This window comes from Flavobacterium ustbae, from assembly GCF_003946915.1.
Classification (GTDB): Bacteria; Bacteroidota; Bacteroidia; order Flavobacteriales; family Flavobacteriaceae; genus Flavobacterium; species Flavobacterium ustbae.
Genome location: NZ_RPOC01000003.1, coordinates 1 through 115343, shown reverse-complemented (window position 1 = coordinate 115343; position 115343 = coordinate 1). Strand labels below are relative to the sequence as shown.

At 33.5% G+C, this 115343-nt stretch carries 106 protein-coding genes; 59 read left to right on the top strand and 47 right to left on the bottom strand.

What is annotated here, in order from left to right:
- Positions 1 to 947 precede the first annotated feature (947 nt).
- The 10 genes from metQ to EG814_RS06215 all read right to left on the bottom strand — a co-directional run bounded on the left by metQ (position 948) and on the right by EG814_RS06215 (position 12523).
- Positions 948 to 1754, bottom strand: a complete 807-nt coding sequence (metQ, locus tag EG814_RS06260; RefSeq protein ID WP_125720021.1) for a methionine ABC transporter substrate-binding lipoprotein MetQ — start codon at positions 1752 to 1754, stop codon at positions 948 to 950.
- Positions 1755 to 1873: 119 nt separating this feature from the next.
- Complete coding sequence (locus EG814_RS06255; protein WP_125720019.1) at positions 1874 to 2527, bottom strand: methionine ABC transporter permease MetI; 654 nt, start codon at positions 2525 to 2527, stop codon at positions 1874 to 1876.
- Positions 2520 to 3551: a methionine ABC transporter ATP-binding protein MetN gene (gene metN, locus EG814_RS06250; RefSeq protein WP_125720017.1), complete on the bottom strand. Its 1032-nt coding sequence runs from the start codon at positions 3549 to 3551 to the stop codon at positions 2520 to 2522. The genes EG814_RS06255 and metN overlap by 8 nt, the downstream gene beginning before the upstream one ends.
- Before the next feature lie 414 nt (positions 3552 to 3965).
- Entirely contained in the window at positions 3966 to 4994 is a 1029-nt protein-coding gene (locus EG814_RS06245; RefSeq protein WP_125720015.1) for an NHL repeat-containing protein, read from the bottom strand.
- Positions 4985 to 6199, bottom strand: a complete 1215-nt coding sequence (locus EG814_RS06240; RefSeq protein WP_125720013.1) for a hypothetical protein — start codon at positions 6197 to 6199, stop codon at positions 4985 to 4987. Before EG814_RS06240 ends, EG814_RS06245 begins: the two co-directional genes overlap by 10 nt.
- Before the next feature lie 154 nt (positions 6200 to 6353).
- On the bottom strand, positions 6354 to 7475 hold the full coding sequence (gene nagA / locus EG814_RS06235; RefSeq protein ID WP_125720011.1) for an N-acetylglucosamine-6-phosphate deacetylase: 1122 nt from the start codon (positions 7473 to 7475) through the stop codon (positions 6354 to 6356).
- A gap of 224 nt (positions 7476 to 7699) precedes the next feature.
- Positions 7700 to 9097 (bottom strand): TolC family protein, encoded by a 1398-nt coding sequence (locus EG814_RS06230; RefSeq protein WP_125720009.1) that lies wholly within the window; start codon positions 9095 to 9097, stop codon positions 7700 to 7702.
- A 1-nt stretch (position 9098) separates the two neighbouring features.
- Positions 9099 to 10451 carry an HlyD family secretion protein gene (locus EG814_RS06225; RefSeq protein WP_125720007.1) on the bottom strand — a complete coding sequence of 451 codons (1353 nt, stop codon included), beginning with the start codon at positions 10449 to 10451 and terminating at the stop codon, positions 9099 to 9101.
- Positions 10452 to 10453: 2 nt separating this feature from the next.
- Complete coding sequence (locus EG814_RS06220; protein ID WP_125720005.1) at positions 10454 to 12109, bottom strand: peptidase domain-containing ABC transporter; 1656 nt, start codon at positions 12107 to 12109, stop codon at positions 10454 to 10456.
- Between the two features lie 105 nt (positions 12110 to 12214).
- A complete protein-coding gene (locus EG814_RS06215) occupies positions 12215 to 12523 on the bottom strand; it encodes a hypothetical protein (RefSeq protein ID WP_235830920.1) in 309 nt (102 codons plus the stop codon).
- Between the two features lie 563 nt (positions 12524 to 13086).
- On the opposite strand from EG814_RS06215, the gene EG814_RS06210 reads away from it, so the two are divergent.
- Together EG814_RS06210 and pdxR are read left to right on the top strand one after the other, a co-directional pair.
- On the top strand, positions 13087 to 13545 hold the full coding sequence (locus EG814_RS06210) for a DUF1810 domain-containing protein (protein ID WP_125720001.1): 459 nt from the start codon (positions 13087 to 13089) through the stop codon (positions 13543 to 13545).
- Positions 13546 to 13693: 148 nt separating this feature from the next.
- Positions 13694 to 15103 (top strand): MocR-like pyridoxine biosynthesis transcription factor PdxR, encoded by a 1410-nt coding sequence (gene pdxR / locus EG814_RS06205; RefSeq protein WP_125719999.1) that lies wholly within the window; start codon positions 13694 to 13696, stop codon positions 15101 to 15103.
- A gap of 309 nt (positions 15104 to 15412) precedes the next feature.
- Here pdxR and EG814_RS06200 read toward each other — a convergent pair whose 3' ends face one another.
- Complete coding sequence (locus tag EG814_RS06200) at positions 15413 to 15673, bottom strand: DUF2024 family protein (protein WP_125719997.1); 261 nt, start codon at positions 15671 to 15673, stop codon at positions 15413 to 15415.
- 438 nt (positions 15674 to 16111) lie between these two features.
- On the opposite strand from EG814_RS06200, the gene EG814_RS06195 reads away from it, so the two are divergent.
- Together EG814_RS06195 and EG814_RS06190 are read left to right on the top strand one after the other, a co-directional pair.
- On the top strand, positions 16112 to 16837 hold the full coding sequence (locus EG814_RS06195; protein WP_125719995.1) for a YggS family pyridoxal phosphate-dependent enzyme: 726 nt from the start codon (positions 16112 to 16114) through the stop codon (positions 16835 to 16837).
- 703 nt (positions 16838 to 17540) lie between these two features.
- Positions 17541 to 18245 carry an AAA family ATPase gene (locus EG814_RS06190; protein WP_125719993.1) on the top strand — a complete coding sequence of 235 codons (705 nt, stop codon included), beginning with the start codon at positions 17541 to 17543 and terminating at the stop codon, positions 18243 to 18245.
- Between the two features lie 75 nt (positions 18246 to 18320).
- On the opposite strand, the gene EG814_RS06185 is transcribed toward EG814_RS06190, so the two are convergent.
- Entirely contained in the window at positions 18321 to 19766 is a 1446-nt protein-coding gene (locus EG814_RS06185) for a glycosyltransferase (RefSeq protein WP_125719991.1), read from the bottom strand.
- Positions 19767 to 20262: 496 nt separating this feature from the next.
- Between EG814_RS06185 and EG814_RS06180 the strand changes: the two genes are divergently transcribed.
- Positions 20263 to 20709, top strand: a complete 447-nt coding sequence (locus EG814_RS06180; protein ID WP_125719990.1) for a response regulator — start codon at positions 20263 to 20265, stop codon at positions 20707 to 20709.
- 12 nt (positions 20710 to 20721) lie between these two features.
- Positions 20722 to 24750 carry a PAS domain S-box protein gene (locus EG814_RS06175; protein ID WP_125719988.1) on the top strand — a complete coding sequence of 1343 codons (4029 nt, stop codon included), beginning with the start codon at positions 20722 to 20724 and terminating at the stop codon, positions 24748 to 24750.
- A 73-nt stretch (positions 24751 to 24823) separates the two neighbouring features.
- Here the strand turns inward: EG814_RS06175 and EG814_RS06170 are convergent, their stop codons facing one another.
- Complete coding sequence (locus EG814_RS06170) at positions 24824 to 25240, bottom strand: lipocalin family protein (protein WP_125719986.1); 417 nt, start codon at positions 25238 to 25240, stop codon at positions 24824 to 24826.
- Positions 25241 to 25367: 127 nt separating this feature from the next.
- Positions 25368 to 26336 carry a hypothetical protein gene (locus EG814_RS06165; RefSeq protein ID WP_125719984.1) on the bottom strand — a complete coding sequence of 323 codons (969 nt, stop codon included), beginning with the start codon at positions 26334 to 26336 and terminating at the stop codon, positions 25368 to 25370.
- Positions 26337 to 26689: 353 nt separating this feature from the next.
- Here EG814_RS06165 and EG814_RS06160 point away from each other — a divergent pair, with 353 nt between their 5' ends.
- The 9 genes from EG814_RS06160 (at position 26690) to EG814_RS06120 (ending at position 33202) form a co-directional block, all read left to right on the top strand.
- Positions 26690 to 26875: a hypothetical protein gene (locus EG814_RS06160; RefSeq protein WP_125719982.1), complete on the top strand. Its 186-nt coding sequence runs from the start codon at positions 26690 to 26692 to the stop codon at positions 26873 to 26875.
- A 294-nt stretch (positions 26876 to 27169) separates the two neighbouring features.
- Positions 27170 to 28624: a tetratricopeptide repeat-containing sensor histidine kinase gene (locus EG814_RS06155; protein WP_317133039.1), complete on the top strand. Its 1455-nt coding sequence runs from the start codon at positions 27170 to 27172 to the stop codon at positions 28622 to 28624.
- A gap of 6 nt (positions 28625 to 28630) precedes the next feature.
- The gene (locus tag EG814_RS06150; protein ID WP_125719978.1) at positions 28631 to 29299 is read left to right on the top strand and encodes a DNA-binding transcriptional response regulator; all 669 of its coding nucleotides are present in this window, start codon (positions 28631 to 28633) and stop codon (positions 29297 to 29299) included.
- A 70-nt stretch (positions 29300 to 29369) separates the two neighbouring features.
- On the top strand, positions 29370 to 29993 hold the full coding sequence (locus EG814_RS06145; protein WP_125719976.1) for a hypothetical protein: 624 nt from the start codon (positions 29370 to 29372) through the stop codon (positions 29991 to 29993).
- 34 nt (positions 29994 to 30027) lie between these two features.
- On the top strand, positions 30028 to 30366 hold the full coding sequence (locus EG814_RS06140) for an ABC transporter (protein WP_125719974.1): 339 nt from the start codon (positions 30028 to 30030) through the stop codon (positions 30364 to 30366).
- Positions 30367 to 30547: 181 nt separating this feature from the next.
- Positions 30548 to 30754, top strand: a complete 207-nt coding sequence (locus EG814_RS06135; RefSeq protein WP_125719972.1) for a hypothetical protein — start codon at positions 30548 to 30550, stop codon at positions 30752 to 30754.
- Positions 30755 to 30915: 161 nt separating this feature from the next.
- Positions 30916 to 31329 (top strand): hypothetical protein, encoded by a 414-nt coding sequence (locus tag EG814_RS06130; RefSeq protein WP_125719970.1) that lies wholly within the window; start codon positions 30916 to 30918, stop codon positions 31327 to 31329.
- A 101-nt stretch (positions 31330 to 31430) separates the two neighbouring features.
- On the top strand, positions 31431 to 31640 hold the full coding sequence (locus EG814_RS06125; protein ID WP_125719968.1) for a hypothetical protein: 210 nt from the start codon (positions 31431 to 31433) through the stop codon (positions 31638 to 31640).
- Positions 31641 to 31849: 209 nt separating this feature from the next.
- Positions 31850 to 33202, top strand: coding sequence for a GH1 family beta-glucosidase (locus EG814_RS06120; RefSeq protein WP_125719966.1), 1353 nt, complete (start codon positions 31850 to 31852; stop codon positions 33200 to 33202).
- A 297-nt stretch (positions 33203 to 33499) separates the two neighbouring features.
- On the opposite strand, the gene EG814_RS06115 is transcribed toward EG814_RS06120, so the two are convergent.
- Positions 33500 to 33865: a hypothetical protein gene (locus EG814_RS06115; RefSeq protein WP_125719964.1), complete on the bottom strand. Its 366-nt coding sequence runs from the start codon at positions 33863 to 33865 to the stop codon at positions 33500 to 33502.
- A gap of 1061 nt (positions 33866 to 34926) precedes the next feature.
- Between EG814_RS06115 and EG814_RS06110 the strand changes: the two genes are divergently transcribed.
- Both EG814_RS06110 and EG814_RS06105 read left to right on the top strand, forming a co-directional pair.
- Positions 34927 to 35115: a hypothetical protein gene (locus EG814_RS06110; protein ID WP_125719962.1), complete on the top strand. Its 189-nt coding sequence runs from the start codon at positions 34927 to 34929 to the stop codon at positions 35113 to 35115.
- A gap of 90 nt (positions 35116 to 35205) precedes the next feature.
- Positions 35206 to 36885 (top strand): tetratricopeptide repeat-containing sensor histidine kinase, encoded by a 1680-nt coding sequence (locus EG814_RS06105; protein WP_317133038.1) that lies wholly within the window; start codon positions 35206 to 35208, stop codon positions 36883 to 36885.
- Between the two features lie 61 nt (positions 36886 to 36946).
- On the opposite strand, the gene EG814_RS06100 is transcribed toward EG814_RS06105, so the two are convergent.
- From EG814_RS06100 to EG814_RS06080, 5 genes are all read right to left on the bottom strand, one after another.
- Positions 36947 to 38386 carry a TolC family protein gene (locus EG814_RS06100; protein WP_125719958.1) on the bottom strand — a complete coding sequence of 480 codons (1440 nt, stop codon included), beginning with the start codon at positions 38384 to 38386 and terminating at the stop codon, positions 36947 to 36949.
- The gene (locus EG814_RS06095) at positions 38379 to 41546 is read right to left on the bottom strand and encodes an efflux RND transporter permease subunit (RefSeq protein ID WP_125719956.1); all 3168 of its coding nucleotides are present in this window, start codon (positions 41544 to 41546) and stop codon (positions 38379 to 38381) included. Before EG814_RS06095 ends, EG814_RS06100 begins: the two co-directional genes overlap by 8 nt.
- A 111-nt stretch (positions 41547 to 41657) precedes the next feature.
- The gene (locus EG814_RS06090) at positions 41658 to 42740 is read right to left on the bottom strand and encodes an efflux RND transporter periplasmic adaptor subunit (RefSeq protein ID WP_125719954.1); all 1083 of its coding nucleotides are present in this window, start codon (positions 42738 to 42740) and stop codon (positions 41658 to 41660) included.
- Between the two features lie 177 nt (positions 42741 to 42917).
- Positions 42918 to 43298, bottom strand: coding sequence for a hypothetical protein (locus tag EG814_RS06085; RefSeq protein ID WP_125719952.1), 381 nt, complete (start codon positions 43296 to 43298; stop codon positions 42918 to 42920).
- 178 nt (positions 43299 to 43476) lie between these two features.
- Positions 43477 to 43881, bottom strand: a complete 405-nt coding sequence (locus EG814_RS06080) for a GNAT family N-acetyltransferase (RefSeq protein ID WP_125719950.1) — start codon at positions 43879 to 43881, stop codon at positions 43477 to 43479.
- Between the two features lie 177 nt (positions 43882 to 44058).
- Here EG814_RS06080 and EG814_RS06075 point away from each other — a divergent pair, with 177 nt between their 5' ends.
- Entirely contained in the window at positions 44059 to 44622 is a 564-nt protein-coding gene (locus EG814_RS06075) for an outer membrane beta-barrel protein (RefSeq protein ID WP_125719948.1), read from the top strand.
- A 51-nt stretch (positions 44623 to 44673) separates the two neighbouring features.
- Here EG814_RS06075 and EG814_RS06070 read toward each other — a convergent pair whose 3' ends face one another.
- From EG814_RS06070 to EG814_RS06055, 4 genes are all read right to left on the bottom strand, one after another.
- On the bottom strand, positions 44674 to 45288 hold the full coding sequence (locus EG814_RS06070; RefSeq protein ID WP_125719947.1) for a tetratricopeptide repeat protein: 615 nt from the start codon (positions 45286 to 45288) through the stop codon (positions 44674 to 44676).
- Between the two features lie 164 nt (positions 45289 to 45452).
- Positions 45453 to 47330 (bottom strand): M1 family metallopeptidase, encoded by a 1878-nt coding sequence (locus EG814_RS06065; RefSeq protein ID WP_125719945.1) that lies wholly within the window; start codon positions 47328 to 47330, stop codon positions 45453 to 45455.
- A 209-nt stretch (positions 47331 to 47539) separates the two neighbouring features.
- Complete coding sequence (locus EG814_RS06060) at positions 47540 to 49120, bottom strand: NADP-dependent glyceraldehyde-3-phosphate dehydrogenase (protein WP_125719943.1); 1581 nt, start codon at positions 49118 to 49120, stop codon at positions 47540 to 47542.
- 74 nt (positions 49121 to 49194) lie between these two features.
- On the bottom strand, positions 49195 to 49506 hold the full coding sequence (locus EG814_RS06055; RefSeq protein ID WP_125719941.1) for a rhodanese-like domain-containing protein: 312 nt from the start codon (positions 49504 to 49506) through the stop codon (positions 49195 to 49197).
- 500 nt (positions 49507 to 50006) lie between these two features.
- On the opposite strand from EG814_RS06055, the gene EG814_RS06050 reads away from it, so the two are divergent.
- On the top strand, positions 50007 to 50633 hold the full coding sequence (locus EG814_RS06050; RefSeq protein WP_125719939.1) for a Crp/Fnr family transcriptional regulator: 627 nt from the start codon (positions 50007 to 50009) through the stop codon (positions 50631 to 50633).
- Positions 50634 to 51069: 436 nt separating this feature from the next.
- Entirely contained in the window at positions 51070 to 51855 is a 786-nt protein-coding gene (locus EG814_RS06045; RefSeq protein WP_125719937.1) for a sulfite exporter TauE/SafE family protein, read from the top strand.
- A gap of 114 nt (positions 51856 to 51969) precedes the next feature.
- Here the strand turns inward: EG814_RS06045 and EG814_RS06040 are convergent, their stop codons facing one another.
- The 6 genes from EG814_RS06040 to EG814_RS06015 all read right to left on the bottom strand — a co-directional run bounded on the left by EG814_RS06040 (position 51970) and on the right by EG814_RS06015 (position 57540).
- On the bottom strand, positions 51970 to 52356 hold the full coding sequence (locus tag EG814_RS06040; protein WP_125719935.1) for a helix-turn-helix transcriptional regulator: 387 nt from the start codon (positions 52354 to 52356) through the stop codon (positions 51970 to 51972).
- 235 nt (positions 52357 to 52591) lie between these two features.
- Positions 52592 to 52996 carry a hypothetical protein gene (locus tag EG814_RS06035; RefSeq protein ID WP_125719933.1) on the bottom strand — a complete coding sequence of 135 codons (405 nt, stop codon included), beginning with the start codon at positions 52994 to 52996 and terminating at the stop codon, positions 52592 to 52594.
- Between the two features lie 384 nt (positions 52997 to 53380).
- Positions 53381 to 54064 carry a hypothetical protein gene (locus tag EG814_RS06030; RefSeq protein WP_125719931.1) on the bottom strand — a complete coding sequence of 228 codons (684 nt, stop codon included), beginning with the start codon at positions 54062 to 54064 and terminating at the stop codon, positions 53381 to 53383.
- Positions 54065 to 54359: 295 nt separating this feature from the next.
- Entirely contained in the window at positions 54360 to 55436 is a 1077-nt protein-coding gene (gene cydB / locus EG814_RS06025) for a cytochrome d ubiquinol oxidase subunit II (protein WP_125719929.1), read from the bottom strand.
- 2 nt (positions 55437 to 55438) lie between these two features.
- Positions 55439 to 56785, bottom strand: a complete 1347-nt coding sequence (locus tag EG814_RS06020) for a cytochrome ubiquinol oxidase subunit I (RefSeq protein ID WP_125719927.1) — start codon at positions 56783 to 56785, stop codon at positions 55439 to 55441.
- A 164-nt stretch (positions 56786 to 56949) separates the two neighbouring features.
- Positions 56950 to 57540 carry an HD domain-containing protein gene (locus tag EG814_RS06015; RefSeq protein ID WP_125719925.1) on the bottom strand — a complete coding sequence of 197 codons (591 nt, stop codon included), beginning with the start codon at positions 57538 to 57540 and terminating at the stop codon, positions 56950 to 56952.
- Between the two features lie 224 nt (positions 57541 to 57764).
- On the opposite strand from EG814_RS06015, the gene EG814_RS06010 reads away from it, so the two are divergent.
- The 3 genes from EG814_RS06010 (at position 57765) to EG814_RS06000 (ending at position 60387) form a co-directional block, all read left to right on the top strand.
- Positions 57765 to 59183, top strand: a complete 1419-nt coding sequence (locus EG814_RS06010) for an MBL fold metallo-hydrolase (RefSeq protein WP_125719924.1) — start codon at positions 57765 to 57767, stop codon at positions 59181 to 59183.
- Between the two features lie 153 nt (positions 59184 to 59336).
- Positions 59337 to 59900, top strand: a complete 564-nt coding sequence (locus tag EG814_RS06005) for a YeeE/YedE family protein (protein ID WP_125720424.1) — start codon at positions 59337 to 59339, stop codon at positions 59898 to 59900.
- A 10-nt stretch (positions 59901 to 59910) separates the two neighbouring features.
- On the top strand, positions 59911 to 60387 hold the full coding sequence (locus EG814_RS06000; RefSeq protein WP_125719922.1) for a DUF6691 family protein: 477 nt from the start codon (positions 59911 to 59913) through the stop codon (positions 60385 to 60387).
- Between the two features lie 282 nt (positions 60388 to 60669).
- Here the strand turns inward: EG814_RS06000 and EG814_RS05995 are convergent, their stop codons facing one another.
- A complete protein-coding gene (locus EG814_RS05995) occupies positions 60670 to 61137 on the bottom strand; it encodes a hypothetical protein (RefSeq protein WP_125719920.1) in 468 nt (155 codons plus the stop codon).
- A 185-nt stretch (positions 61138 to 61322) separates the two neighbouring features.
- On the opposite strand from EG814_RS05995, the gene EG814_RS05990 reads away from it, so the two are divergent.
- The 20 genes from EG814_RS05990 (at position 61323) to EG814_RS05895 (ending at position 80759) form a co-directional block, all read left to right on the top strand.
- Positions 61323 to 62900, top strand: coding sequence for a glycerol-3-phosphate dehydrogenase/oxidase (locus tag EG814_RS05990; protein WP_125719918.1), 1578 nt, complete (start codon positions 61323 to 61325; stop codon positions 62898 to 62900).
- A 287-nt stretch (positions 62901 to 63187) separates the two neighbouring features.
- Complete coding sequence (locus tag EG814_RS05985) at positions 63188 to 63646, top strand: MarR family winged helix-turn-helix transcriptional regulator (protein WP_125719916.1); 459 nt, start codon at positions 63188 to 63190, stop codon at positions 63644 to 63646.
- An 11-nt stretch (positions 63647 to 63657) separates the two neighbouring features.
- The gene (locus EG814_RS05980; RefSeq protein ID WP_125719914.1) at positions 63658 to 64290 is read left to right on the top strand and encodes an NAD(P)H-dependent oxidoreductase; all 633 of its coding nucleotides are present in this window, start codon (positions 63658 to 63660) and stop codon (positions 64288 to 64290) included.
- Positions 64291 to 64327: 37 nt separating this feature from the next.
- Entirely contained in the window at positions 64328 to 64894 is a 567-nt protein-coding gene (locus EG814_RS05975; RefSeq protein ID WP_125719912.1) for a YceI family protein, read from the top strand.
- Positions 64895 to 65100: 206 nt separating this feature from the next.
- Positions 65101 to 66381, top strand: a complete 1281-nt coding sequence (locus tag EG814_RS05970) for a hypothetical protein (RefSeq protein ID WP_125719910.1) — start codon at positions 65101 to 65103, stop codon at positions 66379 to 66381.
- 300 nt (positions 66382 to 66681) lie between these two features.
- Positions 66682 to 68082, top strand: a complete 1401-nt coding sequence (locus tag EG814_RS05965) for an anthranilate synthase component I family protein (protein ID WP_125719908.1) — start codon at positions 66682 to 66684, stop codon at positions 68080 to 68082.
- A gap of 111 nt (positions 68083 to 68193) precedes the next feature.
- Positions 68194 to 68637 (top strand): hypothetical protein, encoded by a 444-nt coding sequence (locus EG814_RS05960; protein WP_125719906.1) that lies wholly within the window; start codon positions 68194 to 68196, stop codon positions 68635 to 68637.
- A 99-nt stretch (positions 68638 to 68736) separates the two neighbouring features.
- Positions 68737 to 69303: an anthranilate synthase component II gene (locus EG814_RS05955; RefSeq protein WP_125719904.1), complete on the top strand. Its 567-nt coding sequence runs from the start codon at positions 68737 to 68739 to the stop codon at positions 69301 to 69303.
- Positions 69304 to 69457: 154 nt separating this feature from the next.
- Entirely contained in the window at positions 69458 to 69865 is a 408-nt protein-coding gene (locus tag EG814_RS05950; RefSeq protein WP_125719902.1) for a GNAT family N-acetyltransferase, read from the top strand.
- A 121-nt stretch (positions 69866 to 69986) separates the two neighbouring features.
- Positions 69987 to 70979, top strand: a complete 993-nt coding sequence (trpD, locus tag EG814_RS05945; RefSeq protein WP_125719900.1) for an anthranilate phosphoribosyltransferase — start codon at positions 69987 to 69989, stop codon at positions 70977 to 70979.
- Positions 70980 to 71059: 80 nt separating this feature from the next.
- Entirely contained in the window at positions 71060 to 71839 is a 780-nt protein-coding gene (gene trpC / locus EG814_RS05940) for an indole-3-glycerol phosphate synthase TrpC (protein ID WP_125719898.1), read from the top strand.
- 259 nt (positions 71840 to 72098) lie between these two features.
- A complete protein-coding gene (locus EG814_RS05935) occupies positions 72099 to 72731 on the top strand; it encodes a phosphoribosylanthranilate isomerase (protein WP_125719896.1) in 633 nt (210 codons plus the stop codon).
- 11 nt (positions 72732 to 72742) lie between these two features.
- Positions 72743 to 73924: a tryptophan synthase subunit beta gene (gene trpB, locus EG814_RS05930; protein ID WP_125719894.1), complete on the top strand. Its 1182-nt coding sequence runs from the start codon at positions 72743 to 72745 to the stop codon at positions 73922 to 73924.
- A gap of 84 nt (positions 73925 to 74008) precedes the next feature.
- On the top strand, positions 74009 to 74329 hold the full coding sequence (locus EG814_RS05925) for a gamma-glutamylcyclotransferase family protein (protein WP_125719892.1): 321 nt from the start codon (positions 74009 to 74011) through the stop codon (positions 74327 to 74329).
- Between the two features lie 147 nt (positions 74330 to 74476).
- Positions 74477 to 75238 (top strand): tryptophan synthase subunit alpha, encoded by a 762-nt coding sequence (trpA, locus tag EG814_RS05920; RefSeq protein WP_125719890.1) that lies wholly within the window; start codon positions 74477 to 74479, stop codon positions 75236 to 75238.
- Between the two features lie 10 nt (positions 75239 to 75248).
- Positions 75249 to 75962, top strand: a complete 714-nt coding sequence (locus EG814_RS05915) for a hypothetical protein (protein WP_125719888.1) — start codon at positions 75249 to 75251, stop codon at positions 75960 to 75962.
- A 174-nt stretch (positions 75963 to 76136) separates the two neighbouring features.
- The gene (locus EG814_RS05910; protein WP_125719886.1) at positions 76137 to 76766 is read left to right on the top strand and encodes a TetR family transcriptional regulator; all 630 of its coding nucleotides are present in this window, start codon (positions 76137 to 76139) and stop codon (positions 76764 to 76766) included.
- Positions 76756 to 78075 (top strand): TolC family protein, encoded by a 1320-nt coding sequence (locus EG814_RS05905; protein WP_125719884.1) that lies wholly within the window; start codon positions 76756 to 76758, stop codon positions 78073 to 78075. Before EG814_RS05910 ends, EG814_RS05905 begins: the two co-directional genes overlap by 11 nt.
- 12 nt (positions 78076 to 78087) lie before the next feature.
- Positions 78088 to 79167, top strand: a complete 1080-nt coding sequence (locus EG814_RS05900) for an HlyD family secretion protein (RefSeq protein WP_125719882.1) — start codon at positions 78088 to 78090, stop codon at positions 79165 to 79167.
- Between the two features lie 5 nt (positions 79168 to 79172).
- Positions 79173 to 80759 carry an MDR family MFS transporter gene (locus EG814_RS05895; RefSeq protein WP_125719880.1) on the top strand — a complete coding sequence of 529 codons (1587 nt, stop codon included), beginning with the start codon at positions 79173 to 79175 and terminating at the stop codon, positions 80757 to 80759.
- Positions 80760 to 80947: 188 nt separating this feature from the next.
- Here EG814_RS05895 and yaaA read toward each other — a convergent pair whose 3' ends face one another.
- Entirely contained in the window at positions 80948 to 81706 is a 759-nt protein-coding gene (yaaA, locus tag EG814_RS05890; RefSeq protein ID WP_125719878.1) for a peroxide stress protein YaaA, read from the bottom strand.
- Between the two features lie 393 nt (positions 81707 to 82099).
- Between yaaA and EG814_RS05885 the strand changes: the two genes are divergently transcribed.
- Both EG814_RS05885 and EG814_RS05880 read left to right on the top strand, forming a co-directional pair.
- Positions 82100 to 83530: a CCA tRNA nucleotidyltransferase gene (locus EG814_RS05885; protein ID WP_125719876.1), complete on the top strand. Its 1431-nt coding sequence runs from the start codon at positions 82100 to 82102 to the stop codon at positions 83528 to 83530.
- Positions 83531 to 83897: 367 nt separating this feature from the next.
- Entirely contained in the window at positions 83898 to 84923 is a 1026-nt protein-coding gene (locus tag EG814_RS05880; RefSeq protein ID WP_125719874.1) for a COX15/CtaA family protein, read from the top strand.
- 327 nt (positions 84924 to 85250) lie between these two features.
- Here the strand turns inward: EG814_RS05880 and EG814_RS05875 are convergent, their stop codons facing one another.
- The 9 genes from EG814_RS05875 to EG814_RS05835 all read right to left on the bottom strand — a co-directional run bounded on the left by EG814_RS05875 (position 85251) and on the right by EG814_RS05835 (position 92347).
- Positions 85251 to 86018 carry a LytR/AlgR family response regulator transcription factor gene (locus tag EG814_RS05875; RefSeq protein WP_125719872.1) on the bottom strand — a complete coding sequence of 256 codons (768 nt, stop codon included), beginning with the start codon at positions 86016 to 86018 and terminating at the stop codon, positions 85251 to 85253.
- Positions 86019 to 86058: 40 nt separating this feature from the next.
- Entirely contained in the window at positions 86059 to 86442 is a 384-nt protein-coding gene (locus EG814_RS05870; RefSeq protein WP_125719870.1) for a 2TM domain-containing protein, read from the bottom strand.
- Positions 86443 to 86456: 14 nt separating this feature from the next.
- A complete protein-coding gene (locus EG814_RS05865) occupies positions 86457 to 86762 on the bottom strand; it encodes a 2TM domain-containing protein (protein WP_235830919.1) in 306 nt (101 codons plus the stop codon).
- Between the two features lie 2 nt (positions 86763 to 86764).
- Positions 86765 to 87094, bottom strand: coding sequence for a 2TM domain-containing protein (locus EG814_RS05860; protein WP_125719866.1), 330 nt, complete (start codon positions 87092 to 87094; stop codon positions 86765 to 86767).
- Positions 87075 to 87398 carry a 2TM domain-containing protein gene (locus EG814_RS05855; RefSeq protein WP_125719865.1) on the bottom strand — a complete coding sequence of 108 codons (324 nt, stop codon included), beginning with the start codon at positions 87396 to 87398 and terminating at the stop codon, positions 87075 to 87077. The genes EG814_RS05860 and EG814_RS05855 overlap by 20 nt, the downstream gene beginning before the upstream one ends.
- Complete coding sequence (locus EG814_RS05850) at positions 87398 to 88735, bottom strand: histidine kinase (protein WP_125719863.1); 1338 nt, start codon at positions 88733 to 88735, stop codon at positions 87398 to 87400. Before EG814_RS05850 ends, EG814_RS05855 begins: the two co-directional genes overlap by 1 nt.
- Before the next feature lie 20 nt (positions 88736 to 88755).
- Positions 88756 to 89376, bottom strand: coding sequence for a hypothetical protein (locus EG814_RS05845; protein ID WP_125719861.1), 621 nt, complete (start codon positions 89374 to 89376; stop codon positions 88756 to 88758).
- 49 nt (positions 89377 to 89425) lie between these two features.
- A complete protein-coding gene (locus tag EG814_RS05840) occupies positions 89426 to 89833 on the bottom strand; it encodes a DUF2141 domain-containing protein (RefSeq protein WP_206430288.1) in 408 nt (135 codons plus the stop codon).
- Between the two features lie 348 nt (positions 89834 to 90181).
- Entirely contained in the window at positions 90182 to 92347 is a 2166-nt protein-coding gene (locus EG814_RS05835) for a TonB-dependent receptor (protein WP_125719859.1), read from the bottom strand.
- A gap of 140 nt (positions 92348 to 92487) precedes the next feature.
- Here EG814_RS05835 and EG814_RS05830 point away from each other — a divergent pair, with 140 nt between their 5' ends.
- From EG814_RS05830 to EG814_RS05790, 9 genes are all read left to right on the top strand, one after another.
- Positions 92488 to 92946, top strand: coding sequence for a DinB family protein (locus tag EG814_RS05830; protein ID WP_125719857.1), 459 nt, complete (start codon positions 92488 to 92490; stop codon positions 92944 to 92946).
- Between the two features lie 156 nt (positions 92947 to 93102).
- On the top strand, positions 93103 to 93561 hold the full coding sequence (locus EG814_RS05825; RefSeq protein WP_125719855.1) for a YciI family protein: 459 nt from the start codon (positions 93103 to 93105) through the stop codon (positions 93559 to 93561).
- A gap of 3 nt (positions 93562 to 93564) precedes the next feature.
- Positions 93565 to 94140 carry a sugar O-acetyltransferase gene (locus tag EG814_RS05820; protein WP_125719853.1) on the top strand — a complete coding sequence of 192 codons (576 nt, stop codon included), beginning with the start codon at positions 93565 to 93567 and terminating at the stop codon, positions 94138 to 94140.
- Positions 94141 to 94530, top strand: coding sequence for an SMU1112c/YaeR family gloxylase I-like metalloprotein (gene gloA2 / locus EG814_RS05815; RefSeq protein ID WP_125719851.1), 390 nt, complete (start codon positions 94141 to 94143; stop codon positions 94528 to 94530).
- 240 nt (positions 94531 to 94770) lie between these two features.
- Positions 94771 to 96051 carry a chloride channel protein gene (locus EG814_RS05810; RefSeq protein ID WP_125720421.1) on the top strand — a complete coding sequence of 427 codons (1281 nt, stop codon included), beginning with the start codon at positions 94771 to 94773 and terminating at the stop codon, positions 96049 to 96051.
- Between the two features lie 102 nt (positions 96052 to 96153).
- Entirely contained in the window at positions 96154 to 96753 is a 600-nt protein-coding gene (locus EG814_RS05805; protein WP_125719849.1) for an HPP family protein, read from the top strand.
- Positions 96754 to 97028: 275 nt separating this feature from the next.
- Positions 97029 to 97571: an IS1096 element passenger TnpR family protein gene (locus EG814_RS05800; RefSeq protein WP_125719847.1), complete on the top strand. Its 543-nt coding sequence runs from the start codon at positions 97029 to 97031 to the stop codon at positions 97569 to 97571.
- A 93-nt stretch (positions 97572 to 97664) separates the two neighbouring features.
- The gene (locus tag EG814_RS05795; protein ID WP_125719845.1) at positions 97665 to 98024 is read left to right on the top strand and encodes a four helix bundle protein; all 360 of its coding nucleotides are present in this window, start codon (positions 97665 to 97667) and stop codon (positions 98022 to 98024) included.
- A gap of 43 nt (positions 98025 to 98067) precedes the next feature.
- The gene (locus tag EG814_RS05790) at positions 98068 to 99126 is read left to right on the top strand and encodes a nucleoid-associated protein (RefSeq protein WP_125719843.1); all 1059 of its coding nucleotides are present in this window, start codon (positions 98068 to 98070) and stop codon (positions 99124 to 99126) included.
- Between the two features lie 301 nt (positions 99127 to 99427).
- Here EG814_RS05790 and EG814_RS05785 read toward each other — a convergent pair whose 3' ends face one another.
- Together EG814_RS05785 and EG814_RS05780 are read right to left on the bottom strand one after the other, a co-directional pair.
- Entirely contained in the window at positions 99428 to 100009 is a 582-nt protein-coding gene (locus EG814_RS05785; protein WP_125719841.1) for a TetR/AcrR family transcriptional regulator, read from the bottom strand.
- A gap of 73 nt (positions 100010 to 100082) precedes the next feature.
- Entirely contained in the window at positions 100083 to 100835 is a 753-nt protein-coding gene (locus tag EG814_RS05780) for a glucose 1-dehydrogenase (protein ID WP_125719839.1), read from the bottom strand.
- 226 nt (positions 100836 to 101061) lie between these two features.
- Between EG814_RS05780 and EG814_RS05775 the strand changes: the two genes are divergently transcribed.
- Positions 101062 to 103431: a GAF domain-containing protein gene (locus tag EG814_RS05775; protein ID WP_125719836.1), complete on the top strand. Its 2370-nt coding sequence runs from the start codon at positions 101062 to 101064 to the stop codon at positions 103429 to 103431.
- A gap of 192 nt (positions 103432 to 103623) precedes the next feature.
- Here EG814_RS05775 and EG814_RS05770 read toward each other — a convergent pair whose 3' ends face one another.
- Positions 103624 to 104817 (bottom strand): Pycsar system effector family protein, encoded by a 1194-nt coding sequence (locus EG814_RS05770; protein WP_125719834.1) that lies wholly within the window; start codon positions 104815 to 104817, stop codon positions 103624 to 103626.
- 26 nt (positions 104818 to 104843) lie between these two features.
- On the opposite strand from EG814_RS05770, the gene EG814_RS05765 reads away from it, so the two are divergent.
- Positions 104844 to 108575 carry a metallophosphoesterase gene (locus EG814_RS05765; protein WP_125719832.1) on the top strand — a complete coding sequence of 1244 codons (3732 nt, stop codon included), beginning with the start codon at positions 104844 to 104846 and terminating at the stop codon, positions 108573 to 108575.
- A gap of 255 nt (positions 108576 to 108830) precedes the next feature.
- On the opposite strand, the gene EG814_RS05760 is transcribed toward EG814_RS05765, so the two are convergent.
- Complete coding sequence (locus EG814_RS05760; protein ID WP_125719830.1) at positions 108831 to 109694, bottom strand: SdiA-regulated domain-containing protein; 864 nt, start codon at positions 109692 to 109694, stop codon at positions 108831 to 108833.
- Between the two features lie 92 nt (positions 109695 to 109786).
- Entirely contained in the window at positions 109787 to 110839 is a 1053-nt protein-coding gene (locus EG814_RS05755) for a hypothetical protein (protein WP_125719828.1), read from the bottom strand.
- A gap of 106 nt (positions 110840 to 110945) precedes the next feature.
- On the opposite strand from EG814_RS05755, the gene EG814_RS05750 reads away from it, so the two are divergent.
- The 3 genes from EG814_RS05750 to EG814_RS05740 are packed head-to-tail and all read left to right on the top strand — an operon-like array spanning position 110946 to position 115065.
- Complete coding sequence (locus tag EG814_RS05750; RefSeq protein WP_125719826.1) at positions 110946 to 111857, top strand: ABC transporter ATP-binding protein; 912 nt, start codon at positions 110946 to 110948, stop codon at positions 111855 to 111857.
- 3 nt (positions 111858 to 111860) lie between these two features.
- Positions 111861 to 112697 carry an ABC transporter permease gene (locus EG814_RS05745; protein ID WP_125719824.1) on the top strand — a complete coding sequence of 279 codons (837 nt, stop codon included), beginning with the start codon at positions 111861 to 111863 and terminating at the stop codon, positions 112695 to 112697.
- Positions 112698 to 112710: 13 nt separating this feature from the next.
- Positions 112711 to 115065, top strand: a complete 2355-nt coding sequence (locus tag EG814_RS05740; RefSeq protein WP_164515280.1) for a T9SS type B sorting domain-containing protein — start codon at positions 112711 to 112713, stop codon at positions 115063 to 115065.
- A gap of 201 nt (positions 115066 to 115266) precedes the next feature.
- On the opposite strand, the gene EG814_RS21330 is transcribed toward EG814_RS05740, so the two are convergent.
- Positions 115267 to 115343 (bottom strand): IS3 family transposase (locus tag EG814_RS21330; RefSeq protein WP_164515286.1); only part of this gene is annotated, 77 nt, incomplete at its 5' end.

Sequence of the window (115343 nt, the reverse complement as noted above, 5' to 3'; positions counted from 1 at the left end):
GATTACATTTTAATATAAAAATGGCAAATCATTTTTTCTACAGAATATTTATTTCTGCCGAATATTTTTGTTTGCTATCGAATTTTATAATGAAATAAATTTTCAAAAGAAACCGTAAAAAAATATAGTCCCTGACGGGACAAAAATATTCAACAAAACAATTGGCTACCTATATTCAGTTCCTAGCGGAACTATTTGCTTAAATTTTCATGACGAAATCATTTTGTATCTATCTGCGTAAACTTTATCCTTGTAAAAAATTTGGCTACCGATATTCAGTTCCTAGCGGAACTATTTTGCTTATCTATAATATTCCGTTAGGAATAAAATATCGGTAGAAAAAAATGATCACGTCACGTTACAATATCCCGTAGGGATTACATTTTAATATAAAAAGGGCAAATCGATTTTTTTGCGACAGAATATTTATTTCTGCCGATATATTTGTTGCTATCGAATTTTCTAATGAAATAAATTTTCGAAAGAAACCGTATTAAATATAGTCCCTAACGGGACAAAAATATTCAACGAAACATTTGGCTACCGATATTCAGTTCCTAGCGGAACTATTTTGCTTATCTATAATATTCCGTTAGGAATAAAATATCGGTAAAAAAAATGATCACCTATACGTTACAATATCCCGTAAGGATTGCATTTTAATATAAAAATGGTAAATCATTTTTTTTGCGACAGAATATTTATTTCTGCCGATATATTTGTTGCTATCGAATTTTCTAATGAAATAAATTTTCGAAAGAAACCGTATTAAATATAGTCCCTAACGGGACAAAAATATTCAACGAAACATTTGGCTAGCGATATTCAGTTCCTAGCGGAACTATTTTGCTTATCTATAATATTCCGTTAGGAATAAAATATCGGTAGAAAAAAAATGATCACGTCTACCGATATTCAGTTCCTAGCGGAACTACTCCTAATTCAAATTACCATCCTTTAACAGCTCCACCTTTAAATTGCTCTTCTGCAACTTTTTCTACTTCAGGAGATTGAAAAGCCTGTAAAAACTGTTTTACTTTTTCTTCATTTTTATTGTCTTCACGGCTCACAACCAAATTCACATATGGCGACTCTTTGTCTTCAATAAACAAAGCGTCACGAGATGGAACCAATCCTGCAGCAGAAGCAAAAGTATTGTTGATGATGGCGATAGAAACGTTTTCATCATCTAAAGCACGAGGCAATTGAGGCGCTTCTAATTCTAATATTTTTAAGTTTTTAGGATTGCCAACAATGTCAGTCACTTTTGGTAACAAACCAACGCCCTCTTTCAGTTTTAATAATCCGTTTTTCTGTAAAAGCAATAACGAACGCCCGCCGTTTGTTGGATCGTTCGGAATAATAATCGTGCTTTCGTTTTTCAATTCAGAAAGGCTTTTTATTTTTTTTGAATATCCTGCAATTGGGTAAACAAATGTTTTTCCGATAATTGCCAATTTGTAGCCTCTCTGTTTAGACTGCTCGTCTAAATATGGTTTGTGCTGAAAAGCATTGGCATCGATATCGCCTTGGCTTAAAGCTTCGTTCGGAATTACATAATCGTTAAAGGAAACCAATTCTACTTCCAATCCGAATTTTTCTTTCGCTACTTTTTTAGCCGCTTCAGCCACTTTTAATTCTGGCCCAGAAGCAACGCCCACTTTAATAAAATGAGGATCATTATTTTTTTTATTTCCGCAATTTGATAAAACAAGTGCTAAAGCTATTATTCCTGTTGTTTTAAGTATATTCATTTTTTATATGTTTTTATTTTTTTTAAGTCCTTAGTAATTAGTGATTAGTCCTTAGTTTTTTATGTTCAAACTTATTTCTAAGTACTAAAAAAAGCTAAGTGCTAAGTACTAATTGACTACTATCTATGATCAAATCGTTTTGATAATTTATCTCCTGCAAACTGAATTATGAATACTAAGATTACCAATAAAGCCAGAACAGAGTTCATGGTTACAGCATCATAACCTATATATCCATATTGATAGCCGACTTGTCCTAATCCGCCGGCGCCGACTGCTCCACCCATTGCCGAATATCCGACAAGTGTGATTAAAGTAATCGAAGCTGCGTTGATTAAAGAAGGTAATGCTTCTGGCAATAATACTTTGTACACAATTTGAAAAGGTGTTGCGCCTAATGCTCTTGCCGCTTCGATTAATCCTGACGGAAGGCTTAGCAAACTATTTTCTACCAAACGCGCAATAAATGGCGCTGCACCAATACTTAACGGAACCAGAGCGGCGCTTACTCCAATTGAAGTTCCCACAATGGCACGCGTAAACGGAATCATCCAAACGATTAGAATAATGAATGGAATTGAACGAAAAACATTTACTATAACTGACAATGTTCTATTTAAAACGGGTTGATCCAGAATCTGATTTTTACGAGTCAAGAAAAGTAAAATTCCTGTTGGAAGTCCTAATAAAAAACCGAAAAAGCCCGATACAAAAGTCATAACAATGGTTTCCCATGTTCCTTTTAGCAATAAATCTATAATAGAATCAGACATAACCTAAAATTTCTGTTTTAATGTGTTTTGAATTAAAATATTGAATCGCCGCATCGTAATTTTCGCGTTTTCCTGACAATTCAATCAGCATTACACCAAAATTAACTTCGCCTGCCTGATCCATTTGTGCACTTACGATTTTGAAATCGGTGTCAAAAATTCTTGACACTTCTGAAATCACTGGTTCGTTAACCGATTTTCCTGTCATTTCCAATTTCAATAACGGATTTAAACTTCCGTTATCCTGCTTTTGCAATTTATCCTGATAAACTTCTGGAATATCGATATGTAAAGACGAAGCGATAAATTCTTTTGTCAGTTCGTGTTTTGGATCTGCAAAAATTTCGCCTACACTTCCCTGCTCTATCAGTTTTCCGTGGCTGATAACGGCCACTTCATCACAAATAGATTTTACCACTTCCATTTGGTGCGTAATCAATAGAACTGTAATATTCAGACGTTTATTAATGTCTTTCAATAAATTTAAAATCGATCTTGTTGTCGCAGGATCTAATGCGCTAGTCGCTTCATCAGACAAGAGTACTTTCGGATTATTGGCCAAAGTTCTCGCAATGGCAACTCTTTGTTTCTGACCGCCCGAAAGACTTGCTGGATAATCGTTTGCTTTTTCATCCAAACCTACCAACTGCAATAATTCTAAAACACGCGTTTTAATTTCGCTTTTTGGAGTTCCTGCCAGTTCAAGCGGAAAAGCCACATTATCAAAAACAGTTCTAGAAGAAAGCAGATTAAAGTGCTGAAAAATCATTCCGATTTGTCTTCTTTCAATTGCCAATTCTGCATTTGACAATTGCATTAGCGCTTTACCATCAACTATAATTTCACCAGAAGTTGGTCTTTCTAACAAATTGACACAGCGAATCAGCGTACTTTTTCCTGCTCCTGAAGTTCCAATTACACCAAAAATTTTCCCTTCAGGAACTCTAAGCGAGACATCAGACAAAGCCGAAACAATTTTGTCTTTCTGATGAAAAGTTTTGGTCACATTTTTTAATTCAATCATTTTTTGAGTTTTAAAAAACAAAAAAGCCTTTCATAAATAAGTTGAAAGGCTTTCGAAATAAATTTTATTCTTTTATATATAAGCCAGATCAATAAATACCATAACTGCCGCACAGCACATCATACTGTCACGATAATAATTATTCATTTTCTGGTTCTGTTTCTTCATAGCGACTGCAAATTTAAATAGTTATTTTCAATTTTAGTGTATAAATTGTTAAAACTTTTATTTCCCTATCAATCTAGTAGGTTATTTTGAAATAAATTCCAAATCGAAATGAAAATTCCAATTTTGAAATTCCAAATTCCAAATGGGAATAAAACTCCAATAAAAAAATTCCAAATTCCAATTGTCCTGAAGCTTCAGGTTTGGAATTTGGAATTTATCCCGAAGCTTAGGGATTGGAATTTAATTTTAATTATTTTGTTCTGCAATTACAGATTTATTCAGTTTGATCACTCTGATTTTTTTATTGGTATTATCAGACAAGAAAATACGGTCTTCAAGCTGAGCTGTTCCTACAAGGGTTCCGAATGCATTTTTTCCTAAAATATCTGAAACGCTTAAAGTTGCCTTGTAATTCATTTTAACGAAATCTGCTTTTGGATACAATTTTAAATAAGATGCACTGCCCACATTTTCTGAAGTTATAGCCCAGTCTTTGCTAAAAGAAACGGCAATGGGCTTAACATCTACAAATTGCACTTTTTGTGGTTCAATTGCAGTTGTCATCGAAGCTGTACCATTGGCTTTAATGTTGGCTATATTATAATATAAATAGCTTTTTGCATCTCTTCCTGCTACAACCAAATTTCCGTCAGAAACATCCATAGAATATATTTCTGTGTATCCGTTTAGCGTATTCAGTTTTGCAATAGGCTGCAAATTCCAATCGCTTGTTTCGGTAATCTGAGAAGCTTCAAAAACTTTAATGCTCTTTTCTTTTTCTTTTACGAAAACCAATCCGTCTTTTGCCACCACGCCAAAAACATGCACAAAAGTTTGCCACCACTGCCCGTTTCCAACCGTGCTGATTCCTGCATTTGTATTTTCATCAAAAACAAATAATCTTGATTCTGTACTTCCTACATAAATACGGCCGTTGTCTACACTAACCGAAGTCAAACTTGTAAGCGGAATGGTTGTAGTTCCTTTTTTATATCCTTTTATGGTTTTAAGGTGCTCGAGTGTTAGAGCATTAAAAACCTCTAAAACATTTCCGTTAATTACATATAATTTTTCATTGGCAACAGCAATTCCCTTTGGATCAAATGCTTCTGTACTTCCAGGAATATTTTCGTTTGTAATTGACGCTTCATCCGTCGGATAATAATAGGTGTAATCTTTAGACGCAACATCTTCTTTACTGCAATTGGTAAAGAGACAAAGCGCTAGGATTAGGGGCAGAATATGTTTCATGTGTAAGATATATTTTAGTTCCATTTTCCTTCGCCTTTATATTTCAGCAAAAATGGGTTTTTAGGATCAATTTTAAATACTGGTTTTTTATAACTTCCTTTTACATAAGCCGTTTTGGCATACGTTTTTAAAACCTCTGGATCTGTAAACGGAAGATCTTTCAGATGAATTAGGTATTTATAAAAATGAGTCAGCATTTCCTGCTGTCCTCCGCCCTCTCCACTGTTTGCGAGATTGCTGCTGTGGTTAAAGCCAATATGATGCGAATATTCGTGAGACCAAACCGACATTTCTCCTAACCAATGTCCGGTTACATAACCCGATTCCCATTGCGATGCAAGATTTCCTCCACCCCAAGCAGAATCTCCTCCTACCATAGCCATCCAAACGGGTCTTTTATCCAAGTAATTCCAATATATTTTTTCGATTTCTTCTTTAGAATAATAATCGTAAACGCCATCAACATCGTCAGCATTTCCGTGCCAATTTAATGCACCATTTATTGCTGTTCCAGCTGTCGCCGCTTGCTCTTGTTTGTATTTATCAAAATTGGTAAAAGTGCTGTAATACAGGGGATGGCTCAGTGCATACGAATAATTAATAATCATGGCAATAGCTTCTTTTGCCAAAGCCGGATTCATCGGTAGAAATTTGCCCAATTCGTTAATATGGTAGCCATCATGAAACTGAACTAAATGGTTCGATTTTATTTTTTTGAATTTCTGAAATAAAGGATCTTCCGATTCTACAGAAAATTCAATTGCTCCAGACGAAAATCCTTCAATCTTATCTATAGTTACAGTATTTCCTGTTTCTAATAAATAGTCATTTTTCTGTTCTGTCAATGGAATTTTGTGAAATGAACGATGAAAAGCAGGTACTTTAGAAAAGCTAAAAAGCAAAAACTTCTTATCGTAATTAGGCAATTTTGCGTAGACTTTTACATTGGTCAATCCGACTGGAGAATAAAGTGAAACTTGTACAGAATCTTTTCCTTTTTGAATCACTTGAAACGGTTCGTTTACTCGAAACCAGCGGTCTGTTTTGTCGTACATTTTTGAAGGACTTTCGTCATCTTCAAACATTGTCATTGGCTTGTTTTCTGCTGGCAAAACCGAAGCGTCAATGCTTGGCAGGTAATTTGGCTTGTAGGTTTCGCCATCATCACTACAGCCAAAAATAATACTTGCCAATAGGACAAGTACAAAAAAGTGAGTGTTTTTTCTCATCAGTAAGTAAGTAGGTTTGGGGTTAAATTATCGTACAAAACTATAAATATGCTTGGTATAAACAAGCTTATTGCAAGAAAAATACGAATATAAAATATACTAACCGTAAGTTTATACCAACACCCACTATACTTAAAAGTCAGATTTTAGAAATTTATTGTCTCAAATCCAAAGTTTTGATTGCGGATAAATCAGAATTGAACTGAACAAAACTTGCAGGAAAACCAGATTTAATTTTTCCTATTTTATCTTTCATGCCAATTGCCGCCGCGACTCTTGCAGTTGCCATTTTTATGGCTTCATCTGCCGAAACGTTCAGATTATTAAAGGCATTTTGTACGGCTTCTTCCATCGAGATTGAAGCGCCTGCTAGATTTCCGTCTTCATTTCTATAAAAACCATCTACTAGATGAGCATCAAAATTATCCCATTTAAAATCGGTCACTTTTTGGCCTAAGAACGTTGCGTCGCTAATTAAGAAAAATTTATCCTGTTTTAATTTATACGCTATTTTGGCCGCTGCATAATCGCAATGAACGCCGTCTAAAATAACTGGAGCATACACTTCATCATTTTCAAAAACGGCGCCAACCAAACCAGGCTCGCGATGTCCGAACTGCGTCATGGCGTTGAATAAATGTGTAACAAGATTTATTCCTTTCGAAAAATAAGATTGTGCTTCTTTGTGGGTTATGGTCGAATGTCCGATAGAGATTGTAATACCGCTTTCGATCAGCATATTCAATTGTTCTTCTGTAAAACATTCTGGAGCAATGGTAATGACTTTTATTACGTCTTTTCCTTTGCTGATAATTTCTTGAAGTTCTTCGTTGGTGGGTTTTCGAACTTGATCGATACTGTGCGCGCCACGTCTTTGCGGATTCAAAAATGGACCTTCCAAATGCATTCCGATTACGCCATTTTTATGTTTTTTCCTGTAATCGCGAACAGCTTCAATTCCTTGCAAAATGGTTTCTCGCGAAGAAGAAATTAAACAAGGTAAAACATGTGTGGTGCCGTATTTCATACTGGCATCATAAATATCCTGAATGGTTTCTTCGTTTGGAGTCTGGCTGAAATAATACTTTTCTCCTCCATTTATCTGAATATCTATGAATCCTGCAGCAAGGTGATTTCCTTTTAAATCGATTGTTTCAATATCGTTTGGAATTTCTTTTTGTACCGAAATAATAGTTCCGTTTTCTACAATTACAACTCCGTTTTCTATTATTTCGTCACCCGTATGCACAACAGCATTGAAAATTGCTTGTTTCATGTTTTTGATAAATTTCTTTTTTTTCAAATTTAGAAAGAAGTTTGGATTATTTTCTAAATAAAAAAGCTTCAGAAAGAGTTCTGAAGCTTTTTTGAATTTAAATTCTGAAAATTAATATAATGAGCTATTATATGCAGAGGAGCGATTTGTTTTATGTTCAAATCTGGAACACAATACAGAGATTCTATACGTTTCCCTATGTTGAATGAGATTGTCTAGATTTTTTAATCTGGATTTGCCAATATTTTATACAATTCGGCATTCGAAATATAAAATTGGTTTTCTAAACTAATCTGCGAAAGCTTTGCGCTTACCAGATTATTTTCTCTCGAATTGATTAAGAAAATCGAACTTTCACCAAAAGAGAATAATTTTTCTTCAGAATTCAGCATCGTCATATAATCGTTTACCAGATTATCGATTACGATTTTTTGTTTTCTTAAAGAAGCAATTTCGGTCTGTTGAGCTTTGATTTTATTTTTAAGCTCCAATCGCTGCTGTCCAATATCGTATTGCATATCCTGAATTTTCAGTTTTGCCATTTTTAAGCTTCCACGTTCTTTTCTCAAGAAAATTGGGAAACTGAAATCGATGTTAAACTTATAATCATCTGCGTTGAAATTATTCCAATAATTGGGTTCTGAAATATAATTGTAACCTACATTTACCTTCGGAAGCAATGAATTGGCTTTTAACTGACGATTGACTTCTAAAATATCCATTTTAGTTTCTAGAGACTGTATTTTTGGGTGTGAATCTAATGATTCTACATCGACCATCATGGCATCAGTTCTTAAGGTTTCTTCAATGGTTTGTATTAGATTTTGCTCTGGTTTTACTAAATCTCCCAATTCAACCGGAACATTTTCGATCCATAAAAAATTAGCCAGTTTTAGTTTTGCCTTTGCTAGTTTTAAATTTCCATTTTCAACATTCAGTTCTCTGTTTCGCACGGTAATTTTAGCTTCAACACTATCAATTGCTGGTGAATCTCCTGCTGAAATTAATTTTTTAACTCCTTCAAAACGAGCGCTGGCAAAACCTAAATAGTTTTTGTACAATTCGGCTTCGTTATAGCTTCTTCTCCATTCAAAATAAGCTTCACTAGCCTGATACAAAACTTCGATAGCTCTTAGTTTTCGCTGTGCATCGCTTAGCTTAACCTGAAGTTTTCCTTCTCTCACATCGGCCATTCTTTGGTTTATAAACATTCCCTGACCAAGAGCAACGTTGATTCCAAGCGAAGTTAAACCCGCTTCTGGAGTTCTATTTTGCGGGTTGTAATACTCTCCGCTTGTATCGTCAAAACCTGCCTTAATCTCCACTCCGTACCAAGTCGGAATTTTGAAACTGCTGTTTAATAACGAATAATATTCTGTTCCTTTAAATTCTTTCTTATTGTAATCTACTTCCAATTTTGGATCAAATCCGCCTCGTGCAGTCATCAGTTTTGCCTGAGCATTAGATACTTCAAGATTGGCTTGTTTTACCAATGGATGGTATTTTTTTACATATCCCAAGAACTCAATATAGGTAAGTTCCTCTTGATTGAAATTCTGACTCTGCAGTGTAGAAAAACATAATAGTAGTAAGAAAGAAAACAGTTTTACAAGATTTCTCATTTTACTTTTTCTCCTTTCCTTTTGCTTCTTTTTCTCCCGAATTATAATAGTTTGGCGGGAAACCATTCAAGTTTCGCCAAATCTCGTACCAAACCGAAACCGTTTCTAACAAAGCAATACTTTGCGCTCCGGCTCCAATACTTAACTCTTTTGGCCAGTGGCGGTCAACTCCATCTGGAGCTACTAATATTCTGTATTTTCCGTTCGGACTTATAAAGTTTTCTATCGCAACGATTTTTCCTCCGTAAGTTCCGTAAGACAATCCAGGCCATCCAGAAAATACGATTCTAGGCCATCCGTCAAACCAAACACGAACTTTTGCACCGCGGTGAACCAACGGCAAATCGATTGGATCTACGTAAGTTTCTACTGCAATATCATATTTAGAAGGCATAATACTTACTACAGAAGTTCCTTCTTTTATGGTTTCTCCAATACCTGCCAGCAAAGCGCGGTTTACATAACCGCTCTGTGGTGCTGTAATGTAGTACAAACCGTTTCTAAGTCTGTAATTGGTATATTGGTTTTGCAGTTTGTTTACCTGAGCTTCTGTATCGTACTGCGTGCTTAAAGCAGTAAATTTATCACTTCTAGATTTTGATATTTTTTCAGCATATTCTGCCGTAATTCTATTGATTTCTACTTTTGCATTGATCAATTCGTTTTTACTGCTCAGCAATTTATTTTCTTGCGTAATTACATAAGCTTCTGCTTCTTGCAGTTTCAATCTTTTCTGCTCGACATCTGTCAAAGGTTTTAAACCTTCTTTGTTTAAAGCAGTCGAACGGTCAAATTGTGTTTTTGCAATTCGAAGCTGTGTTTTTACTGCTACAAGATCCATACTGTCGCTTTTAATTTTAAGCTGTGACTGACGGATTTTGTTCTGCGCCTGCTGCAATTTCAATTCTCTTTCTGTGTTTAGCGACTGCGCCTGCACATCAAGAGAGTTTACTTTGTCGCCATACGATTCTACTGCCATTTTTTTGGCATCTACCTGCTGTTTGGTATTGCCAACCAAATTCGGATCAAGATAATCTTCTTTGATCTCTGAAATGAAAAGAATCGTATCTCCTTTTTTTACATAATCTCCTTCTTTTACAAACCATTTTTCAATACGTCCCGCAATGGTGTTATGAACCGTTTGCGGTCTTTGATCTGGTTTTAAAGTGGTAACAGAACCGCTTCCCGAAATATTCTGAGTCCATGGCAGAAAAAGGCAGCAAACCAGAAAAATTAGAAAGCCGATTATAACTTTGTTTAAAATTCTATAATGCGGTCTGCGGGCAACGCTTGTAATCGATTTGTATTTGCCCGGCGTTATAAGTACGTTATTATCTTTAGATATGTTGAGCATGATTAAAGCTTTATGTCGTTAATAATTTTTCCGTCATCAATCGTAATCATACGACTGCATTTGCTTTTCCAAATATCACTTTTAGAAGTTACAATCACAGTCCAGTCGTTCTCTTCAGAAAGTAAAAAATCAACAATTTTACTCGAAGTGATTTCGTCCATCTTGTCTACTGGATCTTCTAAGAATAAGATATTCGGTTTACCCACAATACTTCTTGCCAAAAGAATTTTTTGAACATCAGAAGCAGAAAGTTCACGACCTCCAGGATGAATCTGATTCTCCAACCCATTTTCGAAAGTTTTAATATACGGCGAAAGACCAACATTATCTAAAGCCCATTTTAAATCATCGCTATTTAGTTCTTCGTTTCCAAAGACAATATTTTCTCTAATCGTTCCTGCAAAAAGCGTATCGCCCTGCAAGTAAGTTCCTGCCTGCGCTCTGTAGGTGTCTTCGCTAAGACGATTCATATAATTGTCTGTCACATACATAGCTCCGCTTTCTGGCTCCAAAACACCCGAAAGCAATCGCAGTAAAGTACTTTTTCCAGCTCCATTGGTTCCGGTAAGAATAATTTTTTCTCCTTGAGAAATTTTCAAATTGATATTCTTAAGCGATTTTTTATTGTGTTCTGGATAATTGTAATTGATACTTTCCGTCTCGATATTGATTCCTTTTTCTGTTTTGTCTGAAGTTTGCGGAATGCATGAAATTTCCATATCGGTCACCTGACCAATTTTTTCAACAGAAGTCAATACATCGTAGAAAGACTCCAATCCGAAGATGATTTTTTCTACCGAATTGATTAATAATACAATTACGATTTCAGCTGCTACGAACTGCCCTATGTTCATTTGGTGGTGAATTACCAGAAAACCACCGATCGATAATAAGGCAGCAGTAACAATTACCTTAAAAATAGTAAGCTGGATGTATTGTTTTTTCATTACCTGAAAGTGTTTTTCACGGTAATTGACGTAGTTGCTCACGTAGCCGTCATTTCTTTGCAGAGCATATTCAAAAGCTGCTTTTCTACGGAAACTATCCCTATTTCTGGCAATTTCCTGAAGCCAAGCCGCTACTTTATATTTAAATTTTGATTCGTTCAAACTGGTTTCTAATCCGTCTCTGTATGAAAATTTAAAAATGACATATAAAATGACGATAAAAAGAAGTCCAATTACCATAAAAAATGAGTGGTAAAGAACCAATAATATAATACCAAGCCCTACTTGAAGAAAGGCCGTACAGAAATCCAGCAAAAGTTTGGCAGTACCTTTTTGCACCATCAAAGTATCGAAAAAACGATTGGCTTTTTCTGGAGCATATTCAGAATACATTTCTTTAAATTTAATTAAAGGCATTCTGTAAGCAAATTCGAAAGAAGAACGAACAAAAATTCGCTGTTGCAGATTCTCAACAATACGCAACTGCAAAATGTTAAGCACTCCTCCAAAACCAACTCCAATCGTTACCAGAATCACTAAAACGATCCACGAAACGCTCAGCTGTCCGCTTTGAATAAAATTAATAATAGCTTGGATTCCCAAAGGCAGAGATAAATTTACTAACCCTGCAAATGCAGCATAGAAGATAATTTGATATACATCGCGCTTATCGAGCTGCAATAAGTTATAGAAACGTTTAAATGGTGTCATGAAATGTAAGTATAAATACAAGATTATTACATAGAATAAATATACGGCAAAAACCGCATTTATAGATTAAGATTTTTATCCTAATCCTTAAAAAAAAACAAGTATTTATGAATTCACCCGAGGAGGCGGTATATCTATTTTTCCATGAAAACCAAACGAGAAGATTGTATTATCTATATATTTTTTGCCTTTTGGTTCCAATAAAACATATAAATTAAGCAAAGAAGACTCTGAGGAAATCAAATATTCCATTAACGGAATTCCTTTTGCTAATTTGGCTGTTTTGGTATCTTTTGTTTTGTAGTCATCCAGTTCTTCTGGAATACCATCGCATTTGAAGATTTTTTTCAGGAAATTACACGTAATTCCTTTTACGGTGTAGGTTTCAGTATTATTGCTTAAGATGCGGCTCACACTGTTAGAAATGTTTAAACTGCTAATTAGAAAATAGCCGACAAGTAACGCCTGCAGGCATTTACATAAAAAGCTATTTCTAATTTTATTCAACATTTCTAAAAAATATATTTATTCTACTGCTAAATTTTACTTTTTAGTTGGCAAAAAACTCTCTTTTTTTATCTAAAAACCCAATGATTTAGCGGTGTTATTCTCATTTTTGTGAGCGCGCAAGTTAGACCCATATTTTTTGCCGTACATTAAAATAACATTAGAATTTCCCTTATTTAGAAACTTTAAAAATTAATTAACAAGTCATTCTTACAGTATTATCGGAATTATGTAAAGTCTGATTACAATTCTATAACTCTTATCCAGAAAGGGATTCTACTTTTGGTATCGAAAATTTGAAGAAGTTTTAAATAAGATAATCTGCTGTGCGAAATTGATTAGGATTTATTTTAACACTTATTAAGTTAGAAAAATCTTGTCTTTTAAAAATTTTAGCCAGCAAAAAATATAATAATACCGTGTTAATTGAAGAAACCCTATTTACAAACCCTTTAATACCTAATCTAGAGATGATTTACGCAAAAGATGATTTGACCCGATTTTTAGATGCTCAAAACAAACTTTATCTTACTGCTCTTTCTGAAATTAAAAAAGGAAAAAAAGAAACCAACTGGATGTGGTTCATTTTTCCGCAGATTAAGGGTTTAGGAAAAAGTGCTATTTCAGATTATTATGCTGTTGCCGATTTAAAGGAAGCAACAGAATTTTTAAATCACCCGATTTTATCGAAGCACCTAATTGAAATCTCCAAATTGCTGCTGACTTTTAAGAAAAAATCTGCCGAAGGCATTTTAGGCGAACTCGATGCCCGAAAACTACATTCTTCTATGAGTTTATTTGTTCAGGTAGAAAATGCACATCCTGTTTTTCAAGAAATTTTGGATACTTTTTTCTACGGACATCTAGATCAGTTAACTTTAAATTTTACTCAAAAAACTAGTGTCCTGCCAGACACAGTACTTGCTTAATATCTTAGAACAAAAAAGGGAATAGTTTTAAAACTATTCCCTTTTTGATTAATACTATATTAAATATACTTTCGAAGCATTTTCTTTTATAATTATCGTATTTTTGGACTAGCAGATTAAATTTATTCCCAAAATAAAAACAGTCCAGATGCTTCGACCTTGGCCCTTAGAAATTCAGCTAGATAAAAAATCAGACAAAGCTATTTATTTGCAAATTGCCGATGCAGTAATTGATGCCATAAAAAATGGAAAACTGATCAGCGGAAATGCTTTACCAGGTAGCAGACAGCTCGCCGACCTACTCAAGGTAAATCGAAATACGGTTGTAGAAGCTTTGGATGTGTTAAATGCCGAAGGTTGGCTGGTAACAATTGATCGAAAAGGCACTTTTGTAACACAGTCGCTTCCACAGATTAATCATTTTTCTCAGAACAAAAAAGATCAAAAAATTGTAACCGAAGAATCTAAAAGTTTTTTAGTTTTTGATGACGGACTTCCAGATAGTCGTCTCGCTCCAATGAATGATCTCGCAAGGGCTTACCGCGAATTGTTCAGCAGGAAATCGCGCTGGCAGATTATGGGTTATAGCAGCGAATTGGGAAATCTGGAATTTAGAAAATCGATTACTCAAATGCTGAATTTTAAGCGCGGCATGAGCATTTCTCACGATCAAATCTGTATTACACGAGGAAGTCAGATGGCTATGTATCTCGCTTCGCATTGCATTCTGAAATCGGGCGATTTTGTTTTGATCGAAAATCCAGGCTACAAACCTGCTTGGGAAGCTTTTGAAAATGCAGGAGCCACATTACTTCCTGTAAATGTAGAATCTGATGGGCTAGATATTGATCAAGTCGAAAAATACCTGCAGCACAAAAACATAAAAGCCATTTATGTTACACCGCATCATCAATTTCCGACCACGGTAACCTTATCTTTAAAAAAGCGATTAAAGCTTATCGAACTTTCTAATCAATATAATTTTACGATTATTGAAGACGATTACGATAATGAATTTCATTTTGGACAGCGACCAATACTACCAATTTCAAGTTATGCGGCTTTAAAGAATTACATTTATATTGGCACTTTCAGTAAAATTGTCGCTCCTGCTCTGCGTATTGGATATTTAGCCAGTTCGCATGAGATTATTCAGAAAATAGGAAATCATAGAAAAATTATCGACGTTCAAGGCGATAATATTATGGAAGAAGCCGTTTTAAGCCTTATCAATGAAGGCAAAATAAAGCGCCATCTTAAAAAGGCCAGTTTGGTTTACAAAAACAAAAGAGATTATTTCGAAAATACTTTAAATGAGCAACTTCAAGATAAAATCTCGTTTACAAAACCCGAAGGCGGATTGGCTTTTTGGATTGTTCCAAAAGAAGAAATTAACGTTCTTGAGGTTTTCGAACAACTGAAATTGCAAGGTATTCAAATTATGAATCCAAATAGATTTAGTTTTGACGAACCCATAAAAGGTTTTCGTTTAGGTTATGCTTCTCTTTCAGAAAAACAGATAGAAGAAGGCATAAAAGCGCTGTCTAAATTGCTTTAAAATTAAACGCGGATTTAACAGATTTGCTATCGCAATCCCGATAAGCTATCGGAGCGAAAAAAACCGATTTAAAAGCTCTGTTAGTCAGCGTTAATTAAACTTGTAACCTAACAATTGTCTGGCTTAGTAGAGTCGAAGCCCTTTTAAAAGTCTTTTTTAAACACATAGAAACATAGTTTTATATTCTGCTTCAATAAAGGGTCAAATAAATGACTCGTCATTACACATAGCTATGTGTATTTATAAAAGTGAAACGCCTTTTTTAATTTTCTAGAACTACGTTTCTATGTGTTAAAAATCATCAATAAGTTAATTACAGTTTTCCATTTCAATAATAGAAAATCCATTTGCCCGAATCTGATTTTCAACTTCAACTGGTGCTTTATCGATATGGCAGAAACGACATTCTTTTGAAGACAAATCCTGTCCTTCTTGTTCTACACTTTTCAAATATTTTTTACCGTAATCATATACTTTTTCTGCATCAACATTTTCATCAACCAAAATATCAAAATGCATAATTTTTCCATCTTTGCGGGTTACATAAGTATCCCAAACTGCTACTTTCATTTTTTTCTTTTTTTAAGGTTCTATCCCAAAGCTTCGGGACTAAGGCGCTAAGTCACTAAAGAAATCTCTCGCAGATTTTGCAGATTCGGCAGATTTTTTTCGTTTTTTATATTTGAAAAAAATTCTTCACGCAGATTTAAGATAAGCTGATCGCGCTGATTTTACTTCTAGATCTGAACAAATCTTTAGAAGTTCAGCAATCTGCTTTATCTGCTAAATCTGCGAGAAAACATTTTTACTCATTTTTAACAGCAAAATGTTTACGAAGATTTATGCAAAACATACAATGATCAATATCTCAGAAACTTAGTATCTTAGAAGTTTCATTTTAATCTGCAAATTTATATTCGATTTGAAGGTGTCGAATCATCCAGTTTTTTGAATTTTTGAGTTGTACTGGTCCAGTAAAAATTTGTGGTTGAGCGTTAATTTTGCGGTATGGAAAACGATATTATTTTTAATTTGAATGAGGTTCGTCATCGCATTGAAGAGGCTTGTAAAGTTTCAGGAAGAAATCCTGCAGATGTCCAGCTTTTATTGGCGACCAAAACAGTTCCTGCAGAAAAAATACGCATTGCGATTGAAGCGGGAGAAACTTTGATGGGAGAAAACAAAATGCAGGAATTAAGAGATAAAGATGATATTTTGAAAAATCTTCCTGTTGAACGGCATTTTATTGGACACCTTCAAACCAATAAAGTGAAAGATGTTTTGAAATACGTGACATGCATTCAGTCTCTCGACAGAATAAGTTTGGCAGACGAATTGCACAAACAGCTTCAAAAGCTAAACAGAAAATTAGATGTTTTTGTGCAAGTCAATACATCGTATGAGGAAAGTAAATTCGGTCTAGCGCCAGAAGAAGTTCTTTCTTTCATTAAAAAAATAAAAACGTACGAGACTTTAAATATTAAAGGTTTAATGACAATCGGACTTTTGGATGTTGAAAAAGAAAAAATGATTCCGTCTTTACGGCTTTTAAAAACAATTCGAGATGAAATTTATGCAGAAGGAATTGCATCCGATTTAAAACTTTCTATGGGAATGTCTCAGGATTTAGAACTTGCCATTGCTGAAGGTTCTAATATGGTTAGAGTTGGAACATCAATATTCGGAAATCGATTTTTAGGGAAAGAAATATGGAATGAGAATTTGTTGGAATGAAATTGAGTTATCGTTTGAGACGTTTTTTTTTTCATGAATATTTTTCTACCAATATGTAATCCCTCTGGGATATTCTTTAGATGATTTATTTTTCAATATTTAAAAAAATCCCATTGTGATTAAATATTTATAGAAAATTCAAAATTGTATATAAACATTAAACTCCGCTGGAGTTATTATTCTGGGTGTGGGTGCGGGATTTTTTTCTACCAATATGTAATCCCTCTGGGATATTATTTAGACGATTTATTTTTCAATATTTAAAAAAATGCCAGTAGGAATTAAATATTCATAGAAAATCAGATCAACGTTATTTTCAATCCCAACGGAATTGCATATTAAGTAATGTAGCAAAACATATTAAACAAAAAAATCCCAGAGGGATTACATATCGGCAGAAAATTAGATCAACGTTATTTTCAATCCCAACGGAATTGCATATTAAATAATGGAGCAAAACATATTAAACAAAAAAATCCCAGAGGGATTACATATCGGTAGAAAATTAGATCAACGTTATTTTCAATCCCAACGGAATTGCATATTAAATAATGGAGCAAAACATATTAAACAAAAAATCCCAGAGGGATTACATATCGGTAGAAAAATTCAAAATCACCGTCTCTCACAACCCCAGCGGGGTTGCACATATTGACAACAATTAAAAAAATAAAAAATTACTTTTGCAAAAAATAAACTGTAGATGAACCTGAATGACCTTACTGTAATTGATACTGAAAAAATTGCTCTAGACGATTTGTTTTTTAGCGATGAAAACAAAGCCGCTTTGCTTCAAATCATAAAAGAACATCAATATATGGAAGAGTTAAAGCAATATAATCTTAAAGTTGATAATAAGATTTTACTGCACGGAAGTTCTGGTTGCGGCAAAACGACAACGGCAAAAGCGATTGCTCATACTTTAAACAAAAAAATTATCATTGTAAACCTCAGCACTGTTGTCGATTCTAGAATTGGCGAAACTTCTAAAAATTTAAAAGCGATTTTTGATAAAGCTATTCGAGAAAGAGCGGTTTTATTTTTAGATGAATTTGACCAGATCGGAAAAAGCCGTGATAGCGACGATAAAGATGTTGGCGAAATGAGACGTTTGGTTAACACCATTATTCAGCTTTTTGATTATTTCCCATCTGATAGTTTATTGATCTGTGCAACCAATCATTACGAAATAATTGATAGTGCTTTATTGCGAAGATTTCAGCTTCGTTTAAAATATGAAATGCCTTCAGAGAAACAGCTTAATATTTATTACGATAAAATTTTAAGCACGTTTCCAAAACATTTTCAAAACATAGAAAGACGTTATTCGATTTCTTATGCAGAAGCTTTAGACTATACCAATACTGCAATGAAAAGGCAGATTATCGCTGCTTTAGATTCCAAATAAAATAGAAAACCCGCTGCATAATACAGCGGGTTTACATTTGGTGGAGTTTTTATATAGAATGAATAGTGTACTAAATTATAATCCTCTTGTTAGCCATCCTCTTTTGTTGGCTGTTACTAGAGCATAAGGTGCAATCCAGAATAAACTGAAAGTATAGAAAAAACTATATGTATATGCCCAGAAAGATTCTGTTGATTTATATTTTTTTGCATAAAACACCATTGAGAATGTCGACATAATTAGAATTCCAAAAAATGTAGAAGTCAAAAACAATATTGGGTGAACTGCAATAAAATATAGCATAAATATTAAAAACGGATACGTCATTGCGATTCTAAAAAACTGATTTAAAAACAGCATTCTTGCTCCAAATTTTGATCCTTTTCTAAAGTTGGTGAATACAAATTTTCCCATTGCCAGATTTTCACGAACATTACTTCTCGCCCATCTGATAAACATTTTGTACAGACCTTTGTATTCTTCAGGAACGTTGGTTAAAACCACTGCATTTCTCTGAAACTTCACTTCCAAACCTTGTTTTAAGATCATGTTAGTCATCGCACGGTCTTCTCCAATATCTGATGGCTGTCCCATAAAAGTCTGGTTGATCCATTCTGGAAGACAGTTAAATACTGCGTCTCTTCTGTACGCTGCAAGTGCGCCTGGAGTACATAAAACAGATCCTAACTCACTTTCTGCAGAACGTTGAAATTCAAAACTCATTACAAAACTTACATTCAACATTTTTGGTAAAATAGCTGTTTTGTTATTTAGAACCTGAACATTTCCTGCAACGGCACCACATTTTTTGTTTACCACAAACGGACTTACCAAGTTTCTTAAAGTATCTTTTTTGACAATAGAATCACTATCTACCGTTACAAAAATTTCTCCTGTACCCAATTTAAATCCTCTGTATAAAGCGTGGCGTTTTCCAGCATTTTTTGGCTGTTGAAAGATCGTTACTCTATCTCCTAATTTTGCTTTCGCTTCCTGCATCCAATACCAAGTATCGTCTTTACTTCCATCGTCAATTGCCAAAAGCTGTAATTTTTCTGCCGGATAATCGCTGTCTGCAAGACTCAATAAAGTGTCCCAAACTAATTTTCCTTCGTTGTAAGCCGGTACAATAATCGTACAAGTTGGCAATAAATCATCTGACACAGATGGAATTGCTTTATATCTCAAATACAGGTAAGAACTGTAAAGGAAAACTCCTGCTTGATAAAAGAATAAAATTGTAGCAATAACCAAAAAAGGAAATCCTAAGGTAGATTCGATTCTTTCCATTTGAAATTGTTCGAAATCATCTTGCAACTGAATTACAAAATAAGTTCCGACCAACATTAATATAAATGTTCCAATTAAAACCGCAGAACCAAAAAGGCTGTTTGGTCTTTTTACGTGTATTTTTTGTGCTTTTTCATTGGTTCTAAAAAAAGAACCGTTTAATGTTTTTTTGCTGATAGCTGAACTGCTGTTCGCATAAAATTGTTCTGAGATAATTGTTTCGCTTTCCATGCTTATACTCCTTTTTTAATTTTCTTAATTTGGCTTTTAGTAAAATCTTCTTCCTTTCAAAAACGGGACACATAAAAGATTTGACATAAACACAATTTGCAAGTCGCATGCCAATACGATTCTAAACTGGTATAGAGCCGTTTAAGAAAATAAAGGCAAAAAAGAGTGTGTAATTATTTCACACATTTTGGATACCGTATACACCAAAATTGTTGAATTTGCGATAAAAAACCGAGATTTAAAAAGGGCTAAGCACATCTCATTCTTCTATAGAGAAAGAAAAATGAATCTCAAAAAAGCTTTTTTTTTAAAATAAGAGTAAGAAATATTAAAACGTTTTTATTAAAACAAAATTGTACTAGAAAGAAAAAACGCTCTTGTTTTTCGTTATTTATTTGTCATAAAAAAACATTCTTCACAAAAAAGCTAGAAATTTCACGTAAAATAAGCTAAATTTATCGAAATAAACTTAACCTAACTTTAAGGAGACTATAAAATGAATAAAGAGCATTATTATCTTTTATTGGCTGATGATGACGAAGATGACTGCCTTTTCTTTAAAGAAGCTCTCGACGAAATAAGCGTCAGCACTACTTTAACAATGGTACACGATGGAGTACAATTAATGAATTATTTAAAAAATAATATTTCAAATCTTCCAGATGTTGTTTTTTTGGATTTAAATATGCCGCTAAAAAACGGCTTAGAATGCCTGGCAGAAATAAAAGATAGCGAAAGCTTAAAAAACCTGCCTGTTATTATTTTCTCTACTTCGCTAGATGGAGAAATAGTAGAGAATTTGTTCAAAAAAGGTGCTTCTTTTTACATTAGAAAACCAGGAGAATTTTCTAAACTCAAAAATGTGATAGATAAAGCACTCACTATCGCATCTGAAAATAATTTCAAACAGCCCGAAAGAGCCAATTTCATTCTGCAACCTTAATCTTCTTTGGAAATGAACCGCAAAAAAAAGGAACATTCTTTTCTTTCTGAAGAAGGAGAAATGGGCAATTTAATTCGTTCTGCAGATTGGAATAAAACTTCTTTGGGCGATCCTGAAAATTGGCCACAAAGCTTAAAAACAATCACAGCAATGATGCTCAGCAATCCGTTTGGAATGTACATTGCTTGGGGAGAAAACTATACGCAATTGTATAATGATGCTTTTCGCCCTATTCTTGGCACTTCTAAACATCCTGATGCTTTAGGCAAAAGCTCGCGGGAAACATTTGGCGAAATCTGGGATACTATTGGTCCTATGTTTACCGATGTCATGAAAGGAAATGCTGCAAGTTTTCCTGATTTTAAAGTTCCACTCCATCGCAATGGTTACACAGAAGATTGCTTTTTTGATTTTGCGTATAGTCCTATAAAAATTGAAGACGGTTCTATTGGCGGAATTTTAGTGACCGTTATTGAAACAACCGAAAAGAAAATTGTTGCAGATGCATTGCAGGAAAGTAATGCGCGATTTGTCAATAACATTCTGCAGGCGCCTGTGGCAATGTGCATCTTTAGAGGCAAAAACCATGTTGTTGAAATCGCCAACGAACAGATGCTGCAACTGTGGGAAACAAAAGCCGAAAATGTAATTAACCAACCTGTTTTTGAAGCTCTTCCAAAATTAAAAAAACAAGGTTTTGATGAAATTCTCCGCAAAGTTTTTGTAGAAGGAAATAAAGTCACTACAGATGAGTCATTTGTCCAGCTTAATAGAAATGGACAAACAGAAAATACGTATATCAATTTTGTTTACGAAGCACTGAGAGAAAAAGACGGCACTATTTCTGGTGTTGCTGCAATTGCTACAGAAGTTACGGCTCAGGTTTTGGCCCGTTCAAAAGTAGAAGAAAGTGAACAAAAAATAAGACAGCTAGTCGAAAATGCTCCTTTTCCTATTGCAGTTTACGTTGGAAAAGAAATGCGTATTGAACTGGCAAACGACTCCATAATTAAAGTCTGGGGAAAAGGTCCAGATGTGATTGGCAAAACCTACACGGAACTTCTTCCTGAGTTAAAGGATGCACCCATTTTTAAACAAGTTGAAACGGTATATGAAACAGGACAATCCTTTCATTCTAAAAATGCAAAAATTGAACTTATAGTAGACAATGTTTTAAAAACATCCTATTTCAATTATAGCTTTACACCTTTATATGACCTAAATGGAAAAGTTTACGGCGTAATGAATACAGGTGTTGATATAACCGATTTATCTCTGGCCAAACAAAAAATTGAAGAAAGCGACAAGCGATTCCGTAATACGGTAAGACAAGCTCCCGTTGGCATTACTATTCTTCGCGGACCTAAATATGTGGTAGAAATGGCCAACGAAGCTTATTTAAAACTTGTTGACAGAAAAGAAGAGGCATTTGTAGGAAGGCCTTTATATGATTCTCTTCCTGAAGTAGAAGAAACTGTAAGCGCATTATTAGATGGTGTGATGAAAACTGGTATCCCTTTTCACGGAAGCGAAGTTCCTGTTCCTTTGAACCGATACGGTAAAACAGAAACCTCTTATTTTGATTTTCTTTATCATCCTTTAAAAGAAGAAGATGGAAGTATTTCGGGAATTATTGTAACGGTTACCGAAGTGAGTGAAAAAGTTGAAGCACGCAAGAAAATTGAATTGAATGAGGATCGTCTTAAAATAGTCGTTGAAGCCAGTGAATTAGGAACTTGGGAACTGAATGTAAAAACACGAGAACCAATTTATTCTCAAAGATATCTTGAAATTGTAGGTGGCTACAAAGAAGATCTTCAGCTAACTCATGAACAACTTTTGACACATTTGCATCCAGATGATATGCCAATTAGAAATAGAGCTTTTAAAGAAGCTTTAGAAAAAGGCGTTCTAAATTATGAAGCGAGGGTAATCTGGACTGACCAATCTGTGCATTGGATTGAAGGAAAAGGAAAACTTTTTTATGATGAAAATAATGAGCCTCAAAAGCTTATCGGAACTATTAGAGACATAACTGAGGAGAAAAAATACCAACAGAAAATAGAAGAAAGCGAAAAGAAACTGCGAAATCTCATTATGCAGTCGCCTGTTCCTAAAGCCATTTTACGCGGAACTGATTTTGTGATCGAAATGGCCAATTTTGTGCTTTTAAATAATATTTGGAAAAAAGAAGAATCGGTAGTTCAAGGAAAAAAACTATTAGAAATATTTCCAGAACTCAGCGAGCAAAAATATGCAGATTTGTTAAAGAAAGTGTATGAATCTGGAAATGTACATGCTGAGTCGGAATCTTTACTATATATTGATAATGAAAAAACGGGCAATCAATTTTATGTAGATTTTGAATTTGCACCGCTTCGCGAAAGCGATAATTCTATTTCTGGAGTTAGAATGACACTAATAGATGTTACAGAAAAAGTAGAAGCCAGAAAAAAAATCGAAGAAAGCGAAAAAAGATTCCGCTTACTTACAGAAAGTATTCCGCAGTTAATTTGGGAAACCGATGCTGATGGCAATTCGCTGTTTACATCTGGAAGATGGTTCGAATATACAGGAATTGAACCAGGAGCAGAAGGTTCTTGGCAAAAAATGATTCATCCCGATGATTTTGAAGAAAATGTCAGAATCTGGCAACACGCGCTTGCAACCGGAGAAATGTACCGTTGCGACGTAAGAATGCGTAGAAAAGATGGTTCTTACAGATGGCACACTGTTATTGGAGAACCTGTTTTTGGGCTGGACAATACTATTATAAAATGGGTTGGCGCCTTTACCGATATTCATACCGAAAAAGCTTTTACTCACGAACTTGAACAGCAGGTTACTGCCAGGACAAGAGAATTAATCCAGATAAATGAATCGCTTCGAAAAAGTGAAGAACGTTACCATTTAATGGTCGAAGAAGTTCAGGAATACTCCATTCTCTACCTCAACCCAAAAGGTATTGTAGAAAATTGGAATGTTGGAGCCGAAAAAATTAAAGGTTATAAGGCAGAAGAAATTATAGGAAAATATTTTGCTGTTTTTTATACCGATGAAGATCAAAAAGCCCAATTACCCGAGAAACTTTTACAATTGGCCAGAGAAAAAGGAAAAGTAATTCACGAAGGCTGGAGAGCGCGTAAAGACGGAATTTTATTCTGGGCAAGTGTGGTAATTACCGCTGTTCACAATAAAAAAGGTGACGTTATTGGATTTTCTAAAGTTACGCATGATTTAACAGAAAGAAAAAAAGCCGACGATACTTTAAAAATGAATGCACTCGAACTCGAGCAAAAAAACAATGAGCTGGAAGAAATGAATAAAGAACTTCAGTCATTTGCGTACATTTCTAGTCATGATTTGCAAGAACCGCTTAGAAAAATACAGACTTTTGCCTCGCAGATTATAGAAAAAGAATCTGAAAATTTATCTGAAAATGGGATGGATAAATTTAAAAGAATGCAGAATGCCGCACAGCGAATGCAAACTTTAATAAACGATTTATTGGCTTATTCTAGAACAAATATTCAGGAACGAATTTTTATAAAAACAGATCTAGCACAAATCATCGGCGAAGTAAAAGAAGATTTAACCGAAGAATTAGAACAGAAAAGTGCCGTAATTAAGATTGAACAGAATTCTAAAGTTGATATTATTCCGTTCCAGTTCAAGCAATTGCTATATAATTTGATTAGTAATTCCTTAAAGTTTTCAAATCCAGAAATTCCAGTAGTCATCAACATCAGTAGCGAAATTAAATTGGGCGAAGATTTAGAAGAAGAAAAACTGATTCCTATTAAAAAGTACTGCCACATTAAAGTTTCAGACAACGGAATTGGTTTTGAATCTCAATACAACAAAAAAATATTCGAAGTATTTCAACGCCTACATGGCAGAGATCGTTATAATGGCACCGGAATCGGACTCGCAATTGTCAAAAAAATTGTAGAAAACCATAACGGAATCATTACTGCTTCTGGCGTGCAGAATGAAGGTGCTTCTTTTGATATTTACATTCCTGTAAAAGAAATTGAATAAAAGAAATGTAATGAATAAAAAAAACGGAAACTACTTAATTGAAGTTTCCGTTTTTTAATTTCAAAACAATTTATTATCTACTGTAAACTGTAATAATTCCTGTTGTTTTATCTTTAATTTTTAGCTCTTTATTTGTAAGGTTCATGATATCACTTGTAGAAGATACATTTCCAATAGTAAGAGTTAAATCATTATGAGATCTTACATAAGTTCCTGTAGTTTCTGTCAAAGCGCACTCAGAACCTTCATAATCACCCATTACTGCAGTATTACTCAATCTAAGATCTAAATAATCTCCAGGGCAGCCAGCTTGATTTTGTGGTGCATCAACTAAAACTTCTTGTCCATTAACAATTGTTCCTGTTTGTCTCAAATTGTATTTCCCCTGAATTGGCACAATTGTTTCTCCTTCATTATCGTCACTACTGCAAGATGTAGCAAACACTCCTAAGCTTAAGGCTAATACGAATAAAAATTTTCTATTTTTCATGGTTCATTTGTTTTTTTTATTAATTTAATTCAATACTGCTAAATTAAATGTATATACTTACAAATTATTTCATGATTTTAGGAATATCTTACATAAATCGCATTTTAGTATTTATTAGTAATGATAATTATTCACACGGTTTACCTTTTAAGTATCTGCTAAACATATAATTCGTCATTGGACGAAGTGCCTTTTTATTTTCTGGATGTCTGCCATTTCCATTATCATTAAAAAAATCAATTCCATTTGCTGTTTTACAATACCAAATAATAGCTTCTCCATTATTTAAAAAACATTTTGTCGTATCACAAGCATTTATTTTCTTAAAATCTAAAAGATCATTATCTAATGGAATTACAACATTCAAGTTCTTCTCATTATTAGAAGTACAATCTACAACTTCATAATGATCGCCTGTCCATTGCATACAATGCTTTTTAAAAAAGGCGAAGTAAACTACAGCGGTAATTAAACCAAAAATTAGAGCTACTGCAATTACAGTCATCTTCAGTTTCTCTTTAAATCTATGTAAAATTTTCTCTTTTACATTTAAAAATAGATTTATTGATTTTGATTTTAAAGGAACTGGTAAAATTTCTGCTTTAGAGCTTTCTGGCTCTTTTTCAAAATCTAAAGTTACAGTGCTGAAATTTGTTTCATTTATACTATCTATAACATTACCAGTAAAAACATTTTCTTTTTTAGGCTGGTCAGATTCAAATTCTTTTTTAACAAATTTTCTAAATGGTCTAGGTTCAAAATCTACCAAAATAGCTGCTAATTCTACAGTGCTAATTTTTGCCGTTCCTCTCTCCGCTTTTAAAAATGCTCCAACCTTTTTAAATTTATCTGTGTATTTCTGTGAAGCATCTTCTTCTTTTGGAATAAATTCAGCTTTAAAAAAAGTGCGATAAACTGCTAAATCATCAACTTTAGGTTGTGAGTTGAATATTTCCCAACATAAATCTCTCAAAAGTGCTTGTGAAGGATTAGTCAAATAATGTGAATGCTTTCCATTATTTTTTTCAACTCTATATTTCTCTCGAATCGCCTCTTTATATTCATTTTCAATATCATCATGAGTAATTTTTCTCATAGGCCCACAGGATTTTTCAGGATTTATTACTGTTTTTTCAAGTTTTTATTGGACATCTCCGGAGAATCAGGAAATCCCGGAATTCCGTATCAAAACAGGCTCAAAACGGTTGTTACTTTGCCTCAACAAAATTAGTTATCGCTTTGATCTGCAGATTAAAAACAAATGTACAAAACTAGTTAAGTCAACAAGTGCGGAAAACCGTAAATCGGAGTTTATCCGGGAAGTATAAATAAAGTTTTATAGTTCTACGCACTTCACTTCCCAAACAAAATTTGGTATTGCCATTAAAAACCAACCTGGAAAAGATTCAGGCAGCAATACCCATTGTTCAACATTTAAATTTTAAAAAAATGAAAACACTATATCTATTGGGAGCGTGCGCGCTGTTGTCACTTACTTTATTTTCTTGTTCTGCTGATGAATTTGAAAAAACAGAATCAAAAGCAGAAATCGTAAAAGATACAATTTCAAATCCGCAGGCAAACGCACCTGGTCCTGGTGATGATCCGATTAATATTGATCCACCAAAAAAATAGAAAATAAAATTTATTGTTTTCAATAAATTGTTAAATTCGGGGAAAGTAAGATTTATGTTACGATCCCCGTTTTTTTGTTTTTTTATTTTCCTTCTTTCCATTTCTTGTAAGGAAAAAACAACGCAATTAATCAAATCAGAGAACTCAAAAAATGAAGCAAAACTAACACAAGAAAAAGCCACTGAGCAATTTTTAAAGAGCAATTATAATAATGCTTTTTACCTTTTTAATAAATCAAAAATTGCCTTTGAGCGTTCTAAAGACAGTTCTAATATTGTTTATAATTTAATTCGGATGGCCAATATTCAGCAAATAAATGGTGATTATTATGGAAGTAAAGAAACATTAACTGAAGCATTGCCTTTTGCAAAAATTGACCAAAACTATAAAGCTGCAATAAACAATTTATTCGGAATTGCCGATAAAGAGCTCTCAATTTATGATGATGCTATTTTTTATTATAATGAAGCAATTAAAGAAGCAAATAATCAAGTTGCAAAACAATCACCTTTAAATAATATAGCCGTTATCTACATTAAAAAAAAGAATTACGACGAGGCAATTAAAATTTTAGAGTCGATTTTAAAAACAAAAGCATTAGATAATTTTGTAAAAAGTAAAGCTAGAGTTATCGACAACTTAGGTTTTGCTTATTTCAAAAAGGGATCAAACGAAAAAGGACTTCAACTGATGAATGAAAGTCTGGAAATAAGAACAAAATCTGATGATTTTTACGGAAGCATTGAAAGCTATCTGCATTTAGCAGAATTTTATTCGAAAACAAATATTAAAAAATCCAATGAATTTGCTCAAAAAGCATATCAAACATCAACAAAATTAAATAGCGTAGATGAGCGCCTGAAAGCATTATCATTTTTGATTTCGAATGATGCTGGAATTCAGTTTGGTCAAAAATACATCGCAATTAATGATAGTATTATTAGCATCAGAAACAACTACAAAAATAAATTTGCCAAAATAAAATACGATTCGAAAAAAGAAAAAGACGAAAACCAAAAACTTCGTTTACAAAGAGCAGAAAATTTAGTAGCATTAAAAGATGCTGAAAAAGAAAGAGCAATATTTATTGCTGCCTTTGTAATCTTTCTGCTTTTACTGGTTTATTTTAAAAAACAATATGACAATAGAAATCGTATAAAGAACATAAAAACAGCATATGATACCGAAACCCGAATTGCCAAAGATATTCACGACGGATTAGCAAATGATGTTTTTCATGCCATCACTTACACGCAAACTCAGCCTTTAGCCAATGAGAATAGCAAAGAAAATCTGCTACAAAAACTAGATGATATTTATTCGCGAGTTCGTGGAATTTCTAGAGAAAATAGTGATATCGATACTGGTCCAAATTATTCGAATAATTTAAAAGAAATGCTTTCAACTTACAATAGTCCTCAAACAAACGTTATTATTAATGGTGTTGAAAAAGTCAACTGGGATTCGGTAGAGCATTTAAAAAAAGTCGCCATTCAGAGAGTTTTGAATGAATTAATGGTCAATATGAAAAAACACAGTGAAGCTAATGTAGCCTCAATAAAATTTAATTCAGATTCCAATTCTTTATTTATTGACTACAGTGATACGGGCAAAGGCTGCGAAAAATCAAAAATTATAAAAAATGGTTTGCAAAATATGGAAATCCGTATTTTGGCCGTTAAAGGAACCATTACTTTTGACACTGAACCTAATAAAGGTTTTAAAGTAAAAATAACAATGCCTAAATAAGAGCCCATGTTTAAAAAAGTAATTATTGCCGAGGATTTTGAAGAATTCAATTTAGCCGTAAAACAAACTTTGAGCGACCTCAACATTGTCAATTTTCAGCACGCCAAATATTGTGACGATGCTTTTCTAAAAATAAGAAAGGCCATTCTAGATAATGAACCATATGATTTATTGATTAGTGATCTTTCTTTTAAAAAAGACCATCGTGAAGTGAAAATTGGAAGTGGTGATGAGCTAATCGAAAAAGTTCGTGAACTGCAACCTGATATTAAAATTATTGCCTACTCTATTGAAGATAAAAATGCTCGAATAAAATCACTTTTTGAAGATTCTGAAATTAATGCCTTTGTACTAAAAGGCCGAAACAGTATTGATGAACTCAAAAAAGCCATTGCGATAATTTCTACTTCAGATCAAAAATTTATTTCGCCCGAAGTTGCTTCTGCACTTCAGGAAAAAGGCAATTACGAAATAGACGATGTCGATATTAAAATTCTAAAATATTTGTCTGACGGAACCTCTCAAGACGAAATTATAGAAATTTTTAAAAGCAACGAAATTAAACCAAATAGTAAAAGTGCCATGGAAAAAAGGTTAGCCAAACTAAAAGATTTTTTCAAGGCAAATAATACCGTGCATTTGGTTTCGATTACAAAAGATATGGGAATTATTTAAATTCTCTTACTCCATTCTAAAGCTCCTTCTTGGAGCTTTTTTTATTTCTAAGATCTAAATTTTATAGATTATGGATTTCCGTAAAATACTGGTTTTTATTGGGTTTACTTTTGACTTGTTAAACAATTTAAAAATTAAAATCATGAAAAACCTTATTATTCAAATCATTGGATTCTTTAGTATTATATTATTATGTTCCTGCCAAAGAACTATTGCATCAGAAACAGAACTTACAGCAGTAGTAGACACAGCTGCAATAGTTGTTGATTCCTCAACAACTATTAATAAATGGGAATATCATCAATCAACTGATAAAATGACATCACAATCAGTCAAATTTGCTCAGATATTATCTAACGAAAGTTTGGATTTAGATTTCCCATATGAGGGACTTAACTATGGCCAATTAACATTAATGAAAAGAGATCGCTTAAATATATATTTAGAAATAGATAAAGGACAAATAAGTGGAGGTTATGATAATAATTTTATCACTGTTCGCTTCGACGAAGAAAAACCAATAAAATTTAGTTATAGCGAACCGAGAGACGGAAGCAGTAATTTTATTTTTATCGATAATGAAGCAAAATTTTTATCAAAACTGAAACAATCAAAAAAAACACTTATTTCATTACCTCTATATCAAGCGGGAAATCAAATCCTTGAATTTAATACCGTAGATTTAAAATGGTAGTTTTTTAAAATATAAATTATAATCCAATTAAGTTATGAAAAAAATTATACTATTCTTAATTACAACTACAATATTTGGCTGTTCAACCAAAAATGAATTATATAAAGAAACGGATTCTTTTGTACAATCTTTAGAAACAGAATATGAAAGTTATGGATTTTCTCCTGACAAATATTCTAAAACAACTAGTGATGGATTATATACTATCTCTCCTATTGGTCGCTTGATAAATGTAAAAATACAAAAGATTGTAAACACAGAAGAATACGAAGATTTAAAGAATGATCTGGAAGATCACTATAAAGGCGACACGAGAGTTAATAGTGTATACATTTGTCAAGCGGGAACGATTATGATTGATTGTAGAAACTAAATTCAAAATGTTCACTAAAAAATTATCTGTCTAAAAGAGGAGATTTATTGTCCTCTTTTTTTGTTTAAGCCTTCTTAAAAACTTGATTAAACTCTGCAACACTTACGGATTTCCATAAAATACTGGTCTTGATTGGTTTTACTTTTACTAGAAATATTTTCAAACCTTAAAACATTAAATTATGAAAACTTATTATGTAAATCAAAACGCTCAGCCAAATGGTGATCATGAAGTTCATACAGAAAGCTGTATTTATTTACCATCTTTCTTAAATCGAAAATATTTAGGAATATTTTCAAATTGTAAAGATGCTGTGGCAGAGGCTAAAAAAACTTATTCAAAATCGAATGGGTGTAAAACTTGTTGCAATGAATGCCATACAAGTTAAAGGTTAGCAATCTTCACTCTCAATTTTGAATATTGGGAGGGAAGAAATTAAGCATGTCAAAAATCCCGTATAAGTACTCATTTCAAAAAATTTAATTCTAATTAGATTTATCCCAACTAAATCATATTAAATTATAGCTTTTAACCAAAACTAAATCGCCTATGCTAAAAAACTACTCCCTCCTATTTGTATTACTATTTTTCTTTTCCTGCAAAAAAGCCAGCGCACCGCCTCCGCAACCGCAAGTAAGTACGTTTTATAAAAATGTCATTACTGCAGATGACCGTAAAACCATTACGCCAGAGGAAGCCAAAACATACCATGTAAATTCAACTTATAAATACGAATACAGAACGGGGCATCCGGGGCATTATAAGTACAATTATCATGTAAAAGGAATAAACATAAAAGGCGATTCGGTTTTTGGAAACATTAATACCGAAGGAAAATACGGCGCAGGGATTTTAATAACAGATAGTATTCCTGAACTAGAAATTAATACCGAATGGGTTTCTCACGGGAAACTTAAAGCGGTTGATAAAAAAGGAAACGAATATCAGTTGGTTGTTAAATAATTAGATAATTCGTCAATTAGATAATTAGATAATGCTTACTATTGTTTTTGTTTTCTTTTTTCTATCCTCTTTGCTCTTTACTCTCTTTTAAATACCACATTATGAAATACACTTTACTCTTTTTATTTTTGATTCTCAGTTCGTTTCACCCCGTCGAAACTTCTGTTTACATCTGCGGACCTACGGGAGCCAAAAAATACCATTACAAAGAAACATGCCGCGGATTATCTTCTTGTAGTCACGAAACAGTAAAAACATCACTTAAACAAGCGCAAAATTTGGGTTTGACACTTTGCGGATGGGAAGACTAAAATCTTCCCATTTTTATTTTTAATCATTTGATAATTATTACTTTACAATAAATTCACATTAGTTTTCTTAATTTGATATAAAACTAATCGTTATGAAACTATTTAATCTAAAATTTCTAGTATCTTTCAAAGAATGGCTTTTTTTAAGAGCTATGCAGTCTTCTTTCCTACATTAATAACCACTTAATTATAAAGGAAAAAACGATTGAATGAATAAAATTGAAAGCTCATTTCTGAATAAAAACCAATTTGGAGACGATTTCTTGTGGGGTGTCTCAACCGCCGCTTTCCAAATTGAAGGCGCGCATGATTCTGACGGAAAAGGTTCTTCTATCTGGGATGTTTTTACTTCTCAAAAAGGAAAAATTAAAAACGGTCATCATGCCTTAACTGCCTGCGATTTCTACAATTGTTATCAGGACGATATTAAGTTAATTAAGGAATTAAATATCCCGAATTTTAGATTCTCTATCAGCTGGCCGAGAATTATGCCAACTGGCGTTCATCCTGTTAATAAAGCAGGAGTCGAGTACTACAACAAAATTATAGATTCGTTGCTGGCTTCTGGTATAGAACCTTGGATAACGCTTTACCATTGGGATCTGCCACACGCTCTAGAAGTAAAAGGAGGCTGGACAAACCGAGAATCTGTTTCGTGGTTTAAAGAATATGTCGAAGTCTGTGTGCAACATTTTGGCGATCGTGTCAAAAACTGGATGGTAATAAACGAACCTTCGGTGTTTACAGGAGCTGGATATTTTTTAGGCATTCATGCACCTGGAAAAAAAGGGATTTCTAATTACTTAAAAGCCATGCATCATGTTGCTCTGGCAACTGCGGGAGGAGCAAAAATAATTCGCGAACGAATTCCGCATGCCAATATAGGCACTACATTTTCTTGCACGCATATCGAGCCTGCGACCGAAAGTTCAAAAGATGTTGAAGCTGCAAAACGTGTGGACACTTTACTCAACAGAACTTTTATAGAACCTATTTTAGGATTAGGATATCCGCAGAAAGATCTTCCAGTACTTAAAAAACTCAATAGCTACATTTTAGAAGACGATTTAAACAATCTCGATTTCGATTTTGACTTTATAGGCCTGCAATGTTACACACGAGAGGTAGTAAAATCTTCTATGCTTACACCTTACATTGGCGCCGAATTAGTAAGTGCCGAAAAAAGAAAGGTAATTGCAACAGATATGGGCTGGGAGGTTTATCCTCCTGCGTTATACCATGTGCTGAAAAAATTTAATGATTATGACGGAATCCGAAAAATCATTATTACCGAAAACGGAGCCGCTTTTCCAGATACTGTACTAAACGGAAAAGTTCATGATATTAAACGTACTCACTATATTCAAGATCACTTAGAACAGATTTTAAAAGCCAAAGAAGACGGTTTAAATGTTGACGGTTACTTTGTCTGGACTTTAACCGATAATTTTGAATGGGCTGAAGGTTATAATGCCCGTTTCGGTTTAATTCATGTCGATTTTGAAACACAAAAACGCACCATAAAAAATTCTGGATTGTGGTTTAAGGACTTTTTATCGTAGTCTTATTTTTTAAACGCAAAGTTCGCAAAGCTTTGTACCAAAAAAAATTATAGCCACAGATTACTAGATTAAAAGGATTTAAAAAGTCTGTGCTAATCTGGTTAATCTGTGGCTAAAATATCTTCTGTTACGTATACAAAAGCAAAGTTCGCAAAGCTTGTACCAAAAAAATTATAGCCACAGATTATTAGATTTAAAAGGATTAAAAAAAATCTGTGCTAATCTGGTTAATCTGTGGCTAAAATATATTTGCGCACTTTGCGAAAAGTCCTTGCGTGCTCTGCGGTTAAAAAGCTTTTAACGCACTCTATACTTGTAACTCTGTTTTAAGATTCCGACGTGAATTTTGCCATTATTTTTTAAATGAGTTGTAATCATAATATATCTTTCCTCGGGATATTTTACCTCAAAATTAAAGGTTGTATCTTTAGTTTTAATCTGAAGCAAGTGTTTTCCTTCGCCAGAAACTGACAATCCTATCGTTTCGTAAGATGGTAATGCTTCTGTTGCTTTCAAATTAATATCCTGCATTTTTTCTTTATCAAGAAAAACTTCCAATTTTAAATTATCCAGTTTCATATTTGTTGGCTGCTCAAACGATACTACATATTTTTCACAACCAAAAGTGCATAAAACAATTAATAGTATTAAGATCTTTTTCATAAATGATATTTTTAAACTAAATGGTTAACTAAATAAGTATTTTTATTCATAAATATAGGCAATTTTATTGCATTTGGACTAAGATGAAAAGCAAGTTTTTCGCAGTACTAAATCAGTCGCTAATACGTTGAAAACCAGTTCAAAAAAAGTGTCATTTTTCTATTAAAAAAGTTGTTATTTTATTGATTTTCATTAGGTTTAACAGATTTTTTTTCTTATCTTTATAGTGTAAATAACAGTAAATATATGCCGAAAAAACAATCATTTAAACGCCAAAATTCTTTCTTAAAAAATCATTCTTTTTTCCCTTTTTCGCATCTTTTTTTCAAGAATGCGAGCTCGTTTCATTTCGAAACAATTCTATCAAAACTTATTTCTGTTCAAATTTTATCTTCAGAAATTAGACTCGAGCAATCGCTTCATCTTCCATCTTAATTGTTTTAGATTTATATTCTAAATCTAATTAGAAAATAAATCTCCAAACTTCAGCAAAAAGATTTCCTTTTTAGGAATTTCTTTCGACTCGTCGTGCTTATTATTCACCAAAACTTTCTTTATATGCCATTATTTTCTATTGAAACAATTCGATTCGTTTCCCAACTTTCAATTTTTATTTTAATTCTATACTATTTCTATATTTTTTAATAGTTCAAAACCAACTTTTGTCAAAGTAATTGCATCTATAATAATAGAGATAGTTTAGCCTTTTCAATAATTCAAACTGGGTTTTGCAAATTTGTTTTACTGGGAATTCCCGGGAATTCTTAGGAATCTCAGGAATACGCGGGAATTCTGGGAATCCCTTGTCAACAGTGGCCTAGAAACGTCTTTCCTTTGCATCAGAAATTAGTTCAAGTTTTGTCTGCAGACTAAAACAAAAATATAAACTAGTTCTAATTGATATTGTGAAAAACCGTAAGACCGAGTTTATTCGGGAAGTATAAATTACGTCTTACAGTTCTACACAATCTACTTCCCAAAATCAAATTGGTATTGCTTTGAAAAGCTCTGGATACAATCTGGACGGCCATACCTATGTCTAATTTCTAAATTAAATCAAAATGAAAAAACTATTACTATTCGTAGCTTTCGCGCTATTGTTCACTATATTTTCTTGTACTCCTGATGAGTACGAGACTCAATCTAAAAAGAAAGTTGAGAACGTTGTTGCTGATATGAAGCCGGATCCAGATCCGGATGGTCCTGGAGATAATCCTTCTTCTCCACCAACTCCACCAATAAAACCTTAAATACAAAAAAAATATATTTTAGTATTTAATTAATTATTATTTTCGGGGAAAGTAAATTTTATGTTGCGGTCCCCGATTTTTTATTTTTTAATGTTTTTTTTTCTTTTTTCCTGCAAGGAAAAAAAGGCTGAAAACTTCGATACAAAATCGATAGAAAAAGAAGCTGTTTCTCTACGTGATAAAGCAATAGACAACCAAAAAAAACAAAACTTCAATACTGCTTTTCATAATTATAATAAATCAAAAAAACTTTTCGAAGTTTTAAAAGACAGTGCCAATATTGGATACATTCTTATCCAAACTGCATGCATCCAGCAGGTTAATGGTGATTATTACGGAAGTAAAGAAACATTAACAGAAGCTCTTGCATTTTTTAGAAAAAAAACTGTTTACACTGGTGCAATCAATAATTTTATGGGAATTGCCGACAAAGAACTTTCTCTTTATAATGATGCTATTTATTATTATAATGAGTCCATAAAAGATTCTCCCGATCAAATTACTAAGTATGGTCCGCTTAGTAATATTGCTGCAGTTTATATCTTTCAAAAAAAATACGATAAGACCATTGCTATTTTAGAATCAATTTTGAGCGATAAATTACTTGAAGATAATGCTCAAATTCTTACCAAATCAAGAATTACAGACAATCTAGGCTATGCTTATTTTAAAAAGGGATCAGAAGAAAAAGGTTTTAAGTTAATGATCAAGGCTTTACAAGTGAGAAAAGAAATCAGCGATTTCTACGGAAGCATTGAAAGTTATCTTCATCTTGCTGATTATTATTCTAAAAAAGACCTCAAAAAATCGGATGAACACGCACTTGAAGCTTACAATATTGCAACAAGACTTAATAGTGTTGACGAAAGATTAGAAGCGTTGCAAATTCTGATTTCAAATGATAATTCTCCTAAAACGAATCAATACGTACAGCATTACTTTTCTTTAAACGACAGTATTATAAAAGTTCGAAATAACTTTAAAAACAAGTTTGCAAAAATTAAATACGATTCGCAGAAAGAAAAAGACGAAAATGAAAAACTTCGTTTAGAAAAAGCAGAAAATCAGTTATCGCTTCAGAGAGCTAAATATTTGAGAATCGTATTTGCTATTGTTTTTGTCTTTTTGGTTATTCTAATAGCGATTTTAATACGTTACTTTAGAAATAAAAACAAAGCGGTAGAATTTAAAGCTTCCTACAATACCGAAACCCGAATCTCTAAAAAAATTCATGATGAATTGGCAAATGATGTATTTCAAGTAATTGCTTTTGCCGAATCTCAATCGCTGTCTAAAGAAAATACGAAAGAAAATCTTCTTCAGAAATTAGATGATATTTATAACCGTGTTAGAGGTATTTCAAAAGAGAACAATAAGATTGATACGGGCAAAGATTTTACCAAGAGCATAAAAGAAATGCTTTCTGCTTATAATACTACTGATAGAAATATTATTGCCACAAATTTGGAAAGTGTCAATTGGGAAGATATTGATGATATTAAAAAAATCACCATTGGTCGAGTTTTACAGGAATTAATGGTGAACATGAAAAAACATAGTAAAGCAGATCTTGTTGTAATACGATTTGAAAGTGACCCAAAATCAATTCTGATAAACTATACGGATAACGGCGTAGGATGCGATAAAACGAAGATCTCAAAAAATGGTCTTCAAAACATGGAACACCGCATTCAAACCGTGAAAGGAACTATAGAATTTGATACAGAACTTGATAATGGTTTTAAAGCCAAAATAGGTATCCCTAAATAATAAAAAAGCCTTCCAAGATTTTACTCTCAAAAGGCTTTTGTCTACAAATCAATTGGCAAAATTATCTCCATCCGCCGCCCAAGTCTCTGTAAACATGAACTGCAGCATTTAATTGTTCTTTTTTAGTATCTACTAATTCTAGTTTTGCCTCTAATGCATCTCGTTGTGTCATCAAAACTTCAAAATAATCTACTCTTGCCGATTTAAACAAATCGTTTGAAACATCAATAGATTTGTTTAAAGCCTCAACCTGCTGCGATTTTAAATCGTAACCCTTTTGCAGATTTTCAATTTTAGAAAGCTGTGTTGAAACTTCTAAATAAGCATTTAAAATTGTTTTGTCATAATTGTATAAGGCCTGAAGCTGTCTTGCATTGGCGCTTGAAAATTCGGCCTTTATCGCATTTCTATTGATAAGTGGCGCTGCAAGATCTCCTGCTAAAGAATACAATAAAGATTCTGGAAAAGTAAATAAATAAGATGGTTTGAAAGCTTGAACTCCAAAAGCTGCAGAAATATCCAAAGAAGGATAAAATTCTGCACGAGCTACTTTTACATCTAATTTTGCTGCTACCAATTCTAATTCGGCTTGTTTTACATCTGGACGATTTAGTAATAACTGAGAAGGAATTCCTGAATTTACAACAGCCGGAAGCAAATCTGTAAAATTGGTTTTGTCTCTTTTAATATCCTGAGGATAACGTCCTAACAAAAAATTGATTTTGTTTTCGTTTTCTTTAATTCTCTGAAGAATATCAAACTCTAAACTTTTTGATGTTAAAACCTCAGCCTGAAATTTCTGAACGCCTAATTCTGTTGCTCTAGCTGCTTGTTTTTGAATTTTTACAATTTCTAAAGCATTACTTTGTAAAGCAATCGTCTGTTTTACAATATCCAACTGACTGTCTAAAGCCAATAACTCATAATAAGAATCGGCTATTTCAGCAATAAGATTTGTTACAACAAAGTTTTTTCCTTCTATCGTTGCCAAGTATCTATTTACGGCTGCTTTTTTAGAATTACGCAGTTTTTTCCAGATATCGACTTCCCAATTCGCGTAAGCCGCAATTGTAAAGTCACCTAAAGGATCAGGAGTTTCAATACCCGGTTTGATTTCGGTTGTGGCATCACCCGCACCTTGGCTTGTGTAGCGTCCTACTTTCTCTACACCTGCTCCTGCACGAACTCCAACCGATGGCAGTAGAGCGCCTTTTCTAACTCGAATATCATTCTTTGCAATTTCAATTTCCTGCAAAGTCATATTCAGTTCCTGATTGTTTTTTAAAGCAACATCAATAAGCTCTACCAAATTCTGATCTTTAAAAAATTCTTTCCATTTTAAAGAGGAAGTATTGGAAGTATCTCCTGATTTTACCGCTCCAAATGCCTCTGGAACTGGAGCACTAGCCGTTGCTATTTCAGCTGCAGGGGTTTTACATCCTGCTACGGCAAGACATAAACCCAATGCAATACTGAATTGATATAATTTGATTTTATACATGATTGTTGTCAATTTCTTCTGTTAATGGATTTTCTTCTTCATATTTGACCAATTTGTGTTTTTCAGCAATTTTAGCAAATATGAAATACAAGCCCGGAATTACAAATACGCCGCAAATGGTTCCAATAAGCATACCTCCTGCTGCTGCAGTACCAATGGTTCTGTTTCCAATTTTACCTGGACCAGTGGCAAAAGCAAGTGGTAATAATCCGGCAATAAATGCAAAAGAAGTCATTAAGATTGGACGGAAACGCGCTTTTGCTCCTTCCATAGCGGCATCTAAAACTGATCTTCCAGCTGCATGTCTTTGTATAGCAAACTCTACAATCAACACGGCATTTTTACCCAATAATCCGATCAGCATTACCATGGCAACTTGAGCATAAATATTGTTTTCTAATCCCGTTAATTTTAATAAAAGGAAAGCTCCAAAAATACCTGCCGGTAAAGAAAGAATTACAGACAACGGAAGAATAAAACTTTCGTACTGCGCCGCTAATACCAAGTAAACAAATCCTAAACAGATCAAGAATACCCAAATAGCTTGATTTCCTTGCGCTACCTCATCGGCAGAAATACCTGCCCAGTCAATATCATAACCTCTTGGTAGTTTTTTGGCAGCCACTTCCTGAATCACTTTAATCGCTGTTCCGGAACTATATCCGGCAGCAGGCGAACCACTAATTTGCGTTGAGGTATACATATTGTGACGCGTGATTTCTGAAAGACCGTACACTTTTTCTAATTTCATAAAAGCAGAATAAGGCACCATTTCATCACGGTTATTTTTTACATACAGTTTTAAAATATCATCTGGCTGCGCGCGATATTCTGGAGAAGCCTGAACAATTACTTTATAATTAATACCAAATTTGATAAAACTGATTTCGTAGTTACTACCTACAAGTGTAGACAAAGTATTCATGGCGTTTTCGATAGAAACCCCTTTTTGTTGCGCCAAATCATTGTCTACTTTCATCATATATTGAGGAAAACTAGAACTGTAGAAACTAAACACGTTAGACAATTCTGGCTGTTTGTTCAACTCAGCCACAAAATCATTGTTTACCTGTTCCATTTTTTTGTAATCTACAGAACCTGTTTTATCTAACAGACGAAGTTCAAATCCTCCTGCAGCACCATATCCAGGTACAGCAGGCGGTTGGAAAAATTCGATATTTGCCCCCGCAATATCTTTGCATTTTTCTTCCATTTCGTGCATAATCTCCAAAACAGATTCTTTTCTGTCGCTCCAGTCTTTAAGATTAACCAAACACGTTCCTGAGTTTGCTCCAGTACCTTCAGACAAAATCTCGTACCCTGCTAATGAAGAAACCGATTTTACTCCGTCAATATCTTCAGCTATTTTCTGAACTCTTTCGGCAATATTATTTGTTCTTTCTAATGAGGAACCTGGTGGCGTTTGAATAACCGCATAAAACATTCCCTGATCCTCATTCGGAATAAATCCTGAAGGAACTGTACTGCTTATAAACCAAGTTCCAGCACAGAAACCAAGAAGTGCTATAATAGTTATCACTCTTCTGTCAACAATTTTAGCCAACAGATTTTGGTATTTGCCTTGAGCCAAATTGAATTTTTCGTTAAAAGCATCAATAAATCTATTGGCAGGCGTTTTCTTTTTAGGTTTGCCATGATTGTTTTTTAGCATCATTGCACAAAGAGCCGGCGTTAAAGTCAATGCCACAATACCCGAAAGTATAATTGCTGTTGCCATTGTTACAGAAAACTGTCTGTAAAATACTCCAACTGGACCAGACATAAAGGCAACGGGAATAAATACTGCCGCCATAAGAAAGGTAATTGCAATAATAGCCCCCGCGATTTCATGCATTGCTTTCTTAGTTGCTTTAAATGGCGACAGATGTTCTTCTTCCATTTTGGCATGGACGGCCTCGATAACCACAATCGCATCATCGACAACAACTCCAATGGCCAATACTAATGCAAATAATGTAATTAAGTTTAATGAGATATCGAAGAATGTCATAAATACAAATGTTCCTACCAAAGAAACGGGTACCGCAATTGCCGGAATCACTGTCGAACGCCAATCTCCTAAGAAGAGAAATACCACTAAACCTACCAAGATAAAGGCTTCAACCAAAGTATGGATTACTTTTTCGATAGAAGCATCAAGAAATTTAGAAACGTCATACGAAATTTCATAATCCATCCCTTTTGGAAATCTTTGCTTAATTTTTTCCAGTTTTGCTTTAACTTCCTCAATAACCTGATTGGCATTACTTCCAAAAGATTGTTTTAATACGATTGCAGCTGATGGTTTTCCGTTGAGGTTCGAATAGATATCGTACATCGAACTTCCAAATTCAACTTTAGCAACATCTTTCAATCTCAAAAGCTCTCCATTTGGGTTGGCCTTAACGACAATATTCTCATATTGTTCTTTCGTTGTAAAACGACCAGAATATTTCAATACGTATTCGAATGCCTGAGAACGTTTACCAGAACTTTCTCCCGTTTTACCTGGCGAAGCCTCCAAACTCTGACTCGATAATGCTTCCATTATTTCATCAGCAGAAATCTTATAGGCTAACATTCGATCTGGTTTTAGCCAAATACGCATTGCATATTCACGTGTTCCTAAAATATCTCCAGAACCAATACCATTTACCCTTTTTAACTCAGACAATACATTGATATCAGCATAGTTATAAAGAAACTTCATATCGGTATTTGGATCTGTACTGTAAAGGTTCACGTACATCAACATACTCGGTACTTCGCGGGTAATTTTGATACCTTCACGAATTACCAAAGGAGGCAATTTATTGGTTACAGAAGCCACACGGTTCTGAACGTTAATCGCCGCTTGATTGGGATCTGTTCCTAAATTAAAAACTACTTTTATCGTAGCTTCACCATCGTTTCCGGCATCAGAAGCCATATATTTCATTCCAGGAACTCCATTTAAGGCTCTTTCTAAAGGAATAACAACCGCTTTAACCATCAGTTCTCCATTAGATCCTGGATAATCTGCGGTAACATTCACCATTGGAGGAGAAATGGTAGGGAATTGTGTAATCGGTAAATTTAAAACCGACAAAACCCCTAAAAAGACAATAATCAGCGATATTACTATCGACAGAACAGGTCTTTGTATAAATTTATTAAACATTTGTATATTTTTTAATGATTAACCAAATTGGAATTTTTAGTTGTTTCAGGTTTCAAGTTTCAGGTTTCGCACTGAACTTGAAACCTAAAACTTGAAACCCAAAAAAACAACCTACTCTGCTTTTAGGCGTAAGTGATTCATAACTTCTTTTGGAGATTCGTAATCGAATTTAATTTTGTCGTTTTCTTTTACTTTCTGAACACCTTCAAGCAAGATTTTGTCATTTTGTGTAAGACCTTTTTTGATTACATATAAATCGGGAATTTCGCCTGTAATTGTGATTTCTCTTGAACTCACTTTATCGTTTTTGCCTACTACAAAAACATATTTCTTGTCTTGAATTTCGTAAGTCGCTTTCTGCGGAATTACAACAGCATTTTTAAGCGGAACATTCATTTGAACTTGTCCTGTTTCGCCATTCCTAAGCAATTTATTAGAATTGGGAAATCTTGCTCTGAAAGAGATATTTCCAGTTTCGTTGTTGAATTCACTTTCGATAACTTCAACATTTCCTTTGTCTTTAAAAGTATCTCCGTTAGCCAAAACTAAAGCCACTTTGCTGTCAGCTCGATCTTTAACATTCGTTTGATACTGAAGATATTCTGGTTCAGAAACATTGAAATAAGCAAACATCTGACTGTTGTCTGAAAGACTTGTCAGCAATTCGCCTTCGTCAATTAAACTTCCTAATTTTAAAGGAATTCGATCGATCGTTCCGTCAAACGGAGCTCTGATTTCGGTAAATGATAAATGAAGTTTTGCCAGTGCAACCTCAGCTTTTGCTGATTGTAATTTTGCCTGAGCAACGCTCAATTCGTTTTTAGAAACGATATTTTTATCTGCCAATAATTTTGCATTTTGCAATTCGATTTCTGCCGATTTTTGTTCTGCTTGCGCTTTTAATAATTCTGCCTGATACATATTGGGCATAATTTTAAACAACAGCTGGCCCGCTTTTACAAACTGTCCTTCATCAACATATATATTTTGTAGAAAACCCTTTTCTTGGGCGCGCAGTTCAATATTTCGAACCGATTTTATTTGAGAAACATATTCTTTTGTAAACGAAGTATCAATTACAACCGGATTAGTAACGGTAAATTTTTCAACTTCTTCTTTTTCTTCCTTTTTAGATGTACAGCTCGTTAAGCACACCAAGGCCATTAAGCCTGTGAACACAATGATTTTTTTCATGATTTAGTTTGGAAATTAAGCGATTGAATGCTTTTTGGAATGAAAATTCCTTTTGGATGTTAAAATGCATCAGTCAGCCTAGTCCAGACCTTTACTTTCATATAAGCAGAAGTAGAAAATATACAACAGCAAGATACGCAGAGATCAAAACTCAGGTAACCGATGTATATTGTAAAATCAAATTCTTAATACTCGTTGAGTAATATAGATAGGATTTGAATGCCCAAATTTAGGCGTAGAAATTTTTAAACGATTAGAATCATTCGCTGCAGACTGATCTGAAAGTGCCAGATACATAGCGTCTACCAAACTATACGAAGCTGTTAAGAACTTGTTCGTAAGGATATTAATATCATCTCCGCATAGACAATCTTCTTCAAGATCAATATCTGCATCTTCAATTATTGAAGTTCCACGATCCTGATTCGTAAATTTAACTCTATGTTTTTGAAGGTGATGATGATGAGTGTGAGTGCCAAAAGTATTTGCATTCAAATATTGGCCTCCGCCAAGCAGAAGCATATTCATGAATACTAAAAATACAATTAACTTTCTCATTTCGGTGCGAAAGTAATAAAAGAATTGAAAGAAAAAAAGATTTTTTAACAAGCTTTAACAATTACCAAAAGCTAAAACGTTTTCAACATTGGGATAGATTGAAATACGAATAAAAAACTTACATTTTAAATATAAAATCATGTTATTCAAAAACTTAAAGTTGTAAAATAATTTCAACTCATAGATTTATCTCCATTATTGTAAACTCCTGACCTGCTTTTGTAAATGTTTTTTGAGTATCTAGAAGTCCAATTTTTTCGTAAAAAGACTTTTTATTGCTTCTCGCATTACACCATACTTTTTGTACATTTTTATCTTTTGCAAACTTCAGAATATGCTTTAAAAGAGAAGAAGCAATTCCTCTTCCCTGATATTCTTCTAAAGTAGCTAATTTTCTAAACTGCATTTCTTTTCCGTCAATAAAGCAGGAAACTATCGAAACCAATTTCTCTTCATCAAAAACTCCAAAATGAAATCCTGCATTATCTTCTTCAAGCTGTACAAATTCAAATGGCTGGTCTGGCCACATTATTTCGTGTCTGATTTGCCAAGTATCAGAGGCATTTATCATTTTAATTTCCATTTCAATATAATTAAACAGCTCCAAAAATAATTCTTTTTGAGTGCGCTAAAAAGTAAAATCAAAAATCTAAACTCAATTAACTATCAAAGCTTTATAAAAAAAACAAATCAGATAAATCATTCATTTTAATCTATTATGATTATTTTTATATCGCCAAATTCAAATACTAATTCCGTTATGAAAAAACTTATTTTAGTATCTTTTTTATTTATTTGTGCCAATGGCTTTGCGCAATTACTACAAATCGGTCCACAAATTTCGACCAATATTACCTCTGTAGATGCAAAAAATTTCAGTTCCGATCACACTAATACAGGAATTGGATTTGCAGCATTCGCTCGAGTAAATTTACTGCTTTTTTATGCTCAAGGTGAATTTGGATACGCCAAAAACAATTTTAGCGTCTACCAAGATGGTATTGGCGAAACCGAATTTAAATTGGCAGGCACAGATGCTACGCTCATAGCAGGTTACAAACTGATTCCGCTTGGAAAAGCTGGAAACGTCAGACTTTTTGTTGGCTACAATTGGAAAAATTACTCTGATACAAATTCCAATAACAATTTAAATAATATACTATTCGAAAAAAACAATCACAGCGTGCTTGGAGGAGTTGGAGTTGATGTTTGGAGACTTACCTTTGATGTTAGATATCTTGCCGGACTTACTGATATAGATGCTTCTGTGGGGGAAATAAAAACTGGAGTAACAAACCTATCACTAGGATTTAAATTTTTATAAAATATAAATCATAAAAAAAGGGAATCTATTGATTCCCTTTCTATGTCTTATTTAGATCTTAACATAATAACTTTCTTCGTTATTAGTTTTGATCTTTTCTATACCTTCTTCTGTTTTAATGGCTACTTTAATAACATGAAGTACATTTGATTGTTCGTCAATACTACAATTCCAAACTGTTCCGTCAGAAAGTATAATTTCAGAAAAAACAGATACGGCACTGTCTTTGTCATTATAGACTAATTTTTCTGTTTTTATAAGTTTCTTCACTTTTGTGTTCTTATCAACTTCATAAAACAGTATCTCATTTTCTTTAATTTCGACGATTTCGTCAAAATCAGATTGATTAGTATTATTTTCTGAAACTGCAGACCAAACTGGCTGGCTTCCCGTTTTTTTCCAAGTTCCAAGAGCATGGCTTAAGATTTCTTCTCTTAGAAGCTTACGCAAAGTATCTACTTTCTTAACAGCTTCTAGTCCAATTTCATTTTCAGGTTTAATTTTTGCTGCTAAAGAAAACAAATCTATCGCTTTAGCATAATCGGCTTTTTTATAATAAGAAATAGCCAATTCATATTTGTTTTTTTGAAACGCGGCTTTTTGATCATTCTGGCCAAAAAACGGAAAAGTAGTTAGCAGAACAATCAGGACAATTGTCTTTTTCATTAAATTCTTGTAGGTTTTTTTTTGTTTTTGCAAACATAAATTATTTTCCACAATCTTTCTTACGGTTTTCCGTATTCTTGAATATTTATAATTATTATAAATAAAAAACCGACACTTCTCTATAAAAAAGTGTCGGTTTTAGACATTTATTGAAGTTAATGCAACTATTTAACAAGAAGAGTATTGTTTTCTGGTGTTGCATCCATAAAAATTCCGTTAACTAACTCAATTTTTTCTATTTTTTTTGAGCTTTTCAAAAATACTTTAGCCGTTTTTTGATTTTTCTCCCAAATAGCTGGAGTTTGATGAACCGTTGCTGTCGATTTATCAGCATAAGTAATCACAACATCAAAAGGAATTGCAAAGCCTCCAACATTTTCTACTGTTATCACTTTCTTGTCAGGAGAAAAGCCTTTTATAGCAATATCTAAGTAATTATTAGTAAAGAACCAATTATTAAAAAACCAATTCAAATTTTTACCTGTTGAGGTATTAAATGCATTAAAATAATCCCAAGGAATTGGATGTTTTCCGTTCCAAATATCCATATAATCGTGCAGTGCTTTTTTAAATACATCTTCTCCAAGCAAATCTTTTAGAGCCAAATAAGAAAGAGAAGCTTTGCCATAAGAATTATTGCCATAACCTGCACCAGAAACTTGTGTAGACATTGTTATAATAGGCTGATCTTGTTCTGCAGATCTATCGCTAATATAATTTTTTACTCTAAATGCTTTATAAAATTTATCTGCAGCTTCTTTACCATGTTCGGCAATTCCAATTAAATATTCAAAAGTTGTGGCCCAACCTTCATCCATAAAAGCGTAACGCGTTTCATTGATTCCCATATAAAAAGGAAAATAAGTATGTGCTACTTCGTGGTCCTGAACCAATTGAGCGAATTTAGCATCTCCCATCTGCGAATCGTTACACATCATCGGATATTCCATATCGGCAAAACCTTGAAAAGCCGTCATTTTAGAAAACGGATACGGAACTCCAGGCCAATTGTTAGAAAACCAGTCTAAAGCATACTGATTGTTTTTTACTGAATTTACAAAATCGGTTCCCTTAATATCATAAGCCGCCTGAACACTCGCACGGCGATTTGTTTTTTTATCAACCACAACACTGCTGGCATCCCATAAATAATGGTCGCTTAAACCAAAAGTCACATCTGTAATATTTTTAGCTTCAAATTTCCAAACATTCCAGTCGTATTGTTTGGTTACGATACCGCTTTTCATTTCTTGTTCGTTTGCAATATGCAGAATTTCGTCTGTTGTGTACGATTTCTTTAAGCGTGAAGCAAATTCAGGCTGTAAAACCTCGTCTGGATTTAACAAATCTCCAGTTGCATACACCACATAATTTTTTGGCGCTTTTACAGAAAAAACATAATCATTAAAATCGTTGTAAAACTCCTGACGGTCTGTGTGGGGTAATCTGTCCCAACCATTATAATCGTCGTAAACAGAAATGCGAGGATAACTATATGCTACAAAGAATGTAGTTTCGTCAATCTGCCCTTCTCGACCGCTTTCTTTAGACAAAGGATAATTCCATTGAATATTTATAATTGTTTTGGAATGTGGCAAAATCGGTTTTTGCAATTTCACGTTTCCAACAGTACCCCAATTTTTAGCGTCTTCTTTATACACTTCGTTTTCTATTTTTAATGAAGTAATCGTTAATCCATCACTTAAAAAATCTTTGCTTACTTCACCGCCTCTAGGAGAAGAAGGTTTATGAAGATTATTTACAAAACGAATAACTAAATTTTTCAGAGTGTCTTTGCTATTGTTTTCGTAGATAATACTTTCTGTACCTGAAACCAATCTGGTTTTAGGATCAACAGAAATTTCCATGTTGTATTTTCCTCGGTTCTGCCAGTAGTTCGTGCCAGGTTTTCCGTCTTTAGAACGGGTTCCTTTTTCATAGGCTTTTTTTATGTTTCTAGGCATATAAAGTTCTTGGGCAAAAATATTTTGGGCAAAAAGAACAAATGCTATTAATGCAAATTGCAAAAATTTCTTTTTCATAAATAATACTTAGGTGTTTTAAATTATTTTTTAGATAACTATTAGTGGAGATTTTTTTTTGAATGTTACAAAGTTAATTATTAATTGTAAAGTATAAATTATGAATTATGAATTGTAAAAAAACCTTAGTCCCTCAGAACCTCAAAAAAAAACCGTCTGTCACCAAAAAGCAACAGACGGCATCTATAATTAATATATAACCTTTATGACTACAAAATATAATCAGTATTAATAAAATTCGATTCCTTGCTATTTAGCAATTCTTGCAGAATCTCATTATTATAATCGATATCTTTTGAAGCGACAAATGTACGTATTGAGAAGGAACGCAAAGCATCTGGAATACTCAAAGTTCCTACAGCAGAATCTTTTCTTCCGGTAAACGGGAAAGCATCTGGGCCTCTCTGGCAAGAACTGTTGAGGTTTACTCGGCAAACTAAATTTACGAGCGAATCAATAAGCGGCGCCAATGTTTTAATGTCTTTTCCAAACAAACTTACTTGCTGTCCGTAATTAGATTCTGCCATGTCATGAAGCGGCTCTTTGATATCGCTGAAAGAAAGTATAGGAACAACTGGTCCAAACTGCTCTTCATGATATACGCGCATTTCTTTGTTTACTGGATATAAAACAGCAGGGAAAATATAATTCTCTGTATGTTTTCCTCCTTTTTCATTGATAATTTTTGCTCCTTTAGAAGTTGCATCATCAATTAAACCTTGAATATATTTTGGCTTATCTGTTTCTGGAAGTGGCGTTAAAGAAACTCCTTTTTCCCACGGATTTCCAAAAGCCAAACTATCCACTTTTTCAGCAAAACGTTTGTTAAATTCATCTCTAATAGATTCGTGCACGTACAACACTTTTAAAGCCGTACAACGCTGCCCGTTAAAAGACAAACTTCCTGTAATACATTCTTGAATAGCCAAATCTAAATCGGCATCTGGAAGAATAATCGCTGGATTTTTAGCCTCTAAACCTAAAATCAATCGTAATCTGTTTTTGTTCGGATGCTGATCTTGTAAAGCAATCGCCGATTTACTGTTTCCGATTAATGCTAAAACATCAATTTTACCCGATTTCATAATCGGAGAAGCGACTTCTCGCCCTCTACCGTAAACAATGTTAATTACCCCTTTTGGGAAACTGCTTCTGAAAGCTTCTAATAATGGCGAAATACACAAAACGCCGTGTTTAGCAGGTTTTAAGATTACGGTATTTCCCATAATCAAAGCTGGAATCAGCAATGAAAAAGTTTCATTTAGAGGATAATTGTATGGTCCAAGACATAAAACAACACCAAGAGGTCCGCGGCGAATCATGGCGTTTACTCCCTGCACTTTTTCAAAATGCGAACTGCGTCCGTTTAATTCTTTATAACTAGCAATAGTATCATAAATATATTCTACCGTTCTGTCAAATTCTTTTTGCGAATCTCCTAATGATTTTCCAATTTCCCACATTAAGTATTTTACCACTTCTTCACGGGTTTCTTTCATCTGGCGCACAAAATTTTCCATGCTTTTAATACGGTCAGCAACTTTCATTGTTGGCCATAAACCCTGTCCCATATCGTAGGCAGCAGTTGCAGCCTCAACAACTTCGGCCGCTTCTTTTTCTGCCATAAAAGGAATAGATCCTAATAAAGTCGGCGTATATTTTTCTGTTGAAGAAATTGTAGAAAACACAGGTGTGGTTTGCCCTGTCCATTGTTTCAATTCTCCATTCACAAGATAAGTATCTTGATTTTTCAGCTCTTTAATCTGATATTCTTCTGGTATAAAACTCATAATTTGGTTGTTTAATAGTCTGGTAATTTTATTTTCAAAATAAAAAAGAGGCTTTTGTGTGCCTCTTCTTCAACTTACGGTTGTACTGTTTCGCCTTCCCAATCCAGGATTCCTCCAAGCAGATTGTAAGCATTTTCTATACCCAATTCGTTCATAACCTGACAAGCTTTTGCACTTCTTGCCCCAGAACGACAGTATACATAATAATTTTTATTTTTGTCTAATTCTTCAATTTCATAAATAAATCCCTGCCCTTTATTAATATCAATATTTAGAGCATTTTCAATGTAGCCATCATTAAATTCGTCTGCTGTTCTTACGTCCAGTATAACGGCATTTTCGTCAGCTTCTAACTGAGCAACCCAATCTTCTTGTGATAAATTCATAATAAAATGTGTTTTTGTAAAATTACGACGTTTCTTCTTATAAAAAACGTACCAAATGCGATTTCGATTATTATTCTCAGAAAACGTTTTAGAGAAAGTATTATAATCAGTGATTTACAAATTTAGTTACTATTTTTAAAAATTCAGCCTACAAAATCGATAGAAAATAGGATTTTTTAATTTATACAAAATTAATCTTAAATCCAGTTTTATAACAATTATTCCAATTTCAAACCATTATCTTTGTAAATAAATACAATTTTTAATTCGATTTTGATTTTTTTTCGTCACGACCCGAGTGATAACGAACGGGCGAAGCAATTACACAATTCACAAATTACTTTTTTGAAATTGATGTATTAGAATAAAAAAGAATAAATAATTTTAAAATATTTTTTGCCATAAAATTCAGAAACCGACACTAAATCAATTGGTGAAAATTTGTGTAATTGCTTCGCCCGTTCGTTATCACTCGGGTCATGGCAACAAAAAAAGAACAAATGCAACATTCCTTAAAAAATATATTTCCAAATTTCTCCCACGAACTTATTGCTACTATTGAAGAAAACGGAAGTCTTCAGGATTTTGAAGCCGGAACAGTTTTAATGCGTACCGGACAGTACATTAAAAATACTGTTTTGATTATTAAAGGAAAAATCAAAATCTATCGCGAAGGCGAAGACGGAGGCGAGTTTTTAATGTATTATTTGCAGCCTGGTCAAGCCTGTGCTATCTCGATGATTTGTACCGCTAAAAGCGAAAAAAGCCAGATTATGGCCAAAGTTGTCGAAGAAGTGACCGTAATGATGATTCCGCTGCAATTGATGGACAAATGGATGATGGAGCATCGTTCTTGGTACGAATTTGTAATTGAAACGTACCGAAGCCGTTTTGAAGAAGTTCTCGAAGTCGTTGATAATATCGCTTTCCGCTCTATGGATGAAAGGTTAGAATTTTACTTAAAAAGACATTCTGATGCCTGCGGATGTTCTGAAGTGAATTTATCGCATCAGGAAATTGCAACAGAACTTAATACTTCGCGTGAAGTAGTTTCTCGTTTACTCAAAAAAATGGAACAGCGCGGTTTGGTAAAACTCAACCGAAACCAAATTGAATTATTGAAATAGTTGTTAGCCACGAATTACACAAATTGCACTAATTATTTGTTGCGCTAAATTTCACTAATTCTAAACTTTTTTTTGCCACAGATTAAAAAGATTAAACTGATTTTTATTTAGAAGTAGAAAAAAATCCTAACAATCCCTTTAATCTGTGGCTAAAAACTTTACTTCTGTCAGTTCGAGCGGAGAACCGACAAAGCATTTCGACTTCGCTCAATGTGACAAAAACACAAACTAATTTTCGACATCATAAAAAAATTAGTAAAATTCGAGAAATTCGTGGCAAACAAAAAACTTCTGTCAGTTTGAGCGGAGTCGGGAACCGACAAGCATTTCGGCTTCAAAAAATAATTCGTGAATTCGTGGCGGAAAAAACTCTTCTGTGATAAATGTTACTGTAGGTTTCTAATTTCCGAAGCAACTTTGCATCAAAACAAATGCAATGGAATATTTAGGGTATTTTGCCTCCATCATAATCGGAATCACACTTGGCTTAATTGGCGGTGGCGGCTCTATTCTAACTATTCCTATTTTAGTTTATTTGTTTAAAGTAAATCCAGATCAGGCAACCTCCTATTCTCTTTTTATTGTTGGAATAACCGCCATGTTTGGAAGTTACAGCCATTATAAAATGGAAAATCTGAAACTGAAATCAGCTTTATATTTTGCTTTTCCATCTGTGATATCGATTTTAATAATTCGTGAAGTTATATTTCCGCAAATTGCTGCAACATTATTTTCTGTTGCCTCTTATACGGTTTCAAAAGATTTTCTGATCATGATTATCTTTTCTATCCTTATGATTACAGCGGCTATTTCGATGATTAAAAAAAATCAGTCCGAAATAAAGTCAGTCGAAACCAATTATTCACAACTCAGTTTTATTGGCTTTTTGGTTGGAATTGTAACGGGTTTTCTGGGCGCTGGCGGCGGATTTTTAATTATTCCTGCCTTGCTTTTTTTTGCCAATCTACCTATGAAACAAGCTGTTGGGACTTCATTATTAATCATTACTATTAATTCAACCATAGGTTTTGCTGGCGATTTGTATATCGGAACGCCTATAAACTACACTTTCTTGTTAAGCGTCTCAGCAATGGCCTTAATCGGAATGTTTATTGGAAGCCAGCTTTCTAAAAAAATTGATGGCGCAAAATTAAAACCTCTCTTTGGATGGTTTGTTCTCATTATGGGATTTTACATCATTGCAAAAGAAGTTTTGTTTTAAAACTTAAAAGCGTCGCAATGTGCTTTTTAATTTGAATACTTTTGAATTTAGTTTTTACTTGTAGAGTAATCTTTGTCAAAGTTTTATACTTTGACAAAGATGAAACTAAAACTTTCAAAGCTCTCCAAATTTATTTTTATAACGGCTAAGCTCTATTTCGGTTTTATTCAAGAGTTTTTCCAACAATTGAATCTTATCTTCATAAAGCTCTTTCAGAATAGAAGTGCTATCTGTATTTATCATAATACTTCCGTTATTATTTCCTGTTATTTTATTATAATTAGTAAAATATTTGTCATAATCGAAAGTAATGATATCCTCTACACTTACATCTAATATTCTGCCTATTTCAACTAGTTTTTCATAACTCAGAGAAGTTTTTCCTTTTTCGATTTTGCTATAACCCGCCTGAGTTACGCCTAATCTTTCTGCCATATATTCCTGAGTGTAATTTTTTAATTCTCTAATGTTTCTAATCTTGTTTTTAATTGTTGCGGCCATAATTTTTGTTTCTGATTTGGGGTCATGTATAGTCAAAACAGCCAACCGTTACATTATAACGGCATAACTATACTTATTTTTGGGTATGGATAAAGCTACTGCAAAATGAAAATATCACATAGCGTTTTGTTAATTTTTTTTTCTTTCTGGCAATAAAGTAACCGTATATCCGAGTTGCCATTATGAACAAAATATCATAATGGAAAACATCAAATACAAACATCTCTGATTTTTCTTAAGCAGTTCTCTTTATACTGCGTTCAAACTGAAGATCTAAATAATAATCAATCTGCTTACCAACCAATGCACGGTCTTCTGGAGCAATTTTAGTTCTTATTTCATTTTGGTAAATATCTTTAACAAAAATAAAATATACAAACTCTGCCTTATTACCAAACCGGGCAATGATAATAAGAGTATAACATAAAAGCGCCGGAATAATATAATATAAGTCCATTAAGTTGGAAAATATCATACAGTAGTATGTGGCAATGGTTACGGCTATAAAAGCGCCGTTTTCAAGAAAATATTTTCTCTTTTTTTTAAGCAGTCCTAGTTCTTTAATTTCATCAAACTGATACTGCCAATTCTTAGATTTGTAACGAAATCTAACCTTGTCGGAAAAAATTGTTAAAGGCATAATAATTAGTAGGTAAAAATAGATTTAATTTTTTGGTAAAAATCAATTTCTAAAAATTCTTAGGGGGAAAAATTCTTAGATACGCAATATTAAGCATTAACTTCCTTTTTTTCTTACAATCAGCATTATAGAATATAACTATAAGTTGTAATTAAATCTTTTATAAAAGTTATCTTATGTTTATTTATTAGAAAATAAATTAATTCAGAAGATTAATTTGGGCGTTTTCGCCGCGGCGAACGGACTATCCGCTAAATTCCCGATTAACAAAAACTACAGCTAAAAAGCCTTGTTTTTCTAAATCGGGAGATACCGCTCCTATCTCTAACGCAATTTTGATAATTAGAAGTTTTTCGTTTTAAATCAATTTTGCCAAATTTAAGGTCACACAAAATAAATATTTAAATCTGATTTTATTCCTTTATAATTTTTCAGAAACTCACTTGAATTTACAGCAATCTGTTTCGCACTTTCTTTATGATCATGAATCAATCTATAAACTTTTCCTTTTTTATCAATTGCGATATAGTTTCCATCTTCCATATCCAAAATAGTATAATAAAACTTCTCATCTATTTCTATTTCAAAAGTATCTTCTAATTCTAGAAATCCTTTTTGTTCTTTACTCAAAGCTTCTAAAATTTTTGCTACAATTCTAGCATCTGGATTGTCAACTTCAATATTTCTAGTCTTCAAATCTTTTTTAATTAAAGAATTAAAATCAAAATCCTTATGAAAAGTTTTAGGATTTTCAACTTTAATTTCCCTTAAACGATTACTTTGGTAAATTAATTTAATTTCTTTTAGTTCTTGACTATTTTTCTCGACAAGATATACTCCTGATAGTTCAAAATAATTCGGTTTACATCTTATTACGTCTTCACCTTCTTTCAGAATGTACGATTTCCAGTCTATTAGAATACCGATGTTTGAAAAATCAATTTTCAATCCGCCTTTCCACAAACAATCCTTTATTTTTGGGAATTCTGGCGCAATTAATTCTGCTATTTTCAATTCTAACAAAGCAATATCTTTTGCTCTTGTTTTTTGTTTGAATAAGTTTATCATAATTAAATCAATGTTTTTAGAATTAAAAAATACCTCGATTTACATTCATAATATTTTTTTGAATTGCCTCCAGCTTCAGCTGGAGGTTAACAAATGTATACAAAAAAGGCTTTAGCCAAAATTGTGAAGTTTGGCTAAAGCCCAATTCGAATTTAATCAAAAAACCTCCAGTTAAAACTGGAGGCAATTCATTCTATATTAAGATAACAATTCGTGTTATTTTCAACTATAAAAATTCAATAATCAGAATCATTTAATCAAAATAAAATTCGTGAATTCGTGGCTATCAAAAAAATCAATGTTCCCCATACCCAATATCATCCATTTTCCCACTGAAAACGCGATATTGAATAATAAAATAAACAATAACTAAAGCTAAAGCCACAAAAAACCAGCTCAAACCTGCATTTAAACCATATGCATGAGCGGCGGTATTGTAAATCGTCAACGACGGATTTACTTTATTAGTTGAAGGCAAAACATTTGGAAAAATAGAAACCGCTGTAGAAGCGAATCCGCCAAGGAGAAACAAGGTTGAAAATACAAATCCGTGCCCATCTTTTTTGAAGGAACGCACTTTGAATAAACCTATTATTCCAACAAACGTCATTATCGGAAAAAACCATAAAATCGGATTTTCAACAAAATTGTGAAATGGTTTTGGTTCAATAAAATGCCAAATTTGCAACGAAATACACACCAAAACCAAAAGGACAATATTCAATACAAAAACTACTTTTTTAAGTTTTTCATTTAAAGACGAATTCGTTTTATAAATAATCCAGTTTGCGCCGTGAATCGTCAAAGCGACAACGCTCACAATTCCCAAGAAAAGTGTAAACCAATCGATAATTCCCAATTCATTGGCCTGCGGACTAAAAGTTGGATTCCATAAAGGCAGAAAGAAATAATGTGCTTCTTGTGTGGAAACGCCATTTTGCACCATTCCGAGATTCACGCCGCGAACAATATTTCCTAATGCGATTCCGAAAAACAAAGCCAAAAGTAAACTCGCAATCCCGAAAGCTTTATCCCAAATGGCTTCCCACATGTGGTTATGAATTTGTCCGCGCATTTCCAATCCAATTGCACGGAAAATCAGAAGCCATAAAATCATGATTAAAGGCAAATAAAATCCGCTGAAAGAAGAAGCATATAAAGTCGGAAAAGCAAAAAACAAAACGCCTCCAGCTGCAATCAGCCAAACTTCATTGGCATCCCAAAACGGACCAATGGCACTTGTAATTGCTTTTTTATCTTTTTCTGTATCGGCAAAAAATAAATGAATAATTCCTGCACCAAAATCATAGCCGTCTAAAACCAAATAGACAGCTAGAATTCCCATTAAAACTACGTACCAAAAAAATTCCATACTTATATTTTTTCTGTTGAAAGTTCCACTTTATGCGGTCCTTTATTGATAATTTTTCCAACTAAAAGCAAAAACAGCATTCCGAGTAAAAGGTATAAACCGATAAAACCCAATAAAGTAAATAAGGTATTTCCTGAAGAAACTGTTGGCGAAGCCCCTTCTGCTGTTCGCAATAAATTGTAAACCAGCCACGGCTGTCTTCCTAATTCTGCTGTGTACCATCCTGTAGTATTGGCAATGTACGGAAACGGCATCATGAACATTAGCGACCATAAAATCCATTTGGTTTGGAATAATTTTCCTCTAACTAACTGAAAAAGCGAAATCACCATCAATCCAATAAAAACAGTTCCGAGTCCGACCATAATATGATACGCATAATACAATCCCGAAATATTAGTTGGGTGCAGATCTTCTTCAAACTGATCTAAACCTTTAATTTCCTGATCCCAGTTTCCGTAAGTCAGGAAACTTAAAATATTAGGAACGGCAATTTTATTGTCTAGTTTCTTGTCTTTTACATCGGGCTGACCAATTAAAACAATTTCTGAACCTTTTTTTTCAGTATGAAAAATTCCTTCCATAGCGGCAAAAGTAACAGGCTGATATTTCACTACATTTTTTGCCAATAAATCTCCTGTTGGAACTGCAACGATTACACTCGAAATTAATCCGAAGATAACGCCTGTTTTAAGGAATAATTTCCCAAACGAAACATTTTTATTACTCAAAATATAGAAAGCGCCAATTCCCGCAACGACAAATGAACTCGTTACCAAAGAAGCAGCTTGATTATGCAAATAAGAAGGCCAAAGCCATGGATTTAGAAACAAAGCTTTAAAATTAGTAAGCACAAATTTTCCGTTTTCCAAAATTTCATAACCCACAGGATTCTGCATCCAAGAATGTGTTGCAATAATTAAATATCCGCTGGCCCAAGAACCAATCATGATTAACAATCCGGTTACAAAATGCCATTTATGTCCGAGAAGTTTTTCTCCAAATAAAAAGATTCCTAAAAAGGAAGATTCTAAGAAAAACGAAAACATTCCTTCCATTGCCAGAGTCTGACCAATGATTCCACCTGTTAATTCGGAGAACTTGGCCCAGTTGGTTCCAAACTGAAACTCCATCGGAATTCCCGTTACAACGCCCATCGCAAAATTGAGAGCGAAGATTTTCATCCAAAAATGGGTGGCGTGATTGTATTGTTCGTCTTTAGTTTTTAGAAATTTCCACTTGAAGTACACAATGATGAGCGAAAGACCCATTGTAAGTTGTGGAAAAAGATAATGAAAAGTAATGGTGAACGCGAACTGCATTCGGTCATAAAAGAGCATTTCTTCCATAAGGTAATTTGTTTATGAAGTTCCACAAATTTACCCATTAAAACCCGAATTAACGTCCTAAAAAAAGAGTTTATTTTAATTTTTTAAACCATATAAGTGATATAAGTAAATATAATTTTTGCGCAAAACTAAAATGGACTTATATAACTTATATGGTGAAATTTTTATTTCTCTAAAATTCCTTTTTCAACGCTTTCGTTAATTAAACCTTCGGCGTAATTCCAGATTGATTTTGAGCCATTTTTTATAACGCTTTTCTTTTCGTAGACTTTATCGTATTTCACTCCAAACTCTTTCCATGTTCCGCCGTTGTTGGAGGTGTTCTGCAAAAGAGGTTCTAATCTGTCCATCGATTTGGCAAATTTGGCTTCGTTGGTTTCTCCAGCTTCAAATTCTTCCCAGATGGAAATAAATTCTTCTTTTTGTTTTTCTGGCAGAAGTCCGAAGATTCTATTTGCGGCTAAACGTTCTTCATCGGTATTCGAATGATTTTTTACGGTATCATAAATGAAAACATCGCCTGCGTCGATTTCTACAATATCATGAATCAAAACCATTTTTACGACTTTCAAAACATCAATTGGTTCGTTAGAATGTTCTGCGAGAACAATTGCCATAAGCGCTAAATGCCAACTGTGTTCGGCGTCATTCTCGCAACGATCGCTATTGAATAATTTGGTCTTACGCTGAATGTATTTTACCTTATCAATTTCTTTTATAAAAGCAATTTGATCTAATAAATCCTGTGTATTCATTTTTATGGTTTTAGGAAAAAAGCAAAATTACGTAGTTTTTTAACCATATAAGTGAAATAAGAAAATTTAAGACCATAATAATTTTAGCCAATCTAAAATGAACTTATATTACTTAGATGGTAAAATTATTTTTTTACACAAAAACCTAATTTCTGTAACATTAGTCACCCAATTTATTAAAAAACAAAGTTACCTTTGTATCCCATCATTTTACAATATTGATCATGAAAATAGAACAAATTTACACCGGATGCCTAGCACAAGGTGCCTATTATATCACTTCAAATGGCGAAGCGGCCATTATTGATCCGCTTAGAGAAACCCAGCCTTACTTGGATCGTTTGGAACGTGACGGAGTTAAGCTGCAATATATTTTTGAAACACATTTTCACGCCGATTTCGTTTCTGGACATGTGGATTTAAGTAAAGAAACCGGAGCGCCAATTGTTTACGGTCCAAATGCTGCCTGCGAATTTGACTGTGTTTCTGCAAAAGACGGACAGGAATTTAAAATTGGAAAAATAACCATAAAAGTTTTGCATACTCCGGGTCATACTATGGAAAGCTCTACTTTTTTGTTAATTGATGAAAACGGAAAAGATCACGCTATTTTTTCTGGAGATACTTTATTTATTGGCGATGTCGGTCGTCCGGACTTAGCTCAAAAAGCGGCGGGAATGACACAAGATCAATTGGCGGGAATTTTATATCATTCGTTAAGAGATAAAATCATGACTTTGGCCGATGATGTAATCGTTTATCCTGCGCATGGTGCGGGAAGCGCTTGCGGAAAAAACATGAGTAAAGAAACTGTTTCTACTATCGGAAATCAGAAAGCGACAAACTATGCTTTGCGCGCTAATATGACCGAAGAAGAATTTATAAAAGAAGTGACAGACGGTTTACTGCCTCCTCCAGCCTATTTCAGCATGAATGTGGCGATGAACAAACAAGGCTACGAGAGTTTTGAAACGGTTCTTCACAACGGAATGAAAGCCATAAATGTAACAGAATTTGAAGCTGTTGCAGAAGAAACTGGAGCATTAATTCTAGATACAAGAAGCGCTGCCGATTTCAGCAAAGGATTTATTCCACAGTCAATTAATATCGGAATCAATGGTGATTTTGCTCCATGGGTTGGAACTTTGATTGCTAATGTAAAACAGCCTATTATTCTGGTTACAACCGTTGGAATGGAAGAAGAAACGGTGACTCGTTTAAGCCGTGTTGGTTTTGATACTATTATAGGTCATTTAGATGGTGGCTTTGAAGCTTGGCAAAAGGCAGGTTTCGAAATTGATACCGTAAACCGAATCACTGCTGAGCAATTTGCAAATGATTTTAAATTCGGCGAAGATAAAGTGGTTGATATTCGCAAAGAAACCGAATACGAAGCAGAACATATAGACGAAGCGTACAGCAAACCTTTGGCTTATATTAATGACTGGGTAAAAGATATTAATCCGAATGAGCATTTTTACCTGCATTGCGCCGGAGGTTACAGAAGTATGATCGCTGCTTCTATTTTACAAGCAAGAGGTTTTAGAAACTTCTCTGAAGTAGAAGGCGGCTTCGGAGCAATTTCAAAAACAAATGTTCCAAAATCAGATTTTGTCTGCCAAAGCAAAGTTTTAAAAGCGTAATATATTTTCACCATATAAGTCATGTAAGTTCATTTTAGTTGGGGCGTAATTTCAATCGCTTATATTAACTAGATCATATAAGAATTCTACACATCAGCTTAAAATTACTTATATCACTTATATGGTTTTGAAAAAAAAATTTTAATTATGAGTATATTAGAAATCATTAAAGAACCTTGGCCTTGGTATGTTGCGGGTCCGTTGATTGGATTGACTGTTCCAATTTTATTAATTATCGGAAATAAATCTTTTGGGATTAGTTCGTCGCTTCGCCACATTTGTGCGGCTTGCATTCCTTCAAATATTTCGTTTTTTAAATACGATTGGAAAAAAGAAAGTTGGAATTTATTTTTTGTTTTTGGAATTTTCATTGGTGGTTTTATTGCTGCTTATTTCCTGACTAATCCAAATCCGGTTGAAATTGCTCCTGAATTAGTAGCCAAATTAGCGACTTACGGAATCACAGATCACAGCGGTTTAGTTCCTGCTCAATTATTTTCTTGGGAAAGTTTATTAACGCTTCGCGGATTTATCATGATTGTTGTAGGCGGATTTCTGGTTGGTTTCGGAACACGTTACGCGGGCGGATGCACGAGCGGACATGCGATTATGGGATTATCAAATTTACAATGGCCTTCATTAGCAGCAACAATCTGTTTTATGATTGGCGGTTTTATAATGGCACTTTTGATTTTACCTTTTATTCTTTCACTTTAAAATTTCAAAAATGAGTTTAGAAAATAAAAATACAGATGGCGAAGGAATCAACGCAAGTCAGAAAAAAGAAAATGCATTCGCAAACCTAAAATATTTAATCGTTGGAATCTTTTTCGGAATTGTATTCGTAAAAGCAGAAATCATCAGCTGGTTTAGAATTCAGGAAATGTTTAACCTTGAATCATTCCACATGTATGGTGTAATTGGGTGTGCTGTTTTTGTTGGATTAATTTCAGTTCAATTAATTAAAAAATTCAATATTAAAACTCTTGACGGAGAAAAAATAGAAATTCAGCCAAAGACTTTCAGCAAAGGACAAATCTACGGCGGATTATTATTCGGTTTTGGATGGGCAATTACTGGAGCTTGTCCTGGGCCACTTTTCGCGCAGATTGGAACTGGCGCAACGGTAATTATTGTTACTTTATTAAGTGCTATTGCTGGAACTTGGTTTTATGGATTGATTAAGGATAAACTTCCTCATTGAGATTTTTGTTAGAGGTTTCAGGTTTCAAGTTGATTTAACATAAATAACAAACCCGACAGGTTTTAAAAACCTGTCGGGTTTATCTTTTAGAATAGATGTTTTTTTTTTGCAAACTAATTTTATTTAAAGTAATAAAAATCGTATGTTTATATTTCAAAAAACTAACTAATTTATAGATGTCAGATAAAGAAAAACCGCAGCAAAGACCACAACCACAGCCAAGACCACAGCCAAGACCTAATCCTGATAGAGGTTTAGAGCAAAAAGGAGTACCAAGACCTCCTAAAAGGTAACTATAAAAAATATGAAAGTAAAAATCAAACCTAAAAACATAAAAACCATGCTTGTATAATTTAGCGTTGTTGTTAGGTTTGAAAATCTTTCCGATTCTTTATCATAGTTATTTTTATCACATTCTAGCTTTGCCATCAATTCGTCTCGATTACTCTGAGTTTTAGTTTCTTCAATTTCAATTTCGCAATCATACATAAGGTAACTTTGTTGATTTGCCTTGTAACCAAATTGCTGAGATATCAAATTAAGGATTATCCCTATTAAGAAGAAAAATGCTGAAAATTTAATTAAATAAAGGCATTCACATATTGTTTTAGTAGAAGCCAAATATTTAATTGTTTCTAAACAAACATATATTCCTGCTCCACAAATTGAGATTATGAGTAAGTCTATTCTTTGAATGCTATAAAACATACCATCCCATGATTGTTTTTTACCTTCTTGTGAATTAGTCATTTAAAAAAAATTAAATTATAGAAATCTATTTTATTAGCAAACTTAAATAAAATGTCTATTAAAAAACAACAGAAGTTTATTACAGTTTAAAAACTTTTTCAAAATCTAATTTCCTTCATCTAAATCTAATTTCGTTTTGTTAAGTTTGCTTTGAACAACATTTCCCAAACAAGCAAACTAAAAATATGATCCGTTCCGAACAGTTATCTCAGTTAGAAAATACAGAAAAATGGGACGTAATCATAATTGGCGGAGGCGCAAGCGGACTCGGAACTGCTATTGATGCTGCAAGTCGTGGCTATAAAACCATTTTATTAGAAGCAGTCGATTTTGCGAAAGGAACTTCGAGCCGAAGCACCAAATTGGTTCATGGTGGCGTACGTTATCTCGAACAAGGCGATATTCATTTGGTTAGAGAAGCATTAAAAGAAAGAGGTCTACTGGCTCAAAATGCCAATCATTTAGTAAAAAATCAATCTTTTGTAATTCCGAATTATCATTGGTTTGGCGGTTATTTCTATACTTTCGGATTAAAGATTTACGATTTATTATCGGGTCGTTTGAGTTTAGGAAGTTCCAAATATCTTTCGAAAAAGAAAACTATTGAATTGCTTCCCAACGTTGAGGAAAACGGATTAAAAAATGGTGTTATTTATCATGACGGACAATTTGATGATTCCCGTTTAGCAATAAACATGGCGCAAACTGCTGTAGAAAATGGCGCTTGTGTTTTAAATTATATAAAAGTTGTCAATTTACTAAAAGACGAGAAAAACCAAATTATTGGAGTTCAAGCTGTCGATCAGGAAAGCGGTATTAAATACGATTTGAAAGGTTCGGCGATCATAAATGCAACTGGTGTTTTTACAAACGCCATTATGAAACTCAACGATAAAGTCTATAAAAAATATATAGTTCCAAGTCAGGGCATTCATTTAGTATTTGATAAATCTTTTCTGCCTGGCGAAAATGCTTTGATGATTCCGAAAACTAAAGACGGACGAGTTTTATTTGCCGTTCCGTGGCATAATCACATTGTGGTGGGAACGACCGATACCTTAATTAAAAAACACAGTTTAGAACCTATTGCGCTAGAAAGCGAAATTGAATTTGTTTTGGAAACCGCTCAAAGATTTTTGTCAAAAAAACCAACACGTGCAGATGTTCTGTCTGTTTTTGCTGGATTGCGTCCGTTGGCTGCTCCAAAAGAAGAAGGCAAAAGCACTAAAGAAGTTTCGAGAAGTCATAAAATTATAGTTTCAGAAACTGGGTTAATTACCATTACAGGCGGAAAATGGACAACCTACCGAAAGATCGCTGAAGACATTATTGATAAAGCAATTAAAACAGGAAAATTACCTAAACGAGAATGCTGTACAGAGCATCTTTCCATTCATGGAAATAAGCTCACTAATTCTTTCGATAGAGAAAATCACCTTTATATATATGGTTCAGATATTTCTAAAATCATTGAATTACAAGAAAACGAACCTGAATTAAAAGAAAAACTGCATCCTAATTATGAATTTACTTTAGCAGAAGCTGTTTGGGCAATACGCTACGAAATGGCGAGGACGGTTGATGATATTTTAGCCAGACGTGTTCGTTTATTATTTTTAGATGCAAGAGCCGCAATTGAAGTTTCGGAAAAAATAGCACGATTAATTGCTAAAGAATTAGGTCACGATGAAGCGTGGATTTCGACAGAAATTTCAAATTTCAGACAAATTGCAAAAGGTTTTCTTCTTTTAGAATTTCAATAAAATGTAAATAACCCTGATTTTAAAAGACTTATCATTTTACCTCTCTTACAAAAGCGCCTTCTAAGCACAAAATCTTTTTAGAACATTTTTTTAGTTTAAATTAAAGTTAAACATCAAAAAATCAGCATATTAAAACAATAAATTACTTTACTTTTATGTTTTTAAAAGTTCAGATTTAGTATGTAGTTCTGAGATTTTTTTATAATTAACAAAAAATTAACACGACACTTGTATATACAACTATTAAAAGATATACATTTGTATATACAAATTATACACTTACGACTATGACAATTGAAGAGGTTATTAAGAGTACGGTTAAGATGGATAATGCGAAAAAAGTTATTCTGAATATCATGTACACGCAAAATGTAGTTCAGGATCATTTCAACGAGTTGCTTAAACCGTATGATTTATCTGGAGAACAATATAATGTGTTGCGTATATTAAGAGGACAAAAAGGGAAGCCTGCCAATATGTGCGTTATACAAGAACGAATGCTTGCTAAAACGAGCAATACAACACGATTGGTAGACAAATTATTATTAAAAGAATTGGTAACCCGAAATGTTTGTCCAGATAACCGAAGAAAAATAGAGGTCTTAATCACACAAAAAGGATTGGACGTTCTAAAAGAATTAGATCCGAAAGTAGATGCGCATGAAAACACATTTGCTGACAATTTGAAACCAGATGAGCTGGTTTTCTTAAATCAATTATTAGAAAAATTTAGAACCAATAAATAAATTTAAATACCATGAGCAATTTCGTAGAAAATCAAAATTGGAGATATGCAACCAAACAATTTGATGCTTCAAAAAAGATATCAGATGCTGATTTAAATACATTAAAAGAGGCCGTTAGATTAAGCGCTTCTTCATACGGATTACAACCTTATAAAGTCGTTATTGTAGAAAATCCAGAAATTAGAGAACAATTAAAAGCTGCGGCTTGGGGACAAGGTCAGCTTACAGATGCTTCTCACCTATTCATTTTTGCAAATGATTTAAACCTTGATGCTGGTTCTGTTGACAAATACATCACTAATATCAGCGAAGTTAGAGGTGTTCCAACAGAAGCTTTAGGCGGGTTCAGCGATATGATGAAAAATGTAATCGCAAATTTATCTGCAGATGCAAAACATATCTGGACCGCAAAACAAACTTATCTAGCTTTAGGAAACTTATTAAACGCCGCTGCTGAATTAAAAATTGATGCAACTCCAATGGAAGGTTTCAATGCAGCAAAATTCAATGAAATCTTAGGTTTCGACAAATTAGGATTAAATGCATCTGTTATCGCTACAGTTGGTTACAGACATGATGAGGACAATTCGCAGCACTTTAAAAAAGTTAGAAAATCACACGAAGAATTATTTATCACTTTATAATTATATTAATCAAATTCAAATTTTAATTTTTAACAACATGAAAAATTTAAAAACAATTGCAATAGCATTATTCGTAGCAGCAGCTGGAATCTCAGTAAACGCTCAAACTAAAAAAATCGACGTAAAAGGATCTACTATCAAATGGGTAGGTAAAAAAGTAACTGGAGAGCACTCTGGAACTGTAAACTTTAAAGAAGGTGCTGTAGTTTTCAAAGGAAAAAAATTAGCTGGAGGTAGCTTTACAGTAGACATGACTTCATTAACTGCTACAGATTTAACTGGAGAATACCAAGGAAAATTAAACGGTCACTTAAAAGCTGACGATTTCTTCGGAACTGACAAATTCCCAACTTCAAAATTAGTTTTCAAAACTGTTAATGCAAAATCTGCTGACGTTTATTCTGTAACTGCAGATTTAACTATCAAAGGAATCACTAAACCAGTATCTTTTGACATTACTGTAAAAGGAAACACTGCTACAACTGCTTTCAAAGTTGACAGAACTAAATATGATATTAAATATGGTTCAGGTAGTTTCTTCGACGGTTTAGGAGATAAAACTATCAACGACGAATTCGAATTGGCTGTAGCTTTAAAATTCTAATATACAAGCCTTACTAATTCAGAAATACAATAAGCCCCAACAGTGCACAACTGTTGGGGTTTTGTTTTTAAAAACTTTCCACAATCTTAACATTCTTAATATTATAATAACACTTTCGTAATAATCATCGGGACTTTGATTAACATACGGCTTCTAATTTTGGGACAATTAAAAAAAATCAAAAACTAGAAATCAAAATCATAGTTATGAAAACAAAATTACGCATTGCTTCTATAATCTTCATTTTCAGCTTTTTCGCACAAGCTCAACAACAGCCAAAAGGAATTACTGGTGCAACTAACTGGATGAATAACTGGACCAACTTTAAACCAGCTATAAATGAATATGATGAAGCAACCAATATAATTGCCGGAACAATCGATAAAGATACAAGATTAGTAAAACGTAATGTTTATCATTTAGTTGGTGTAGTGTATGTTACCAACAATGCTACATTAACTATCGAGCCAGGAACAGTAATTCGCGGAGACGATAAAACCTGTGGAACTTTGGTAATTACAAATGGAGCCAAAATTATAGCTGAAGGTTTAGAAACTGATCCAATTGTCTTTACCTCAGAAAATGAAAAAAACAATAGAAGACCTGGTGATTGGGGCGGAATTATTGTTTTAGGAAAAGCACCTATAAATTCTTTGGGAGGTGTTAACACTTTACCTTTTGACTTAGATCCAACTTTAAATCATTATGGAGGTCAAGATCCAGAAGATAATTCAGGAATTTTGAAATATGTTCGTATCGAATATGCTGGAAGAAAATTAAGCGCTTCTAAAGAATTAAACGGTCTTTCTCTTGCTGGAGTTGGAAGAAAAACTACGGTGAGCAATATTCAGATTAGCTTTTCAAATGATGATTCTTTTGAATGTTATGGAGGAGATTTGAACATGAGCAATTTAATTTCATTTAGAACAACAGATGATGATTTTGATTTTACTCAAGGTGCTCAAATTAATATTAGCAATAGTATTGCAATTCGTCACCCATTTTCATCAGATATTTCAGGATCAAGATGTTTTGAAGTTGATTCATACGAAAAAATTGCTAGCACAGACATGACAAAAAAAATGACCAAAGTAAATGCAAGTAATATTACATTGGTAAATTTAGAAGAAAACAATCAGGGATTGGTTAGAGAATCTGCTTATATTAAAGAAAATACATTTTTCAATTTAACAAACAGTGTAGTTTCAGGCTTTGCTCCTTTTATTTTATTAGAAGGAAATATTGGAAACGGCGAAGCTAATTTATCTAAAATTACTTTTAAAAATATTATTGCAAACAATTGTCAAGGTGAAATTGAAAGTGAATCTGGAAGCAATATTCCTGGTATAAAAAACTTTTATGGCAATCCTGCTTTTGGAATAGAGTATACTAAAATAAAAGTTTCAGAGCTATTTACACTTCCAAACATCAAAGAAAATCCAGATTTTAGATTAAATGTAAACAACACATTAGCTTCTGGAAATTAAAAGATTACAAATGTAGTTTTGATTAAAATTTAACAAATTTCAGAAAATTGAAAAGTTTTTTTTCAATTTTTATATACTCTAATTCAAATTACATTTATATCTTTGTCACATCAAAATAAGATATGAGAACAACAATGAACAATATTTGGTGGTGGAAGAATTTACGTCAGACGTCGTGAACGAAGCTTCCTATGGTATTGTAAAAACTATAAAAATTTAAAGGGCTTGTCATCACGACAAGCCCTTTTTTTTGATCAAAACTGAAACATAAATTAACGAACAACATAAAAACTATATATTTTGAAACCTTTTATTCTTAATACGCATTACAAACAAATTCTGGCAGACACCGTAACGCCTGTAAGCATTTATTTCAAAATAAGAGATAAATTTCCAAACAGCTTGTTGCTAGAAAGTAGTGATTATCACGGTAACGACAACAGTTTCTCTTACATTTGCTGCAATCCGATTGCAACTATAAAAATTGAAAATGAAGTAATCTCAAAAACTTTCCCAGACGGAACTTCAGAGAAAATTTCAATCGATTCTTCAATCAATATTCCGCAGGTAATACAGGAATTTTCAAGCCAGTTTAAATCAGAAAAAAACGATTTTAAGTTTATTAATAATGGTTTATTCGGCTACATTTCTTATGATGCCGTTCGTTATTTTGAGAAAGTTTCGATTGCTAAAAAAGACAATGCGACTTCAATACCAGATGTTTTTTATGCAGTTTATCAAAACATTATTGCCATCAATCACTTCAAAAATGAAGCTTATATTTTCTGCCACAGCATGGACGGAAAAAACAATATTGCAGAAATTGAGCAATTACTGCAATCAAGAAATATTGCTTCTTATAAATTCTCTAAAGAAGGAGAAGGTTTTTCCAATTTAACTGATGAAGAATTTAAATCAAATGTAGCTTTAGCGAAAAAACATTGTTACCGCGGAGACGTTTTCCAATTGGTTCTTTCACGCAGATTTACTCAAGGTTTTAAAGGAGACGAATTTAATGTGTATAGAGCTTTAAGAAGCATAAATCCTTCTCCTTATTTGTTCTTTTTTGATTATGGAGATTTCAAAATATTCGGTTCTTCACCAGAAGCGCAAATTATTGTAAAAAACAGAAAAGCAGAAATACATCCAATTGCGGGAACTTTTAAAAGAACTGGAAATGACGAACGCGATGCGCTTTTAGCCAAAGAACTTTCTGAAGATAAAAAAGAAAACAGCGAACACGTTATGTTGGTTGACTTGGCAAGAAATGATTTAAGCCGAAACGGACATGATGTAAACGTAGAAAAATATAGAGAAGTTCAGTTTTTCTCTCACGTAATTCACTTGGTTTCTAAAGTTACTGGACATTTACACGACAAAGCAACTACAATGCAGGTTGTCGCCGATACTTTTCCTGCAGGAACTTTGAGCGGAGCGCCAAAACATAGAGCAATGCAGTTAATTGAAGAATGCGAAAAAACAAACCGTAATTTTTACGGAGGCGCAATCGGCGTGATGGATTTTGACGGAAACTTTAACCATGCGATTATGATTCGAACTTTCCTTTCTAAAAATCATCAATTGCATTGCCAAGCCGGAGCCGGAATCGTAGCAAGTTCTGATGAAGAAAGCGAAATGCAAGAAGTTTATAATAAGCTGAGAGCTCTGAATACAGCACTTGAAATGGCAGAGAATATTTAAATTTTGTTTCAGGTTTTCTTTGTTTAAAGTTTCAAGTTATTGGAACGCAAAGCAAACCTGAAACCTGAAACTTGAAACAAATCAAAACAAACCATAAAACCACACAAAATCATGAAAAAAGCAGTATCCATTTTAGTTTTAATTATTAGCATGACTTCTTGTAATTCAGAAAAAAAGGAGAATCCGATTGAAGGAACCTGGCGTCTTATATCGGCAGAAACGACCGAAAAAGATTCTACTTTTTCTACTTTCAATAAAAACACCAAAATGATTAAGGTTATAAATGATACACATTTTGCTTTTATGAATCATGATTTGAAAAACGGAAAAGATTCCTTAACGGCATTGTATTTTGCTGGAGGCGGAAAATATACTTTGAAAGACAGTATCTACACTGAAAATTTGGAATATTTTAATAACCGTGATTGGGAAAATGGAAAATTTGAGTTTGTAGTAAAAGTTCAAAACGACACTTTAATTCAAAAGGGAGTAGAAAAAGTAGAAAAATTAGGAATAGACCGAATTATTACTGAAAAGTACGTTCGAGAGAAATAAAAAGAATTGGTTTCAGGTTTTCTTTGTTTCAAGTTTCAAGTTATCAGCAACGTGGAACCTGAAACTTGAAACCTGAAACTTTGAAACAAAATAAGAAAAATGAAAAAAATACTAGTTATAGACAATTACGATAGTTTCACTTACAATTTAGTGCACTATTTAGAAGATTTAAACTGCGAAGTTACGGTTTACAGAAATGATGAGTTTGATATTGATGAAATTGCGTCTTTCGAGAAAATTTTACTTTCTCCGGGACCTGGAATTCCAGATGAAGCAGGTTTACTAAAAGCGGTAATCGAAAAATACAGTCCGACCAAAAGTATATTGGGAGTTTGTTTAGGACAGCAAGCAATTGGAGAAGTTTTTGGCGGAACACTTTCAAATCTGGACAAAGTATATCACGGCGTGGCAACTCATGTAAAAACAGTTGTAGACGACGAAGTTTTGTTTGAAGGTTTAGAAAAAGAATTTGAAGTTGGCCGTTATCATTCGTGGGTTGTAGACACTAACCTTCCAGACGTATTAGAAGCAACTTCGTTTGATGAAAACGGACAGGTAATGTCACTTCGCCATAAAAATTATGATGTGAGAGGCGTTCAATTTCATCCGGAAAGTGTGCTAACACCAAATGGAAAAAAGATGTTGGAAAACTGGGTGAAGAGTTAAGTTTTTGTTTCAAGTTTCAAGTTTCAAGTTTCAAGTTTCAGGTTTCAAGTTTAAAGTTGTAACAACGTGAAACCTGAAACCTGAAACTTGGAACCTGAAACAAAACTAAAAACCTTATCCACTTAGCATCTTAGAACCTTAGTCCCTTAAAAAAATGGAAATATCAATTCTAGAAACTAAAGAAATCAAAATTGAAGACATTTTGGTTTTATACAAAGCAAATGAATGGAGTTCGGCAAGTAAACCAAATGAGCTGTATAACGGACTTTTGAATTCTGAAACCTTGATAACAGCTTGGGAAGGCGAGAAATTAGTAGGACTTGGTAATGCTATTTCTGATGGATTCTTGACTGTTTATTATCCGCATTTATTGGTGCTTCCAGATTATCAGGGAAAAGGAATTGGAAAAATGATTTTGGACAAAATGCAGGAGAAATACCGTCACTTTCATATGCAAATGCTCACTGCTGATGGCAAATCAGTGGATTTTTATAAAAAAAACGGATTTGAACGCGCCGGAAAAACAGAACCAATGTGGATTTATCAAGGAAATGAACATTAAAATTTGTTTTAAGTTTCAGGTTTAAAGTTTCAAGTTCATTCAAGACGTGAAACCTGAAACAAATGAAATAAAACCTTAGAACCTTAGCAACTCAGCACCTTAGAACCTTAGAATAAAAAAAATGAAAACAATATTAAATAAATTAATCAATCACGAAGTTCTTTCTAAAGAAGAAGCAAAAAATGTATTGATTAATATTTCAACGGGTCAATATAATCCGAGTCAGATTTCGGCTTTTTTGACTGTTTTTATGATGCGAAGCATTACAATTGATGAACTTTCGGGTTTTCGTGAAGCTTTATTAGAATTATGTATTCGTGTAGATTTAGCCGCTTATAACACCATCGATTTATGCGGAACGGGCGGTGACGGAAAAGATACTTTCAATATTTCGACTTTGGCTTCTTTTGTTTCTGCTGGAGCAGGAATAAAAGTGGCAAAACACGGAAATTATGGCGTTTCTTCTATTTCTGGATCGAGCAACGTGATGGAAAAAATGGGAATCAAATTTAGCAATGACCCTTCATTTTTAGAAAAATGCATCGATCAGGCAGGAATCTGCGTTTTGCACGCTCCCCTATTTCACCCAGCAATGAAAAATGTTGGGCCAATCAGAAAAGAGTTGGCCGTAAAAACGTTCTTTAATATGTTGGGACCAATGGTGAATCCCTCTTTTCCGCAAAATCAATTGGTTGGAGTTTTCAACTTAGAATTAGCGAGAATGTATGCTTATTTATATCAAAATACCGAGGTGAATTTCACCATCTTACATTCGCTTGACGGATATGATGAAATCTCATTAACTGGTCCAACCAAAACGATTTCAAATCGCATGGAAGGAATGTTGAATCCTGAAGATTTTGGCGTTCATCTTTTATCTCAAACCGAAATCGAAGGTGGAAAAACGATTGAAGAATCGGCTCAAATTTTCACGAATATCATTTCAGGAAAAGGAAACGAAGCACAAAATAACGTCGTTTGTGCCAACGCTGCAATGGCAATCGCAACGGTTAACAAATGTTCTCCAAAAGAAGGTTTTGAACTGGCAAAAGAAAGTTTATTGTCTGGAAAAGGACATCAGGCATTAAAAAAATTACAAGAATTAAGTAAATAGTTTTTTGTTTCAGGTTTCATGTTTCAAGTTGTTGGAACGCTAAGAAAACCTGAAACTTGAAACCTGAAACAAAATAAACAATGAATATCTTAGATAAAATAATAATAGACAAAAAACGTGAAGTGATTCTGAAGAAATCGATTATTCCGGTTTCGCAATTAGAAGCTTCGGTATTTTTTGAAAAAGAAACCATTTCGCTTAGTCTGAAATTAAGAGAAAGCAATTCTGGAATTATCGCGGAACACAAACGTCGTTCACCTTCAAAATCAATTATCAACAATAATTTTACTGTTGAAGAAGTGGTAAAAGGTTATGAAAATGCCGGTGCGTGCGGAATTTCTGTTTTAACAGACGGAAAATATTTTGGAGGTTCGCTTGACGATTTACTTTTAGCGAGAGCGTCTGTAAATATTCCGCTTTTGCGAAAAGAATTTATTGTAGACGAATATCAAATTCTGGAAGCAAAAGCACACGGAGCCGATTTAATTTTGTTAATCGCAGCAGTTTTAACCCGTGAAGAAATCAAATCATTGTCTGAATTTGCTAAAAAATTAGGATTAGAAGTACTGCTGGAAGTTCACAATCAAGAAGAATTAGAAAAATCGATTATGCCCACTTTAGACATGATTGGAGTGAATAACAGAAACTTGAAAACTTTTGAAGTAAGCTTAGATTTCAGTAAAGAATTAGCATCAAAAATTCCAGATGAATTTGTAAAAGTTTCAGAAAGCGGCATTTCATCTGTAGAAGCTATTCAAGAACTAAAACCTTATGGCTACAAAGGTTTCTTAATTGGAGAAAACTTCATGAAAACTGACAACGCAGGAGAAGCTGCAACTGAATTTATAAAACAGCTTTAAAGTTTAGCCACAAATTTCACAAATTTTCACAAATTTCTTTTGCCACAGATTAAAAGGATTAAAATGATTAATCTGTGAAAATCTTTTTTAATCTGTGGCAAATAAAAAAAGAAATTAGAGTAATTAGTGAAATTGCTTCGCCTGTTCGCTGTCGCTCGGGTCGTGGCGAAAAAATCAGTACAAAGCTTTGCGAACTTAGCGTTTAACATCATCTATAACAAAAAACCTTAGCGCACTTTGCGTTAAAAAACACACAACAATGAAACTTAAAATTTGCGGTATGAAACATCCAGAAAATATCCTAGAGGTAGGTGCGCTCCTACCCGATTATATGGGATTTATTTTCTGGGAAAAGTCCGCTAGATATTGCAATGGGAATATTCCCGAACTGATAAAAACAATTAAAAAAGTGGGCGTTTTTGTCAATCAGAGTCAGGAAGAAATTTTGGATAAAGTTGAAAAATACAATTTACAAGCCGTTCAGCTACATGGAACAGAATCAGTTGAGTTTTGTGAAACCTTAAAAGAAAAACTTCCAAAGAAAACTGAAATTATCAAAGTATTTTCTGCCGATGAAAATTTTGATTTTGAAGTAATTAAACCTTTTGAAAATGTCTGCGATTATTTTCTGTTTGACACGAAAGGAAAACTGCCAGGCGGAAATGGAACCACTTTCGACTGGAGCATATTAAAAAAATACCATTCGAAAAAGCCTTTCTTTTTAAGTGGCGGAATTGGAATGAATGAATTAAAAGCTATTGAGGAAATTTCAAAAACCAAATTACCCGTTTATGCTATCGATGTAAATAGTAAATTTGAAATCGAGCCAGGGCTAAAAAATAGAAATCTATTAAGCAATTTCAAACGCAAATTTGATGTTGCCAACTTTTAAAATTTTAAAAAATGAGTTTTAACGTTAACGAAAAAGGATATTACGGAGAATTTGGAGGAGCTTTCATTCCAGAAATGCTGTATCCGAATGTAGAAGAATTACGCCAGAAATATCTAAGCATAATGGACGAACCTGATTTTAAAGCAGAGTTCAATCAGTTATTAAAAGATTATGTAGGACGCCCTAGTCCGCTGTATTTTGCAAAACGTTTGTCTGAAAAATACAATACAAAAGTTTACCTAAAAAGAGAAGACTTAAACCATACTGGAGCGCATAAAGTCAACAACACTATCGGACAGATTCTGCTGGCAAAACGTTTGGGTAAAAAAAGAATTATTGCCGAAACCGGAGCTGGACAACATGGAGTTGCGACTGCAACAGTTTGTGCTTTAATGGGAATTGAATGCATCGTTTATATGGGCGAAATTGACATTGCACGTCAGGCACCAAATGTGGCACGTATGAAAATGTTAGGCGCAGAAGTTCGTCCGGCACTTTCGGGTTCACGAACTTTAAAAGATGCTACAAATGAGGCAATTCGTGATTGGATCAACAATCCGGTCGACACACATTATATTATCGGATCTGCCATTGGACCGCATCCTTATCCAGATATGGTAACGCGTTTTCAAAGTATTATTTCAGAAGAAATTAAATGGCAGTTGAAAGAAAAAGAAGGTCGCGAAAATCCTGATTATGTTGTAGCATGTATTGGTGGAGGAAGTAACGCAGCAGGAACGTATTATCACTTTTTACACGAGCCTGAAGTTGGAATTATTGCCGTTGAAGCAGCAGGAAAAGGTGTTGACTCAGGACATAGCGCCGCGACAAGCAAATTAGGAAAAGTGGGCGTTATTCATGGTTGCAAAACCCTTTTAATGCAAACACCAGACGGACAAATTACAGAACCTTATTCTATTTCTGCAGGATTAGATTATCCAGGAGTTGGACCTCTACATGCACATTTAGCACAATCAGGACGCGGAGAATTTTTCTCTGTTACGGATGATGATGCTATGAACGCAGGGCTTCAGTTAACGAAATTAGAAGGGATTATTCCGGCGATTGAAAGTGCGCATGCTTTTGCTGTTTTAGATCAGAAAAAGTTCAAACCTACAGATGTTATCGTAATAAGTCTTTCCGGACGTGGCGACAAAGATTTAGATAATTACATTGAGTATTTTAAATTGTAATAAAAGTTATACTTTTGATGTTAGCGCTTCGGCGATCTGAGATTTATTCTAAACGCTAAAAAATTAACGGGAAATATAATTATTATGGAACTATTATTCTCATACGGAACATTAAGATCAAAACAAATTCAAATGCAGATTTTCAATAAAGTTTTAAGCGGAAGTCCAGATCAGATTCTGGGTTTTAAACTTAAAAGTTTACAGATAGAAGAAGAATTTGGAATGGCAGATTATGTTGTTGCAGTGCCAAGTGAAAGTCTGGAAGATATTATACATGGAGTCGTTTTTGAAGTGTCGAGTTCTGAAATGTTAAAAGTCGACCAATTTGAATCTAATTCATACAAAAGAGTTCAGGTCAAACTAAAATCTGGAAAAACAGCTTGGGTTTATACCGAAAACAAATAATAGAAAATGATTTTAGTAACACACACTAAAATTATTATTGCCTAAAATGTGTTCCTGCAAGGTTTTCGAAACCTTGTAGGCCTCTATTAATTACTTATCAAAATATCTACAAGGTTTCGAAAACCTTGCAGGAGAAAAATATAAAAAATGAACAGAATAACTCAGAAATTACAAGAAGATAAAAAGATACTTTCTATTTATTTTTCTGCCGGATATCCGAACTTAAATGATACGGTGCAGATTATTCAGGATTTGGAAAAAAACGGAGTAGATTTAATCGAAATTGGACTTCCTTTTAGTGATCCTTTGGCAGATGGACCGACAATTCAGGCGAGTTCAACACAAGCGCTTCATAACGGAATGACAACTCAAATTCTTTTTGATCAGCTAAAGAACATCCGCGAAAGCGTAAAAATTCCGTTGATTATTATGGGATATTTTAATCCGATGTTACAATACGGAGTGGAAGCTTTTTGCCAGAAATGCGCCGAAATCGGAATCGACGGATTAATTATTCCAGATCTTCCAGTTGATGTTTATGCAGATGAATACAAAGCGATTTTTGAAAAATATGGTTTAATTAATGTGTTTTTGATTACGCCACAAACTTCAGAAGAGCGTATTCGTTTTATCGACAGCGTTTCAAATGGATTTATTTATATGGTAAGTTCTGCAAGCGTTACAGGATCTCAAGCAGGTTTTGGCGATACTCAAGAAACGTATTTTGAAAGAATTGCCGATATGAATTTGAAAAATCCTCAAATTGTTGGTTTCGGAATTTCAAATAAAGAAACATTTAATCAGGCCACTAAATATGCAAAAGGCGCCATAATTGGAAGTGCTTTTATTAAACATTTATCTGAAAAAGGAAGCGGTAAAATTGCTGAATTTGTTGGGGAGATTCGATAAATAAATTCAAATGAAATATTTTAAAATCTTCATAATTATTGCATCCTTATTCTTGAATATGAGTTGTGACCGTAGCTGGAAGATTTCAGAATTATTTGTTCAAAAAATTGAAAATTCCTCTAAAGTTATTTATAAATATGATGCTTGGGGAGGACGCGATTCATACATATTTGGATATACTATTTTAGATTCAACTCAAGTATTTGATATCAATAATGTTGAATCATTGCCTTTTCAATATTTTGAAACCATTCCAACAAACAAAAACATTTTTGGAGTTATTCCTGAAGAACTTGACGATCAAGTAGCTCCTAAAAAAAACTTTTTCCCCTTGAAAATTAAGAATACTGATGAAAAAGGGATTAAAATTAAAACTAAGATTTTTCAAAATGAAGGTTTTGTACTTAGAAATCAAGGTTATAAAAGATATCAATTTGAAACATTTAAAGAATCTCGCGATAGTATTTTCTTTTATAATTTAAATGACGTTGTGAGTTTTGAACCTGAACATTTAGATATTTTAAAATTCAAAAAAACAAATATTTTCATCAGAACGAAAAGTTCTAGTAGTGTCTCTACAATATCTATTGAAGATCTAAAACTATCACCAAAAGATGAAATTATTTCTAATATCAGATATGATCTGACACCAAAAAACAAAACTGATATTCGATCATTTTCTAATATTGGTATTTTTAAGCAAGTGAAATTACCAAAGAATTAAATTGAAAGCAAACAGCCTGCAAGACTTAGTTTTTCAGGCTTTTTTATGCTTTAGAAACAATTTCAGAACCACAAATCTCGAAACCATTTTATGTTAATATTGTGTTAAAATAAAATTAAACAAGTGTTTAAATTAAACAAGTGTTTAATTTTGCATTCGATTAGAAACACTACTATGTCCAACATCGAATTAAACGACAAAAAAATTCAGATACTTAACGTAGCTGAAAAGCTATTTTCTGATAAAGGTTTTGAGGGTACATCGATACGAGATATTTCTAAAGAGGCAAAAATTAATATTGCTATGGTTTCGTATTATTTTGGATCAAAAGAAAAACTTCTAGAAGCTTTGATCCTTCATAAAACTGTAGATCTCAAACTACAGCTCGAAAATTTATTACAGGAAAATCTCGAACCCCTTGAGAAAGTCAAGAAATTAATCGAAATTTACGTGAGTCGAATTTGCCTTAACAAAGGGATTTACAGGGTTTTACATTTTGAACTAAACAACAAAAAAAGAGAAAAAAGCCTAAATGCATTTACAGAACTTAAGAAAGGAAATTTAAAAGCTGTAGAGAGCATTATTAAACAAGGTCAATCTCAAGGAGTTTTTAGAAAAGACATCAATATCCAGCTTATTACACCCACAATTATTGGAACTTTTTTTCACTTTCACATGAATCGGCATTTCTTCGAAGAATTATTTGATTTAAAAACTGAGGAAATGTTTAACAATTACATTACAAACGATCTCACAAAGCACATTCAACAAACTATAAAAGCGCTACTTGTTTATGAAAATTAATCAATTAATGCTCTTTGGAGTTTTCTTTATCGGAATATCTTCAATAGAAGCACAAGAAAAAACAAGTTTAACCTTAGGCGAAGCTGTACAAATAGCTTGGGAAAAGAGTAACGAGGTTACGCTTGCCAATACTAAGGTAAACACAAAAATGTACGAATTAAAAACCGTAAAAAACAATCAATATCCAGATATTAAAGTTTCTGGCCAGTACCAGCGCCTTACAAAAGCTTCTATTGATATGCCTGGTCAGGGAGAAAGCGCTTCTCTAGCATCTCCAGATCGTGCAATGTTAGGAATGGCAAATTTAAGTCTGCCAATTTTTGCTGGTTTTAAAATTCAAAGCAGTATTGATGCTTATGACAGCATGTACGAAGCAGAAAGCGCAAATGCTGAAAAAACTAAAGAAGATGTTGCTTTAAAAGTAATTACTTATTACACAGCGCTATATAAAGCTCAAAAAACATTAGATGTTTTAAACGAGAATCAGAAAAGTGCGAAACAGCGTGTTACTGATTTTACAGAATTGGAGAAAAACGGAATTATTCCGAGAAATGACTTATTAAAAGCACAATTATTGGTTTCTAAAACGCAATTATCTATCGATGAAGCTAATAATAATCTTAATAACATTAATTTCTATCTAACTACATTGCTTAAATTAGATCCTAATGTAAAAATTCAGGTTAATGAAGATGATTTCTTTAATTTAAAAACAAACAATGCGCCAACTTCTGATGCTATAGCGTTGGAAAACAGAAAAGATTTGGAAGCGGTTAGATTACAAGGAAAAGCATCTGAAGCAAATATTAAAGTCGCTAAAGCAGGATATTACCCAGCAATTTCATTACTTGGAGGTTATACAGCATTGGATCTTAAAGATATCATTACTGTAAAATATGCTATGAATTTCGGAATCGGACTTTCTTATGACATTTCTGGAATCTTAAAAAATAATGTGCATGTTAAAGAAGCAGAAAGCAGAGCTTTGGAAGTAAAAAACACAGAAGCAATTATGACGGACCGTATTAAAGTTGAAGTTCAAAAATCTATTGAAGATTACGACTTGGCTATTAATCAAAGTGTTGTTTATGACGAAGCGCTTCAGCAAGCGGCAGAAAATTACAGATTAGTAAAAGATAAGTTTGACAATGGTTTGTCTGATACCAACGATTTGGTAGAAGCTGACGTAGAACATTTAAATGCCAAAATTCAAACTGCTTTATCTAAAGCCACTATTATTCAAAAATATTACGAATTACTTTCAGTATCAGGACAATTATCACAATCATTCAATCTTTCTAAAATATAATCGATAGCTCTCATGGAAAAGAAAAAGACAAATAAAAAATTCATCATCATACTAACCGTTTTGGTTTTAGTGGGCGGAACTTACGGAATATCTAAATACTTACACGCTCAAGCGCACGAAGAAACTGATGATGCTCAGATCGAAAAAAGAATGAATCCGATTATTCCGAGAGTTTCAGGATATATTAGCAAAGTATATGTGAAAGATAATGATTATGTAAAAAAAGGTGATACTTTATTTACAATTGATAAGAGAGATTACCAATTAAAGATTGATGAAGCTAATGCTGCATTACTAGGAGCTGAAGGTCAATACGAAGCTGCAAAAGCAGATATCGGAAGTGCTTATGCAAGTATTTCTGTTTCAGATGCTCAAATGAGATCTGCAAGCGGTTCTATCGAAAGTGCAAGAATCAGACTAAGACAGCTTACAAACGATTATAACCGTTACAACAACTTGTACAAAACGCATACGATCACAAAACAACAATATGAGCAAGCGTTGACTGCAAAGGAAGAAGCTGAAAATCAAGTTCGCGTTTTAGAACAACAGCAAAAAGCTACTTCTTACCAAAAATCGGTTATCCAGTCAAAATCTAAAGTTTCTGACAAACAAACAGAAGTTGCCGCAGCAAACATTAAAAAGGCAAAAACAATGCTTGATGTTGCGCACTTAAACCTTTCTTACACTGTAGTTACGGCTGCAATTGACGGTCAGGTTTCTAAAGTTGATATTCAGCCAGGACAATTAGTTCAGCCAGGACAATCTTTATTCTACATCATTAATAACAATGAAGCTTGGGTTGTAGCTAACTTTAAGGAAACACAATTAAACAAAATGGTTGTGGGACAAAAAGTAAGCTTAAAAGTAGATGCTTATCCAAATTATGAGTTTAAAGGAACCGTTTCTTCTTTCTCTCCTGCAACAGGATCTCGTTTTTCATTATTACCTCCTGACAATGCAACAGGAAACTTCGTAAAAACAATTCAGAGATTACCAGTAAAAATCACTATCGACGAATCTAACGATCCTAAAAAAGTAAACCTTTTAAGACCAGGGATGAATGTTGATGTAGATGTACATTTGAAATAATATAAATGGCTACAGCAGTACAAGATGACGATTTAGTAGAATACGGTTTCAGACGTGTTATCATTACGATTACCGCAGTACTTTGTGCATTGCTGGAAATTGTTGATACTACGATTGTAAACGTAGCGCTAACAGACATGCGCGGAAGTCTTGGTGCTACCTTGACCGATGTGGCGTGGGTAATTACAGCATACGCTATTGCGAATGTTATTGTAATTCCGATGACGAGCTGGCTATCACAGCAATTTGGAAGACGTAACTATTTTGTGGCTTCGATCATAGTATTTACGGTCTGTTCCTTTTTGTGTGGTAATGCTACAAATATATGGGAACTTGTTGCTTTCCGTTTCGTACAAGGTATGGGCGGTGGAGCGCTTCTAGTAACAGCCCAAACGATTATTACAGAAAGTTACCCCGTAGCAAAACGTGGAATGGCGCAAGCGATTTACGGAATGGGTGTAATTGTTGGTCCAACTCTTGGTCCGCCTTTAGGAGGATATTTGGTTGATAATTATTCTTGGCCTTATATTTTCTACATCAATATTCCGTTGGGAATTATTGCTACTATTTTGGCTTTAACATTTGTAAAAAGTCCAAAATACGGTGAGAAATTAAAAGCCAATCAGGTTGACTGGTGGGGAATTATATTGTTGACCGCTTTTATCGGATCTTTACAATTCGTATTAGAACACGGACAGCAAGACGACTGGTTTAATGACTCTACAATTGTAATCTTGAGTGTTGTTACAGTTCTTGGATTGGTTCTTTTTATTTGGCGAGAACTCACCTACGATTACCCAATTGTAAACCTGAGTGTTTTAAAAGACGGAAACTTAAGAATTGGAACCATAATGTGTTTTATTCTTGGTTTCGGATTATATGGGTCAACGTTAATTATTCCGATTTATACGCAGTCTATTTTAGGATGGACCGCAACAGATGCCGGTTTATTATTAATTCCAGGTTCTATTACTACAGCTATCATGATGCCTTTTGTGGGTAACATGATTCAGAAAGGAGTTCCGCAAGGGTACATGGTTGGAGTTGGATTTTTGGTTTTCTTCTTCTTTACCTTTATGATGTATAGCAGAATGACACCCGATACTGGAGTTGAACACATGTACTGGCCTTTAATTTTAAGAGGAGTTGGTTTAGGATTACTTTTTGTACCTATTACAACACTTTCTCTTTCTACTTTGAAAGGAAAACAAATTGGTGAAGGAGCTGCGTTTACAGGAATGATGCGTCAGTTAGGCGGATCGTTTGGTATTGCAATTATTACCACTTTCATCACACGTTTCAGCCAGTCGCACCGAGTAGATTTAATTAATAATCTAGATCCTGCTAAGTTTAACGTTCAGCAGCGTATTGCAGGAATGCAGCACGCCTTCATGGCAAAAGGTTACAGTGCCGATGTCGCTTTGAAAAAAGCGTATCAAGCTATTGATCTTTCTATAATGAAGCAAAGTACTGTAATGGCTTATATGGATATTTTCCTTTACTTGGGAATTATGTTTTTATGTTGCATACCGATTATTCTCTTTATCAAAAAAGGGAAGAACAAAATTAGTGCAGCCGACGCAATGCATTAATAATAATAATTTTATAATACATAAAACGCCGAATTCAATTCAGAATTCGGCGTTTATTTTTTTGTTTCAATTTGATCTGCTAAATCTGCAGGGATTAAAATCCCTGCCTACAATATGTTTCGAGTCTACGACTCTATAAAAAACCTTTGTCGCTTTGTCACTTTGCCCCTTTGAGCCTATACTACGCCCTAACGAGTAAAAACCAAATGAGTTCCTTTAGAAAGATTAGCATCAAATGCATATCCTTCGTAATTAAAACCTTTTAAATCATCAATAGTTTCTGCATTGGTATCGATTATATAACGAACCATCATACCTCTCGCCTTCTTCGCAAAGAAACTGATCATTTTTAGTTTTCCGTCTTTATAATCTTTAAAGTCTGGCGTAATTACAGGAACTTTTAAAGCTTTTACGTCAACTGCAGAAAAATATTCGTTACTGGCTAAATTCACGAATAATTCGTCTTTTTTTAATTCTTTGTTTAAAGCCTTAGTAACAGTTGGTTTCCAGAATTCATGCAAATTTTTAGATTCGCCAACTGGCATTTTGGTTCCCATTTCTAAACGGTACGCCTGCATTAAATCAAGCGGTTTTAAAAGTCCGTAAAGACCGGATAAGATTCTCAATTTATCTTGCAAAACATCTAATTTCTCTAGCGGAATAGTATAAGCATCTAAGCCTGTGTAAACATCACCATCAAAAGTATAAACAGCTGGACGTGCATTTTCTGACGTAAAAGGTGTTTTCCATTCCTGATTTCTTTTCCAGTTTAAATCGGCTAGTTTGTCTGAGATTGACATTAATTCTGATAATTCAGCTGGCTTTTTAGTTTTTACTACTTTATGAACGATTCTCGCTTCTTTTAGAAATGAAGGTTCTGTATGTTGTTTTGTAGGTAATTCTTTTTCGAAATTTAATGACTTCGCTGGCGATATAACAATTTTCATTTGTGCATTTTTAAGTGATTCAAAAATACAAATTGAATTTCTAAAAATTCTGTTTTGCAATTGATTTGTTTTATAATCCGATAAATGTTTTTTAGCCACGAATTGCACGAATTTCACTAATTTTCTTTTGCCACAGATTAAATGGATTTTCACAGATTATAATCATTTTTAATCTTTTAATCTGTGGCAAAAATTTATGCAGCTTGAAATAAAAAATTAGCGGAAATTCGTGGCAAACTTTTTTCAACATTTCTATTTCAATAAAAATTGATGCCTCAAAATAAGAATTTCTTCAAAAAAGTCGTCGATAGATTGTATTAGGCATTTTCTATGTTGTAAATTTGCAGTCGTTCATTCTCTTCAAGAATAGACATATTTAAAATTAGTGAATTCGTGGCTGTACAAACAAACTATAAATCTGCTTTACAAAACAAAATCTTCGATATTATTTCGAAAGCTTCTAAGGAATTAAACGTTGACTCTTATGTGATAGGAGGATTTGTTCGTGACTTGCTTTTAAACAGAGGTTCTAAAAAAGACATCGACGTTGTGGCTGTTGGAAGCGGAATCGAATTAGCGCTTAAGGTCTCTGACTTACTTCCGAACAAACCAAAAGTTCAGGTTTTTAAAACTTACGGAACTGCAATGCTTCGTTTTGAAGATACGGATATTGAATTTGTAGGCGCGAGAAAAGAATCTTACACCCGCGACAGCCGAAATCCGATTGTGGAAAACGGAACTTTACAGGACGATCAAAACCGTCGTGATTTTACGATCAATGCATTTGCTCTTTCGTTAAACGAAAATAATTTCGGAGAGTTGCTAGATCCTTTTAATGGTCTTCAAGATTTAGAAAATAAAACAATAAAAACGCCTTTGGATCCAGATATTACCTATTCTGATGATCCTTTGCGAATGTTGCGTGCGATTCGTTTTGCTACTCAACTGAATTTCGAAATCGAAGAAAATTCATTAAACGCGATCACAAAAAATGCAGATCGCATTAAAATTATTTCTGGCGAAAGAGTTGTTGATGAATTGAACAAAATTCTTCTAACCGATAAACCTTCAACTGGATTTTTACTTTTATACAAAACAGGACTTCTTGATATTATTTTACCTGAATTGACAGCGTTGAATCAGGTGGAAGAAATTGAAGGCCATACGCATAAAAACAATTTTTACCATACGCTAGAAGTAGTCGATAATATTTGTCCGAATACTGACGATGTCTGGCTTCGCTGGTCGGCTTTATTGCATGATATTGGAAAAGCGCCGACAAAACGTTTCAGCAAAAAACAAGGATGGACTTTTCACGGTCATGAATTTCTTGGCGGAAAAATGGCAAAGAAAATATTCGAACGCCTTCACATGCCTTTGAACCATAAAATGAAATTCGTTCAGAAAATGGTCATTATGAGTTCGCGTCCGATTGTTTTGGCGCAGGATATTGTGACTGATAGTGCGGTTCGCCGTTTGGTTTTTGACGCTGGTGAAGATGTAGAAAACTTAATGACTTTATGTGAAGCGGATATCACAACCAAAAATCCAGCAAAATTTAAAAAGTATCACAAAAATTTCGAGCTTGTCCGCAAGAAAATTGTTGAAGTTGAAGAACGCGATCATGTTCGTAATTTTCAACCACCAATTACTGGAGAAGAAATTATGGAAATGTTCGATTTGAAACCTTCACGTGAAATCGGTGTTTTAAAAGAAGCGGTGAAAGAAGCTATTTTAGAAGGTGTGATTCCGAATGAATATCAGGCTGCTTATGATTTTGTGATTAAAAGAGCTGCAAAGTTGAATTTATCTCTTAAAAAGTAATGGACATTTTAGGTGCTATTTTTTTAATCATTTTGATAATAATAGTTTTAATAACTAATATCATTTTTATTGGAAAAATTAATAGAACTAATAACAGTCACTACAAGTACAAAATCATATTTTTTTTAATCAGCATTACTTCTATATGCGCTATAATGATATTGGGAGCACTCTTTCAAAATGTCGTATTAATTGATTATTTTAAAATAACAACTGATATTGAAAGCTATCCATATAGAATAATTGTTATGATAACGCTAATACTTATCAATGTCATAGTAAACTTTATTTTATCAAAACTTTATTTAAAAAGAAGCATAAGAAAAAGCACAAAAAAAATTAACGAAATCGAATTAATCGGAGAAGAATGAAAACACAGAATAAATCAGTAATCATTTGGTTACTATCAGGTTGCGTATTATTATTTTTAATGGTTGTTGTTGGCGGAATCACCCGTTTAACCAATTCAGGTTTATCAATGACCGACTGGCATTTGGTAACCGATACCTTCCCGCCTCTAACAGAAGCCAAATGGCAAGCCGCTTTTGACGAATACAAAAAATTTCCAGAATACCAAAAAATCAATATTCATAACGATTTTCAATTGGCAGATTATAAATTCATTTATTTCTGGGAATGGTTTCACCGTTTTATCGGACGTATTATTGGTTTGGTTTTCTTTGTGCCGTTTGTTTACTTTTTAGCTAAAAAGAAATTAGATACCGATACGATCAAAAAATGTATTGTGCTTCTGGCAATGGGAGGTTTCCAAGGATTTTTAGGCTGGTTTATGGTAAGAAGCGGATTAATTGACAATCCAGATGTGAGCCATTTTAGACTTTCTTTACACTTAACTTTTGCTTTTATTACTTTTGCTTACACGCTTTGGGTTGCATTAGATTTAATCTACCCAGAAAGAAATATCAACAAAATCTTACCTTTAAGAAATATTGCCCGTTATGCTTTAGTGGCTTTATTAATTCAGATTATTTACGGCGGATTTGTAGCGGGTTTAAATGCAGGATTAATCCACAATCACTGGCCTTTAATGAGCGATGGAGAATTTATTCATGAATCGGTTTTTATTGAACAATCGACTTTAGTAAAGAATTTAATTGAAGGAAAAAGCGGCGTTCAATTTGTGCACAGAACTTTTGCTTATGTAGTGGTTGCCATTATTCTTTTCCTTTTCTTCAAAAGCAAAAAATATACGCTTACGCATACTCAAGCAAACGGAATCAAAACTTTAGTAGTTTTTGTTTTCATTCAGTTTTTATTGGGCGTTTTCACTTTATTATACAGCGTGCCTTTGGCTTTAGGATTAATTCACCAGATTATGGCGTTTTTCCTTTTGAGTGCTATGACGTTTACGTTGCATAGATTGAGTAAATAATCCTAAAATATTTAAATAAAAAACAGCCGATAATATCGGCTGTTTTTTATTTATGTTTTATATGAATCGAGCCGCTGGCTCTTTTTGATTTTGATGCCCTTCGCCCCCGGATTAATCCCGAAGCTTCGGGACGGGGCTACAATATTTGTCGAGCCGATGGCTCTTTTTCAAACTGAATAATTTGATCTAAAAAAGAAATTCCGTAGGAATGTAAAATATTGTAGCAACGTCCCGAAGCTTCGGGATTAATCCGTTGAAATAATAACCGTACGCAAAATAAATTTCCGTAGGAACGACACATTTTACATTTCACATTTCACAAAAAAACTACCCCAACCAAGATTTAAAATCCTGTACTTTTTCGCGACTTACAATTACCTCATCTTCTTTGTAAGTTGGAAGAATAACTTTTAAGCGAGAATTGGTATAAACCTGAATTTCTTTAATTGCTTTTAGCGGAACAATAAATTTTCTGCTTACGCGAAAGAAATCCTTTTTGTCAAGTTCTTGTTCTAAAATCTCCAAAGTTGAATCGATTAAATAATCGCGATTGTCGTAGGTATGAATGTAAGTTCCTTTGTTTTCACTAAAAAAACATTCGATTTCTTCTGTCGTAATTACTTTTAAATGCTGACCGATTTTAACGGTAAATCTTTTTTTATACGTTTTCTCAAAAGGATTGGACAGCATCTGACGAATCTGTTCAAAATCCAGCTGTAAGTTTGAAGTTTCTGCAGGAGTTTTTGGGAGACGCGATTTAAATTTTTCAACCGCCGTTTCCAGATCATCTTCGTCAATTGGTTTTAAAAGATAATCTATACTGTTAAGTTTGAAGGCTTTTAAAGCATATTCATCATAAGCCGTTGTAAAAATAATTGCGCTTTTGATCTCAATTTTTTCAAAGATTTCGAAAGATAATCCATCTGAGAGCTGAATGTCCAGAAAAATCAAATCTGGGTGCGCATTATTTGAGAACCATTCTACCGATTCTTCAACAGAATGAAGCATGGTTTCTACGGTTACGTCTAATTTTTCAAGCTTTCTTTGCAGCAATCTTGCCGCTGGTTTTTCGTCTTCTATAATTAATGTGATCATTTACTCGATTGTAAAATTTAGAAAAAATAGTATTTCAAAGTTACTCCCATTTATTTTTATTCGCAGTGTCTTTCTCCATATATTTCTGAATTTGCTTCTTTTCCCAGTCTTGACCAAAAAATAGATCAGAACCAAAAACAGAGAGTCCGTGCGCCGCTAAACCAATTCCCCAGAAAAATGCAGTCGAATAAGTATGCCATTCAGATAATCCGCTAAAATCAATTCCTCCAGTAAAACTAGATCGAGTTAAACTAGATATAATGATGATAATATTTATGATAATATAAATTTTCACATGAGAATAAAACCCTTTAAGTTTCTTTACTCTTTTATAAGCTGCATTGTAACTTTCGTCATTTGTATATTCTGCTCCAAAATGCTGGCTTGTATATTCTTCGTATCTATTTCTTCTAAAACGTCCCATAACTATATATTAAATTATTGCCACTTGTTTTTATTCTGTTTTTCTTTTTCCATAAACTCTTTGATTTTTCGCTCTTCCCAATCTTTTCCCAAACTTGGCAATAACTCAAAAACTTTTAATCCGTGTATTAGCACTCCAAGTCCCCACCATAGTAAAGGCCAGAAAAACCACAAATAACTCGGAGATGTGTATAAGTTTATAAAAATCAGAACTGCATTTACTAATATGAAAGCAACCAGATTGCCATAAAATCCTTTTATATTTTCGACTTTCTTTTTTGCTTCAATATATTTATCCTCTTCGCTTAAATTCCTTTCCATGATTATTCCCATTTTTGTTTTTTATACTTTTTTTCCAGAATACTTTTCATTTTTCGCTTTTCCCATTCTTGCCCAAATATTTTAGTCGAAGCAAACAAATCTATGGCAGAACCCGCTACCACAGCCGACCAGATAATCATAACTACCCAATTTAAATATCTAATAGGAATAAAATTAACTGGAAGAGTAGTGTATTCTTTTAAAAGAAAAAGAAGCATTACAATAGTGTAAATGAACAAATGTTTGTAAAAATATTTCAGCTGAATTACTTTTTTACTCGCCAATTCTTTTAGAATTGTTTCTTCCTGATCATTACTCAAATTTGTTTCCATGATTATTTTCAAGTCGTTTTTGGTTTTCTTTTTCTAAAATTTCCTGAATCTTTTTCTGTTCCCATTTTTTATTATAAAAAGGCGGATATTCAAAGACTTTCAATCCATGCAATACGATTGCTATTCCCCATCCCATTACAGACCATATCCACCAAAGATATTCTGGAGAAGTCATATAATTGACAACAATTACAATCGGATTGCATAAAACGTATACGGTCAAATGTTCGTAAAATCCTCTTATTTCTTTTACTTTTTTCTGAGCATCATAGTAACGATTTGCTTCTGTGAAATCTTTTTCCATTATTTCCAGGTTTTTTGTTTGTTGTCTTTTTCTAAAATCTCACGAATTTTTCTTTCCTCCCAATCTGAGCTGTAGCCAAAAACTTTAAAAGCATGCATGGCAACTCCAAACCCCCAGCCTAAAGCAGAAAACCAAAACCATTGAAATTGTGGTGAAAATTTTAGATTGATAAAAATCAGAAACGGAACTACACAACAATATGAAATTACATTTCCATAAAATCCCTTTAACTCTTCTACTCTTTTTTTGGCTCTATAATAAGCTTTTGCTTCATCGGTATATTCTGCATTCATTTCCATAACCGTAATTTGTTTGGTTAAAATCGGAATCCTAACCGTGAAATTCTTTTCATCTTCTTGAACTTTCACTTTTCTGTCGGTTATAATTCCGTATCTATTTACAATATTCTGCAGTCCAACGCCTTGTCTGTCCTGCAAAACTTCTTTTTTCTGAAGATCATTTTGAATGGCTAGATAATCTCCATCAATAAAAATTCTAATATGAAGCGGCTTTTGTTCGCTTACTACATTGTGCTTCACCGTATTCTCCAATAAAAGCTGTAAAGAAAGCGGTACCACTTTGGCTTCTGGATTGATGTTTTCTGTTGGCAATTCGTAAAACAAACTATTTTCGAAACGCATTTTCAGCAGATTCATGTACGTTTTTGCAAATGACAATTCGTCTTCGACCGAAACCAGTTCTTTGTCTTTCTGTTCCAGAACATATCTGTAAATTTTAGATAATGAAGTCGTAAAACGCTGTGCATTATCTGGATTTTCTTCTATTAAAGAACTAAGAACATTCAAACTATTAAAAAGAAAATGCGGATCGATCTGGTTTTTTAAACTTTCAAATTTTGCATTTGCCGTTCCTGCAATAATCTTTTGCTGTGTAACCTTATTTTCCTGATAGAGCTTGTAAAAATTAAGTCCGTGAAAAAACAGCAGCACAATAAAGGTCATGACCGCAGATTCTATATAATTTTCTGCCTTCTCGTTGGCTAGAAAACCTATAATCGTTTTATTATCGATGATTACGCTTGTAAACAAACGCAATACTCCAATAATGATCATCGAAATGAAAAATGAACTTACAAAACCTATTATAATTCTCTTTATTGAATAGGGGTTTGACTTGAAAACTTTATCTAAAAACTCAAAAAGAATGACATTCACGATATATAAAACCACACTGTAAAGCATGCAGTACAAGAAATAAATAGAAAGATTCTTTGTAAAAACTGCAGTTCCTATGGAGGCAAATCGAATTAGAAAAGAAAATAAAAATACAATTCCTCCAACTAAACATGCCTTTAACAAATTGGGTTTTAATATCATAGTGGCTGATAACGATTAAATTATTTACAAGTTTTTTGAATTTCTAGCGCTCTCTCTAACCCCCATTTTGGAGAATACGGCGTAGCTGGTTTAAAATTATTAAAAAGTTCAATAGATTTATCAACTTGAGCGCATAAAGGTTTTGTATCTACTCCGGTCCATTTTGCACCGCCTAATTGATAATCTGCTTCACCAAAAACTGCTCTCGGATTATTTGGATCCAATGCTTTGGCTTTCGCGTAAGCTTCCATTACTTTTCCAGAATATTTCATTCCGTTTGTAATTGGGTCTGCCACAACATATCCCGTGTAAATTAAAGCCTGCATAACATACAATTCAGAATTGGCTTGGTCTTTTATCAATTCGACATCTAAGGCATCTTGCGCTTTTGTCAACAATAAATCGATTTTGGTTTTGTCTATTTCTGTAAATACTGATGTAGCATTTATTAAAGCAACATAATAATTAGGCAGATAACTGTTTTTTTCGGCAGCAGCAATTCTTTCAAATAAGGCAGAAGCTTCTGTATTTTTCCCTTCTTTCCAAAGTCCGAAAGCTTTGTTCATTCCTTGTTCAAATTGTGTTTGAGCTGAACTTATTCCTACTACAAATAATGCGATTAATGTGATGATTTTTTTCATTTTATAAGTAATTAAATGGTTGTTTTTATATGGATTAGTTATTTTTTATTTAGAATACAATTTCAATTTTTGAATCTTTACTAACAGTAAATTTAGCATCATTATACGAAGGAGGTCCCATAAATCCTTTTGCATTGTTTGAAGCTGCATATTCTTCAGACGGAATTCCCATTGCGTTTCTGTCCAGTTTTCCGTTGCTGTTTTCATCATGATAAGTTGAAATGGCATATTCTCCAGCTGGAAGATTATCGAAAATTACAACGGCCTTATTGTCTTTAATTTCTGAAGCAAGACTTTTGTAAATTGTTTTAAGAAATGTCTCTTCTGAATTATATAATCCTACTTTAACGCTTCCCGTATTGTTTTTTAAACCCGAAACGGCAACAGTTAATTTCACATTTTGTGCAGACATTAAGCTGCAGATAAATAAAATAGTTATGGTAATAATTTTCGTCATGATTATTTTTTTAGGTTCTAAGGTTCTGAGATGCTAAGGTTCTAAGGTTTCTTTTTGTTGATGATTAAAACTCTTTTTTTAAGGCTCAAAGATTCAAAGGTTCAGAGTCACAAAGTTCTCTTGCTTTCAGTCAGATAAACTTTGAACCTTTGTCACTTTGTCTCTCTGTTTCTTTGTTCCTTTTAATTTACTCTTCAAAAGTATACTGGTTTTAAGTGTTTTAAAATTAAATTCTACTGAGTTGTTGATTTTGGTTACTGAATTGTTTTTTCTGAGGTTCTAAGGTTCTGAATGGCTAAGCTTCTAAGTTTTTTTCCTTAGCACCTCAGTAGCTTAGCACCTTAGAACCTATAGATTCCTCAACTGATTCTCATTCTTATTCTGACTAATAGTCCAGAAGAAACCTACGAAGAAGAATCGGTCTGCTGTTGGCACTACGGCTTGTCTTTGATAAACTCCGCTTGGGTCTGGGTTTCTTGCATAATCGTATCCGAAAACGTTTTGGGTTCCTAAAAGATTTGAAACTGAGAAATAAAGGATCTTTTGCGTTGTCAATAAATATGCCCAGTTAAAACTTAAACTATTGTACGATTTTGTTTTTCCGTTCATAAACTGCGTCTGATTCGGATCGTTGTACGGACGTCCTGTGCTGAAACTATTGGTAAAACCAACTTGCGATTTCCAATCTGTGATAAAATATTTCGTTACAACAGATAAATTATGATTGGCAATAAAACTTGGAGTTGCCATGTTTGGGAAATTCTTGTATTGTCTTTCTGAATCGATATAAGAGTATGAAATCCAATATTCTAAGTTTTTGTACAAATTGCTGTCTCTCCAAAAAATATCCAATCCTTTTGCGTAACCCGATCCGTTATTATTAAAAACCGAATTGTACTGAATATCTCTTGTGTTGTATTGAACTAAATTGCTGTAATCTTTGTAATAAGCTTCTGCTCGAAGCGTTTGTCCAGGTCTTGTGAAAGTATAATTCAGAATATAATGTCTCGCTTCTTCACTTTCAAACTGATGATATTTCGAATATTTAATATAATCTACAACAGGCGTTTGCGTAAAATCTCCGTAAGCAAAAGAGAACTGACTTGTTTTTGAAACTTTATATCCTAATGAAGCTCTTGGCGCAATATTGTTTTCGTTTAACAAGCTATTATTCGAAAATCTCAAACCAACTTTTAAAGCTAAGTTTTTAGAAAAAGAAACATCTCCTTCTGTATACGCCGCAAAAATGTTAGAATTATAACCATTTGTTACGTCAAGCGAAATATTATCAGCTACATCTTCATTATATTTTGTAATGAAATAATCTGTTCCAGCTGACAATCTGAAATAGTTTGAAAATTTCTTGCTTAACTTCAATTTCAATTGAGCCGCATTTTCCTGAGCGTCAATTCCAGTAATATCATATTTCAATTTGTTTTTGCTGTAACCGTAACTCACTCCAGAAGTTAACGTCCAACCTGTTCCGAAACTTCCTTTATAAGAAGAATTCAAATAGAAGTTATTATTGTTCATATCAGTTCGAATCGGATTTTCGAAATTGATGTTTTTCTGATTTAAATCGAATTTTTCAGAATCGAATGAAGCATATAATTTAAAAACTCCATTTGTGAATTTATATCTGTAAACCGTCTCACCTCCAAGAGATTGATATGGATTATTCCAATCTACATTTTGTGGAATCACCGCTTGATAGGGCGCTAGATTGATATAAGCCATATTTACGCTCAAAGTACTTTTTTTGAATTTCTGCGTATTTCCTAAACTCAAACCAACCGTCATTAATCCGATATCTGTTTTTTCGTGATCTTCATCATCATTCGTATTCAAAAGCAAAACACTAGATAAAGCTTCGCCATATTCTGCAGAATAACCTCCTGTAGAAAATGCGATTCCGCTAAACAAGAAAGGAGAAAAACGGCTTCTTGTTGGCAAATTATTCGTTGTTGCGCCATAAGGTTGTGCTACGCGAATTCCGTCCACAAAAGTCTGCGTTTCGCTCGCCTCTCCTCCACGTACAAACAAACGTCCGTCTTCGCCAACACTTTGTGTTCCTGGTAAAGTTTGCAACGCTGCCACAATATTTCCTGCAGAACCTGCTGTGGTTACAATATCTAAAGGTTTTAAAACAGAAACTCTTGCTTTGTCTCCAGATTCTAAAGTTCCAGCCGTAATAACAACTGCATCCAGCGCATTTACATTTTCTCTTAATTTTACCGTCTGGTCTTTATAATTGGCAACATCAATTTCTTGTTTATAAGTTTCGAAAAGTAAAAAACTAACCACTAAAAATTTGTTTCCTGTTTCTGTAGTTTCAAAAGAGAAATCTCCAGTTTCAGAACTTGTTGCTCCGTCGTACGTTCCGTCAATATATATGTTTGCTCCAGCAACTGGTTTTCCTTTTTGGTCAACTACTTTTCCTGAAATCGTATTCTGAGCAAAAATTAATGCCGTAAAAAATAAAAAACTAAGGGTAAAAAATAATTTGGTTTTCATGTCATCTTTGATTTTGATGAAGCAAATGTATTTTAACATCAAACGTTAAAAAATATATAATAACTCAATTGTAGAATTTCGAGGATGAGTTGTAAATGACTAATTTGTATATTAGCTAACAAAACCAAAAATTACCATTTATGTCAGAAAGTAAAAGAATATCTAATTTATATCAATCTATTTATAACGGAAATCCTTGGCTTGAAGTTAATCTAGCCGATACTTTAAAAAATGTAACTGCAGAGCAGGCGTATAAAAAAGCCAATCCTAATCTTAATACGATTTGGGAAATTGTGAATCATTTGATACAATGGAGAAGAAATATTTTACAAAGAATGCAGGGAGAAACCGTTATAACTCCCGATCATAATTATTTTGTTCCTGTTTTAGATCCTTCTGAAGCGGCTTGGGAACAATCGCTTCAGACTTTAGCAAAATCCCAAGATTCTTGGACTGCTTTTTTCGAAAATTTTAATGATGAAGATTTAGCTAAAATCTACGTTAATAATGGTCATACATATTATGAACATATTCACGGAATTATTCAGCATGATGTGTATCATTTAGGACAGATTGTTATTTTGAAGAAACTGGTTTAATTTACTTGAAACACATAGAAACATAGATTTTTTATTTCTCTAAAAAGAATTCTTAGAAAATCTAGATTTTACACATAACTATGTGAATTTATGTAAATGAAATGCCTTTGAAACGTTTTTAAATCTATGTTTCTATGTGTTAAAATTATTTATTATATGAAAAGTATACTTTTTGTTCTCGCCTTTTTATCTTTTACCACAATTAGTTTTGCTCAGGAAACCGAGGTGAAATATGATGAAGCATTAGCCAAATCTCTTCATGCCGACGAGTACGGAATGAAGAAATATGTTTTTTGTCTTTTAAAATCGGGAAGCAATACAACGGCTTCTAAAGAAGAAACCAAGAAACTATTTGAAGGACACATGGCAAATATTAACAAATTGGCCAAGGAAGGAAAATTGGCTGTTGCCGGGCCTTTTATGAAAAATGATCGAAATTATCGCGGTATTTATATTTTTAATGTAGAAACTGTAGAAGAAGCGAAAGCGCTTGTTGCCACCGATCCTGCCATAAAAGCCAATTTACTCGAAGCCGAACTAACGCCTTGGTATTGTTCTGCAGCTTTGCAGGAAGTACCGCAGATTCATGAAAAAATTGCCAAGACGAAAATGTAAAATATGAAATCAGAAAAAGAAAAAATGATCTCTGGCGAATACTACAATGCCTTTGATCAAGAATTAGTTAAAGGACGTCGTGCCGCAAAAAATCTTTTGCACAATTTAAACGTAAAAGAATACAGAGTTACCAAAAAAGCAAAAGAAATCCTAAAAGAACTTATTCCGAATGCGGGAGATGGTTTTTATATTGAACCTCCGTTTCACTGTGATTATGGTTATAATATTTTTGCAGGAGAAAATGTTTATTTTAATGTAAATTGTGTCGTTCTGGATTGTGCACCAGTACATATTGGATCAAATGTATTTATTGCGCCAAATGTTCAAATCTACACCGCTTCGCATCCGCTTGACGCTGAATTGAGAAAAACATTAGAAAATGCTTATCCGGTTACAATTGGTGACGATTGCTGGATTGGAGGAAATTCGGTTATCTGCCCTGGAGTTACCATCGGAAAAGGTTGTGTTATCGGAGCTGGATCTGTTGTTACAAAAGATATCCCAGATAATTCATTAGCGGTTGGAAATCCGGCAAAAGTTATTCGAAAATTAAATCAGGAAACTGAATCAAAAAAATAAATGCTTACGCTCAATAAAATCCATCATATTGCCATTTTATGTTCCGATTACGAAAAATCGAAATATTTCTATACCCAGATTTTAGGTTTAACCATAATTAGAGAAATTTATCGCGAAGAACGCCAGTCTTATAAATTAGATTTGGCTTTAAATGGCACTTATGTAGTTGAATTATTTTCATTTCCTAATCCACCGCAAAGACCTTCAAAACCTGAAGCTGCTGGACTTCGCCATTTGGCTTTTGAAGTAATTAATTTGGAAGAAACTATAGATTTTCTGAATTCAAAAGAAATAGAATCAGAACCAATTAGAATCGATGAAACTACTGAAAAACGTTTTACATTTATTGCTGATCCAGATTTGCTTCCAATAGAATTCTATGAAAGATAGCTAAGTCTTTTTTTAATCTCGCAAAGTCGCAGAGTCGCAAAGAATTTACTTAAAAACACTTTGCGTCTTCGCGCCTTTGCGAGCAATTTTTCTTCACTTTGCAAAACAAAATAACCGAAAGAATTTTCTTGTTTATATTGATTTTAACACACTAAAATCAATATTTACTAGAAAAAACCGAATTTGCTGCTTAATTTTGTAACCCGCATAAAAAAAGTGCGAACAGCAAATTTACTTCTGATGAACAAAACGGCGCAAATCAAAAAAAATCATCAATTCATTAAATTCCGAAAATTAGTTATTGTTTCTATCTTAATTGGCTTCCTTTCAGCCTTTCTCGGAATCTCACTCAAAAAAATAACAGAATATTACGAAGAAATTTTCTTTCATGAAGTTTCTGTTCATCCGATATTTTACATCGTATTTCCAGTTTTCGGATTATCGGTAATTTATTTCCTCAGACAATATCTTTTTAAGAAAAAAGAAAACAAAGGAATCAAAGAAGTTTTTGAAAGTACCGCATCAAAATCTAAAAATCTTCCTTCTTATAAAATTCCATCACATTTCATCAACGGATTATTAACGGTTATTTTTGGAGGTTCAACCGGAATCGAAGTTTCAACCGTTGTAGCCACAGCAACGATTGGTTCTGTTGCGCACGAAAAAGAAAATGTTTTTCGTCAGTATAAAACCGAATTAATCTGCGCGGGAGTTGCGGCAGGTGTTACAGCACTTTTCAGCAGTCCGATTGCGGGAGTTTTATTTGCTTTCGAAGTAATTTCGAGAAAAGTAACCCGAGCTTTTATAATTTCAAATTTAATTGCCGTTTCTATAGCGTTCGGCTTATTGACTATTTTAAAAGAAGAACCTTTATTTGCTGTTTCCATTTCGACTTGGCATTTAAAAGCAATTCCATACTTCATCCTTTTAGGAATATTGGCAGGAATGAATTCGGTTTACCTAACCCGTTGTGTTTTATTCTTCAAATCACAATTTGGTAAAATCGATACGCATTATTACAAAATTATTTTAGGCTCTGCGGTTTTAAGTCTTTCGCTATTCTTTTTCCCTCAATTGTATGGAGAAGGTTACCATGCGATTAAAGGAATCTTTGGCAACGCACATCAAATGCAGCTCACCATAACTTTGGCGCTTACCTTTATTGGAATTCTAATTCTAAAACCAATTGTAACTTCAATTACATTGGCTTCTGGTGGCGACGGAGGTGTTTTTGCTCCAAGCTTGTTCATTGGTGCCTTTTTAGGATTATTGCTAGCTTCAATCCTAAACAGCTTTTTTCATGTAAATGTAATTCCTGTTAACTTTATGATTATCGGAATGGCTGCGGTTCTAAGTGCAAGTATTCATGCGCCTTTTACGGCTATTTTCTTGGTTTGCGGCTTAACAAACGATTACACTTTGTTTTTCCCAATTCTCGTCGTTTGCTTAATTTCAAAATATACAGCAAAAACCATTTATCCGTATACCGTATATAGTTATTCACCAAGTTTAATTAAATAATTCTAACCTATAAATTTTATAAAAAAAGTGTTTTGCCAAGTTTAACAACAGGGATCGAAATGTATTAAAAAGCACAACGCACAAGTAAAATACCACACAAATATGCCAACTGAAAAAATAAAAAGAAGCTATCGAAAAACACGCTACATTTTATATAAAGAAACATTAATTGATTATAAAGAACATTTTTGGTCGTTTTTAGGTTCTTTCGTCGGAATAGGAATTTTGGCTTATGTACAATCTATACATTTTTCAGGGCCAGATGCGGTTTATTTAATTGGATCTTTTGGAGCCTCGAGCGTTTTAGTTTACGGAATTATCCAGAGTCCGTTTTCTCAGCCTCGCAATTTAGTTGGCGGACATGTAATTTCTGCTTTTGTAGGCGTTACGGTTCATAAATTGGTTCCAGACATTATGTGGATTGCCGCGCCTCTTGCGGTTTCAATTGCCATTATTTTAATGCAGATTACCAAAACGCTTCATCCGCCTGGAGGAGCAACCGCCTTAATTGCGGTTATCGGAACCGAGAAAGTAAAGGCTTTAGGCTATATGTATGTTCTTTCTCCCGTATTTACAGGAGTTTTAATTTTACTTTTTACCGCTTTAATTTTCAACAATATGACTTCAAGCAGAAGTTATCCGAGCCACAATACGTATCATAAACATTATCATAAATTAAGAAAGAGACTTTCTAGGAGATAAGATTTAACGCAAAGTCCGCTAAGTTTTTTTCTAAATTTAACTTTCTCATATTTTAAAAGTTCGCAAAGCTTTGTAAACATCCAGCTTTGCGAACTTTTCATTCTATGAAACGTAACGCATAAAAATCTTAGCGAACTTTGCGTAATTTCTCTACTCTCTTTGCGGTAAATTTTCAACAAAAATCCCGCACGAAAATCTTTTCAACAAATCACGATTCGTAATTCGTATTTCGTTTTTTATATTTTACCTTTGACCTCTCAATAAAAACAAAGATTATGGTTTATAAATTTAGAGTTATTCTAGACGCCGAAGAAGATATTTTCAGAGACATTGCTATTCTTGAGGAGGATACTCTTGAGGATTTACACAATGCAATCTTCAACTCTTTTGGCTTTGACGGATCAGAAGTGGCTTCATTTTATACTTGTGATGATACTTGGAATCAAGAAGATGAAATTCCGCTTTTTGATACAGGAGATGTTCCTGGCGAAATAAGAACCATGAACGATTATCCGCTATCTAGTATTTTAGATAAAGAAAATACGAAGATTATCTACGTTTATGACTTCATCAGCATGTGGACTTTCTTAGTTGAATTGGCTGCTGTAGAAGATGAACAAGTTGGAGTTACCTATCCAGAAACTTTATTTTCTCACGGTGAAATGCCTGCTGATGCCATCGAAAAAAACTTCGAAGCAGATGACATGCATGACGATATCTACGGAGAATTTGAAGACGATCTAGACGAAGATGATCTTGACATGTTCGAAGGAGACGACAGCTTCGAAGATTATGGATTTGAGGAGAATTGGAATTAATTTTTTGAGGTTCTAAGGTTCTGAGTCGCTAAGGTTCTAAGGTTTTTTATTTTAGGAATTTTCTTATTTTTACTTAAATTTAAATTTAATAAAATGAGTGATTTCAGAAAACTCCTGATCTGGCAAAAATCAATGGCCTTGGTTACCAAAATCTATTATTCAACAAACAATTTTCCAAAAGAAGAAATCTTCGGATTAACTTCTCAAATTAGACGCAGTTCCATCTCAATTCCAAGCAACATTGCTGAAGGTTATGGAAGAGAAAGTGATAAAGATCTTTTACGCTTTTTAAGTATTTCAAAAGGTTCACTATTTGAAATGCAAACTCAATTAGAAGTTGCAAAAAATATAACCTACATTAAAGAAACCGAATTTAACACCTTATATGAGGATAGTCGTGAAGTAGAACGAATGTTAGTTTCTTTTATAAAAAAAATAAAAGACAGAATCTAAACCTTAGTATCTTAGCAACTTAGAACCTCAGCACCTTAAACGAATGATAAATTTATTCAACACCCACATCGATACCCTTGCGATACATCGCGTAGGAAACAAAAGTCGTAACGAAGCGATTTTTTTATCAGAGCAACCATTTAATTTGAATGATGAGATTGTTCCTTTGATAAAAGAATTCTTTTTTAAGCCTTTTAGAGAAAAAGAAGAAAACTATTATCAGTTTGCACACGAAGTGGACTTGGACTACAATGACATGTTTAAATACGCAACTGAGATTTTTGCTAATCCGGCTAATGTTCATGAGGTTTCAAAAAAAATCACAAAACATTTATACGAACAGTCAAACCATCCGCACATTAAAAATGGAGAGGTTTATGTAACGTATTTGACGAATCTGAGTATTGATAACAATGTTGTTGATGCAATCGGAATTTTCAAAAGTGAGCTTCAAGCAGATTTTTTACAGTTTGAAGAAAACGGAAGCAACCTTGAAATGATTTTACAGCAGGGAATTAACCTAAGTAAATTGGATAAAGGATGTTTGATCTTCAATTATAAAAAAGAAGAAGGTTATAAAATCTTGACTGTAGACAGCAACCGTTATGACGCGCGCTACTGGCTAGAGCACTTTTTATCTGTTGATGCTTTTGAAGATGAAAATTTCATCACTAAAAAATATTTAAAATTCTGTCAAAACTTCGCAAAAGATGTTGTTTTGCCAGCAGAAGACAAGAAAGAGGAAGTAATGTTTATGAACCGATCTGTGAATTATTTCGCTAAAAATGATCAGTTTGAAGAGCAGAATTTCTTGAATGAAGTATTAGACAATCCTGATTTGATTCCTGAATTTAAAAACTATAAAGTTGATAAAGGAGAAAAATACAGCATCGAAGATGTAACCTCATTCCCTATTGCCAACGCAGCAGTTTCTGACGCTAGAAAATCAATCAAAAATGTGATTAATCTTGATACTCACATTCAGATTAAAATGGATTTTATTAATCCTGAAAGTGCAGAAAAATTTGTTGAAAAAGGCTGGGATGAAGAAAAACAAATGTATTACTACTTAGTTTATTTCAATAAAGAAGAAAAAAGCTAAGAAGTCTTCATTTTCTATTACTTACTTAAAACAAGAAATGGCAGTTATATTTTATAATTGCCATTTTTTTATTTATTGTACAAATCAGAGAAAATTTAAACGCAAAGGACGCTAAGATTTTTATTAAGTTTTTTAGCTAAACACTAACAGTTCGCAAAGCTTTATCGATACAGCTTTGCGAACTCTTTATATATTTAGATAAAACACCAGATTTAAAAATCTTAGCGCGCTCTGCGTTAAAAAACAATTAATTTGGAAATAAGTTTTCTCCACCTTTTAGTATTGCTTCAAACTTTATAGCTTAAAACAAACTAAACATCGCTTTTAGAATATCATCATACACTTGTTTATTTTTTTCGCCAGCTCGTGCCAAAACCCGAATTCCGGAATAATTATTATATAAAAATCTAGAAAGTGTTAGCGCATCGAGTTTCGTTGAAATTTGTCCTGCCTTCTGCCCTTTTTGAACCGCTTTTAGAAAAATATCTTCCATCGTTTGGCGATTTTCGCTTACCACTTTAGCAATATTTTCATCATGCATGGCTAATTCGACGGAAGAGTTGACCATAAAACAGCCTTTTGTAATTCGGTCTTCGAGACTTTCTTTTACAGCTTGTTTAAAAATTTGAGTAAAAGCCTCTTGTACGTTTTCCGATTCTTCTAAAAGCTCTTTTATCGCGTCTTGACCTTGAATCTGGTATCTTTTTAAAGCTTTAAAAAAAAGCTGTTGTTTGTCTCCAAAAGTATCATACAAACTCGAACGGCTTAATCCCAAATGTGTGACTAAATCCTGCGCCGAAGTGCCATTATAACCTTTGTGCCAAAAAATTTCTACCGCTTTGTCTAAAGCCTGATCTTCATTAAATTCTTTTGTTCTAGCCATGACTTCAAAAATTGAATTACATTGTAAAGATACAAAAAATACGGAACAATCGTTCCTGAATTAAAGCAAAAAATTAAACTACAGAATTTACTGTAAGTCCACCGTCTACCACTATTTCAGTTCCTGTAATAAAAGAAGCATCATCTGAAGCTAAGAAACTTACTGTTTTAGCAATTTCAGCTGACTGACCAAAACGTTTTAATAAAATCTTTTCGCTTAACACAGTTCCAAAACCTTCAACTTCATGTTTTTCTAAACCTAATTTACCATAAAGTGGTGTTTCTACAGATCCAGGAGAAACAGCATTTACTCTAATTTTTCTTGGTGCCAATTCTGTTGCAAATACTTTATTAAAAGATAATACTGCTGCTTTACTTGCTGCATAAGCACTAGAATTTGGCATTCCGACATGGGCGTTAATAGAAGTGTTAAAAATAATAGAACCTCCGTCGTTTAAAATTGGAAGCAGTTTTTGAACTGAAAAATAAACTCCTTTTACGTTAACATTCATAATATTGTCATAGTGATCTTCTGTCGCTCCATCTAGAGGTGCAAATGACGCTGTGCCAGCATTTAAGAATAGGATATCAATTTTTCCGTATTGTGCTTTTACTTCTTCGACTAAATTATCGATTGATTTTAAATCAGATTGATCGGCCACAATTCCTTTTACTCCCAATTCAGTTTCCGCTTTTACTAAAGCTTCTTTGTTTCTGCCTGTTACAATTACTTTTGCACCTTTTGCTGCCAAATCTGCTGCTGTTGCATATCCAATTCCGCTGTTACCGCCTGTTACTATAGCAACTTTGTTTTCTAAATTTTTCATTTTATTATTATTTAAGTTATTGATTATTCAATTATTACAGTACAAAGATACAATAACGGAACGATCGTTCCGTTATTTAAACCGTTAATTTTTAGTTAAAATAAAACTCGATATGCCTTAAGCCTTTAATTATAAGGAAAACAATTATTTAACTATAGACGAAACAAATCGAAAAATGTCGGGCATTCTTAATTTATCCTTAATTTTGCATTAAAAAATTACTCAGATGGATATTCAATTTTTTAAAGAAAGTCCTTTTAACACCATAATTTCATTTCATAAGCTAATTGAATCTTTTGAAGAAATTGCGCTGTCAGATGTTGATTATAGATCCAACTATGCCAAAGCGATTTTAGAACAAATTGAATTAATTCCGGAACTAAAGACTGGAATCACAGATTATTCAATTATCAAACAAAATGAACCTTTAATCAAAAACATTCTTGCTGATTTATTTCCTACTGCATTAACGCACAACGAAATAAAAGCAGTAACTATTCCATTTCAAAACATTTCCTTCAATTATTCAGAACGCTTTAAAAAGATTCTTAAAAATGCTGGAGACGAATTTTATATGGAAATTCGTGATTTTAGCGATCATCAATTCTATATCAATAATTGCTGCCTAATTTTAAGTTACTATTACAATCAGCGTATTGATTTTAATCAGCCTTTTTTCTATGACATTCCAGATGAAAATGGTGTAGAAAAGCATTATAGAATTTTATACAATGCTGATTTTATGGAAATTATTCCAACTGAAAACTCTGTTCCATTAACTCAAGAAGATATTGACCAATTAATAGATAATTATAACGACATTAATCTATGGAAATCTAAATTCCCAAAAGGAAGCTGGATTTTAAGAGGTTTCGGAATTGTTTCTTTGTTTGATGCGACTACAGAAAGTGCTATTTCGATTTTAAAAAGCAATCTACTCAAACCAGGTCCAAAAACGGTTAATACCGATCAGGAAGTTTCAAACATCTTTCAGTCTATTTTTAATCTTCCGAATTTAAAAGTCGGTTTTATCATCTATAATCCTGAGGAAGAGAAATTTATAAGACCCGCAAAATACGAAAACCAGATGAAGAGCTTTTTACTTTCTTCTGATCAGGAAGTCGATTGTAAAAATGCTTTTTTCGGATGTTCTTTCGAAAATTTACTAGATAATAAAGAACCTTTTGTTATTTCAAACGTCAGCAAATTTACAGAGCAGTCAACCAATAAAAGACTTGGCGAACATTTATTGGCTCAAGGCATTCAGAGCTGTATTTTTGCTCCAGTTATTAAAAACGGTCATTTATTGGGCGTTGTTGAATTGGTTTCTAAAAACCCTCGAGATCTAAACAGTGTAAATGCCACAAAACTAGATTTGGTTCTACCGTATTTAACTGATACTATTGATCGTTACAATACGGACATGCAGCATCAGATTGAAGCCATTATTCAGCGAGAATACACGACGATTCACCCAAGCGTGTACTGGAAATTCAAGAGAGAGTCTCAGAATTATTTTCAGCATATGAGTCATACAAAAGATTATATTTTTAAAGAAATCGTTTTTAAAAATGTATATCCATTATATGGTCAGATTGATATAAAAGGTTCTTCTGAACATCGAAACGAAACCGTAAAAATCGATTTAAAAAATCAGCTTACAGCTCTTTTGGAAATCTTTGATAACCAAAAACCTAATTCTAATCTTGTTCTTTTGGAACAAAGAAAATTTGAATTGGAATCACTTAGATCTGAATTAGATTTTCCTTTAAAAGCAGATACCGAACAGCATGTTCAACGTTATATAGAAGAAGAAATTCATCCGATTCTAAAAAATACTCAAGGCAATGCAAAAAGCGAAAAGCTGACTACATCATACTTTGATAATCTGGATGAAAAAACGGGAATGTTTTATCAAGAAAGAAAAAAGTTCGACAATGCGATGTCTATTATCAATAAAAGGCTGGCAACAGTTTTAGATAGAAAACAGGTTGAAGCTCAGCAGATTTATCCGCATTATTACGAGCGTTTTAAAACAGATGGTGTAGAGCATAATTTGTATATTGGAGCTTCAATTTCTCCAACTAAACCATTCGACATCATGTATTTGCATAATCTTCGTTTGTGGCAATTGCAAACCCTGTGCGAAATGGAATTGGAACATCACGATCTTAAGACTTCACTACCTTACGAATTGGACGTTACTTCGTTGATTTTGGTTTTCAGTTCTCCTCTTTCAATCCGTTTTAGAATGGATGAAAAACGTTTTGATGTAGACGGCACGTACAATGCGAGATATGAAGTGGTTAAAAAACGAATTGACAAATCGCATATTAAAGGAACTACGGAAAGAATTACTGAAAAAGAGAAAATTACAATTGTATATTCTCAAAACAGCGAAGAAGCAGAATATTTAAAATATATTAAATACCTGCAGCACAAAAAAATCCTAGAACCTTCAATTGAACAATTTGAAGTGGAAGATCTTCAGGGAGTTTCTGGCCTGAGAGCGATTCGTGTAAAAGTAATCAACAATGCAACAGCGTCAGAAATTAAAAAAATAACATACCAAGATTTGTTGGACGAAATAAATTAATCTTCAATTCAAATAGAAAAATGACCTCGCAAAGGTCAAATACTTATAGCATATAAAAAAGCTTTGTAAAAGTTTTAAAACTTTTACAAAGCTTTCTGCATTTTAGCTATGTGTTAGAAACTAGTTTCTGTCAATAATTTTTTTTCAAACAAAAAACAATCTATGCTTCTATATGTCTAAATAAAAACGATACTAAATCGTAACTCCTTTAAAAGCAATAACAAAAGCAATAACGGTTATAATTATCCCGACCATAAAAAAGTTATAAGCAATTCTGAGGAGATTGTATTTTCGCTGTAAAACCAATCCCAAATAATATAAATCTTTGATCATAGTTGAGTATAGATAATCACGATCTTTCATCATTTCATTCATTGCCCAATCATAATCTTCGAGAGGCATTTTATAGAAATTTCCAAAAAACATCAGATTGACTTTTTTATCTTCTACGTCATTTCTAGTAAAAAATCCAGAAGTTACTTTTGGTCGAGTAGAAAGAATGGCAAAAATTATAGTTACCACACTAGACATCAGCATTATAAAAGTCGGAACCACTAAATGAGCATTTTTCGGACTATCCAGTTTTGGAATAATAGACGATAATGCAATTGAAATAATAATGGCATTGACAGACAATAAAATGTTGGCTTTGCTGTCGGCAATACCGCTTAAACGAGTATGATTTCCGAGCGTTACACGAAATAAAGTATCAATTCCGCGATCTGGTTTCTCAGATTTTTCTGCTTTCTCTTTCTTTTTATTTTCTTCTTCGAGTGCGGCGGCCGCTTTTAATTCCTGCTTATTTATTTTTTTCTGAATCATTAACAGATTTCGTTCTTTCAGAGGCTGCCATTTTCTTAAGGCATAATCGGTATAAAATCTGTGCTTATTCAGTAAAAAATTTAGATTTTCTCTGGTCCATTCGGCATTAGAAAAATTTACTATTCCTGCATTTTTCAATTCCAAACGAAGCAATTCGCAGGTTGTAGCATATTCTTCACCCATTAAATGAGCGTAATCTGCATCTCTAATAATTTTTTCTAAATGTGTTCTTGGCTCATATTCTTTAACAGTTGCCAAAATCAAACTTGAAACTAATGTTATAAATTCTTCCGATTTTCCTTTTTCACGCAAAAAATCAGCGGCAATTTTAGTACTTTCTTTTTCATGATTTTCATATCCTTCAATGTATCCAGTATCATGAAACCACGCGGCAACCAAAAGTGCCTCTTTATCCTCACCGTCAACATCTTCTTTCTTACAAAGTTCTTTTACCGCTGTAACCACTGTATAAGTATGATTAAAATTATGGTAAGAATATAAATTAGAAAGTTTATCTTTGAGTAAATTACTGACGAAATCTTCGGATTGTTCTATTAGATTCATAAAGAATATTTTTATACCACTAAATTATGAAATTGTTTTTGGATAATCATTTTATTGCAAAGATTAAAAACTTTTCTTTAGCAATCCTATCGCTATTCATCGTTTATTCTTGTTCAACGCGTAAACCGCAATACGGAAAAAATGTGAGCGCCAATGAAACAGAAAACGCAACCGACACGATAAAAATTGCACATACATTTTTTCTTGTTGGTGACGCTGGAAATGCCGACGAAGAACAAGCACAGCAAACGCTGGAACTTTTGCATAAAAGGCTAAAGAATGCCAATAAAAAATCGACACTTCTTTTCTTAGGAGATAATATCTATCCCAAAGGTTTTCCGGGAGACAAACATCCTGAAGACAAGGCTTTAGCTGAAACAAAACTTACTAATCAATTAAAATTAACCAAAGGTTTTAAAGGAAGAACAGTCGTAATTCCAGGAAATCACGATTGGTACAGTGGCATCAAAGGTTTAGAACGTCAAGCCGATTTTGTAACGAAATATCTAAACGATAAAAAAGGCTTTCTGCCAAGAAAAACCTGCCCGATTGAAGATGTAAAAATTGATAGCGTGACTACTTTGATAGCTGTTGATAGTGAATGGTTTTTAGAAGATTGGAACGACCATCCAACTATAAATGACAATTGCGAAATTAAAACCAGAGAAGGCTTTTTTGAAGAATTGGAAAGTCTTTTAAACAAGAATCAAGAGAAAACGGTTGTTTTGGCAATTCACCATCCTTTATTGAGCAACGGTACACACGGTGGGCAATTTTCATTAGAAAAACAATTATTTCCTTTAGAACAGAAAATTCCGCTTCCTGTAATCGGCTCTTTCCTCAATTTAGTCAGAAAAACATCAGGTATTAGTCCGCAGGATATTCAAAATAAACAGTATACAATTTATGCTAAAAGAATTAAAACGCTTTTACAAAAGCAGAAAAATGTAATTGTAGTTTCGGGTCACGACCATAATCTGCAATACATCAGCAAAGAAAATATCCAGCAGATCATTAGCGGTGCCGGGTCAAAATCTGAAGCTGCAAGAGCGATCAATCCTTATGATTTTTCGTATGGCAAAAACGGTTATGCCATTTTGACTATGTTTAAAACTGGTGATGCAAAAGTTTCTTTTTATGGAAATGAAAACAATAAAGAAAAACTTCTTTTTGAGCGCGAAATAATAAAAGCAAAAGAAATAAACTGGGCCGAAGATATTCCGAACAAGTTTCCTTCAAAAGTAACAACTTCGATTTATTCTACAAAAATGACCGATAAAAGTGCATTTCACAGGTTTTTATTTGGCAAACATTACAGATATTATTACAGTTTGCCAATTGAAGCAACAACTGCAACTGTCGATACTTTAAAAGGCGGTTTAAAACCTATTCGCGAAGGCGGCGGACATCAATCGGTTTCATTAAGAATGTCTGATCCTCAAGGCCGTGAATATGTGATGCGTGCCATGAAAAAAAGCGCGACCGTATTTTTACAGTCAGTTGCTTTTAAAGATCAATATGTGGTAAATGACTTTGACAAAACGTATGTCGAAGATTTCTTATTTGATTTTTATACGACTTCTTATCCTTATTCTTCTTTTGCAATTGGCGGTATGTCAGATAAAATTCGATTGAGACATACTAACCCAATTTTATATTATGTTCCGAAACAAAATGGCTTGGGCGAATTTAATGCGAGTTTTGGAGATCAATTGTATATGGTTGAAGAAAGGCCCGCAGACAATCATTTGGACGGAAAAAATTTCGGAAAACCAAGCAATATTATCGGAACTGACGATATGATGCTGAATCTTCATAAAGATGAAAAATATACGGTCGACGAAAAAGAATATATAAAAGCGCGTTTGTTTGATATGCTTTTGGGAGATTGGGACAGACACAGCGATCAATGGCGTTGGGCCGAATATAAAGAAGATGGAAAAGTAATTTACAGACCAATTCCGAGAGATCGCGATCAAGCATTTGTAAAATATGACGGAGCCTTGCTTTCTATTTTAATGAATATTCCGGCATTGCGTCATATGAGAACTTTTAAAAATAAAATTGACAATGTAAAATGGTTAAGTAGAGAACCTTACCCAATGGATTTGGCTTTTTTAAGAACGTCTCAAGAAAAAGAATGGGTAGAACAGGCAAAATATATTCAGGAAAATTTAACTGATGCTGATATCGATGAGGCTTTCAAAAACTTGCCAAAAGAAGTTCAAGATGGAACGATTGACGAAATCAAAACGAAACTAAAAAACAGAAAAAAGGATCTTCAGAAATATGCTCGTGAATATTCTGATGTTTTGAGCAAAACGGATATGATTGCTGGAACAGACAAAAAAGATAAGTTTGTTCTGAATCATAATGCAAAAAAAGAAATTGAAATTCAGGTTTACAGAGTTAAAAAAGAGGGCGATGAATTGCTTTATACTAAAACTGTAACAGATAATAAAACCAGAAATCTTTGGATTTACGGATTGGATGATAATGATACTTTTGAAGTTAAAGGAGATAAGAAATCGAGCATTAAAATTCGTTTGATTGGCGGTCAGAACAATGATATTTACAACATTGAAAACGGAAGAAAGGTTATTGTTTACGATTTTAAATCAAAAGAAAACACATACAACTTAGATTCTAAAACTCAGACACAATTAACAGACGATTACGATGTTAATTTATACAATTACGAAAAACCGAAATACAATGTAATTTCTGGACTTCCGAATATTGGTTTTAATCCAGATGATGGTGTAAAAGTGGGAATCAATTTAAATTATACGGTTAATAATTTTAAACAGAATCCGTACACGCAAAGACATATTTTTAATGCTTTTTACTATTTTGCAACGGGCGGTTTAGAATTTAATTATGCAGCACATTTTCCTGGGTTATTAGGAAAATGGGTTATTGATGTGGAATCGCTTTATACGACTCCAAATTTTGCAATGAACTATTTTGGATACGGGAATGAAGCGCAATACGATGATGAAGTGAGCATGGATTATAACCGTGTGCGCATTAGAAAATTTAATGCTTCGGGTGCTATCAGACATGTTGGAAGATATGGAAGTGAATTTAGCATTCAACCTATTTTCCAGAGAATGACGGTTGAAGAAACCGAAAATCGATATATTGATATTCCGGGAATTGTAAATCCAGATGTATTTGAAAGCCAGAATTTTGGAAGCTTAAAAGTTAAATATGTATTTAAGAATTCCGATTTTGTAGCGAAACCTACCTTAGGTATGCATTTTGTGATTGCTGGAACTTGGACGACAAATTTGGATGATACAAAAAAGAATTTTCCAACGCTTGAAAGTATTTTAGGTTTTACACATAAAATTGATCATAACGGAAAACTTATTTTGGCTACTTATTTAAAAGGAAAAGCCATTTTAAATAACAACTACGAATTTTATCAAGGAGCAGCGCTTGGAGGTGATACGGATTTACGCGGATTTAGAAATGAGCGTTTCTTAGGAAATTCTTATTTCTCTCAAAGTTCTGATTTGCGATTAAGCATCGGAAAAATCCAGCGCACTATTGTACCTATGACTTACGGAATTTTAGGCGGTTTTGATTATGGAAGGGTTTGGCTTGATGGCGAAAATTCTAAAAAATGGCATCACGATTACGGCGGCGGACTTTGGCTAAACGCTATAAATGTTATTACAGCAAGAATTTCATACTTCAAATCTCCAGATGAAATCGGAAGGGTGATTTTTGGAGCGGCGTACAGTTTCTAAGGTTTTGCCACGAAGGCACAAAGTCGCAAAGGTTTTTTAGCCACTAATTCCACTAATTTTCACGAATTATTTTTTATCCTATCAAATAAAAATTAGTGGAAATTCGTGAAATTCGTGGCTAACTTTTTTGCTTCTAATATTTTGCCGCAAAGACACAAAGTTGCAAAGTTTTTAGCCACGAATTCACGAATTTTATTATAATGATTCGTGAATTCGTGGCTAACTTTTTCCTTAATACCTTAGAAGCTTAGCATCTTAGTAGCTTAATGAAAACTCATAAACCTTTCCTCCTACTTTATTTGTTTTTTCGTCGGCTATAAGTAAGGTGTTGTTGTCTTTAAAAACAATAGCTTCTTTTTGTGAAAAGTGATTTAGATTCAATTCGGTTTGTTTTCCTTTGTGGAATAAATCTCCTTTAAAATCTTTAAACAAGACAACTTTATCGTGACTTAATAGCGCCACTTTTTTGCCGTCTGGACTAATTGTTGCGCTGGTCAAAACACAGTGATTGTAATTGCTGCAAGTTTTAAACTCTCCTATTCTTACTGCTTTTTGTGTTCCTGCAGCATTTTTGATTTTGTAGATAAAAGCGGTTCCGTCAAAACCTTTGCTTCTGTTTTTGGTAAAAAGATAGAAATACCCATTCAGTTCAAAAAAACCTTCTACATCGTAAAACATTTCTTTTTTCTTTGGAGGAAACTCTTTTTGTTCTGGATACGAAAAGGAGATTTTATATTCGGCTTTAGCCAAATCATTACTGAGCTGATTTTTTGCTACTTTGTAAATGCATAAATCTCTTCTTTCGTTATCATTATTTCCAAAATCGCCAATGTAGATATTTCCAGATTTATCTTTTGTAATATCTTCCCAATCGACATTTGTGGCATTAGAAATCGTAATGGTCTTCGTTAGCTTTCCTTCTGTATTAATGGCGTAAATCGCATTTTTATTTCCGCTATCTTCTAGAGTGTAAAGAGTTTTAGTTTCAGGAAAATAGGCAATTCCCGAAACTTCTTTTAATTTTTTCGGAAGCGAATACAGTTCTTTCAAATCAGAACCAGATTGTTTCTGACAAGCTAATAAAACAATTGAACAGAAAACTAAAAAAGATTTTTTCATATATTATGTTGTTTTTAAACCATATAAGTTATATAAGTTCAATTTAGCCAAGCTTCTCAAATTACTTATATAAATTATATGGCGATTTTCCTTTAAACCAAGTTAGTATTTTTAAAATTGCGAATGATGAATTCGAATGCCGCATGCATGATGTGCCCCATCGATTTTGCATTTTTGAATTTCATGTCGTTCGTATAACGATACAATTCCATTTTTAATTGCAATAGATGTTCTTGTGTCGAAATGGTATCATGACACATAATATTAAGTAGTTTTTTAATTCTAGTTTCGGCGGAATGTATACGTTTTGCCAAAATCGCTCTTTCTTCGTCTTTATATTGAATAATCGAACGTTCTTCCAATTTCTCTTTGATTAATTGAATCATCGGAAAATTTTCCTTGAAAAACTGCGGACGATACACTTTAAAATTGCCTTCGTAACATTGCTGGTCAAAATCGATTGGACGAATTTTATAAACTACTTGGTCAAAATCATGAATTGGGACAATTACGTAATTATAAGCACGCATATCTCCAAGAAGACGAATCATACATCGTTCGTTAAATTTTACAAACTCTTTTGCAATCTGTGCTTTTTCCATTTCACTGCATTGATGAAGCAGTGTATCCATAAAAACATCGCCTGGAATCCCAATAATATGCTCTTCAATCAAAGTATCATTATAAACCAAAAAATTGATTTTATCTGGCGAAAGTATATCTTCCAACTCCAAACCGTAAATTCGTGAGGCGTCTGCTTTTTTAATATAAAAATGGACGTAATTGTCATTGAGAATATTTCGAACTTTAATTCTAAAAGGTTTAGAATTTCCAAAAGTACAGTAGTCAATCGCATCGACATTCAGATATTGAATAATCTCATTATTCCCATCAGAATGCAAAAGCGAATATATTTTCTTTAGATTTAAATCAATTTCATTGCGCTCAAATTCGCCGTAATATACTCGAATCCAAAGCGTATCGGTATCATTTTTATCGTAAACATTTATAGATCCCGAAAAACGAAGCAAGTCATCGTAAAACACAGAAACTTTAGAAATACGTTCGTAACGCTCTAAATAACTTAAAAGTGGCTGCGTTAAAGGATAAGACGGTTTTTTTAAAACCATTAAAGGCTCGCTCATTTTGAATATCTTTATTACAAATTTACATCAATAGGATTTAAAGTTAGAATTTAAAGTAACAAAAATCATCTTGGCTCGTCATACTAAAAACTAAAACCAGAAAAATTTGGAAACCATATTAACCATTGAGAATTTAAGCAAAAGATACGGTCGAATCCAGGCTTTAAAAAATGTGTCTTTTAAAATACAAAAAGGTCGAGTTTATGGCATTCTTGGCCCAAACGGCAGCGGAAAATCGACTACTTTAGGAATTGTTTTAAGCGTTGTTAATAAATCATCTGGCAATTATCGCTGGTTTGACGGTAATATAGAAACGCACGAAGCCTTGAAGAAAGTTGGTGCGATTATTGAAAGACCCAATTTTTATCCGTACATGACGGCCGAGCAAAATCTGAAACTGGTTTGCAAAATCAAAAACATTAATTATTCTAAGGTTATCGAAAAACTAGAATTGGTTGGTTTAAGCGAAAGAAAAGATAGCAAATTCAGCACTTTTTCTTTAGGAATGAAACAGCGTCTGGCTATTGCATCGGCACTTTTAAACGATCCCGAAATTTTAATTTTAGATGAGCCAACCAACGGATTAGATCCGCAAGGAATTCATCAGATTCGAGATATTATTAAAAAAATTGCATCGCAGGGAACCACTATTTTATTGGCTTCTCATTTATTGGACGAAGTCGAAAAAGTATGCTCGCAAGTAATTGTTTTAAGAAAAGGCGAAGTTTTATATTCTGGCCCAGTTGACGGAATGTCTTCTAACGAAGGATTCTTTGAGTTGCAGGCAGATGACAGTTTAGTTTTAAAAAACATTTTACTAGAACACCCTTCAGTCGATCGAGTTGCTGACGAAGACGGAAAAGTTTTAGTTTATTTAAAATCTGATTTATCCGCTTCAGATTTAAATCAGTTTTTATTTTCTAAGAATATTGTTTTAAGCCATTTAGTAAAACGCAAAAACAGCTTAGAAGCTCAATTTTTAGAATTAACCAAAAATGCAATCGCTCAAAAAAACTAAACCATGAAAAGACTTCTCTCTATAGAATTACAAAAAATCTGGTTGAACAAAGCCAGCCGTATATTAACCCTAACTTATTTTATATTACTTTCTTTTATTGCGCTTATTGCCGCAATAAAATTTGATATCGGAGTTTTTAAATTTCATCTGGCCGAAATGGGAATATTTAATTTTCCCTTTATCTGGCATTTTAATACGTATGTTGCAGCTTGGCTTAAATTCTTTTTAGCGATTGTAATCGTTTCTATGATGGCCAATGAATATAGCTACGGAACTTTAAAACAGAATTTAATTGATGGTATTAGCAAAAAGGAATTTATTTTATCAAAATTTTTAACTGTAGTTTTATTTGCCTTTGGGTCTACCGTTTTTGTTTTCATTATGAGTTTGCTTTTAGGATTGTCTTTTTCTTCTTACACCGAATTTGGCATTATTTTTAGTGACTTAGATTATCTTTTAGCTTTTTTTGTAAAACTAACTGGATTCTTTTCTTTCTGTCTTTTTTTAGGAATTTTAGTAAAACGATCTGCTTTTGCACTTGGTTTTCTGTTAGTTTGGAGCATAATCGAAGCAATTGCTAGAGGTACTTTAGCCTTTAAAATTTTCCCGAACAGTGATACTGATAAATTAATCACGCAGTTTTTTCCCTTAGAATCAATGTCTAATCTTATTGTTAATCCAGGTCCTAGACTATCTGTTGTTAAAAATATTGGTACACAAATTGGAATTAATACAGAAGGTGATTTTAGTGTCGATTATTCAGCTATTTTAATCGTTTTAGTCTGGACTTTTCTGTTTGTTTATTTTTCTTACAAATTATTAAAAAATAGAGATTTGTAGTATATTTGCTACTATGAGTCAATTAAGAGCTTTATTATTACTTTTTATATTGTGCTGTTTTTGCCATAAAATCAGCGCACAGAATATCACTGTTAATGCTACAGCAACACCAGCAGATTTAATTCAAAATGTTTTAATAAATAGTTCTTGTATTGATACTGAGAGTGTAAATGCAACCGGAAACCCTACACCAAATGAGCAGAGTTACGGTTCATTTACGGCTGGTGCAAATTTTCCCTTTGCTAGCGGAATCGTATTAAGCACTTCACCTAGTATAAAAGCTCAAGGGCCTTATGTCAAGGAAGATTCTGAAGGCACGAAAGTCCCAAACTGGAATGGTGATGCAGATCTTAACACTGCTTTAGGAATTAATAACAGTACACAAGCAACGGTTTTAGAGTTTGATTTTATTGCACTAACCAATTCAATTAGCTTTAATTATATTTTTGCTTCGAATGAATATCAAAATATTTTCCCGTGCATCTATTCAGACGGATTTGCTTTCTTGATTAAAGAAGCAGGAAGCAGTGATAATTACAAAAATCTTGCGGTTTTACCCAATACTACTGTGGCAGTATCGGCAACAACAGTACATCCTAAAATTGACCCCATTATTGGCAGCAATGGACAAACAATAGATGGATGTGAAGCGCAGAACGAAAACTATTTTAATGGTTATAATACGATAGCAAGTCCTGTGAACTATGCAGGCCAAACCATAGTAATGAATGCTTCTACAGAGGTAACGCCAAATAAAAAATACCATTTGAAACTTGTGGTTGCCGATGATGCAACAAGACATTACAATTCGGCGGTTTTTATTGAAGCCGGAAGTTTTTTAACTAAAATAAATTTTGGAGAAGACAGAACCCTTGCCAATAATAATCCTGTATGCTTTGGCGAAAATTTTGCTTTAGAAACTAATTTAAGTTCCACCAATTATACTTTCAAATGGTTTAAAAAAGATGCTTCTAATAAATACGTTGAAATTGCGGGCGCAACAGGATCATCTTATATTGTACCATCATCAGGCACTTATAAAGTTGAAGCCAACCTAACCACCACAACATGTGTTTCTGTTGGAGAAATTACGGTTGAATTTTCTCCTGAAATTTTGTCGACAGATACTTCTTTACTCCAATGTGATGATGATAATGATGGCTTTACCATTTTTGATCTGACTAAAGTCGATAACATCGTAAAAAATAATAATCCGCAGATTACCAATCAAGGGTATTATGAAACTTTGGCAGAGGCACAGGCGAAAACAAATCCGATTCCAAATCCGCAACGCTACACAAACAAAACTCCAAATCAAATTGTTTTTGCAGTAATTCAAAATAGTTTTGGTTGTAGCAAAACAGCAGAAGTGACACTAAATGTTTCTAATACTGTTATTCCAAATCAACCTCCATTAGAAACTTGCGATGGCGATGCGATACAAGACGGCTTATATCAATTTAATTTACAAGATGAAGTAACACCGCAAATTCTATCAGGTTTGCCTCCGGGACTTGTAATCGACTATTTCCTATCTGCTTCAGATGCCGTTACAGAAACTAATAAGTTACCCGATATCTTCAAAAATACAACTCCAAACAGTCAGACTATTTATGCGCGAGCTGCCAACGGTTCTAATTGTTATGATATTACTCCTGTAGAATTAATCGTGCATAGCTTCGATCCTCCAAATTTTGAAGATGAGACACTTTATTTATGTCAAGGCGACGAAATAACTCTAACCGTTGCCTCTGGATTTAGCAGTTACAGCTGGACCAATAATGACAGTACTACAAATTCTGCATTAATTACTACTGCTGGAGATTACTCAGTAACCGTAAAAGATGTAAATGGCTGTGAAAAAACTAAAAACTTCAAAATAATATTATCTGAACCTGCCACAATTACTGGAGCAGATGTAAAAGATTTCTCTGGCACTGACAATACCGTACAAATTCTGTATACGGGAGTTGGAAATTATGAGTTTTCTCTTGACGGAATCGCTTTTCAAGACAGCCCAACTTTTACTCAAGTAGTTCCAGGCACTTATTATGCTGTTGCAAAAGATAAAAATGGTTGTGGTTTGTCTAATTCATTTTTAATCTATGTCTTAGATTATCCGCGTTTCTTCACTCCAAACGGAGACGGATTTAATGATTTATGGGTAATAAAAGACATGAATCAGATGCCAAACTATACTATTTCTATTTTTGATCGCTATGGACAATTACTGAAACAGATGAATCAAAATGGCGGAGGCTGGAATGGGATTTTTAACGGAAGGGAAATGCCTTCAGATGATTATTGGTTTACGCTACTTTTTGTTAACGGAAAAAATGTAAAAGGGCATTTTAGTTTAAAAAGATAACTTTTAAAAAATTCCAAACTCTTGAAATTCCAAATTCTAAATTCCAAAGCCTGAAAATTTGAAACTCTTGAAATTCCAAATTCCAAATTGAACTTGAAACTTGAAACTTGAAACTTTAAACATTAAACTAAAATATATCTAAAAAAAAAGAATCCCAAACTCCTTGATAGACTGCACCCAAAAGTTTAGACAAATTTATAATTAATTTTTATAATAATGAGCTCGATATTGTATCGGGCTCATTCCTTTTAAATTTAGTTTTATCCTTTCATTATTAT

What these genes read in the sequence shown, in the direction of transcription:
- metQ (WP_125720021.1), bottom strand. Translation starts at nt 1,754, where the DNA reads ATGAATATACTTAAAACAACAGGAATAATAGCTTTAGCACTTGTTTTA.
- EG814_RS06255 (WP_125720019.1), bottom strand. Translation starts at nt 2,527, where the DNA reads ATGTCTGATTCTATTATAGATTTATTGCTAAAAGGAACATGGGAAACC.
- metN (WP_125720017.1), bottom strand. Translation starts at nt 3,551, where the DNA reads ATGATTGAATTAAAAAATGTGACCAAAACTTTTCATCAGAAAGACAAA.
- EG814_RS06245 (WP_125720015.1), bottom strand. Translation starts at nt 4,994, where the DNA reads ATGGAACTAAAATATATCTTACACATGAAACATATTCTGCCCCTAATC.
- EG814_RS06240 (WP_125720013.1), bottom strand. Translation starts at nt 6,199, where the DNA reads ATGAGAAAAAACACTCACTTTTTTGTACTTGTCCTATTGGCAAGTATT.
- nagA (WP_125720011.1), bottom strand. Translation starts at nt 7,475, where the DNA reads ATGAAACAAGCAATTTTCAATGCTGTTGTGCATACGGGTGACGAAATA.
- EG814_RS06230 (WP_125720009.1), bottom strand. Translation starts at nt 9,097, where the DNA reads ATGAGAAATCTTGTAAAACTGTTTTCTTTCTTACTACTATTATGTTTT.
- EG814_RS06225 (WP_125720007.1), bottom strand. Translation starts at nt 10,451, where the DNA reads ATGCTCAACATATCTAAAGATAATAACGTACTTATAACGCCGGGCAAA.
- EG814_RS06220 (WP_125720005.1), bottom strand. Translation starts at nt 12,109, where the DNA reads ATGACACCATTTAAACGTTTCTATAACTTATTGCAGCTCGATAAGCGC.
- EG814_RS06210 (WP_125720001.1), top strand. Translation starts at nt 13,087, where the DNA reads ATGATTTACGCAAAAGATGATTTGACCCGATTTTTAGATGCTCAAAAC.
- pdxR (WP_125719999.1), top strand. Translation starts at nt 13,694, where the DNA reads ATGCTTCGACCTTGGCCCTTAGAAATTCAGCTAGATAAAAAATCAGAC.
- EG814_RS06200 (WP_125719997.1), bottom strand. Translation starts at nt 15,673, where the DNA reads ATGAAAGTAGCAGTTTGGGATACTTATGTAACCCGCAAAGATGGAAAA.
- EG814_RS06195 (WP_125719995.1), top strand. Translation starts at nt 16,112, where the DNA reads ATGGAAAACGATATTATTTTTAATTTGAATGAGGTTCGTCATCGCATT.
- EG814_RS06190 (WP_125719993.1), top strand. Translation starts at nt 17,541, where the DNA reads ATGAACCTGAATGACCTTACTGTAATTGATACTGAAAAAATTGCTCTA.
- EG814_RS06185 (WP_125719991.1), bottom strand. Translation starts at nt 19,766, where the DNA reads ATGGAAAGCGAAACAATTATCTCAGAACAATTTTATGCGAACAGCAGT.
- EG814_RS06180 (WP_125719990.1), top strand. Translation starts at nt 20,263, where the DNA reads ATGAATAAAGAGCATTATTATCTTTTATTGGCTGATGATGACGAAGAT.
- EG814_RS06175 (WP_125719988.1), top strand. Translation starts at nt 20,722, where the DNA reads ATGAACCGCAAAAAAAAGGAACATTCTTTTCTTTCTGAAGAAGGAGAA.
- EG814_RS06170 (WP_125719986.1), bottom strand. Translation starts at nt 25,240, where the DNA reads ATGAAAAATAGAAAATTTTTATTCGTATTAGCCTTAAGCTTAGGAGTG.
- EG814_RS06165 (WP_125719984.1), bottom strand. Translation starts at nt 26,336, where the DNA reads ATGAGAAAAATTACTCATGATGATATTGAAAATGAATATAAAGAGGCG.
- EG814_RS06160 (WP_125719982.1), top strand. Translation starts at nt 26,690, where the DNA reads ATGAAAACACTATATCTATTGGGAGCGTGCGCGCTGTTGTCACTTACT.
- EG814_RS06155 (WP_317133039.1), top strand. Translation starts at nt 27,170, where the DNA reads ATGGCCAATATTCAGCAAATAAATGGTGATTATTATGGAAGTAAAGAA.
- EG814_RS06150 (WP_125719978.1), top strand. Translation starts at nt 28,631, where the DNA reads ATGTTTAAAAAAGTAATTATTGCCGAGGATTTTGAAGAATTCAATTTA.
- EG814_RS06145 (WP_125719976.1), top strand. Translation starts at nt 29,370, where the DNA reads ATGGATTTCCGTAAAATACTGGTTTTTATTGGGTTTACTTTTGACTTG.
- EG814_RS06140 (WP_125719974.1), top strand. Translation starts at nt 30,028, where the DNA reads ATGAAAAAAATTATACTATTCTTAATTACAACTACAATATTTGGCTGT.
- EG814_RS06135 (WP_125719972.1), top strand. Translation starts at nt 30,548, where the DNA reads ATGAAAACTTATTATGTAAATCAAAACGCTCAGCCAAATGGTGATCAT.
- EG814_RS06130 (WP_125719970.1), top strand. Translation starts at nt 30,916, where the DNA reads ATGCTAAAAAACTACTCCCTCCTATTTGTATTACTATTTTTCTTTTCC.
- EG814_RS06125 (WP_125719968.1), top strand. Translation starts at nt 31,431, where the DNA reads ATGAAATACACTTTACTCTTTTTATTTTTGATTCTCAGTTCGTTTCAC.
- EG814_RS06120 (WP_125719966.1), top strand. Translation starts at nt 31,850, where the DNA reads ATGAATAAAATTGAAAGCTCATTTCTGAATAAAAACCAATTTGGAGAC.
- EG814_RS06115 (WP_125719964.1), bottom strand. Translation starts at nt 33,865, where the DNA reads ATGAAAAAGATCTTAATACTATTAATTGTTTTATGCACTTTTGGTTGT.
- EG814_RS06110 (WP_125719962.1), top strand. Translation starts at nt 34,927, where the DNA reads ATGAAAAAACTATTACTATTCGTAGCTTTCGCGCTATTGTTCACTATA.
- EG814_RS06105 (WP_317133038.1), top strand. Translation starts at nt 35,206, where the DNA reads ATGTTTTTTTTTCTTTTTTCCTGCAAGGAAAAAAAGGCTGAAAACTTC.
- EG814_RS06100 (WP_125719958.1), bottom strand. Translation starts at nt 38,386, where the DNA reads ATGTATAAAATCAAATTATATCAATTCAGTATTGCATTGGGTTTATGT.
- EG814_RS06095 (WP_125719956.1), bottom strand. Translation starts at nt 41,546, where the DNA reads ATGTTTAATAAATTTATACAAAGACCTGTTCTGTCGATAGTAATATCG.
- EG814_RS06090 (WP_125719954.1), bottom strand. Translation starts at nt 42,740, where the DNA reads ATGAAAAAAATCATTGTGTTCACAGGCTTAATGGCCTTGGTGTGCTTA.
- EG814_RS06085 (WP_125719952.1), bottom strand. Translation starts at nt 43,298, where the DNA reads ATGAGAAAGTTAATTGTATTTTTAGTATTCATGAATATGCTTCTGCTT.
- EG814_RS06080 (WP_125719950.1), bottom strand. Translation starts at nt 43,881, where the DNA reads ATGGAAATTAAAATGATAAATGCCTCTGATACTTGGCAAATCAGACAC.
- EG814_RS06075 (WP_125719948.1), top strand. Translation starts at nt 44,059, where the DNA reads ATGAAAAAACTTATTTTAGTATCTTTTTTATTTATTTGTGCCAATGGC.
- EG814_RS06070 (WP_125719947.1), bottom strand. Translation starts at nt 45,288, where the DNA reads ATGAAAAAGACAATTGTCCTGATTGTTCTGCTAACTACTTTTCCGTTT.
- EG814_RS06065 (WP_125719945.1), bottom strand. Translation starts at nt 47,330, where the DNA reads ATGAAAAAGAAATTTTTGCAATTTGCATTAATAGCATTTGTTCTTTTT.
- EG814_RS06060 (WP_125719943.1), bottom strand. Translation starts at nt 49,120, where the DNA reads ATGAGTTTTATACCAGAAGAATATCAGATTAAAGAGCTGAAAAATCAA.
- EG814_RS06055 (WP_125719941.1), bottom strand. Translation starts at nt 49,506, where the DNA reads ATGAATTTATCACAAGAAGATTGGGTTGCTCAGTTAGAAGCTGACGAA.
- EG814_RS06050 (WP_125719939.1), top strand. Translation starts at nt 50,007, where the DNA reads ATGCAACATTCCTTAAAAAATATATTTCCAAATTTCTCCCACGAACTT.
- EG814_RS06045 (WP_125719937.1), top strand. Translation starts at nt 51,070, where the DNA reads ATGGAATATTTAGGGTATTTTGCCTCCATCATAATCGGAATCACACTT.
- EG814_RS06040 (WP_125719935.1), bottom strand. Translation starts at nt 52,356, where the DNA reads ATGGCCGCAACAATTAAAAACAAGATTAGAAACATTAGAGAATTAAAA.
- EG814_RS06035 (WP_125719933.1), bottom strand. Translation starts at nt 52,996, where the DNA reads ATGCCTTTAACAATTTTTTCCGACAAGGTTAGATTTCGTTACAAATCT.
- EG814_RS06030 (WP_125719931.1), bottom strand. Translation starts at nt 54,064, where the DNA reads ATGATAAACTTATTCAAACAAAAAACAAGAGCAAAAGATATTGCTTTG.
- cydB (WP_125719929.1), bottom strand. Translation starts at nt 55,436, where the DNA reads ATGGAATTTTTTTGGTACGTAGTTTTAATGGGAATTCTAGCTGTCTAT.
- EG814_RS06020 (WP_125719927.1), bottom strand. Translation starts at nt 56,785, where the DNA reads ATGGAAGAAATGCTCTTTTATGACCGAATGCAGTTCGCGTTCACCATT.
- EG814_RS06015 (WP_125719925.1), bottom strand. Translation starts at nt 57,540, where the DNA reads ATGAATACACAGGATTTATTAGATCAAATTGCTTTTATAAAAGAAATT.
- EG814_RS06010 (WP_125719924.1), top strand. Translation starts at nt 57,765, where the DNA reads ATGAAAATAGAACAAATTTACACCGGATGCCTAGCACAAGGTGCCTAT.
- EG814_RS06000 (WP_125719922.1), top strand. Translation starts at nt 59,911, where the DNA reads ATGAGTTTAGAAAATAAAAATACAGATGGCGAAGGAATCAACGCAAGT.
- EG814_RS05995 (WP_125719920.1), bottom strand. Translation starts at nt 61,137, where the DNA reads ATGACTAATTCACAAGAAGGTAAAAAACAATCATGGGATGGTATGTTT.
- EG814_RS05990 (WP_125719918.1), top strand. Translation starts at nt 61,323, where the DNA reads ATGATCCGTTCCGAACAGTTATCTCAGTTAGAAAATACAGAAAAATGG.
- EG814_RS05985 (WP_125719916.1), top strand. Translation starts at nt 63,188, where the DNA reads ATGACAATTGAAGAGGTTATTAAGAGTACGGTTAAGATGGATAATGCG.
- EG814_RS05980 (WP_125719914.1), top strand. Translation starts at nt 63,658, where the DNA reads ATGAGCAATTTCGTAGAAAATCAAAATTGGAGATATGCAACCAAACAA.
- EG814_RS05975 (WP_125719912.1), top strand. Translation starts at nt 64,328, where the DNA reads ATGAAAAATTTAAAAACAATTGCAATAGCATTATTCGTAGCAGCAGCT.
- EG814_RS05970 (WP_125719910.1), top strand. Translation starts at nt 65,101, where the DNA reads ATGAAAACAAAATTACGCATTGCTTCTATAATCTTCATTTTCAGCTTT.
- EG814_RS05960 (WP_125719906.1), top strand. Translation starts at nt 68,194, where the DNA reads ATGAAAAAAGCAGTATCCATTTTAGTTTTAATTATTAGCATGACTTCT.
- EG814_RS05955 (WP_125719904.1), top strand. Translation starts at nt 68,737, where the DNA reads ATGAAAAAAATACTAGTTATAGACAATTACGATAGTTTCACTTACAAT.
- EG814_RS05950 (WP_125719902.1), top strand. Translation starts at nt 69,458, where the DNA reads ATGGAAATATCAATTCTAGAAACTAAAGAAATCAAAATTGAAGACATT.
- trpD (WP_125719900.1), top strand. Translation starts at nt 69,987, where the DNA reads ATGAAAACAATATTAAATAAATTAATCAATCACGAAGTTCTTTCTAAA.
- trpC (WP_125719898.1), top strand. Translation starts at nt 71,060, where the DNA reads ATGAATATCTTAGATAAAATAATAATAGACAAAAAACGTGAAGTGATT.
- EG814_RS05935 (WP_125719896.1), top strand. Translation starts at nt 72,099, where the DNA reads ATGAAACTTAAAATTTGCGGTATGAAACATCCAGAAAATATCCTAGAG.
- trpB (WP_125719894.1), top strand. Translation starts at nt 72,743, where the DNA reads ATGAGTTTTAACGTTAACGAAAAAGGATATTACGGAGAATTTGGAGGA.
- EG814_RS05925 (WP_125719892.1), top strand. Translation starts at nt 74,009, where the DNA reads ATGGAACTATTATTCTCATACGGAACATTAAGATCAAAACAAATTCAA.
- trpA (WP_125719890.1), top strand. Translation starts at nt 74,477, where the DNA reads ATGAACAGAATAACTCAGAAATTACAAGAAGATAAAAAGATACTTTCT.
- EG814_RS05915 (WP_125719888.1), top strand. Translation starts at nt 75,249, where the DNA reads ATGAAATATTTTAAAATCTTCATAATTATTGCATCCTTATTCTTGAAT.
- EG814_RS05910 (WP_125719886.1), top strand. Translation starts at nt 76,137, where the DNA reads ATGTCCAACATCGAATTAAACGACAAAAAAATTCAGATACTTAACGTA.
- EG814_RS05905 (WP_125719884.1), top strand. Translation starts at nt 76,756, where the DNA reads ATGAAAATTAATCAATTAATGCTCTTTGGAGTTTTCTTTATCGGAATA.
- EG814_RS05900 (WP_125719882.1), top strand. Translation starts at nt 78,088, where the DNA reads ATGGAAAAGAAAAAGACAAATAAAAAATTCATCATCATACTAACCGTT.
- EG814_RS05895 (WP_125719880.1), top strand. Translation starts at nt 79,173, where the DNA reads ATGGCTACAGCAGTACAAGATGACGATTTAGTAGAATACGGTTTCAGA.
- yaaA (WP_125719878.1), bottom strand. Translation starts at nt 81,706, where the DNA reads ATGAAAATTGTTATATCGCCAGCGAAGTCATTAAATTTCGAAAAAGAA.
- EG814_RS05880 (WP_125719874.1), top strand. Translation starts at nt 83,898, where the DNA reads ATGAAAACACAGAATAAATCAGTAATCATTTGGTTACTATCAGGTTGC.
- EG814_RS05875 (WP_125719872.1), bottom strand. Translation starts at nt 86,018, where the DNA reads ATGATCACATTAATTATAGAAGACGAAAAACCAGCGGCAAGATTGCTG.
- EG814_RS05870 (WP_125719870.1), bottom strand. Translation starts at nt 86,442, where the DNA reads ATGGGACGTTTTAGAAGAAATAGATACGAAGAATATACAAGCCAGCAT.
- EG814_RS05865 (WP_235830919.1), bottom strand. Translation starts at nt 86,762, where the DNA reads ATGGAAAGGAATTTAAGCGAAGAGGATAAATATATTGAAGCAAAAAAG.
- EG814_RS05860 (WP_125719866.1), bottom strand. Translation starts at nt 87,094, where the DNA reads ATGGAAACAAATTTGAGTAATGATCAGGAAGAAACAATTCTAAAAGAA.
- EG814_RS05855 (WP_125719865.1), bottom strand. Translation starts at nt 87,398, where the DNA reads ATGGAAAAAGATTTCACAGAAGCAAATCGTTACTATGATGCTCAGAAA.
- EG814_RS05850 (WP_125719863.1), bottom strand. Translation starts at nt 88,735, where the DNA reads ATGATATTAAAACCCAATTTGTTAAAGGCATGTTTAGTTGGAGGAATT.
- EG814_RS05845 (WP_125719861.1), bottom strand. Translation starts at nt 89,376, where the DNA reads ATGAAAAAAATCATCACATTAATCGCATTATTTGTAGTAGGAATAAGT.
- EG814_RS05840 (WP_206430288.1), bottom strand. Translation starts at nt 89,833, where the DNA reads ATGACGAAAATTATTACCATAACTATTTTATTTATCTGCAGCTTAATG.
- EG814_RS05835 (WP_125719859.1), bottom strand. Translation starts at nt 92,347, where the DNA reads ATGAAAACCAAATTATTTTTTACCCTTAGTTTTTTATTTTTTACGGCA.
- EG814_RS05830 (WP_125719857.1), top strand. Translation starts at nt 92,488, where the DNA reads ATGTCAGAAAGTAAAAGAATATCTAATTTATATCAATCTATTTATAAC.
- EG814_RS05825 (WP_125719855.1), top strand. Translation starts at nt 93,103, where the DNA reads ATGAAAAGTATACTTTTTGTTCTCGCCTTTTTATCTTTTACCACAATT.
- EG814_RS05820 (WP_125719853.1), top strand. Translation starts at nt 93,565, where the DNA reads ATGAAATCAGAAAAAGAAAAAATGATCTCTGGCGAATACTACAATGCC.
- gloA2 (WP_125719851.1), top strand. Translation starts at nt 94,141, where the DNA reads ATGCTTACGCTCAATAAAATCCATCATATTGCCATTTTATGTTCCGAT.
- EG814_RS05810 (WP_125720421.1), top strand. Translation starts at nt 94,771, where the DNA reads ATGAACAAAACGGCGCAAATCAAAAAAAATCATCAATTCATTAAATTC.
- EG814_RS05805 (WP_125719849.1), top strand. Translation starts at nt 96,154, where the DNA reads ATGCCAACTGAAAAAATAAAAAGAAGCTATCGAAAAACACGCTACATT.
- EG814_RS05800 (WP_125719847.1), top strand. Translation starts at nt 97,029, where the DNA reads ATGGTTTATAAATTTAGAGTTATTCTAGACGCCGAAGAAGATATTTTC.
- EG814_RS05795 (WP_125719845.1), top strand. Translation starts at nt 97,665, where the DNA reads ATGAGTGATTTCAGAAAACTCCTGATCTGGCAAAAATCAATGGCCTTG.
- EG814_RS05790 (WP_125719843.1), top strand. Translation starts at nt 98,068, where the DNA reads ATGATAAATTTATTCAACACCCACATCGATACCCTTGCGATACATCGC.
- EG814_RS05785 (WP_125719841.1), bottom strand. Translation starts at nt 100,009, where the DNA reads ATGGCTAGAACAAAAGAATTTAATGAAGATCAGGCTTTAGACAAAGCG.
- EG814_RS05780 (WP_125719839.1), bottom strand. Translation starts at nt 100,835, where the DNA reads ATGAAAAATTTAGAAAACAAAGTTGCTATAGTAACAGGCGGTAACAGC.
- EG814_RS05775 (WP_125719836.1), top strand. Translation starts at nt 101,062, where the DNA reads ATGGATATTCAATTTTTTAAAGAAAGTCCTTTTAACACCATAATTTCA.
- EG814_RS05770 (WP_125719834.1), bottom strand. Translation starts at nt 104,817, where the DNA reads ATGAATCTAATAGAACAATCCGAAGATTTCGTCAGTAATTTACTCAAA.
- EG814_RS05765 (WP_125719832.1), top strand. Translation starts at nt 104,844, where the DNA reads ATGAAATTGTTTTTGGATAATCATTTTATTGCAAAGATTAAAAACTTT.
- EG814_RS05760 (WP_125719830.1), bottom strand. Translation starts at nt 109,694, where the DNA reads ATGAAAAAATCTTTTTTAGTTTTCTGTTCAATTGTTTTATTAGCTTGT.
- EG814_RS05755 (WP_125719828.1), bottom strand. Translation starts at nt 110,839, where the DNA reads ATGAGCGAGCCTTTAATGGTTTTAAAAAAACCGTCTTATCCTTTAACG.
- EG814_RS05745 (WP_125719824.1), top strand. Translation starts at nt 111,861, where the DNA reads ATGAAAAGACTTCTCTCTATAGAATTACAAAAAATCTGGTTGAACAAA.
- EG814_RS05740 (WP_164515280.1), top strand. Translation starts at nt 112,711, where the DNA reads ATGAGTCAATTAAGAGCTTTATTATTACTTTTTATATTGTGCTGTTTT.